Annotated in this window: 118 protein-coding genes (2 of these 118 running past the window's edge); 69 read left to right on the top strand and 49 right to left on the bottom strand. The window is 64.6% G+C overall.

Going from position 1 to position 111,249, the window contains the following annotated elements; translation table 11 throughout:
* From V2I30_RS10420 to V2I30_RS10395, 6 genes are all read left to right on the top strand, one after another.
* A protein-coding gene (locus tag V2I30_RS10420; RefSeq protein ID WP_330662093.1) for a division plane positioning ATPase MipZ crosses the window boundary here: on the top strand, nt 1-365 show its 3' end. 460 nt of this gene lie to the left of the window's left edge; the window shows 365 of its 825 coding nt (coding positions 461-825); its start codon lies off the left edge, out of view; it ends in the stop codon at nt 363-365.
* Nucleotides 366-367: 2 nt separating this feature from the next.
* Nucleotides 368-748, top strand: coding sequence for a molecular chaperone DnaJ (locus V2I30_RS10415; protein WP_330662092.1), 381 nt, complete (start codon nt 368-370; stop codon nt 746-748).
* Between the two features lie 74 nt (nt 749-822).
* The gene (gene pgmG / locus V2I30_RS10410; protein WP_330662091.1) at nt 823-2,274 is read left to right on the top strand and encodes a phosphoglucomutase/phosphomannomutase PgmG; all 1,452 of its coding nucleotides are present in this window, start codon (nt 823-825) and stop codon (nt 2,272-2,274) included.
* Between the two features lie 27 nt (nt 2,275-2,301).
* Nucleotides 2,302-3,168, top strand: a complete 867-nt coding sequence (locus V2I30_RS10405; RefSeq protein WP_330662090.1) for a DUF2059 domain-containing protein — start codon at nt 2,302-2,304, stop codon at nt 3,166-3,168.
* Between the two features lie 44 nt (nt 3,169-3,212).
* Entirely contained in the window at nt 3,213-5,726 is a 2,514-nt protein-coding gene (locus V2I30_RS10400; RefSeq protein ID WP_330662089.1) for a ligase-associated DNA damage response DEXH box helicase, read from the top strand.
* A 2-nt stretch (nt 5,727-5,728) separates the two neighbouring features.
* Nucleotides 5,729-6,292 carry a nucleotidyltransferase family protein gene (locus V2I30_RS10395; RefSeq protein ID WP_330662088.1) on the top strand — a complete coding sequence of 188 codons (564 nt, stop codon included), beginning with the start codon at nt 5,729-5,731 and terminating at the stop codon, nt 6,290-6,292.
* Between the two features lie 192 nt (nt 6,293-6,484).
* Here V2I30_RS10395 and V2I30_RS10390 read toward each other — a convergent pair whose 3' ends face one another.
* From V2I30_RS10390 to V2I30_RS10375, 4 genes are all read right to left on the bottom strand, one after another.
* Nucleotides 6,485-6,922 (bottom strand): ExbD/TolR family protein, encoded by a 438-nt coding sequence (locus V2I30_RS10390; protein ID WP_330662087.1) that lies wholly within the window; start codon nt 6,920-6,922, stop codon nt 6,485-6,487.
* Between the two features lie 30 nt (nt 6,923-6,952).
* Nucleotides 6,953-7,480, bottom strand: a complete 528-nt coding sequence (locus V2I30_RS10385; RefSeq protein WP_330662086.1) for an ExbD/TolR family protein — start codon at nt 7,478-7,480, stop codon at nt 6,953-6,955.
* Nucleotides 7,481-7,626: 146 nt separating this feature from the next.
* Entirely contained in the window at nt 7,627-8,466 is an 840-nt protein-coding gene (locus V2I30_RS10380) for a MotA/TolQ/ExbB proton channel family protein (protein WP_330662085.1), read from the bottom strand.
* Between the two features lie 75 nt (nt 8,467-8,541).
* Nucleotides 8,542-9,219, bottom strand: coding sequence for an energy transducer TonB (locus V2I30_RS10375; RefSeq protein WP_330662084.1), 678 nt, complete (start codon nt 9,217-9,219; stop codon nt 8,542-8,544).
* A gap of 457 nt (nt 9,220-9,676) precedes the next feature.
* On the opposite strand from V2I30_RS10375, the gene V2I30_RS10370 reads away from it, so the two are divergent.
* Complete coding sequence (locus V2I30_RS10370; RefSeq protein ID WP_330662083.1) at nt 9,677-10,582, top strand: hypothetical protein; 906 nt, start codon at nt 9,677-9,679, stop codon at nt 10,580-10,582.
* A 117-nt stretch (nt 10,583-10,699) separates the two neighbouring features.
* Nucleotides 10,700-12,031: a homoserine dehydrogenase gene (locus V2I30_RS10365; RefSeq protein WP_330662361.1), complete on the top strand. Its 1,332-nt coding sequence runs from the start codon at nt 10,700-10,702 to the stop codon at nt 12,029-12,031.
* Between the two features lie 7 nt (nt 12,032-12,038).
* Here V2I30_RS10365 and V2I30_RS10360 read toward each other — a convergent pair whose 3' ends face one another.
* Nucleotides 12,039-12,197: a hypothetical protein gene (locus tag V2I30_RS10360; protein WP_330662082.1), complete on the bottom strand. Its 159-nt coding sequence runs from the start codon at nt 12,195-12,197 to the stop codon at nt 12,039-12,041.
* Between V2I30_RS10360 and V2I30_RS10355 the strand changes: the two genes are divergently transcribed.
* Nucleotides 12,192-12,521, top strand: coding sequence for a hypothetical protein (locus V2I30_RS10355; protein ID WP_330662081.1), 330 nt, complete (start codon nt 12,192-12,194; stop codon nt 12,519-12,521). The two genes, V2I30_RS10360 and V2I30_RS10355, sit on opposite strands and share 6 nt — an antisense overlap.
* Here V2I30_RS10355 and V2I30_RS10350 read toward each other — a convergent pair.
* Nucleotides 12,515-13,069 (bottom strand): hypothetical protein, encoded by a 555-nt coding sequence (locus tag V2I30_RS10350; protein ID WP_330662080.1) that lies wholly within the window; start codon nt 13,067-13,069, stop codon nt 12,515-12,517. The two genes, V2I30_RS10355 and V2I30_RS10350, sit on opposite strands and share 7 nt — an antisense overlap.
* 275 nt (nt 13,070-13,344) lie before the next feature.
* Between V2I30_RS10350 and glpX the strand changes: the two genes are divergently transcribed.
* The 3 genes from glpX (at nt 13,345) to V2I30_RS10335 (ending at nt 15,857) form a co-directional block, all read left to right on the top strand.
* Nucleotides 13,345-14,457, top strand: a complete 1,113-nt coding sequence (glpX, locus tag V2I30_RS10345) for a class II fructose-bisphosphatase (protein ID WP_330662079.1) — start codon at nt 13,345-13,347, stop codon at nt 14,455-14,457.
* 192 nt (nt 14,458-14,649) lie between these two features.
* Entirely contained in the window at nt 14,650-15,333 is a 684-nt protein-coding gene (locus V2I30_RS10340; protein WP_330662078.1) for a DUF6544 family protein, read from the top strand.
* Between the two features lie 128 nt (nt 15,334-15,461).
* The gene (locus V2I30_RS10335; protein WP_330662077.1) at nt 15,462-15,857 is read left to right on the top strand and encodes a DUF3703 domain-containing protein; all 396 of its coding nucleotides are present in this window, start codon (nt 15,462-15,464) and stop codon (nt 15,855-15,857) included.
* 6 nt (nt 15,858-15,863) lie between these two features.
* Here the strand turns inward: V2I30_RS10335 and V2I30_RS10330 are convergent, their stop codons facing one another.
* Entirely contained in the window at nt 15,864-17,240 is a 1,377-nt protein-coding gene (locus tag V2I30_RS10330) for a patatin-like phospholipase family protein (protein WP_330662076.1), read from the bottom strand.
* A 207-nt stretch (nt 17,241-17,447) separates the two neighbouring features.
* On the opposite strand from V2I30_RS10330, the gene V2I30_RS10325 reads away from it, so the two are divergent.
* The 16 genes from V2I30_RS10325 (at nt 17,448) to V2I30_RS10250 (ending at nt 32,820) form a co-directional block, all read left to right on the top strand.
* On the top strand, nt 17,448-18,383 hold the full coding sequence (locus V2I30_RS10325) for a ribose-phosphate pyrophosphokinase (RefSeq protein WP_330662075.1): 936 nt from the start codon (nt 17,448-17,450) through the stop codon (nt 18,381-18,383).
* Nucleotides 18,384-18,478: 95 nt separating this feature from the next.
* The gene (locus V2I30_RS10320; RefSeq protein ID WP_330662074.1) at nt 18,479-18,838 is read left to right on the top strand and encodes a ribose-phosphate pyrophosphokinase; all 360 of its coding nucleotides are present in this window, start codon (nt 18,479-18,481) and stop codon (nt 18,836-18,838) included.
* Between the two features lie 10 nt (nt 18,839-18,848).
* Entirely contained in the window at nt 18,849-19,619 is a 771-nt protein-coding gene (locus tag V2I30_RS10315; protein WP_330662073.1) for an inositol monophosphatase family protein, read from the top strand.
* Between the two features lie 36 nt (nt 19,620-19,655).
* Nucleotides 19,656-20,579, top strand: a complete 924-nt coding sequence (locus V2I30_RS10310) for an oxidoreductase (protein WP_330662072.1) — start codon at nt 19,656-19,658, stop codon at nt 20,577-20,579.
* A gap of 165 nt (nt 20,580-20,744) precedes the next feature.
* Nucleotides 20,745-21,473, top strand: coding sequence for a hypothetical protein (locus tag V2I30_RS10305; protein ID WP_330662071.1), 729 nt, complete (start codon nt 20,745-20,747; stop codon nt 21,471-21,473).
* 176 nt (nt 21,474-21,649) lie between these two features.
* A complete protein-coding gene (locus V2I30_RS10300; protein WP_330662070.1) occupies nt 21,650-22,078 on the top strand; it encodes a gamma-glutamylcyclotransferase family protein in 429 nt (142 codons plus the stop codon).
* 420 nt (nt 22,079-22,498) lie between these two features.
* Nucleotides 22,499-22,702, top strand: a complete 204-nt coding sequence (rpmI, locus tag V2I30_RS10295) for a 50S ribosomal protein L35 (protein WP_330662069.1) — start codon at nt 22,499-22,501, stop codon at nt 22,700-22,702.
* A gap of 45 nt (nt 22,703-22,747) precedes the next feature.
* Nucleotides 22,748-23,107 (top strand): 50S ribosomal protein L20, encoded by a 360-nt coding sequence (gene rplT, locus V2I30_RS10290; protein ID WP_330662068.1) that lies wholly within the window; start codon nt 22,748-22,750, stop codon nt 23,105-23,107.
* A 202-nt stretch (nt 23,108-23,309) separates the two neighbouring features.
* Nucleotides 23,310-24,260 (top strand): helix-turn-helix domain-containing protein, encoded by a 951-nt coding sequence (locus tag V2I30_RS10285; RefSeq protein ID WP_330662067.1) that lies wholly within the window; start codon nt 23,310-23,312, stop codon nt 24,258-24,260.
* 185 nt (nt 24,261-24,445) lie between these two features.
* Nucleotides 24,446-25,546: a phenylalanine--tRNA ligase subunit alpha gene (gene pheS / locus V2I30_RS10280; protein WP_330662066.1), complete on the top strand. Its 1,101-nt coding sequence runs from the start codon at nt 24,446-24,448 to the stop codon at nt 25,544-25,546.
* Nucleotides 25,543-27,945: a phenylalanine--tRNA ligase subunit beta gene (pheT, locus tag V2I30_RS10275; RefSeq protein ID WP_330662065.1), complete on the top strand. Its 2,403-nt coding sequence runs from the start codon at nt 25,543-25,545 to the stop codon at nt 27,943-27,945. The genes pheS and pheT overlap by 4 nt, the downstream gene beginning before the upstream one ends.
* Before the next feature lie 20 nt (nt 27,946-27,965).
* Nucleotides 27,966-29,486, top strand: coding sequence for a peptide chain release factor 3 (locus V2I30_RS10270; RefSeq protein WP_330662064.1), 1,521 nt, complete (start codon nt 27,966-27,968; stop codon nt 29,484-29,486).
* Nucleotides 29,487-29,523: 37 nt separating this feature from the next.
* On the top strand, nt 29,524-30,393 hold the full coding sequence (locus V2I30_RS10265; RefSeq protein ID WP_330662063.1) for an alpha/beta fold hydrolase: 870 nt from the start codon (nt 29,524-29,526) through the stop codon (nt 30,391-30,393).
* A gap of 17 nt (nt 30,394-30,410) precedes the next feature.
* Nucleotides 30,411-30,968, top strand: coding sequence for a pyridoxamine 5'-phosphate oxidase family protein (locus tag V2I30_RS10260; RefSeq protein ID WP_330662062.1), 558 nt, complete (start codon nt 30,411-30,413; stop codon nt 30,966-30,968).
* Between the two features lie 191 nt (nt 30,969-31,159).
* On the top strand, nt 31,160-31,498 hold the full coding sequence (locus tag V2I30_RS10255) for a P-II family nitrogen regulator (RefSeq protein ID WP_330662061.1): 339 nt from the start codon (nt 31,160-31,162) through the stop codon (nt 31,496-31,498).
* Nucleotides 31,499-31,512: 14 nt separating this feature from the next.
* Nucleotides 31,513-32,820 carry an ammonium transporter gene (locus tag V2I30_RS10250; protein ID WP_330662060.1) on the top strand — a complete coding sequence of 436 codons (1,308 nt, stop codon included), beginning with the start codon at nt 31,513-31,515 and terminating at the stop codon, nt 32,818-32,820.
* 41 nt (nt 32,821-32,861) lie between these two features.
* On the opposite strand, the gene V2I30_RS10245 is transcribed toward V2I30_RS10250, so the two are convergent.
* The 3 genes from V2I30_RS10245 to V2I30_RS10235 are packed head-to-tail and all read right to left on the bottom strand — an operon-like array spanning nt 32,862 to nt 35,859.
* Complete coding sequence (locus V2I30_RS10245) at nt 32,862-34,457, bottom strand: GMC family oxidoreductase (RefSeq protein WP_330662059.1); 1,596 nt, start codon at nt 34,455-34,457, stop codon at nt 32,862-32,864.
* A 26-nt stretch (nt 34,458-34,483) separates the two neighbouring features.
* On the bottom strand, nt 34,484-35,449 hold the full coding sequence (locus tag V2I30_RS10240; RefSeq protein ID WP_330662058.1) for a sterol desaturase family protein: 966 nt from the start codon (nt 35,447-35,449) through the stop codon (nt 34,484-34,486).
* 11 nt (nt 35,450-35,460) lie between these two features.
* Entirely contained in the window at nt 35,461-35,859 is a 399-nt protein-coding gene (locus V2I30_RS10235; protein ID WP_330662057.1) for a hypothetical protein, read from the bottom strand.
* 80 nt (nt 35,860-35,939) lie between these two features.
* Here V2I30_RS10235 and V2I30_RS10230 point away from each other — a divergent pair, with 80 nt between their 5' ends.
* Entirely contained in the window at nt 35,940-37,385 is a 1,446-nt protein-coding gene (locus V2I30_RS10230; RefSeq protein ID WP_330662056.1) for an amidohydrolase, read from the top strand.
* Nucleotides 37,386-37,391: 6 nt separating this feature from the next.
* Here the strand turns inward: V2I30_RS10230 and V2I30_RS10225 are convergent, their stop codons facing one another.
* Nucleotides 37,392-37,841, bottom strand: a complete 450-nt coding sequence (locus V2I30_RS10225) for a TIGR01244 family sulfur transferase (protein ID WP_330662055.1) — start codon at nt 37,839-37,841, stop codon at nt 37,392-37,394.
* A gap of 245 nt (nt 37,842-38,086) precedes the next feature.
* Between V2I30_RS10225 and V2I30_RS10220 the strand changes: the two genes are divergently transcribed.
* From V2I30_RS10220 to V2I30_RS10190, 7 genes are all read left to right on the top strand, one after another.
* Nucleotides 38,087-38,896: a cold-shock protein gene (locus V2I30_RS10220; protein WP_330662054.1), complete on the top strand. Its 810-nt coding sequence runs from the start codon at nt 38,087-38,089 to the stop codon at nt 38,894-38,896.
* A gap of 129 nt (nt 38,897-39,025) precedes the next feature.
* A complete protein-coding gene (locus V2I30_RS10215) occupies nt 39,026-40,225 on the top strand; it encodes an aspartate aminotransferase family protein (protein WP_330662053.1) in 1,200 nt (399 codons plus the stop codon).
* On the top strand, nt 40,225-41,184 hold the full coding sequence (gene argF, locus V2I30_RS10210) for an ornithine carbamoyltransferase (RefSeq protein WP_330662052.1): 960 nt from the start codon (nt 40,225-40,227) through the stop codon (nt 41,182-41,184). The genes V2I30_RS10215 and argF overlap by 1 nt, the downstream gene beginning before the upstream one ends.
* Before the next feature lie 73 nt (nt 41,185-41,257).
* Nucleotides 41,258-42,154, top strand: a complete 897-nt coding sequence (gene hslO / locus V2I30_RS10205; protein ID WP_442896926.1) for an Hsp33 family molecular chaperone HslO — start codon at nt 41,258-41,260, stop codon at nt 42,152-42,154.
* A gap of 46 nt (nt 42,155-42,200) precedes the next feature.
* Nucleotides 42,201-42,653 carry a hypothetical protein gene (locus tag V2I30_RS10200; RefSeq protein WP_330662050.1) on the top strand — a complete coding sequence of 151 codons (453 nt, stop codon included), beginning with the start codon at nt 42,201-42,203 and terminating at the stop codon, nt 42,651-42,653.
* A 60-nt stretch (nt 42,654-42,713) separates the two neighbouring features.
* A complete protein-coding gene (queC, locus tag V2I30_RS10195; RefSeq protein ID WP_330662049.1) occupies nt 42,714-43,397 on the top strand; it encodes a 7-cyano-7-deazaguanine synthase QueC in 684 nt (227 codons plus the stop codon).
* 45 nt (nt 43,398-43,442) lie between these two features.
* Nucleotides 43,443-45,008, top strand: a complete 1,566-nt coding sequence (locus V2I30_RS10190) for an MFS transporter (RefSeq protein ID WP_330662360.1) — start codon at nt 43,443-43,445, stop codon at nt 45,006-45,008.
* Nucleotides 45,009-45,235: 227 nt separating this feature from the next.
* Here V2I30_RS10190 and V2I30_RS10185 read toward each other — a convergent pair whose 3' ends face one another.
* From V2I30_RS10185 to V2I30_RS10100, 18 genes are all read right to left on the bottom strand, one after another.
* Nucleotides 45,236-46,357 (bottom strand): OmpA family protein, encoded by a 1,122-nt coding sequence (locus V2I30_RS10185; RefSeq protein WP_330662048.1) that lies wholly within the window; start codon nt 46,355-46,357, stop codon nt 45,236-45,238.
* 183 nt (nt 46,358-46,540) lie between these two features.
* On the bottom strand, nt 46,541-46,999 hold the full coding sequence (locus V2I30_RS10180; protein WP_330662047.1) for a DUF2793 domain-containing protein: 459 nt from the start codon (nt 46,997-46,999) through the stop codon (nt 46,541-46,543).
* A 19-nt stretch (nt 47,000-47,018) separates the two neighbouring features.
* Nucleotides 47,019-49,196: a GTA baseplate fiber-binding domain-containing protein gene (locus V2I30_RS10175; protein WP_330662046.1), complete on the bottom strand. Its 2,178-nt coding sequence runs from the start codon at nt 49,194-49,196 to the stop codon at nt 47,019-47,021.
* Nucleotides 49,197-49,218: 22 nt separating this feature from the next.
* Nucleotides 49,219-49,632: an NlpC/P60 family protein gene (locus V2I30_RS10170; protein WP_330662045.1), complete on the bottom strand. Its 414-nt coding sequence runs from the start codon at nt 49,630-49,632 to the stop codon at nt 49,219-49,221.
* On the bottom strand, nt 49,629-50,444 hold the full coding sequence (locus V2I30_RS10165) for a DUF2163 domain-containing protein (protein WP_330662044.1): 816 nt from the start codon (nt 50,442-50,444) through the stop codon (nt 49,629-49,631). The genes V2I30_RS10170 and V2I30_RS10165 overlap by 4 nt, the downstream gene beginning before the upstream one ends.
* Complete coding sequence (locus V2I30_RS10160) at nt 50,444-52,765, bottom strand: DUF2460 domain-containing protein (protein ID WP_330662043.1); 2,322 nt, start codon at nt 52,763-52,765, stop codon at nt 50,444-50,446. The genes V2I30_RS10165 and V2I30_RS10160 overlap by 1 nt, the downstream gene beginning before the upstream one ends.
* Before the next feature lie 21 nt (nt 52,766-52,786).
* Complete coding sequence (locus V2I30_RS10155; protein ID WP_330662042.1) at nt 52,787-53,365, bottom strand: tail tape measure protein; 579 nt, start codon at nt 53,363-53,365, stop codon at nt 52,787-52,789.
* Nucleotides 53,358-53,570, bottom strand: coding sequence for a phage tail assembly chaperone (locus tag V2I30_RS10150; protein ID WP_330662041.1), 213 nt, complete (start codon nt 53,568-53,570; stop codon nt 53,358-53,360). The genes V2I30_RS10155 and V2I30_RS10150 overlap by 8 nt, the downstream gene beginning before the upstream one ends.
* Nucleotides 53,567-53,881, bottom strand: coding sequence for a gene transfer agent family protein (locus tag V2I30_RS10145; RefSeq protein ID WP_330662040.1), 315 nt, complete (start codon nt 53,879-53,881; stop codon nt 53,567-53,569). The genes V2I30_RS10150 and V2I30_RS10145 overlap by 4 nt, the downstream gene beginning before the upstream one ends.
* Nucleotides 53,878-54,285 carry a phage major tail protein, TP901-1 family gene (locus V2I30_RS10140; protein ID WP_330662039.1) on the bottom strand — a complete coding sequence of 136 codons (408 nt, stop codon included), beginning with the start codon at nt 54,283-54,285 and terminating at the stop codon, nt 53,878-53,880. The genes V2I30_RS10145 and V2I30_RS10140 overlap by 4 nt, the downstream gene beginning before the upstream one ends.
* A 39-nt stretch (nt 54,286-54,324) precedes the next feature.
* Nucleotides 54,325-54,717: a DUF3168 domain-containing protein gene (locus V2I30_RS10135; RefSeq protein ID WP_330662038.1), complete on the bottom strand. Its 393-nt coding sequence runs from the start codon at nt 54,715-54,717 to the stop codon at nt 54,325-54,327.
* A 152-nt stretch (nt 54,718-54,869) separates the two neighbouring features.
* Complete coding sequence (locus V2I30_RS10130; protein WP_330662037.1) at nt 54,870-55,427, bottom strand: head-tail connector protein; 558 nt, start codon at nt 55,425-55,427, stop codon at nt 54,870-54,872.
* Nucleotides 55,428-55,563: 136 nt separating this feature from the next.
* Nucleotides 55,564-56,718, bottom strand: coding sequence for a phage major capsid protein (locus V2I30_RS10125; protein WP_330662036.1), 1,155 nt, complete (start codon nt 56,716-56,718; stop codon nt 55,564-55,566).
* Between the two features lie 86 nt (nt 56,719-56,804).
* A complete protein-coding gene (locus V2I30_RS10120; protein ID WP_330662035.1) occupies nt 56,805-57,218 on the bottom strand; it encodes an HK97 family phage prohead protease in 414 nt (137 codons plus the stop codon).
* Nucleotides 57,218-57,523 carry a DUF6127 family protein gene (locus tag V2I30_RS10115; RefSeq protein ID WP_330662034.1) on the bottom strand — a complete coding sequence of 102 codons (306 nt, stop codon included), beginning with the start codon at nt 57,521-57,523 and terminating at the stop codon, nt 57,218-57,220. Before V2I30_RS10115 ends, V2I30_RS10120 begins: the two co-directional genes overlap by 1 nt.
* Entirely contained in the window at nt 57,520-58,677 is a 1,158-nt protein-coding gene (locus tag V2I30_RS10110) for a phage portal protein (RefSeq protein WP_330662033.1), read from the bottom strand. The genes V2I30_RS10115 and V2I30_RS10110 overlap by 4 nt, the downstream gene beginning before the upstream one ends.
* Nucleotides 58,678-58,702: 25 nt before the next feature.
* Nucleotides 58,703-60,040 carry a DNA-packaging protein gene (locus V2I30_RS10105; protein WP_442896925.1) on the bottom strand — a complete coding sequence of 446 codons (1,338 nt, stop codon included), beginning with the start codon at nt 60,038-60,040 and terminating at the stop codon, nt 58,703-58,705.
* Nucleotides 60,037-60,486, bottom strand: a complete 450-nt coding sequence (locus tag V2I30_RS10100; protein ID WP_330662032.1) for a hypothetical protein — start codon at nt 60,484-60,486, stop codon at nt 60,037-60,039. Before V2I30_RS10100 ends, V2I30_RS10105 begins: the two co-directional genes overlap by 4 nt.
* Before the next feature lie 266 nt (nt 60,487-60,752).
* Here V2I30_RS10100 and V2I30_RS10095 point away from each other — a divergent pair, with 266 nt between their 5' ends.
* Nucleotides 60,753-61,367, top strand: a complete 615-nt coding sequence (locus tag V2I30_RS10095; protein ID WP_330662358.1) for a YqaA family protein — start codon at nt 60,753-60,755, stop codon at nt 61,365-61,367.
* Nucleotides 61,368-61,446: 79 nt separating this feature from the next.
* On the opposite strand, the gene spt is transcribed toward V2I30_RS10095, so the two are convergent.
* Nucleotides 61,447-62,682, bottom strand: coding sequence for a serine palmitoyltransferase (gene spt / locus V2I30_RS10090; protein ID WP_330662031.1), 1,236 nt, complete (start codon nt 62,680-62,682; stop codon nt 61,447-61,449).
* 16 nt (nt 62,683-62,698) lie between these two features.
* Entirely contained in the window at nt 62,699-62,941 is a 243-nt protein-coding gene (locus V2I30_RS10085; protein ID WP_330662030.1) for an acyl carrier protein, read from the bottom strand.
* Nucleotides 62,942-63,085: 144 nt separating this feature from the next.
* On the opposite strand from V2I30_RS10085, the gene V2I30_RS10080 reads away from it, so the two are divergent.
* The gene (locus V2I30_RS10080; RefSeq protein WP_330662029.1) at nt 63,086-63,655 is read left to right on the top strand and encodes a Pycsar system effector family protein; all 570 of its coding nucleotides are present in this window, start codon (nt 63,086-63,088) and stop codon (nt 63,653-63,655) included.
* Here the strand turns inward: V2I30_RS10080 and V2I30_RS10075 are convergent.
* Nucleotides 63,652-64,020 (bottom strand): response regulator, encoded by a 369-nt coding sequence (locus V2I30_RS10075; protein ID WP_330662028.1) that lies wholly within the window; start codon nt 64,018-64,020, stop codon nt 63,652-63,654. The genes V2I30_RS10080 and V2I30_RS10075 overlap by 4 nt on opposite strands.
* Between V2I30_RS10075 and V2I30_RS10070 the strand changes: the two genes are divergently transcribed.
* Genes V2I30_RS10070 through V2I30_RS10050 form a run of 5 tightly spaced genes read left to right on the top strand, consistent with a single transcriptional unit; the run spans nt 63,910 to nt 67,393 of the window.
* On the top strand, nt 63,910-64,395 hold the full coding sequence (locus V2I30_RS10070) for a DUF3572 domain-containing protein (protein ID WP_330662027.1): 486 nt from the start codon (nt 63,910-63,912) through the stop codon (nt 64,393-64,395). The genes V2I30_RS10075 and V2I30_RS10070 overlap by 111 nt on opposite strands.
* Nucleotides 64,392-65,021: an HAD family hydrolase gene (locus V2I30_RS10065; protein WP_330662026.1), complete on the top strand. Its 630-nt coding sequence runs from the start codon at nt 64,392-64,394 to the stop codon at nt 65,019-65,021. Before V2I30_RS10070 ends, V2I30_RS10065 begins: the two co-directional genes overlap by 4 nt.
* A complete protein-coding gene (locus V2I30_RS10060) occupies nt 65,018-65,473 on the top strand; it encodes a RidA family protein (protein WP_330662025.1) in 456 nt (151 codons plus the stop codon). Before V2I30_RS10065 ends, V2I30_RS10060 begins: the two co-directional genes overlap by 4 nt.
* 10 nt (nt 65,474-65,483) lie before the next feature.
* Nucleotides 65,484-66,251 carry a glycerophosphodiester phosphodiesterase family protein gene (locus tag V2I30_RS10055; RefSeq protein ID WP_330662024.1) on the top strand — a complete coding sequence of 256 codons (768 nt, stop codon included), beginning with the start codon at nt 65,484-65,486 and terminating at the stop codon, nt 66,249-66,251.
* A complete protein-coding gene (locus tag V2I30_RS10050) occupies nt 66,248-67,393 on the top strand; it encodes a GNAT family N-acetyltransferase (protein WP_330662023.1) in 1,146 nt (381 codons plus the stop codon). Before V2I30_RS10055 ends, V2I30_RS10050 begins: the two co-directional genes overlap by 4 nt.
* Nucleotides 67,394-67,402: 9 nt before the next feature.
* Here V2I30_RS10050 and V2I30_RS10045 read toward each other — a convergent pair whose 3' ends face one another.
* The gene (locus V2I30_RS10045; protein WP_330662022.1) at nt 67,403-67,729 is read right to left on the bottom strand and encodes a hypothetical protein; all 327 of its coding nucleotides are present in this window, start codon (nt 67,727-67,729) and stop codon (nt 67,403-67,405) included.
* 324 nt (nt 67,730-68,053) lie between these two features.
* On the opposite strand from V2I30_RS10045, the gene dksA reads away from it, so the two are divergent.
* The 7 genes from dksA (at nt 68,054) to kynU (ending at nt 73,811) form a co-directional block, all read left to right on the top strand.
* Nucleotides 68,054-68,512 carry an RNA polymerase-binding protein DksA gene (dksA, locus tag V2I30_RS10040; RefSeq protein ID WP_330662021.1) on the top strand — a complete coding sequence of 153 codons (459 nt, stop codon included), beginning with the start codon at nt 68,054-68,056 and terminating at the stop codon, nt 68,510-68,512.
* Nucleotides 68,513-68,719: 207 nt separating this feature from the next.
* Complete coding sequence (locus tag V2I30_RS10035) at nt 68,720-69,100, top strand: PilZ domain-containing protein (protein ID WP_330662020.1); 381 nt, start codon at nt 68,720-68,722, stop codon at nt 69,098-69,100.
* 52 nt (nt 69,101-69,152) lie between these two features.
* A complete protein-coding gene (locus tag V2I30_RS10030; protein ID WP_330662019.1) occupies nt 69,153-70,682 on the top strand; it encodes an ABC transporter substrate-binding protein in 1,530 nt (509 codons plus the stop codon).
* An 80-nt stretch (nt 70,683-70,762) separates the two neighbouring features.
* Entirely contained in the window at nt 70,763-71,152 is a 390-nt protein-coding gene (locus V2I30_RS10025; protein ID WP_330662357.1) for a DUF4112 domain-containing protein, read from the top strand.
* A 15-nt stretch (nt 71,153-71,167) separates the two neighbouring features.
* Nucleotides 71,168-71,959 (top strand): tryptophan 2,3-dioxygenase, encoded by a 792-nt coding sequence (locus V2I30_RS10020; RefSeq protein WP_330662018.1) that lies wholly within the window; start codon nt 71,168-71,170, stop codon nt 71,957-71,959.
* Nucleotides 71,959-72,585, top strand: coding sequence for an arylformamidase (kynB, locus tag V2I30_RS10015; protein ID WP_330662017.1), 627 nt, complete (start codon nt 71,959-71,961; stop codon nt 72,583-72,585). Before V2I30_RS10020 ends, kynB begins: the two co-directional genes overlap by 1 nt.
* A complete protein-coding gene (kynU, locus tag V2I30_RS10010) occupies nt 72,582-73,811 on the top strand; it encodes a kynureninase (RefSeq protein WP_442896924.1) in 1,230 nt (409 codons plus the stop codon). The genes kynB and kynU overlap by 4 nt, the downstream gene beginning before the upstream one ends.
* A 344-nt stretch (nt 73,812-74,155) precedes the next feature.
* Here the strand turns inward: kynU and V2I30_RS10005 are convergent, their stop codons facing one another.
* On the bottom strand, nt 74,156-74,896 hold the full coding sequence (locus V2I30_RS10005; RefSeq protein ID WP_330662016.1) for a Crp/Fnr family transcriptional regulator: 741 nt from the start codon (nt 74,894-74,896) through the stop codon (nt 74,156-74,158).
* A 146-nt stretch (nt 74,897-75,042) separates the two neighbouring features.
* Nucleotides 75,043-75,651, bottom strand: coding sequence for an HNH endonuclease (locus tag V2I30_RS10000; RefSeq protein WP_330662015.1), 609 nt, complete (start codon nt 75,649-75,651; stop codon nt 75,043-75,045).
* A 153-nt stretch (nt 75,652-75,804) separates the two neighbouring features.
* On the opposite strand from V2I30_RS10000, the gene gluQRS reads away from it, so the two are divergent.
* The 5 genes from gluQRS to V2I30_RS09975 all read left to right on the top strand — a co-directional run bounded on the left by gluQRS (nt 75,805) and on the right by V2I30_RS09975 (nt 78,811).
* Nucleotides 75,805-76,677 (top strand): tRNA glutamyl-Q(34) synthetase GluQRS, encoded by an 873-nt coding sequence (gluQRS, locus tag V2I30_RS09995; RefSeq protein WP_330662014.1) that lies wholly within the window; start codon nt 75,805-75,807, stop codon nt 76,675-76,677.
* Complete coding sequence (locus V2I30_RS09990; RefSeq protein WP_330662013.1) at nt 76,674-76,916, top strand: hypothetical protein; 243 nt, start codon at nt 76,674-76,676, stop codon at nt 76,914-76,916. The genes gluQRS and V2I30_RS09990 overlap by 4 nt, the downstream gene beginning before the upstream one ends.
* A 13-nt stretch (nt 76,917-76,929) precedes the next feature.
* Nucleotides 76,930-77,505, top strand: a complete 576-nt coding sequence (locus tag V2I30_RS09985) for a cob(I)yrinic acid a,c-diamide adenosyltransferase (protein ID WP_330662012.1) — start codon at nt 76,930-76,932, stop codon at nt 77,503-77,505.
* 62 nt (nt 77,506-77,567) lie between these two features.
* Nucleotides 77,568-78,437 carry a 3-hydroxyacyl-CoA dehydrogenase family protein gene (locus V2I30_RS09980; RefSeq protein WP_330662011.1) on the top strand — a complete coding sequence of 290 codons (870 nt, stop codon included), beginning with the start codon at nt 77,568-77,570 and terminating at the stop codon, nt 78,435-78,437.
* A gap of 53 nt (nt 78,438-78,490) precedes the next feature.
* Nucleotides 78,491-78,811, top strand: a complete 321-nt coding sequence (locus tag V2I30_RS09975; RefSeq protein ID WP_330662010.1) for a hypothetical protein — start codon at nt 78,491-78,493, stop codon at nt 78,809-78,811.
* A gap of 37 nt (nt 78,812-78,848) precedes the next feature.
* Here the strand turns inward: V2I30_RS09975 and mutS are convergent, their stop codons facing one another.
* Nucleotides 78,849-81,482 (bottom strand): DNA mismatch repair protein MutS, encoded by a 2,634-nt coding sequence (mutS, locus tag V2I30_RS09970; protein WP_330662355.1) that lies wholly within the window; start codon nt 81,480-81,482, stop codon nt 78,849-78,851.
* A 207-nt stretch (nt 81,483-81,689) separates the two neighbouring features.
* Here mutS and V2I30_RS09965 point away from each other — a divergent pair, with 207 nt between their 5' ends.
* Nucleotides 81,690-83,969: an NADP-dependent malic enzyme gene (locus tag V2I30_RS09965; RefSeq protein WP_442896923.1), complete on the top strand. Its 2,280-nt coding sequence runs from the start codon at nt 81,690-81,692 to the stop codon at nt 83,967-83,969.
* Nucleotides 83,970-83,972: 3 nt separating this feature from the next.
* On the opposite strand, the gene V2I30_RS09960 is transcribed toward V2I30_RS09965, so the two are convergent.
* From V2I30_RS09960 to trmB, 3 genes are all read right to left on the bottom strand, one after another.
* Nucleotides 83,973-84,773: a DUF3592 domain-containing protein gene (locus tag V2I30_RS09960; RefSeq protein ID WP_330662009.1), complete on the bottom strand. Its 801-nt coding sequence runs from the start codon at nt 84,771-84,773 to the stop codon at nt 83,973-83,975.
* A gap of 159 nt (nt 84,774-84,932) precedes the next feature.
* Nucleotides 84,933-85,433 (bottom strand): ferritin-like domain-containing protein, encoded by a 501-nt coding sequence (locus V2I30_RS09955; protein ID WP_330662008.1) that lies wholly within the window; start codon nt 85,431-85,433, stop codon nt 84,933-84,935.
* A 218-nt stretch (nt 85,434-85,651) separates the two neighbouring features.
* Complete coding sequence (gene trmB, locus V2I30_RS09950) at nt 85,652-86,356, bottom strand: tRNA (guanine(46)-N(7))-methyltransferase TrmB (protein ID WP_330662007.1); 705 nt, start codon at nt 86,354-86,356, stop codon at nt 85,652-85,654.
* A gap of 126 nt (nt 86,357-86,482) precedes the next feature.
* On the opposite strand from trmB, the gene V2I30_RS09945 reads away from it, so the two are divergent.
* A complete protein-coding gene (locus V2I30_RS09945; RefSeq protein WP_330662006.1) occupies nt 86,483-87,715 on the top strand; it encodes a mechanosensitive ion channel family protein in 1,233 nt (410 codons plus the stop codon).
* Between the two features lie 45 nt (nt 87,716-87,760).
* Here the strand turns inward: V2I30_RS09945 and ctrA are convergent, their stop codons facing one another.
* Together ctrA and V2I30_RS09935 are read right to left on the bottom strand one after the other, a co-directional pair.
* Nucleotides 87,761-88,456: a response regulator transcription factor CtrA gene (gene ctrA, locus V2I30_RS09940; RefSeq protein ID WP_330662005.1), complete on the bottom strand. Its 696-nt coding sequence runs from the start codon at nt 88,454-88,456 to the stop codon at nt 87,761-87,763.
* A gap of 219 nt (nt 88,457-88,675) precedes the next feature.
* Complete coding sequence (locus V2I30_RS09935; RefSeq protein ID WP_330662003.1) at nt 88,676-89,215, bottom strand: DUF2306 domain-containing protein; 540 nt, start codon at nt 89,213-89,215, stop codon at nt 88,676-88,678.
* A gap of 137 nt (nt 89,216-89,352) precedes the next feature.
* Between V2I30_RS09935 and V2I30_RS09930 the strand changes: the two genes are divergently transcribed.
* A complete protein-coding gene (locus V2I30_RS09930) occupies nt 89,353-90,156 on the top strand; it encodes a LytTR family DNA-binding domain-containing protein (protein WP_330662002.1) in 804 nt (267 codons plus the stop codon).
* Here V2I30_RS09930 and rpoN read toward each other — a convergent pair.
* Both rpoN and lptB read right to left on the bottom strand, forming a co-directional pair.
* Nucleotides 90,143-91,702 carry an RNA polymerase factor sigma-54 gene (rpoN, locus tag V2I30_RS09925; protein ID WP_330662001.1) on the bottom strand — a complete coding sequence of 520 codons (1,560 nt, stop codon included), beginning with the start codon at nt 91,700-91,702 and terminating at the stop codon, nt 90,143-90,145. The two genes, V2I30_RS09930 and rpoN, sit on opposite strands and share 14 nt — an antisense overlap.
* A gap of 8 nt (nt 91,703-91,710) precedes the next feature.
* Entirely contained in the window at nt 91,711-92,469 is a 759-nt protein-coding gene (gene lptB, locus V2I30_RS09920) for an LPS export ABC transporter ATP-binding protein (RefSeq protein WP_330662353.1), read from the bottom strand.
* Nucleotides 92,470-92,849: 380 nt separating this feature from the next.
* Between lptB and V2I30_RS09915 the strand changes: the two genes are divergently transcribed.
* From V2I30_RS09915 to V2I30_RS09905, 3 genes are all read left to right on the top strand, one after another.
* Nucleotides 92,850-93,257 (top strand): hypothetical protein, encoded by a 408-nt coding sequence (locus tag V2I30_RS09915; protein ID WP_330662000.1) that lies wholly within the window; start codon nt 92,850-92,852, stop codon nt 93,255-93,257.
* A gap of 58 nt (nt 93,258-93,315) precedes the next feature.
* Nucleotides 93,316-94,734 carry a mechanosensitive ion channel family protein gene (locus V2I30_RS09910; protein ID WP_330661999.1) on the top strand — a complete coding sequence of 473 codons (1,419 nt, stop codon included), beginning with the start codon at nt 93,316-93,318 and terminating at the stop codon, nt 94,732-94,734.
* A gap of 77 nt (nt 94,735-94,811) precedes the next feature.
* Nucleotides 94,812-95,852: a L,D-transpeptidase family protein gene (locus V2I30_RS09905; RefSeq protein WP_330661998.1), complete on the top strand. Its 1,041-nt coding sequence runs from the start codon at nt 94,812-94,814 to the stop codon at nt 95,850-95,852.
* A gap of 73 nt (nt 95,853-95,925) precedes the next feature.
* Here V2I30_RS09905 and ppa read toward each other — a convergent pair whose 3' ends face one another.
* Entirely contained in the window at nt 95,926-96,456 is a 531-nt protein-coding gene (gene ppa / locus V2I30_RS09900; RefSeq protein WP_330661997.1) for an inorganic diphosphatase, read from the bottom strand.
* Nucleotides 96,457-96,750: 294 nt separating this feature from the next.
* Between ppa and hisS the strand changes: the two genes are divergently transcribed.
* From hisS to V2I30_RS09865, 7 genes are all read left to right on the top strand, one after another.
* Nucleotides 96,751-97,983: a histidine--tRNA ligase gene (gene hisS / locus V2I30_RS09895; protein WP_330661996.1), complete on the top strand. Its 1,233-nt coding sequence runs from the start codon at nt 96,751-96,753 to the stop codon at nt 97,981-97,983.
* Nucleotides 97,984-98,209: 226 nt separating this feature from the next.
* Nucleotides 98,210-99,277: a peptide chain release factor 1 gene (gene prfA / locus V2I30_RS09890; protein WP_330661995.1), complete on the top strand. Its 1,068-nt coding sequence runs from the start codon at nt 98,210-98,212 to the stop codon at nt 99,275-99,277.
* Complete coding sequence (gene prmC, locus V2I30_RS09885; RefSeq protein ID WP_330661994.1) at nt 99,274-100,128, top strand: peptide chain release factor N(5)-glutamine methyltransferase; 855 nt, start codon at nt 99,274-99,276, stop codon at nt 100,126-100,128. Before prfA ends, prmC begins: the two co-directional genes overlap by 4 nt.
* A gap of 250 nt (nt 100,129-100,378) precedes the next feature.
* The gene (locus tag V2I30_RS09880) at nt 100,379-101,038 is read left to right on the top strand and encodes a DUF4167 domain-containing protein (protein WP_330661993.1); all 660 of its coding nucleotides are present in this window, start codon (nt 100,379-100,381) and stop codon (nt 101,036-101,038) included.
* A gap of 35 nt (nt 101,039-101,073) precedes the next feature.
* Nucleotides 101,074-102,738: an apolipoprotein N-acyltransferase gene (gene lnt, locus V2I30_RS09875; RefSeq protein WP_330661992.1), complete on the top strand. Its 1,665-nt coding sequence runs from the start codon at nt 101,074-101,076 to the stop codon at nt 102,736-102,738.
* A 93-nt stretch (nt 102,739-102,831) separates the two neighbouring features.
* Nucleotides 102,832-104,079 (top strand): methionine adenosyltransferase, encoded by a 1,248-nt coding sequence (metK, locus tag V2I30_RS09870; RefSeq protein WP_330661991.1) that lies wholly within the window; start codon nt 102,832-102,834, stop codon nt 104,077-104,079.
* A 19-nt stretch (nt 104,080-104,098) separates the two neighbouring features.
* Nucleotides 104,099-105,304 carry a DUF418 domain-containing protein gene (locus V2I30_RS09865; RefSeq protein WP_330661990.1) on the top strand — a complete coding sequence of 402 codons (1,206 nt, stop codon included), beginning with the start codon at nt 104,099-104,101 and terminating at the stop codon, nt 105,302-105,304.
* Here V2I30_RS09865 and V2I30_RS09860 read toward each other — a convergent pair whose 3' ends face one another.
* Genes V2I30_RS09860 through V2I30_RS09845 form a run of 4 tightly spaced genes read right to left on the bottom strand, consistent with a single transcriptional unit; the run spans nt 105,305 to nt 108,349 of the window.
* Nucleotides 105,305-106,462: a CaiB/BaiF CoA transferase family protein gene (locus V2I30_RS09860; RefSeq protein ID WP_330662352.1), complete on the bottom strand. Its 1,158-nt coding sequence runs from the start codon at nt 106,460-106,462 to the stop codon at nt 105,305-105,307.
* Nucleotides 106,459-106,929 (bottom strand): DUF2269 family protein, encoded by a 471-nt coding sequence (locus V2I30_RS09855; RefSeq protein WP_330661989.1) that lies wholly within the window; start codon nt 106,927-106,929, stop codon nt 106,459-106,461. The genes V2I30_RS09860 and V2I30_RS09855 overlap by 4 nt, the downstream gene beginning before the upstream one ends.
* 35 nt (nt 106,930-106,964) lie before the next feature.
* Nucleotides 106,965-107,627, bottom strand: a complete 663-nt coding sequence (locus tag V2I30_RS09850; RefSeq protein ID WP_330661988.1) for a CoA transferase subunit B — start codon at nt 107,625-107,627, stop codon at nt 106,965-106,967.
* Nucleotides 107,627-108,349: a CoA transferase subunit A gene (locus tag V2I30_RS09845; protein ID WP_330661987.1), complete on the bottom strand. Its 723-nt coding sequence runs from the start codon at nt 108,347-108,349 to the stop codon at nt 107,627-107,629. Before V2I30_RS09845 ends, V2I30_RS09850 begins: the two co-directional genes overlap by 1 nt.
* Nucleotides 108,350-108,882: 533 nt before the next feature.
* Here V2I30_RS09845 and V2I30_RS09840 point away from each other — a divergent pair.
* Nucleotides 108,883-111,201, top strand: coding sequence for a CDC48 family AAA ATPase (locus V2I30_RS09840; RefSeq protein WP_330661986.1), 2,319 nt, complete (start codon nt 108,883-108,885; stop codon nt 111,199-111,201).
* A 3-nt stretch (nt 111,202-111,204) separates the two neighbouring features.
* Here the strand turns inward: V2I30_RS09840 and V2I30_RS09835 are convergent, their stop codons facing one another.
* Nucleotides 111,205-111,249, bottom strand: partial view of a mechanosensitive ion channel family protein gene (locus tag V2I30_RS09835; RefSeq protein WP_330661985.1) — the 3' end only. 1,035 nt of this gene lie beyond the right edge of the window; the window shows 45 of its 1,080 coding nt (coding positions 1,036-1,080); its start codon lies beyond the right edge, outside the window — the gene reads right to left on this strand; it ends in the stop codon at nt 111,205-111,207.

The raw sequence follows: 111,249 nt of genomic DNA, 5'->3' as shown, positions 1-111,249 counted from the left end.
TCGCCGAACTTGTATGGGAGGCGCGCATCCGCCGCAGCAAGGCGACGATCGAGCACAAGCGCCCCGAAATGGACTGGATCGTCGTGCGCAACCGCACCGGCTATACCGAGGCGCGCAACATGGCGCGGATCGAAAAGGCGCTGACCGAGATGTCGAAGCGGGTCGGCTTTCGCGTCGCGCATGGCTTGTCCGAACGCGTCATCTTCCGCGAGCTCTTTCCCTCTGGGCTGACCCTGCTCGACAAGGGGCATCTGGGCGGCCTCGGCACCAGCCATCTGGTCGCGCGGCAGGAATTGCGCGGCCTCGTCAAGGCGCTCAAGCTGCCCGACTTCGCCCGCCCGCAAGGCGAGCTGAAGGTTGCCTGATCGTGCTTAAGATCGCGGTCATCCTGCTGATGGTCTGTGTGCTCTGGCGTTGGGCGCTGGGCAAATGGCCATGGCAGATGCTGAGCGGGCCGAGCACGCGCAGCGACCGGCTGCGCGAGGCGCGCAAGCTGCTGGGCGTGCGGCGCGTCGCCACCCGTCAGGACATCCTTGCCGCGCACCGCGCGCGGGTGGCCGCGGTGCATCCCGATCGCGGGGGCACGGCGGATGCGGTCCACGAAGCCAACGCGGCGCGCGACCTGTTGCTGACGGAACTGCCGCCCGCGCCAAAGCCTTCGGGCGAGGCCGGCGAATCGGCGGAGGGCCCGTCCGACGTTCGCGTCGACCCCGTGCCCGACCCCGATCAGGAAAAACCGCACGACTGACACCATTGCGTGCGCGGCGCGTTGATCCGATAAAGGCCGTCTATCGGCCCGCGCGCCAGGAGGAACCGCCCGCTATGTCCCACAGCTTCGATCCCACCGTGCTTCGTGAATACGACATTCGCGGCATCATCGGGGAAACACTCGGCGCCGACGATGCCCGTGCGATCGGGCGCAGTTTTGGCAGCATGCTGGTGCGCGATATGAATGCGCAGGGGACCGGCGCGGCGACCCCGTGCGTCGCGGTCGGCTATGACGGGCGGGTAAGCTCACCGATGCTGGAACATGCGCTGGTCGAAGGGCTCAATTCCAGCGGCTGCGACGTGTTGCGCATCGGCCTGTCGGCGACACCGATGCTCTATTACGCCGAGGCGTCATCCGAAGAGGTTCATGGCGGCATTCAGATAACCGGCAGCCACAACCCCCCCAATTACAACGGCTTCAAGATGGTATTTCGGGGCCGTCCGTTCTTCGGCGACGACATCCAAAAGCTCGGCCGGATCGCCGACGCGGGCGAGTGGACCGACGGGGCGGGAAGCGTCGCCGAGCGCGACATCATGAGCGAGTATGTCGAGCGCCTGCTCGAAGGCCTCGCCGGTGTCGATGCCCAAGCGCTCTCCTCCATTAAGGTCGGCTGGGATGCGGGCAACGGCGCCGCGGGCCCCGCGCTCGAGGCGTTGACGGCGCGCCTGCCGGGCGAGCATCACGTGCTTTTCACCGAAGTCGACGGACATTTTCCCAATCACCATCCAGACCCCACCGTCGAGGCAAATCTCGCCGATCTGCGCGCGCTTGTCGATGAAAAGAAGCTCGATTTCGGAGTGGCTTTCGACGGCGACGGCGACCGGATCGGCGCGATCGACGGCGAGGGCCGCGTCATCTGGGGCGATCAGCTGCTGATGATCTATGCCGAGGATCTGCTCCGATCCCGATCCGATCAATCCGAGGCCCCCACCATCATCGCCGACGTCAAGGCCAGCCGCGCGCTGTTCGATCACGTCGCGAAGCATGGCGGCACGCCGTTGATGTGGAAGACCGGCCATTCGCTCATCAAGTCCAAGATGAAGGAAACGGGCGCGCCGCTCGCCGGCGAGATGAGCGGCCACGTTTTCTTCGCCGATAGCTATTACGGCTATGACGATGCGCTCTATGCCGGCGTCCGCCTGATTGCCGCCGCCGCGCGGCTGGGCAAGTCGGTGACGCAATTGCGCTCCGAAATGCCCGCCATGGTGAACACGCCCGAAATGCGCTTTCAGGTGGACGAGGCGCGCAAGTTCCCGGCGATCGCCGAGGTGACCGAGCGGCTGACGGGCAATCCGGGGCCGGGCGTCGAGGAGGTCAACGCGACCGACGGCGTGCGCGTCAACACCGCGGATGGCTGGTGGCTGCTGCGCGCTTCGAACACGCAGGACGTGCTGGTCGCGCGCGCGGAAAGCGACAGCGAGGAGGGGCTCGAACGCTTGATCGCGCAGATCGACGAACAATTGGCATTGTCCGGGCTGGAGCGCGGCGAGAGCGTGGGACATTGAACGTGTGGATGAGGGAAGGGTAGGATTATGATCAAACGCACTGTGTTGGCAGGTGCCGCTGCCGCTGGCTTGCTGGCCGCATCGCCGGTTTCGGCGCAGGCGGATCAGGATATGGATGGCGACCACACCGCCGATCCCGCACAGGCTGCGATGGGCGAGGTGATGGGCGCGCTGTCGGGCTTGTTCCAGGCCGAACCGCTGAGCGCCGAGGAGGAGGCGCGCCTCCCCGCCGCCACCGCGCTGGTCACAACGATGATGCCCGCGGGCTTCTATGCCGAGATGATGACCGAAATGATGGACGGCATGCTCGGCCCGATGATGGGCATGATGTCGGGCGAAACCGGCGCGTCGCTGGTGATTGGCACGCGGCTCGCAGGCTCCGAGATCGATATGGACGCGCTTAGCGCCGAGGAGAAACTCGAACTCGCAACTCTGCTCGACCCCGCCTTTGCCGAGCGCGGATCGGCGATGCAGACCATCCTGCGCGATATCATGAGCGAGGCCGCCGTCATCGTCGAGCCGCTGTTCCGCGACGGGCTGGCCAAAGCCTATGCGGTGCGCTTCGACACCGGCCAGCTGGCTGACATCGCTACCTTCTTCGCGACCCCGACGGGCCAGGTCTACGCGCAGGAGAACATGAAGCTGATGGCCGATCCACAGGTCATGTCGGCAAGCATGCAGGCGCTCCCGGCCATGCTCGGGCAACTGGGCAACATGGAGGGCCGGATGATCGAGATCATGGCCGATCTGCCGGCGGAGAAGAGCTATGTTGATCTGACCGCGGCCGAGCGCGCGCGGATCAGCGAGCTGACCGGCATCGCATCTGGTGAACTCGAAGATGCGATCCTTCCACCCGCGGACGAGTTGGAGGATATGAGCACTTTCGAGGGGTAGGCGGACGCTTGCGGGCAGCGCGGCGGATCGCCACTTAGGTTGCTGTGAGCTCGCAAGCCCTTCGATCCCAAGGCGAAACCGCCGTTCCGCCCGAGATCGAGGGCTGGTTCGATGCGCGCGGCTGGCGCATCCGGCGCCACCAGCTCGAAATGCTCGAAAAAGCGCGCAAGGGCCGCGACGCGCTGCTCGTGGCCGATACCGGGGCGGGCAAGACACTTGCCGGTTTTTTGCCCACCCTCTGCGACTTCGCGCCCTCCGCTGGCGAGCTGCCGGAGGACGGCCTGCACACACTCTATGTTTCGCCTCTGAAGGCGCTGGCACATGACGTGCGGCGCAACCTGCTGACCCCGGTGGAGGAGATCGGCCTGCCCATTCGGGTCGAGGCGAGGAGCGGCGACACGCCTTCGGACCGCAAGAAGCGCCAGCGCGAAAAGCCGCCGCATGTCTTGCTGACCACGCCCGAAAGCCTTTCGCTGCTGCTGTCCTATCCCGACAGCCTGACGTTGTTCAAAGGGTTGCGGCGCGTGGTGATCGACGAGATCCACGCCTTCGCCACCGGCAAGCGCGGCGACCTGCTGGCGCTCGCCCTTTCCCGCCTCCACGCGCTGGCGCCCGGTTGCCAGCGGGTCGCGCTCTCGGCGACGCTCGCCAACCCGGAGGCCTTTCGCGAATGGCTCGCCCCCCAGCCGCCCGAGGCGCAAGGCGAGATCCGCGCCGCCGACCTGGTGCTGGGCGAACCGGGGGCGCCGCCCGATGTCGAAATTCTCCTGCCCGAGGAGGCCCGCGTCCCTTGGGGCGGGCATGCCGCGACCTGGGCGATCCCGCAGCTTTACGAGGAGGTGAAGCGCAATCGCACCACGCTGATCTTCGCCAATACGCGGTTCCTCGCCGAATATCTGTTCCAGCACCTGTGGGAAGCGAACGAGGACCACCTGCCGGTCGGGGTCCATCACGGATCGCTCAGCGTCGAGGCGCGGCGCCGCGTCGAAAGCGCGATGGCCCGCGGCGAACTGCGCGCACTGGTCGCGACCGCCAGCCTCGATCTCGGCGTCGACTGGGGCGACATCGACTGCGTCGTCCAGATGGGTGCGCCCAAGGGGTCCTCGCGCCTGCTCCAGCGCATCGGTCGTGCCAATCACCGTCTCGACGAACCCAGCCGCGCGCTGCTCGTGCCCGGCAACCGCTTCGAATTCCTCGAGGCGACGGCGGCCAAGGAAGCGGTCGACGAAGGCAAGCGCGACGGCGAGGAGTTCCACCCCGGAATGCTCGACGTGCTGGCGCAGCATATCATGGCCTGCGTGTGCGCCGCACCCTTCCGCGAAGACCAGATGCTGGCCGAGATCCGCACCTCATTGCCCTATAGCTGGGTCGACGAGGAAGTGTTCGGGCGCGTCCTCGCCTTCGTCGAGAACGGCGGCTACGCGCTGCGCGCCTACGACAAGTTCAAGCGCATCACGCGCGACAAGGACGGCACCTGGCGCCTCGCCCATCCACAACAGGCGGCCAGGCACCGGATCAATGCGGGCATCATCATCGACGGCGAGTTCCTGACCGTGCGCATCGCGAGCGGCGGGGGCCGCGGCGGGCGTTCGCTTGGCAAGGTCGAGGAACGGTTTGCCGCGCAGCTTTCCCCCGGCGACACCTTCTTCTTCGCGGGCACCAGCCTCGAAGTGGTCAAGGTGCAGGACATGGACGTGATCGTGCGCGCGTCGAAGAAGGCGGCGATGATCCCCTCCTATGGCGGCGCGCGGATGCCGCTGACCACGCATCTGGCGCACCGCGTGCGCGAGATGCTGGTCGATCGCGCGGGCTGGGCGCGCTTTCCCGACGATGTGCGCGAATGGCTCGAAGTGCAGGATTATCGCAGCGTGCTGCCCGGACCCGACGACGTTCTAGTCGAAACCTTCCCGCACCAGAAGCGGCATTACGCGGTGTTCTACACCTTCATCGGCTGGAATGCGAACCAGTCGCTCGGCATGCTGGTGACCAAACGGATGGAGGATCGCGGGCTCCAGCCGTTGGGCTTCAACGCCAACGATTATTGCCTTGCGGTTTGGTCCTTGAAGCCGCTCGACGATCCTGCGCCGATGCTTTCCCCCGATATCCTTTCGGACGAATTCGTCGAATGGGTGCAAAGCTCGCATCTGCTGCGCCGCGCCTTTCGGGAGGTTGCGGTGATCGGCGGTCTGGTCGAACGCCAGCAGCCGGGCAAGCGCAAGACCGGCAAGCAAGTGACCTTTTCGACCGACCTCATCTACGACGTCCTGCGCAAATACGAGCCCAACCACGTACTCCTCGAAGCCGCCTGGGCCGATGCGAAGACGCGCATGACCGATATCGGCCGCCTCTCGCGCCTGTTGGACGAGGCGACGGATACGCTTCGCCATGTCGAACTGGAGCGCGTGAGCCCGCTGGCGGTGCCGATCATGGTGCTGATCGGGCGCGAAAACACCCCTTCCGGCGCGGCGGATGACGAGCTGCTGCTGGAGGCGGAAAGCCTCGCAGGCGAAGCGATGCGGATCGATCCGGGCGAGGGTGAGCTGCTGGAGGGGGATTGAGTTTGACGGTCCGTCAGCCCCACGCCGAACGTGTCGAAGCCATCCTCCGCGCCGATGTGCATCGCTGGCGGCTGCTCGCAATCGTGGCGCAATTGTCGCTACCGGATTGCTGGATCGCGGCGGGCTTTGTCCGCAATGCGGTCTGGGACGCTCGACACGACCGACCACCGCAGCCTTTCTCGGACGATGTCGACGTGATCTGGTTTAACGCCGCAAATTGCGACGAGAAAGTCGATCGGGATATTGAGAAGGAACTCAGAGCAGTCGACCCGGCGGTCCGGTGGTCGGTTAAGAACCAGGCGCGGATGCACCAACGCAATGGTGATCGACCCTATAGCAGCGCTGTCGATGCGATGCGGTTCTGGCCGGAGACGGCGACGGCTGTTGCGGCAAGGCGGGTTGGAGACGACGAGTGCATTATCGCAAGCTCATTCGGGCTGGATGATTTGTTCACTCTCACCGTCCGCCCCGCAGGCCGTTTTCGGGACGAGAAGCGAGCGATCTACGAAGCGCGCATTCGCTCCAAACGGTGGTTCGAACGCTGGCCGAGACTGAGCGAGGAATGAAGCTGGCACCTTCGCACTAGCCGCTTCGGTCGTGAAACGACCGCAAGCGCGACCGCGCGCCCGCAGGTGCCCCGGACCCCGGGCTTGGAGGGAACAGCACTGAAGACGCAGCCTCGGATGGGGCTATGCAAAACAAAAAAAGGCGCCGCGGTTTCCCGCGGCGCCTTTTTGCTTGAGCGAAAATCACCCCGGTCAGGTGCCGGAATCGAACTCGCGATATTTCTCGTTGCCGACGAAGCCGAACTTGCTGACGCCCGAGATCTTGATGATCTGCAGCACCTTGGCCGACAGGTCGTAGCTTGCCAGCGCTTCTGGCTCGAATTGCAGCTCGGGCTCGGGATCGATGCGGGTGGTGTCGGCGAGCAGGGTCACCAGCTGTCCCTGATCGATGGTCTCGCCGTTCCACAGGATCTGATCGCTCGCGGTGAGGATCAGCTTGTTCTTGATCGGATCGATCTCGATGTCCTGCGGAGGCGGGTTGCCCTGCGGCAGGTCGATGTCGACCGAATGCGTTGCCACCGGAATGGTGATGATAAACATGATGAGCAGCACGAGCAGGACGTCGATCAGCGGCGTCATGTTCATGTCCATCATCGGTTCGCCGTCGAGTTTGCCTCCGGCCATGCCCATGTCAGTTACTCCTTGATGTGATCAGGTCGATCAGACGCCCGGTTCGACCGGGTTCGAGATGAAGCCGACCGTGGGATAGCCCGCGGACTGCACCTGGTAGATCGTTCCCGCGACGCAGCGCCACGGGGCGTTGACGTCGCCGCGAATGTGAACCTGCGGGATCGCCTCGGGATCTTCCATGATCGCTTCGGGGCCACCGGCGCGCTGGACGATGGCGTCGAGCCGTTCGAACGCGTCGTTGAACAGCTTTTCCGAGGACACCGGCACGATATTGTTCCAGTAGACCATGCATTCGCCGCTGCGCGCCGCGCCCTGAAAGCCGGGCTCGCCGGCGCGGCGGCCGTCGGCGTCGGTGGTGCTGACGGTGATCTGCAGATTCTCGACCTTGTTCTGCGATTCGACCGATTCGAAAACGGGAATCTCGAGCCGTTCGATCGTCTGGATCGCCACCGGAACCGCGATGAGGAAGATGATCAGGAGAACGAGCATCACGTCCACGAGCGGCGTGGTGTTGATGTCGGACATCGGGGTGTCCCCGCCTCCCATCGAAATCGCCATGGTGTATTCCTTGTTGCTCCGCGAGGGGCCGCCCGTGGCGGCCCGCGCCGGAAAGTTCGTCTTGTCTGCGCCGAGCGGCAGGGCAGGCGGGGGCTGGCGGAGCGGCGCCTATTGCCGCGCGCCGTCCCCGCCCGCTTTGCCGCTGCTTACTTCTTCATCGACGCGGTTGCGCCGCCGGCGGTGGTCGCCGGATTGCCAGTGGTACCGGCGGGCTTGGCCGCACTTGCAGGCTTGCCCTTCGCACCCGCCGACGTGGCGGTGGTCGAAGCCGAGGTCAGCGACGGCTTGATGGTACCGTTCGAGCCGATATAGGCGACGATCGAGTTCGAGAAATCGGTCATCAGTGCATCGATGCGGCGGTTGCGCGACTGCAGCCAGTTGAACGCGAGCACCGCAGGCACGGCCACCAGCAGTCCGATCGCGGTCATGATCAGCGCCTCGCCGACCGGCCCTGCGACCTTGTCGATCGAAGCCGAACCCTCGATTCCGATATTGATCAGCGCGCGGTAGATCCCGATCACCGTGCCGAGCAGGCCGATGAAGGGCGCGGTCGCGCCGACCGACGCGAGGAAGGACAGACCGCCCGAAAGCGACTGGTTGATGGTGTTCTGCGAGTGGGCGAGCTCTTCTTCGACGAAGTGGATCTCGTCACCGGCGCCGTGCATCTTGGTGTGATGCTCCTGCGCGGTCACCGCATCGTCGGCGAGCTGGCGCCAGGCGCTGTTCTTCTCCAGCTTGGTCGCGCCTTCCTTGAGGCTCGACGCGCGCCAAAACGACTGACGCACGCCCTTGTACTGGCGCATCACCTTGTTCTGCTCGAAATATTTCGTGAACAGGATGTAGAACGAGCCGACCGACATGATGACCATGACGGCGAGGATCGACCAGGCGACGGGTCCGCCCTCTTCCATGGCCTTCCAGAAACCGAATTCGTTCACCGGAGCTTCGGTCTCGGTTGCCACTGCTGCAAGAGTATAAAGGTTCATTTTCGCAAAGTCCTTCTTGTGATTTCGTCCCCGGAAGGCCGGCTCAGGCGAAAGCCCCGGCCTTCCGCATATTCGTCAGTTCAGTCGATAGGTGATCCGGGTCGAGTAGGAGCCGCTTGTCGGGTTTCCGGCGGCGTTGAGCGCAGGATTGAAACGGGCATACCGCTCCATGCCGCGGCAAGCCGCCTCGTCGAGAATGCTCGATCCACTCGAAGCCGTGACGCGACATCCAGTCGCACGGCCGTCGGGGGTGACCGTCACCCGGACGCCGACGGTGCCTTCGGTCTCTTCGCGAAGAGCGCGCGAGGGATAGTTTTCCTGGATCCGACGGGCCCAGCTGCCCTCGTTGCGGGTGGACGCCCCACGCGCCTGCGAAGGCGGCGGCGGCGGCGGCGGCGCGGGCGGCGCGACCGGTGCGGGCGGCGGAATGGTCAATGCCGGCGGCGCGGGCGGCGGGATCGTGGGCTGGGTCCGAATCGGTGGAGGTGCCGGAGCGATCGAAATCGGCGGCGGCGGCGCGACCGGCGGTGGCGGTGCGGTTTCCTGCGGCGGCTGCTCGGGCGGCGGTTCCGGCTCTTCCTCGGGGGGTTCGGGCTCTTCGATGTCCACCGTCGTCACCCGCTCGACCACCTGCTTGACCGCCGAAATGGCAAGGCCGGAGATGAGCAGATATCCAAGGGCCACATGGATAATCACAACGATGATGATGGAAGTTATCTTGCTCCCACCCATTTGTTGGTCAGCGTAGGCCATCCAGTCGCTTTCTCTCCATATTCCCGGCCGGGCGAACCCGGCGCAAATTCCAACCGCATCGGGCCGCCTTCCGACGTGGAAACGGCCATCGCGCACCCGTCGCGCGATAGCTCCTCGCCGAAGCCGGACCCGGGCAGTAACTCCCAGAATCCTGATCTGCCGAACGGACATCCGGTCTTTCCCCGGCAACGCTCGTCAACCCAGTGAGCGCTCACCTCGAAGATCGGTCCGATCGTCCGCGTCGCCGCGCCGCCCTTTCTCTTTTGGGAAGGGGGTGCATCAACGCGAAGTGCCGCGCCGGTCCTGTCCCCAAACACCGGCGCAATCCCGACGGGCTTTAACGGTCAATACCTAGGCAATCAAACGCTTTATCGGTTCAGGGCCGATTCACTGGCCTGCCCTTCCAATGTGGTCTAGGCGAACCAATCGCAATTTCGCGACACGGGAATTGACGACCATGACGCGCGTTAACGAAAAATTAGGCAGTGGTTTCAAGGGGCTGACCGTCAGCCTTGCGCTCGCGGCGGCGATCGCGCTTCCCGGCATGCCGGCGGCTGCCCAGCAACCTGTCCCAGAAGGGGGCAGTGGAGCCATGGATGCGGGCGGCACCGCGACCTTCGCCGACCTCGCGACCCTTGCCGATCGCAGCGACATGGTCATCCGCGCGCAGATTCGCGATTCCGTGGCGGTCGAACCCGAGCGCGCACCCGGCCTCGCGCCGGGGCACGTGCGGCTTTATATAGAGGCGCGCACGCAGGCGCTGCTTTCGGGCGAGGCGGCGCTGGGCGAATCGCTCGCCTATCTCGTCGACCTGCCGCTGAACGCGCGCGGCAAGGCGCCCAAGCTCAAGAACCGCGAAGTGCTGCTCTTCGCCGACCGCGTGCCGGGCCGCCCCGGCTTCGTCCAGTTGACCGGCAAGGGAGCGCAGCTCGATTACAGCCCGGCGCTCGAGGCGCGGGTTACCCCGCTGCTGCAGGCGCTCGCCGCGCGCGACGCGCCGCCGGCGGTCACCGGCGTGGGCGACGCGCTGGCGGTGCGCGGCACGCTGGCGGGCGAATCGGAGACGCAGGTCTTCCTCACCACCGCCGACCGCTCGCCGGTTTCGATCACGGTGCTGCGCCGTCCGGGGCAGGAGCCGGTCTGGGGCGTGTCGTGGGGCGAGATCATCGATTCCGCCGCCCGCCCGCCGCGGCCGGAGAGTTTGCGCTGGTATCGCCTGGCCTGCGCGCTGCCGCCGAGCCTGCCTTCCAACACCAATCTCGCGCGCGACGCCGAAGCACGCCGGCTCGCCGAGGTGGATTACGAATTCGTGGTTACAGCACTCGGCCCCTGCACCCGCGCGATCACCGAGGCGCCGAGCTAGAGACGCTCCACCTGCGCACACCCTTTCGGCGCTTGACCTTGAGCCAAGCCGCGGCCAGCGGTGGCGCAAACCTGCCGCATTGCAGCATCGCCGAACCGGAGCGCCCCTTTGACCGATATGTCTTCCCCCGAAACCAAGCCCCTGCGCATCGCGATCGCCGGGCTCGGCACGGTTGGGGTCGGCGTCATGCGCCTGCTTGAAACCAACCGCGACCTCATCGCCGCGCGGGCCGGACGCGCTATCGAGGTGGTCGCGGTGAGCGCGCGCGAGCGCACCAAGCAGCGCGGCGTCGACATCGCCGCGCTCGCCTGGGAGGACGACATGACCGCGCTCGGCGCACGCGATGAGGTCGACGTGGTGGTCGAGCTGGTCGGCGGATCTGACGGCCCGGCGCTCGCCCTGTCGCGCGCGGCGCTTGCGGGCGGCAAAGGGCTGGTCACGGCCAACAAGGCGATGATCGCGCATCACGGACTCGAACTTGCCGAGGCGGCGGAAGGTGCCGGCGTGCCGCTCAAGTTCGAGGCGGCGGTCGCGGGCGGGATCCCGGTGGTCAAGGGCCTGCGCGAAGGGACCAGCGCCAACGCGCTCACGCGGGTGTACGGCATCCTCAACGGCACCTGCAATTACATCCTCAGCGAGATGGAACAGACCGGCGCCGATTTTGGCGAGACGCTCGCCGAGGCGCAGGCACTGGGCTATGCCGAGGCCGATCCCACCTTCGACATCGAAGGGGTGGACGCGGCGCACAAGCTCGCGATCCTCGCCGCGATCGGGTTCGGCGCGCGGATCGACTTCGCGGCGGTCCACACGGTCGGCATCGTCCAGGTCCGCGCCGCCGACATCGCGCAGGCCGATGCGCTGGGCTTCGTCATCCGCCTGATCGCGGAGGCCGATGTGCAGGAGGAGGCGGACGGCCCGCGCCTGCTGCAAAGGGTTCGCCCTTGCCTGGTGGCGAAGGATCATCCGCTCGCCCCCGTCGACGGGCCGACCAATGCGGTGGTCGCGGAAGGCAATTTCTCCGGGCGTCTGCTGTTTCAGGGCGCGGGCGCGGGCGACGGGCCGACCGCGAGCGCGGTGGTTGCCGACCTCATCGACATCGCCCGCAGCTTCGAGCGCGGCGATATCGGCGCGCCGTTCTCGATGCCGGTCGCGCAGCTCGCCGCTCTGCCCCCTGCCCAAGCCGGTGGGCGTACCGAGCGCACCTATCTGCGCTTTACCGTGCGCGATCGGCCGGGCGTGCTGGCCGAGATCACCGCGGCAATGCGCGATGCCGACGTGTCGATCGAAAGCCTGATCCAGAAGGGGCGCATGCATGATGGCGGCGAAGTGCTGGTCGCCATGGTGACGCATGAAGGGCCCGAGGCGCATATTGCCCGCGCGCTCGAACTGCTCGAGGGTTCGGACAGCCTGACCGGCGATCCGCTGGTCCTGCCCATTCTTCCGGCCTGAACCCGCCCTATTCCGGAAGCAATCCGCGACCGGCGCGATCCGCATCGGAGCCGGGCTGCGCTTCGGGCAGGGCTTCGAGGTCGATGATCAGCGGCCCCGGCGGCGGGTCGCCGAATTTCGCGGTGACCGTGACGGTGAAGACCGATCCCTCGGTCGGCAGTTGCAACCCGCTGCCATCGACGCCTGGATTGACCGCGCCGGGGCGGCTTTCGGCATAGCGCTTCTCGAACGCCTCCTGTTCCCAGCCGCTTCTATCGGCATCGTCGCGTGCACGGCAGACCACGATCTCGCCGGCGATCCGCGCGACGTCGGCTTCCTCGCGGCAACGGCGCTCGGCGTCGGGATCGGCGGGTGCGCTCGCTTCGGGAAGCGTGAGGTCGATGACGACCCGCTCGTCATCATCCGCCGGTTCTGTCTGCGCGAGTGCGGGGACGGACAGCGCCGCTATGACGGCGAGCCTCGCGAAAGGCGCGGCGTGCGCTATTACTGACCCGGCGGGTCCGGCGCCTCGAGCCCCATGGCGCGGCGGCGGCGGGCGATTTCTTCCGGCGTCGGCTCGCCATTCTCGCCGCTGGGCGGAAGGCCGCGGGCGATGCGGTCGGCATCGGAGCCTGGCGGCGCTTCGGGCAGGGCCTCGACATCGATCAGCAGCGCCGCTTCGCCAGGGCATGGCGGAATGACGCACAGACCGCCCACGGTCGCAGGCCCGCGGAAAATGCCGCCACCCGCGACATTGACCGGTTGCTCGCCCTGCGTGCGCGCGGCGTAGCGTGCCTCCCAGTCCTCCTTGTTCCAGACCCCGTCCGATCCCTCGCCGCGCCGCCGGCACACGACGATCTCGCCGCGGATCTTCGCCACTTCGTTCTCGCGCTCGCAATCCTCGACGAGCAGCCGATCGGCTTCCTCGCGCGGGACGGTGATGGTGAGGTCGATGACCTGTCGCTCGCGCGGGGCGGGGGCCTGCTCGGAAGGTTTCGCCGCGGCGGCCGCCTCGTTGTCGGGTGGCGTTTCCTGCGCGCCGGCGCCCGCCGCCAGCATCGCGGAACCGGCCCATACGCCGAATCGTCCTGCGCGTCGTCCAGCCTGCCGCAACATCCGGCGCCGCGGTCCCGAAGTCGATAAGGCTGCACTCGCGGAAGGATGTCTCGACAAGCCGGTCACCTCGTGGCTAAGCGCGCTGGTGGCCATCGACCGTTCACGAGCACTCGCTCCCCTCTTCGCCCCTGTGCCGACCGCGCCCGGCCGATAAAACCGCGTCCGGGCCGGAAAGGAAACGTTCGGGGCTCGACGTCAGCAGAAGGACTGAATTGCGGATGAACACAAGCAACAATTCTCCGGGCAACAATTCTCCGGGCGACAATTCCCCCCGGAGCAATTCCCCTGCAAGCGTCGATATCGGCGAAACCGACATCCTCGCCGCCAAGGAACCCGCCGACCACAATGCGATCGACCGTGTGCTGGTGCTTGAAATGGTCCGCGTCACCGAAGCCGCCGCGGTCGCCGCGGCGCAGCTGATCGGGCGAGGCGATGAAAAAGCCGCCGATGCCGCCGCGGTCGAGGCGATGCGCCGCGCCTTCGACACGCTCTACATGGACGGCACGGTAGTGATCGGCGAGGGCGAGCGCGACGAAGCGCCGATGCTTTATATCGGCGAGAAGGTCGGCATGGGTTCGGACGGGGGCAAGGCGCCCCAGATCGACATCGCACTGGATCCGCTCGAAGGCACGACGATCACCGCCAAGGCGGGCCCCAATGCGCTCGCCGTGCTGGCGGCGGCGGAGAAGGGCGGACTCTTGAACGCTCCCGATGTCTATATGGACAAGCTCGCGGTCGGCCCGGGCCTGCCCGCCGACGTGATCGACATCGCCATGAGCCCTTCCGACAATGTCCGCGCGGTCGCCGCGGCGCGCGGGATCGAACCCGCTGCGATCAATGTCTGCGTGCTCGATCGCCCGCGCCATGCCGAGCTGATCGCCGAATTGCGCGAGCTGGGCTGCGGCGTGTTCCTGATTGGCGACGGCGACGTCGCCGGGGTCATCGCGGTGACCGATCAGGACACCTCGATCGACATGTATATGGGCCAGGGCGGCGCGCCCGAAGGCGTGCTTGCGGCGGCGGCCCTGCGCTGCGTCGGCGGCCAGTTCAACGCGCGGTTGGTCTTCCGCAACGAAGACGAACGCGCCCGCGCCCGCAAATGGGGCATCACCGACCTCGACCGCATCTACAAGCTCGACGATCTCGCCAAAGGCGACTGCATCTTCGCCGCCACCGGCGTCACCGACGGATCGCTGCTGACCGGCGTCAAGAAGCGCCGCAAATCCACCGGCGCGGTTATCATGACCACCGAAAGCGTGGTGATGCGTGCCTCGTCGGGCACGGTGCGCTGGGTGAAGGGCGAACATCGGATCGAACCGCATAGGGAATGAGCGACGGTTGCTCCGGGTGAAACGGTCCTCGCACCTGCAAGAAAAAACGTGCGCTGGGTGAAGGGCGAACATCGGATCGAACCGCATCGGGGATGAGCGACGGCTGATCCGAGAACACCGGTCCTCGCACCCGCAACGAAAAACGTGCGCTGGCTAAAGGGTGAACACAGAATCGAACCGCATCGGGGGTGAATGTCCGTTATGGCTGCTGCGCATCTTCCGGACCGCGTGATCGAGCTGGCTGAACGGCTCGGCGCAGAGGGGACGTTCGCCGGACATTGCCACTTTCGACAGACCGGCACGTTGCGAAATGTCGGCGCGAAAAAGTGGATGCGCTTTACGGCGCGGCAATGGATCTCTGCGAATGATTGTCAGTTCCGCTGGGTCGCGCGGGTCGGGCTGATGGGGGCCGTGCGCGTTACCGACGCACTGCTCCACGATATTCCGGCGGGTTCGGTCAAACTGTTCGGGCTCGTCCCGCTCGCTCGCGCAAGTGCGGGCGATGATCTGCTGAAGGGGCAATTGCTGCGCTATCTCGCGGAACTGCCTTGGTGCCCCGATGGAATCTTTTGTAATCGGTCGCTGCGGTGGGAGGTCGTGACCGATACCCATTTCCAGATCGGCGCGCGCATCAAATACGTAGAAGCCGAACTCAATCTGTTTTTGGACGATGAAGGATTACCCGCGCGCATTCAGGCGATCCGGCCCGCCGAACAGGACGGCGTGTTCACCGATCGCGAGTGGCAAGGCACTTTCAGAGATTATCGGCGCATCGAAGGTCGATTGATCCCGCACGTCGCACGCGTCTGGTGGACGCTCGATGGCGCGCCTTTCGATGTATGGCGAGGCACTATCGGGAATTGGAGCAGCAGCTAGCGCCGACCCGTCCCGGCAATGCATAATCACCGTGTGCTGGTAGAAAGGCGCGGCGGGTCAGAAGCGAGCACAGGGTCGAACCGCATGGGGGTGAGCGACGGCTGGTCGGAGTAAAGCGCTCCTCGCACATGAAAGAGGTTGCAATCTGCAACCGATATGGCAGTCTCGTCGTCGAGGAGATTGCCATGTCCAACCTGTCGGCGCATGTTACCGGCGAACTCGATCGGGCCGCCCATGCGGGCAGCCCCGAAGCGGCCTTTGCGCATCTCGAACGCGCACATATCCTCGGCCAGTATTCGACCCGCGACCATGTGCGCGTTCATGCCGCGATGTTGCGGTGGGGCTTGGCGCAACGCGATCTGCGCGAAGTCGCTGGACAGGTCATCCGCATCATCGCCGCCGCGACCAAGACCGCGCTGGGCTGGATCCCGGTAGGCAATACCGGCGGGGCGAATGTGAGCCCGATCAAACCGATGCCGCTGCCCGACGATCTCGCCGAGATCATATCGCGCCATCGCGGCTAGACGCGGTTACCGGAGCGGCCGTGCGTCCCAGTCCTGCGCGGCCCCTCGCTCGCGGCCATATTCGATCAGGCAGCGCATGTAGCGGCGGTTGAATTCGAGCGGGTCGTCGTCGGCGATGTCCACCTCGAGCCATTCGACGCAGGTGCGCGCGCCGTCGAAATCGGGGATCACGAAGCGGCGCGCCGGATCGTCGAGCTCGTCCGCCCTGATCCGTGCGAAGAAGCGGCGTGCGAGCAGGTCCCGCGCGCGCTCGGAAGCGCGGTCGATCGACAGGCGCTCGACCTGGTCCACCAGCAGATCGACCGTACGAAAGGCCAGGCTGATGATGTCCCAGTCCTGCAACTGGCCGCTAGTCGAGGTGATGGGCACGCAATCCGCCGGATCGACCTTGCCGCATTCGCTGCGGGTTTCGCCGGTTGAATTAAGCAGAATATAGAAGCTCGGCTGATCGCGCAGCGCCGTGGGCAATGGATCGAGCAACAGGCGCTGAACCGGCGCGGCGTCCGGATCGGGCTGGGGCCGGGGGGCCGGCTCGGCACGGGCGAGCGGTGGCAGCACCCAATTGTCCGCTAGGATGGAGGCGATGCGGTCGTCGAACACGGCGCCGCGCACGCCGCCGTCGATATATATCCGGTTGTCGATGAAGACGGGCCGCGCGGCGGGCGGCACCACCGAGGAGGCGATTAGGGCCTCGATATAGCAGTCCTTGAGGCGCCGCCGCTCGCTGCCTTCGGGCGCGGCGGCATAGCGATAGGCGAGCTCGGTCATGTCGAAGGCGACCGCCTGGCCGAGATCGACGTCGGTCGCCCCCGCCAGAAGATAGGCGCCGCCATCGGGATCGGAGCCGCTGGGATCGTAACGCGCGGCGACCGCCTCGAGCACTTGCGGGGTGAAGAGCGTATCGAGCCGGCGGCGCAGCGGGACGAGATCGGAGATCGCGCCGCGCCGGATCGCGGTCAGCGCGGCGCCAAGGCTGAGCCCGCCGGCGATGTCCGACCCCTCGACATAGGCGTCGAGCAGATCGCTCTCGCTCTCGATCGTATAGCCCGCAACCGTGAGGTCTGGCCGCCCGATGAACACGCCCGTCGCCTGGAGCGCGCCGGTGCTGACCCCGGTGACGAGCCGGAATTCGGGCATCGTGCCCGACCGGTGCCAGCCGTCGAGAAAGCCCGCCCCGAACGCGCCGTTCTGGCTCCCGCCCGAAAGCAACAGGATATCGCCCCTGCCCTCTTCCAGGATGCTGCTCATCGGACGTTCGCCCGGCAGCGGGGTTTCGAGCGAGTAGCGCACGATCTCGCACCTCTCGCCCTCGGCGGTGAACGGCGGCGTGTGGGTGCAGGCGCTCACGGCCAGCGTTCCCAATAGCATCAGCAGACGTTTCACGGGCCGTCCCCTTCCTTCTTCGAACTCGCGCAAGGCGTGCCGGACGGGATGGCAAATGCGCGGCGAGTAGGAAAATGCTTTTGTGCGGGCCCTCTCACGTCGTCCGTCGTGCGCGAGGCTGCGGACAACAGGCTCGTGCCTCTGTTGCGTTTGTATGACCCTCGGCTAGGCGGGGGGCGCAATTCTGTTCACCGGAGATTCGCATCCATGAAGATCATGTCCGGCAATTCGAACCTGCCGCTCGCCCGCGCGATTGCGGCCTATCTCGAGATCCCGCTGACCGATGCGAGCGTGCGCCGCTTCGCTGACGAGGAAGTGTTCGTCGAGGTCAACGAGAATGTGCGCGGCGAGGACGTATTCCTGGTCCAGCCGACGAGCTTTCCGGCGAACGACAACCTCATGGAGCTGCTGATTTGCATCGACGCGCTGCGGCGCGCCTCGGCCAAGCGGATCACCGCGGTGGTGCCCTACTTCGGCTATGCCCGGCAGGACAGGAAGCCCGGCCCCCGCACGCCTATCTCCGCCAAACTGGTTGCCAACCTCATCACCGAGGCCGGGGCGGACCGGGTGCTGGCGGTCGACCTGCATGCGGGCCAGATCCAGGGCTTCTTCGACATCCCGACCGACAATCTCTACGCCGCTCCCGTCATGGCCGCGGACATCCAGGCGCGCTATGGCGACCAGGATCTGATGGTCATCAGCCCCGATGTCGGCGGCGTGGTGCGCGCGCGGGCGCTTGCCAAGCGGCTCGACAACGCCCCTCTCGCCATCGTCGACAAGCGCCGCGACCGGCCGGGCGAGAGCGAGGTGATGAACATCATCGGCGACGTCGAAGGGCGCGATTGCGTGCTGATCGACGACATCATCGATTCGGGCGGGACCTTGTGCAACGCCGCCGACGCGCTGCTCGCGAACGGCGCCAAGTCGGTCGCCGCCTACATCACCCACGGCGTGCTGTCGGGCGGCGCGGTGGCGCGGATCGACGGCTCGCAGCTGAAGGAGCTGGTCATCACCGATTCGATCCGTCCGACCGAAGCGGCGGAAGAAAGCGACAAGCTGCGCATCCTCACCATCGCCCCGCTGGTCGGCGAGGCGATTAGGCGGATTGCGGATGAGAGCAGCGTGTCGAGCCTGTTCGACTAACCGCACGAGTCCCCGTGAAGGCGGGGACCTTCGTCGGCTTCGCGCCAAGTTGCGGGGAGGCTCCAGCCTTCGCGGGAGCTCGCTATAGCGGTAGTATGTTCGAGCCCGCCGAAACCCGCGACATCCTCATCGGGGCCGCGCAGGCGGGCAACGCGGTGACCTACGGCGAAGTGCTCGCCCATCTCGGCTATCGCTTCACGCGGCCCAAGATGCGCGCTCTGTGCAAGGTGCTCGACGCTATCGACGAGGACGGGCGGGCGCGTGGCGAACCGGGGCTGGCAGTGCTCGTCGTGCGCCAGTCGGACGGGCTGCCGGGGCAGGGCTGGTTCGTCGCCCGCTCGCATCTGGCGGACGAGATGGCGGGTGACTGGCCGTTGGATTGGGACGGCGCCGAGGCGAAAGCCTATGTCGCGCTTCATCAAGATCAGGCTTTCAGATATTGGCGGGCCAGGTAGAGGAGAGCGCATGACCCCCCGCGACCTCGCTCTCGCCAACCGTCTCGCCGATGTGGCGGGCGCCGCCATCCGCCCGCTTTTCCGCGGCGAATGGTCCGAGGAACGCAAGGCCGACCGCTCCTACGTCACCGAGGCCGACCGCGCCGCCGAAGCCGCGATGCGCGCACTCATCGAGGCCGAGCGCGCCGAGGACGGCATCATCGGCGAGGAATACGGCACGCGCAACGAAGGCGCGGGCCGGCAATGGGTGCTCGATCCGATCGACGGCACCACCAGCTTTATCGCGGGCCGCCCGATCTTCGGCACGCTAATCGCGCTCCTGCAGGACGGCTGGCCGGTCCTGGGCGTGATCGACCAGCCGATCGCGGGCGAGCGGTGGGTGGGGCGGATCGGCGAGGGTACGACCTTCAACGGCAAGCCAACCAAGGTGCGCACCTGCAAGGACATGGGCGAAGCGGTGCTCGGCACCACCACGCCGCACCAGTTCGGCGGCGAGGATGTCGATGCCTTCATGGGCGTCGCCAAATCGGTCGCCGAGCGCAAGATCATCTATGGCGGCGACTGCTACAATTACGGCCTCGTCGCCTCCGGCCATGTCGATATCGTCGTCGAAGCGGGCCTCAAGCTGCACGATTTCGCCGCGCTCGTGCCCGTGGTCGAAGGCGCCGGCGGGACGATGAGCGACTGGCAGGGCAACCCGCTCGATTCCGAAAGCGATGGCCGCGTCATAGCGCTCGGGGACCCGGCGCGCCTCGAAGACGTTCTCGAAGCGATGGGCTGATCCGCTCGAAGCAAACGGGGACACGCAGTGCCGCACATGACGACCACCGGGATAACCGACTGGACCCCGGAAGAACTGCCCGATCTCGGCGGCAAGACGTTCCTCATAACGGGCAGCAATTCGGGGATAGGATTCGAGGCGGCGAAGATCCTCGCGCGCCGAAACGGCCATGTCGTCATCGCCTGTCGCAGCGAGGAAAAGGGCAAGCGCGCGCTTTCCGAGCTGGACGAACAGGGTGCTGGACGCTGCGAACTACTCATGATCGACCTCGCCGACAGCGCCTCGATCCGCGCGGCCGCCGATGAGGCCAAGAGCCGTTTCGGCGCCATCTACGCTCTCATCAACAATGCCGGCGTGATGCAGACGCCCGAACAGAAAACCGAGGACGGCTTCGAGATGCAGCTCGGCACCAATCATCTCGGCCATTTCCTGTGGACCGCGCTGATGATGGATCAGGTCGACGGGCGCGGGGGGCGCATCGTCACCGTGGGCAGCATCATGCACAAATTCGGCCGGATCGACTTCGACGATCTGATGATGGAGCGCAGCTACGATCCCAATAGCGCCTATAATCGCTCGAAGCTCGCCAATTTGCTGTTCGCGATGGAACTGCATCGACGGCTCGAAGCGGCGGGTTCGAAGATCAAGTCGATCGCCTGCCATCCCGGCTATTCCGATACGGCGCTGCAAAGTAAGGTTGGCAATCCGCTGTTCAAGGCGGTCTACTCGCTCTCCAACGCGCTCTTCGCGCAGCCCGCGACGCGCGGCGCCTGGCCCACCGTGCTCGCCGCCGCCGATCCGCGCGCCGAGAGCGGCGGCTATTACGGCCCCACCGGCACCTTCGACGCCCGCGGCCCGGTCGGCGACAGCGACCTGGAACGCCGCGCGCTCGATGGCCCGGTGGCGAAGCGGCTGTGGGAGCGAAGCGAGGAGCTGGTGGGCGAAGAATTGAAGGTGTGATCCTACGACCCCGTCATCCCGGCCCCCGAGCCGGGATCCCGCTAATCTCGACTCTAAGAAAGCGGGACCCCGGATCAAGTCCGGGGCGACGATCCGGGGGCAAACCAATTCGCAAGCAAATCGTGCGATTGCCAGCGTTCAAGCCATCAGAGGGGTGCGAGGTTGATGCACGCAATTGCAAGACTGGGAGTGCTGCTCGCAGGGTTGATCCTTGCCTCTTGCAGCCCGCCCGAAGACAGCACCCCTGACTACCGCTACAGGCTTACGGTGGAGGTCGAAACGCCCGAGGGCCTGCGCACCGGATCGAGCGTGATCGAAGTCAGGCAGAGCATGGGCCGCTCGGCGGGGAGCGGCTTCGGGAAGAAAATCATGCGCCGGGCGCGCGGCGAGGCGGTTGCGGTCGATTTGCCGGGCGGGCGCACGCTCTATGCGCTGCTGCGATCGGACGACAATGTCGATTGGGCGACGAACGTCATGCAGATGCTCGCACCCGAGATCGAGGGCGAGCCGTGGGAAGACGTGTTCGACAACGTCCTGCTGATCGAGGGCGAAGTCGAAGTGCCGCGCACATGGCCGCCCATCGCGCCTTTCGGGGAGCGCTCGGCCTATCCGATGCTGGTGACATTCGGCGATGAGAGCGATCCGACCAGCGTCGCGCGGGTTGATCCCGATGATCTGGCCTCGACGTTCGGCGAGGACTACGAGCTCGGCGGTGTCACCGTCGAGCTGACCGATGACCCGGTGACGACCGGGATTGAAAAGCGGTTGGGGTGGTTGGATAGTTACCGAACCAGATGGCTCGATGGAACCTCCACTATCTCGGAAGATCTCACAACTGACGACCTTACCGCTCACCTATCGGCAGGAAGCTTCAGCACTGAGTTTGCAAAATGAACAAGGATGTCCTTCTGTCACTTCTTGCTTTGGACTCTTACAATCGCGGCACCCGCCACTCGGACTAACCTCCCCGTCATTGCGAGGCGACGCAGTCGCCGTGGCAATCCAGAGCGGTTTCGCGCAGGCGCTCTGGATTGCTTCGCCTTCGGCTCGCAATGACGTAAAGCGAGTTCATGACCCAGCCTGCGCACCTCTTCTTCTACGGCGTCCTGCAAGACGGGCTCGGCCTCGACGGCGGCGACTGGCCTTTCCTCCAAGGGCTCGGCTTAGGCGCGCCGGCCACCACTCAGGGCGCGCTGTTCGCCATTCCGGCTGAGAGCGGCTGGTATCCTGCGCTAATCCTCACGACCGCGCAGCATTCGACCATCGTCCACGGCTCCATCCACGAGGCGAGCGCGGTCGATATCGCGGCGGTCGATGCGTTCGAGGGCGAGGACTACACCCGCCAGTCCATCCCGATCGATGGCTGGGACGGCTATGGCGATACGGAAGCACAAGCCTATGTCTGGACCGCCGACCTGCCGGAAGGCGCCGAGCCGATCGCGAACGGCGATTTTGCCCAGTGGCTAAATGACACGGGGCGGCGGGCCTATTCGGGTTAGCGCGTTTTCCTACATGGGCGCGAAGGGCTACCAATGCGGCGCTCTTTCCCATCGTCGAACCCCTACAAGATGCCCCGCCCAGGGTGACACTTCGCGATGGCCAGCGCGACACAAGCGGGTGCCTTACAGTGACACTTTCCGCATGTTGGGTGACACTTCGAGAGCCGAAGGTGTCGCTTTTCGGCTAAGAGTGACGCTTTTTGCAGGTGAGAGTGACGCAATGGCGCTTTTGCCCCTGGACCGTGTTCCACCTGTTCCATCCTGTAGGATTGGGCACCCCCGCTTCGCGCGCAAATGGCTTGCCTACAGGGCCGCGTCTCCCTATGTGCGCGTCCTTCGACGACACGAATCAACCGACCGGCCTGGCTACAAGGGCTGCCAGGGCTGGTTTATGCGTGTCTCTGATCAAAGGAGATGAAAATGCCCAAGCTGAAGACCAAGAGCGGTGTGAAGAAACGCTTTAAGATCACCGCCAACGGCAAGGTCAAGCACGGTGTCGCCGGAAAGCGCCACCGCCTGATCAGCCACAATGCGAAGTATATCCGCCAGAACCGCGGCACCACCGTCCTCGCCGATTGCGATGCGAAGACCGTCAAGAAGTGGGCGCCCTACGGGTTGGATTGATTCGAGGGGCTACCGCCCCCTGAACGAAGAGAAGGATATACAGATATGCCTCGCATCAAACGCGGCGTGACCACGCGCCAAAAACACAAGCGGCTGCTCGACCAGGCCAAGGGCTATCGCGGTCGCCGCAAGAACACCATCCGCGTCGCGCGCCAGGCGGTCGAAAAGGCCGGCCAGTACGCCTATCGCGATCGCAAGGTGAAAAAGCGCAGCTTCCGCGCGCTCTGGATCCAGCGCATCAACGCCGCGGTCCGTGCCGAAGGCCTCACCTATTCGCAGTTCATGCATGGCGTGAAGCTTGCCGGGATCGAGTTGGACCGCAAGGTGATGGCTGATCTCGCGATGAACGAGGAAGCGGCGTTCAAGACGATCATCGCGCAGGCGAAACAGGCGCTTCCTGCATAAAGCGGCTGGGCCTGCCCCGGACCTGATTCGGGGCGCTGCCGGCCTGAGCGCCGGGTCGCCGTAACTGAAGGGGTGGCGCGCACCGCGCCTCCCCCTCGCCCCCATCGGCGGAAGCAAGCGTTCGCGGCCGACTTGTATCGACGCGCCAATCCGCTTGTAAAAAGGCGTCATTTGCGGCAGGCTGTTTGCCGACAAGGGGGTCGTGAGAATCGATAACAGTCGAGACCGTACGAACGCATGGGCCGATCATTCGGCCACTCATGATGCGGCGAGCTATTCGATCCGCACCCGCTTCTATGCGCCCCCTTCGCGCTTCGACGGCTGTTTTACGAGCTTCCACGAACTCGCGCTCGATTGCGACGGCGATTATTGCGTGACCGACTATTTGCAGCCCGAGTGGGCGAACATCCGCTTCTTCACGAAAAGCACACCACGCGCCAAGATCGGCGAGCTGGAAGTCGCGGATGCGCCCTTCACCGCGACCGGACCGAGCTCATTGCCCTGCAAGTTCGAGCTCGGCACAACGCGGATGTGGGGGATCGGCCTGCTCCCGCTCGGTTGGGCGCGGTTCCTCGATGGCGATGCGGCGAATCATGCAAACGGTGTCTGGAACGGCTCGACGAACCCGGTCTTCCAGCGCTTCGACGTGATGACGCCGACGCTGTGCGATCCCGACATTTCGAGCGAGGACAAACTCGACTTCGTCTGCAGGACGCTCGAAAATCTGATGGAGCCGTGCCGCGACGAACCCAAGATCGTGCGGGTCCATACAGCGCTCGTTGCTGGTGAGCACATGGCGGTGGGCGATCTTGCCGATGCCTGTTCGATGAGCATCCGCACGCTCGAGCGGGTCTGTCACCGCTATTTCGGCTTTACGCCCAAGCGGCTGATGCGACGTCAGCGCTTCGCGCGTACGCTAGCCACCTACATGCTCGAGAAGGGCGCCCGCTGGACCGAGGCGATGGACGAGGAATATCACGACCAGGCCCAGTTCACCCGCGAATTCAGCGAGTTCATGACCATGACCCCGAGCAAATATGCAGCGCTCGATCACCCGATACTGGCCTCCTTTATGGAGGCCCGCGCGCGAGTATGGGGAAGCGCGGTGCAGACGCTCGATCGGCCGAATATCGAACGCCGCGAACCCGAATAGCGCGATCTCTAGGCCGTGGCCGTCCCGCCGGGTGGCATCCGCCTCCCGGCATTACGCGCGCAAGGACGGCGATGGCGCTTTGCAAAGGGGCGCAAAATCGCTAGCGGACCGGCGCAGCGCCATCGCCGTGCAGCGGACTTCAGCGCAACCTCACTTAAGGCCGCTTCCCGGACCCACGACACATAATGACCGACCTCATACGACAACAGGACGAAGCTCTCGCAGCGATTGCTGGCGCGGCCACGCTCGGTGCGCTCGAGGAGCAGCGGGTCGGCGCGCTGGGCAAGAAGGGGTGGGTGAGCCTTGCCCTCAAAACCCTGGGCGGGATGGACCCGGAAGAGCGCAAACAGGCAGCTCCCGCGATCCAGGCGGTCCGGGCCGAGGTCGCCGAAGCGATCGAGAACCGCAAGGCGGCGCTCGAAGCCGAAGCGCTCGACGCGCAGTTGGCGCGCGAGACGATCGACCTGACCCTGCCGGCGCCCGAGAGCCCGCGCGGTTCGATCCACCCGGTCAGCCAGGTGATGGACGAGCTGGCAGAGATCTTCGCCGATCTAGGCTTCGCGGTCGCGACCGGCCCTGAGATCGAGGACGACTGGCACAACTTCACTGCGCTCAACATGGATGAAAGCCACCCCGCGCGCGCGATGCATGACACGTTCTATTTCCCGGACAAGTCGGCGGATGGCGGCGAAATGCTGCTGCGCACCCACACGTCGCCGGTACAGATCCGCGCAATGAAAGATCAGGGCGCCCCGATCCGAATCATCGCGCCTGGCCGCGTCTATCGCTCGGACAGCGATGCAACGCACACGCCGATGTTTCACCAGGTCGAGGGCCTCGTCGTCGACAAGGGCATTCACCTCGGCCACCTCAAATGGACGCTGGAGACCTTCTTCAAGGCCTTCTTCGAGCGCGAGGACATCACGCTTCGTCTGCGCCCCTCTTACTTCCCCTTCACCGAACCTTCGGTCGAAGTCGATGTCGGCTACTCGAACGAGGGCAATCGCCGCGTGGTCGGTGGGCACGGTGATGACGAGGGCCATGACTGGATGGAACTGGGCGGTAGCGGCATGGTCAACCGCCGCGTGCTCGAAATGGCGGGCGTCGATGCGGACGAGTACCAGGGCTTCGCCTTCGGTCTCGGCATCGACCGTATTGCCATGCTCAAATACGGGATGAACGATCTGCGCGCCTTCTTCGATGGCGATCCGCGCTGGCTCGCCCATTACGGCTTCTCGCCTTACGATCAGCCCACGCTTTCCGCAGGTGTGGGAGCGCGGCCATGAAGTTCTCGATCACGTGGCTCAAAGACCACCTCGAAACCGCCGCATCGCTGCAGAAGATCACCGATACGCTGAACGCGATCGGGCTTGAGGTCGAAGGCGTCGAGGACCCTTCCGAGACGCTGGCCGGGTTCAAGGTCGCGAAGGTGCTGACGGCAGAGAAACACCCCGATGCGGATAAGCTTCAGGTGCTCACCGTCGATACCGGCGAGGGCGATCCGCTGCAGGTGGTGTGCGGCGCTCCCAACGCGCGGGCTGGCATGAAGGGCGTTCTTGGCCTGCCGGGCGCTGTTGTCCCTGCAAACGGAATGGAGCTCAGGAAAAGCGCGATCCGCGGGGTCGAATCGAACGGCATGATGTGCTCGGTGCGCGAACTCGAGCTGGGCGATGAGCATGACGGCATCATCGAACTGCCCGAGGATGCGAGCGTCGGCCATAGCTTTGCCGACTATCAAGGCTCCTCGCCGATCCTCGACGTCGCGATTACGCCCAACCGGCCTGACTGCATGGGCGTCTACGGCATCGCGCGCGACTTGGCTGCCGCGGGCCTCGGCACGTTGAAGCCCATCGCCTTCCCCGAATTCTCGGCCTCGGGCGAGTGCCCGGTCGAAATCCGCACCGACGATCCCGAAGGCTGCCCGGCCTTCTTCGGTCGCGTCATCAAGGGCGTGACAAACGGTCCCTCACCCGACTGGCTGCAACAGCGACTCAAGAGCGCGGGCCAGCGTCCGATCTCGCTGCTGGTCGACCTCACCAACTACCTGATGCTCGCGTTCGGGCGCCCGGCGCACGCCTATGACCTTGCGAAGCTGCACGGCGCTGTCGTCGCTCGGCGCGCGAAGGACGGCGAAGAGGTGCTCGCGCTCAACGAGAAAACATACACGCTCGATAAAAGCATGGTGGTGATCGCGGACGACACGGAAGTCCACGACATCGCCGGCATCATGGGCGGCGAGAATTCCGGCGTTCAGGACGACACGAACGATGTGCTGCTCGAGATCGCCTATTTCGACCCGGCGCGCATCGGTGTGACCGGCCGCAAGCTTGGCCTCGCTTCGGACGCCCGAACCCGGTTCGAGCGCGGCGTCGATCCGGCGTTTCTCGAAGACGGGCTCGATCTTCTCACCGGACTGATTGTAGAGCTGGCTGGCGGACAGGCGAGCGAGATGGTGCGGGCGGGCGTCCCGCCGATGGCGCCGAAAGTGGTGCTGTTCGATCCTGACCTCACCGCGAAGCTCGGCGGCGTCGAAGTGCCAGCAGATGAGCAGCGCCGCATCTTGGAAAGCCTCGACTTCACGGTCGATGCGAATTGGAACGTGACCTGCCCGCTGCGCCGTCACGACATCGAAGGTGCTGCCGACCTCGTGGAGGAAGTGGTGCGCATCCACGGGCTCGACAAAGTCAAAAGCGTCGCTCTCCCCCGTATGGACGGTGTCGCTCGCCCGACCGCCACGCCGCAGCAGATGCTCGAGCGCAAGCTGCGCCGCGCGGCGGCTGGCAGCGGGCTGGACGAGGCGGTGACCTGGTCCTTCCTTCCCGAAGCGGAAGCTGCGCACTTCGCCGACCGCAACATGACACTGTGGGTCCTCGACAACCCGATCAGCGAGGACATGAAGGTCATGCGCCCCTCGCTCCTTCCGGGGCTGCTGATCGCGGCCAAGCGCAATGCGGATCGAGGGGCCGGCAGTACGCGACTGTTCGAGCTCGGACGGCGCTATTTCCGAGGCTCCGACGGTATGAGCGACGAGCGCCCGACGCTCGGCGTAGTGCTCGCGGGCGAGAAGGTGCAGCGCGGCTGGGCGAGCGGCAAGGCGACCGCCTTCGATGCTTATGACGCGAAAGGCGTCGCGCTCGATCTGCTCGCGGCGGCCGGCGCTCCGACGGACAGACTGATGGTGATGGGCGAGGCGGGCGAGCAGTTCCACCCCGGCCAGTCGGCGACCCTGCGCCTTGGTCCGAAGAACCTGCTCGCGCGCTTCGGCATGCTCCATCCGGCGACACTCAAGAAATTCGACATGGAAGGGCCTGTCGCGGCGGTCGAACTGTTCCTTGATGCAATCCCTGCCAAGAAGGCAGGGAAAGGCCCAGTGAGTTTCGCCCGCCCGAGCTTTACTCCGCCTGCGCTTCAGGCCGTGACGCGAGACTTCGCGTTCCTCGTGCCCGCCGATCTTGCAGCCGAAGACTTGCTCAAGACCGTGCGCGGTAGCGACAAATCGAACATCACATCTGCGCGCGTGTTCGACGTGTTCACCGGTGAAGGCGTCCCGGAAGGCAAGAAATCCATCGCCATCGAAGTAACGCTGCAACCGCAGGACACAAGCTTCAAGGACGCCGATCTCAAGGCGATTGCCGACAAGGTGGTGGCCGCCGCAGCCAAGCTGGGAGCGGAACTGCGCGGCTGATCCGCGGGCCAGAGCTTGCCATGTCGAACAGAAGAACCTTCGCCATCATCTCGCACCCCGATGCGGGTAAGACGACGCTGACCGAGAAGCTGCTGCTTCAGGGCGGCGCGATCCACTTGGCGGGCGAGGTCAAGGCGCGGGGGCAGGCGCGGCGGGCGCGCTCGGACTGGATGAAGATCGAGCAGCAACGCGGCATCTCCGTGACGTCCAGCGTGATGACCTTCGAGCGGGACGGGGTGACCTTCAACCTGCTCGACACGCCGGGGCATGAGGACTTCTCCGAAGACACCTATCGCACGCTGACCGCGGTCGATTCCGCCGTCATGGTCATCGACGCGGCCAAGGGCATCGAGCCGCAGACGCGCAAGCTGTTCGAAGTGTGCCGGTTGCGCTCCGTGCCGATCATCACGTTCGTCAACAAGGTCGACCGCGAAGGCCGCGATCCGTTCGAGACACTGGACGAAGTCGCCGACATGCTCGCGCTCGACGTCTCCCCGCAAAGCTGGCCCATCGGCATGGGCGGTCAATTCAAGGGCGTGCTCGACTTCTCGAGCGGCGAGGTGAGCCGCCCGGAAGGCCCGTCGAAGGAATTCCTCGGCTCGCGCGAAGCCGATCCCGACATTCCCGAAGAATTCGCCGAAGAAGCCGAGCTCGCTCAGGTTGGCTATCCTGAATTTGATCTTGAGGCTTATCGCAACGGGGATCTCACACCGGTCTATTTCGGCAGCGCGCTCAAGAATTTCGGTGTGACCGAACTGATCGAGGCCATCGCGAAATACGCACCCCCGCCGCGTCCGCAGCCCGCGGGCGAGGACAAGGTGGCGCCGGACCACGGCGAGGTCACCGGCTTCATCTTCAAGGTGCAGGCTAACATGGACCCCAACCACCGCGACCGCATCGCGTTCATGCGGCAGGTGTCGGGCACCTTCAAACGCGGCATGAAGCTGACGCCGAGCGGCCTCGGAAAGCCGATCGCGATCCACTCGCCGATCCTGTTCTTTGCGCAGGACCGCGAAATCGCCGATACCGCGGAGGCCGGCGACATCATCGGCATCCCCAACCATGGCACGCTGCGCGTGGGCGATACCTTGTCGGAGAAGGACCAGGTGCGCTTCACCGGCCTGCCGAACTTCGCGCCGGAAATCCTGCGCCGCGTGCAGTTGAAGGACCCGACCAAGACCAAGCAACTGCGCAAGGCGCTCGACGATCTGTCCGAAGAGGGCGTAATCCAGGTTTTCTATCCCGAGATCGGCGCGCAGCACATTGTCGGGGTCGTCGGCCAGCTCCAGCTCGACGTCCTGATCGCGCGGCTGGAAGCGGAGTACAAGGTGGAAGCTGCGCTAGAAGCCTCACCGTTTGCCACCGCGCGCTGGCTCAAGGGTGACCAGAAGGCTCTCGACGAGTTCGAGAGCTTCAACCGCGCCAATCTCGCGCGCGACCGCGACGGCGATCTTGTCTTCATGGCCAAGAGCCCTTGGGACGTGAATTACCAAGTCGAAAAGAACCCCGAGCTGGCATTTAGCGCGACCAAGGAAAGGTGAGGTTGCGAGTGGCGCGACTTCGCGCCATTGGGACTTCATGAACGGTTCCGGACCCACCTCGCAAAGCTTCATTTCGCAGCGGCTCAAGCTCAATTACGAGGATTGGGGCAATCGCGGTGCACCTCCGCTCATACTCGTCCATGGCGGACGCGATCATGCGCGCAGCTGGGACTGGACGGCTGAGGCACTGCGCGAGGACTATCACGTCGTCGCCATGGATCACCGCGGCCATGGCGACAGCGACTGGGTGTCCGATGGCAATTACTCGGCTGCGGATATGGTCTACGATCTGGCGCAGCTGATCCATCAATTGGGGGTCGGTCCAGTGCGGCTGGTCGCGCATTCGATGGGCGGCAATGTCGCGCTGCGCTATACCGGGATGTTTCCCGAAATGGTCGAGAAGCTGGTCGCGATCGAAGGGCTCGGTCCAAGCCCCGAATGGCGTACGAAGCAGCGCGAGACGCCGTATCCCGAACGCATGCGCGAATGGATCGAGAAAAAGCGCAAGGCCGCCGGACGCACGCCGCGCAAATACGAAACAATCGAAGCCGCTTTCGCGCGGATGATCGAGGAAAACTCCTACCTGACCGAGGATCAAGCCCGTCACCTGACGATCCACGGCGTCAATCGCAACGAGGACGGAACTTACAGCTGGAAATTCGATCCGCACCTCAATGTTTGGCCGGTGGAGGACGTCGCCGATACATTTCTCGAAGCGACCTGGGCGGCGATCGCCTGTCCCACGCTGCTCCTTTACGGCGCCGACAGCTGGGCATCGAACCCTGAGAAGGACGGGCGGCTCGAACATTTCCACACCGCGCGCGTGATCGAGTTCGAACAGGCCGGACACTGGCTTCATCACGACCAGTTCGATAAGTTCATCGGCGTGCTGCGCGATTTTCTCTAGGCTACGGAAGGCGGGACATGGCTGATTTCTTCGATACGCTGAACGACCAGCACGTGGCGATGATCGAGAAGCAGCCGGTTTTCTTCGTCGCCACCGCGGCCGCCGATGCGCGGATCAATCTCAGCCCGAAGGGCTATGACAGTTTCCGCGTCCTCGAACCGGGCAAGGTGGCTTATCTTGACCTTGGCGGGTCTGGGAACGAGACCCATGCGCATCTCGCCGCGGATGGGCGGATCACGATCATGTTCTGCAATTTCGAGCGCCCGGCGCTGATCCTGCGCATCTATGGACGCGGGCGCCCCGTTCTTCCGCAGGACGACGATTGGAGGCCGCTGGCAGAGCACTTTACGATACTTCCCGGGACGCGGCAGATCTTCGTCATCGACATCGAGAGCGTGCAGACCAGTTGCGGCTGGGGCGTGCCGTTCATGAGCCTGGAAAGCGAGCGCGAGACGCTGAAGAAGGCTCACCGCAACTCCGACCCGGATGAGTGGGAGGCGAAGATGGCGAAGCGAACGCGCAGCATCGATGGCCTACCGACACGAGCGACCGATCGGTACATCTCAGGAGAGTAGAGGTTGCCTCGTATTCTCCCACCCTGCCCAAAAAATGAACAGATGATCGATCTGCAGGCACGTGTTCTCGCGTAGCCGCGCAGCAATCGCTTGTTTCCGCAACGTCACCTTAGCCCATAAAGCTGGCACGATGCTTGCTCCGCTTACACGTAGCGCCGGAGGTTTTGGCGGCAGCAGAGGGGATCGGGGCCATGAAATTCATCATCGCCATCATCAAGCCGTTCAAGCTCGATGAAGTGCGCGAGGCTTTGGGTGCGATCGGAGTAGCGGGGATGACCGTGTCGGAAGTGAAGGGGTTCGGTCGTCAGAAGGGGCAAACCGAGATCTACCGCGGCGCCGAATACTCGACCTTCATGCTGCCCAAGGTAAAGCTGGAGATCGCCGCCAGCGACGACATCGCGCCACAGGTGGTCGAAACCATCCAGCAGACCGCCAACACCGAGGCGATCGGCGACGGCAAGATCTTCGTCCTCGACCTTGCCTCCGCCACCCGTATCCGCACCGGGGAAGCCGGCGAGACGGCGCTATGAGGGGGACAGGTACGATGACAAAATTCGCTTTGGCATGCGCTACATTGGCATGTTCCACCCCAGCGCTCGCTGCGCCGGCGGCGGTTCCAAACCCGGGCAACAACGCGTGGATGATGACATCGACCGTGCTGGTCATGCTCATGATCCTGCCGGGCTTGGCGCTGTTTTACGGCGGACTTACCCGCTCGAAGAACATGCTTTCGATGCTCACGCAGATCGGCGCGACAGCCTCTCTTGCCATGATCATCTGGGTGATGTGGGGCTTCAGCCTCGCCTTTGGCGATACGAGCTACGAGGGTGTTCTGGGCAATTTCATCAGCGGTGGAAGCCTTTTCCTCACAGGGACCGACGCGTCGAGCGTCGCTGCGACATTCACCGACGAAGTCATCAGCAAATACGTGTTCATCAGCTTCCAGATGACGTTTGCCGCGATCACGGCGGCGCTGATCCTGGGAGCGACGGCCGAGCGGATGAAGTTCAATGCCGTGATGGTATTCGTGCCAATGTGGCTGACGATCGTCTATTTCCCGATCGCCCACATGGTTTGGGCCGGCGACGGATTGCTGTTCAAGGATGGCGCTCTCGATTTCGCGGGCGGCACGGTGGTTCATATCAATGCCGGCGTCTCGGGCCTCGTGCTCGCCTATCTCGTGGGCAAGCGGCGCGGCTGGCCGCAGGAGCCCATGCCGCCGCACAGCCTCGTCATGACGATGATCGGTACGGGCCTGCTCTGGGTCGGCTGGTTCGGCTTCAATGCCGGATCGGCGCTCGAGGCGGACGGGTCGGCGGGCCTTGCGATGATCAACACCTTCGTGGCGACCGCTGCGGGCGGGCTTGGCTGGATGGTGATCGAGAAGATGGCGGGCCACAGGGGATCGGCGCTGGGCTTTTGCTCGGGCGTCATCGCGGGACTGGTCGCGGTGACGCCTGCGGCGGGCAGCAGCGGGCCGTTCGGCGCGATCCTGCTCGGCTTCGTGTCGTCGGCGGTCTGCTATCTCTTCGTTGCGAAGATGAAGGCGAAGTTCGGCTATGACGACGCGCTCGATGCCTTCGGCATCCATGGCGTCGGCGGGATTGTCGGCGCAATCGGCACCGCGATCGTCTATCAGCCGTTTCTTGCCGGGCCGGGCGATGGCTCGGTGGCGGTTGGCGCCCAGCTATGGATCCAGACCAAGGGGGTGTTGATCACCATCGCCTGGGCCGCGATCGGCACGCTGATCGCCGGGTTCATCGCCAAGGCGACAGTCGGACTGCGCGTCAGCGAGGAAGACGAGGTCAACGGTCTCGACATCGCCGAACACGGCGAACGCGCCTATAATTGAGGCATGGAGAGGGGAGGGCCTGCGCGCCTCCCCTCTTCGCTTTACGCCTTTTCGCGTTCGCTCGCCTTCACGAATTCGGCGCAGCGTTCGCCGATCATGATGCTGGGGGCGTTGGTGTTGCCGCTGACGATCTTGGGCATGATGCTGGCATCGGCGACCCATAGGCCATCGAGGCCGCGCAGCTTGAGGGAGGGATCGACCACCGCGTCCTCGTCCGACCCCATCCGGCAGGTGCCGACCGGGTGATAAACCGTATCTGCGCGCTCACGGATGAGGTGGTCGAGCGCACCGTCATCGTCGATATCGACCGGGTGCCGATCGCTCGGCCCATAGGATTGCAGCGAGGGCGCGTCAGCGATCCGATGCGACAGGCGCACCCCTTCGCGCAGGACGGCCATGTCGCGCGCGTCCTCGAGGAAGTTGGGGTCGATCACCGGCGCCGCTTCGGCATCGCGCGAACCCAGCCGCACGGTCCCGCGGCTTTCGGGGCGCAGTACGCAAGCATGCAGCGAGAAGCCATGCGCGGTGACCCGCTGGCGGCCATGGTCCTCGAGCACGGCGGGGACGAAATGCCATTGCACATCGGGTGCCGGCGCATCGTCCATCACGCTCCAGAACCCGCCCGCCTCGGCAAAGCAGGTCGTCATTTGTCCGGTGCGGCTGCGGCGATGTTCGAAGAGCGCTCCGGCCATCTTGAGCGTCGCCTTGATCGATCCGCCCATCGGCACATCGCTCTCGGTTTCCCAGGCGGAGACGTAGTCGATATGATCCTGCAGGCCGGATCCCACCGCCGGGCGGTTGAGTTCAACCTCGATACCGTGCGACTTCAGATGCTCGGCAGGCCCGATCCCCGACAACATCAGGATTTGCGGCGAGTTGAACGCCCCTGCGGAAAGGATGACGCCGTGCCGGGCGCGCAGCTCTTGCGTGCTCTTGCCCCGCCTGATCCGCACGCCGGCGACTCGGCCGTCTTCGATTACGAGCTTTTCGACCAGCGTGTCGGTGCGAATGTCAAAATTTCCCTGTTCGCGGATCGGCTCGACATAGGCGCGCGCCGCAGACCAGCGTTCGCCGTCGCGCTGCGTCACCTGGTAGAGGCCGAAGCCGTCCTGCCGTTCGCCGTTGAAATCGTCGTTCCGGCGCAGCTGAAGCTCGCTCGCGGCATCGACGAAGGCGTGGCTGACCGGATTGGGCGAGCGTTGGTTCGAGACGAAGAGCGGTCCGCCCGCGCCGTGAAATTCGGATGCTCCGCGTTCGTTCGCCTCAGCTTTCTTGAACCAGGGCAGCACGTCGTCATAGCTCCAACCAGCGCAGCCCATTTCGGCCCAGTTGTCGTAGTCCCAGCGATTGCCACGGATATAGATCATCGCATTGATCGCGGAAGAGCCGCCCAGGCCCCGGCCGCGTGGCTGATAGCCGATCCGACCGTTCAGTCCCTTTTGCGGGACGGTATCGTATTTGTAGTTCGACGAATTGCGGATGAAGGGCATGAAGCCCGGCGTCTTGATGAGCGCATTATCGTTGCGCCCGCCCGCCTCGAGCAGGCAGACCCGGCGCGTCCCGTCGACGGCCAGCCGTCCGGCCACCGCACTGCCCCCGCTGCCGCCGCCGATGACGATATAATCGAAGCTTTCCATGATCTCTCCTTGTGCAGGAGAAATGGTTACGCAGCTTCGCGGGTCCCCGCAATCGCGTTTCGAGCAGCGGACGGTTCGTTTGCGGCCGCACCGACCCGCTCGCGCCAGCGCGCGCGGATCATGTCGGACGTCTGGCGGCTGCCATCGTGCGACCAGCCCGGTTCGCGCAGCAGATAGGACAATTTGTGCTTCCAAGGGGCTTGCCAGATATCGCCGATCATGCCGATCCATTCGTGGAACACGGCGTAGAGCAGGTTGAAGCTGCCGAGCTGTCGCACGATGCCGTAGCGTAGGCGCTCGCCGCCCTCGTCCTCGCGCCATTCGGGCTCGAATGTGCCGAACAGCTTGTCCCAGACGATGAAAACGCCGGCATAATTGCGATCGAGATAGCGCGGATTGGTCGCGTGGTGGACGCGGTGATGGCTCGGCGTGTTCATGATAGCCTCGAACCAGCGCGGCATACGTCCGATCGCCTCGGTGTGAATCCAGAACTGGTAGATCAGGTTGAACCCGCCGCAGATCGCGATCATCGCCGGGTGAAAGCCGAGTAGCACCAGTGGGATCGCGAACAGCAATCCGAAAGTGAACGCGCCGGTCCAGCTTTGCCTCAATGCGGTCGAGAGATTGTAATGCTGCGAGGAATGGTGGTTCACGTGGCTCGCCCACATCCAGCGAATGCGGTGGCCGGCGCGGTGAACCCAGTAATATTTGAGATCATCGAGAACGAAGCAGAGCGGCCAGGCCCACCACACCGCCCACCATTCCTCACCGAAATCGAACAGTCGATAATCGTAGGCCTCGATGAAGACATAAGCGGCGAACCCGCCCAGAAGCGCGCCGGCGATAGTGGAGCCAAGTCCGAAGGCAAGGCTCACCAAAGTGTCCATCGGCTCGTAGGCTTCGGGCCGTTTGAAGCGCGACCAGACCATCTCCGCAAGCACGGCGACGACGAAAAGCGGCACGGCATACTGAGTGGGCGAGAAGTCGGGCATAGTGCCTGTCCCTATAGTCGGTTGATCGCGTCCGCCCAAGAGCCCGGACGCTCGATCGCGAGTCGGACCGGGCCAAATCGCGCATCTCCGTTATCAACGATCAGCGCATCGACTTCCTCGGACACCTGCGCGCGCCGGGTCAGAATGCGCCCGGCAAATCGGTTGCCGTGAAGCTTGATAACCATGATTCGCCCTTTGGCGTCGGCGACAAGGGCGGCTTTGCCCTCGCGCGAGATCGCAACGCGCCTTGCCTCGAACCCGTCCTCGACCTCCCCCGCCGCCACGCGCACCGCATCTTCGTCCGCAAGCGTGGGCCGGCCGCCCAGCCGCAGCGTGCGCGCCAAAACGTAAAGCGCGAAGATCGCAAGCAGCGACCCGGCAAATTGAAGGAGGAAAGGGGGAACGTCCATGGCAAAGCTTGCTCTCGGTTTGGCGTCGGGGATTGGCACGGGCGCGCATTTGCGGCAAGCGATACGCCCGGGAGAGATCGATGAAACTAAACCGTACCATCCTTAGCGCCGCCGCCACTATTGCCGCAGGCTTCGCGCCCGTGTCCGCCTTTGCCAACGATCATGCTGCGATCGATCCGGTCGCCGCGGTCGAGGTGCAGGCGGACCGGACGGCGCGCGTCGCGCAGCAATTGTGGGAGTTCGCAGAGCTCGGCTATCTCGAAACCCGCTCGACCGGGCTGATGCAGGCCGAGCTCGCCGGCGAGGGCTTTCGCATCGAGAATGGAGTCGCCGACATTCCCACCGCCTTCGTCGCCGAGTGGGGCGAGGGCGGGCCGATCATCGCCATCCTGGCGGAGATGGACGCGCTTCCCGGCATCAACCAGTCCGCCGCGCCCGTTCGCGATCCCGTCGCGGGCAAGCATGCGGGCCACGCCTGCGGCCACAATCTGTTCGGTGCCGGTTCGCTGACCGCGGCGATCGCGGTCAAACGGTGGCTCGAGGCGAGCGGCACACCCGGTCGCGTTCGGCTTTATGGAACGCCTGCAGAAGAAGGCGGGTCGGGCAAGGTCTACATGACACGCGCTGGCCTGTTCGACGACGTCGACATTGCGATTCATTGGCACGGCGACGATGAAAACAGCGCGGCTGCGCGCACCAGCCTCGCCAACCGCTCCGCCAAGTTCCGCTTCACCGGCATCAGCGCGCATGCCGCCGGCGCACCCGAACGCGGGCGCAGCGCGCTCGACGGGGTCGAAGCCATGAACATGATGGCCAACATGATGCACGAGCACATGCCGCAGGATGCGCGCATGCATTACGTGATTACCAGCGGTGGTAATGCGCCCAACGTCGTGCCCGATTTCGCCGAGGTGTTCTATTATGTGCGCCATCCCGACCCGGCGGGCGTCGAAGAGATCTGGCAGCGGCTGGAGAATGCGGCGCGAGGTGCGGCGACAGGAACGGGCACCGAGGTCGATTGGGAGGTCATCCACGGCAACAACCCGCTGCTGGTCAACGAAACGCTGGCCAAGGTGATGCACGAGAAGCTGCTGGCCGTCGGCGGAGTCGAATATTCCCCCGAAGAGCGCGCATGGGCGACGCAAATCCAGGAAAGCCTAGGCGATGCCGCCAAGCCGCTCGGCAGTGCGGCCGAGATTGGCGACTACGCCAAGAGCCTGGGCTACGGCTCCACCGATGTCGGCGACGTCTCCTATGCAACCCCAACGGTGGGCGTTCGGACCGCGACCTGGGTGCCGGGCACCAGCGCGCATAGCTGGCAGGCGGTTGCGGCGAGCGGACATTCGATCGGTCACAAGGGGACGCAAGTCGCTGCCAAGGCGATGACGCTGATGGCGGTCGAGCTGTTCACCAATCCGGAGCTGCGCGAAGCGGCACGCGCCGAGTTCGATGCGGCCCGCGGCGAGGATTACGAATATCGCTCGCTTCTCGGCGATCGCGAACCGCCGTTGGACTATCGGCGGTAAAGACGCTCAGCGCGCGGCGAGCATGTCCATCATCGGGCGGACCGGACCGACATCGTAGCCTTGCGCTGCAGCGGCACTGGCGATCTCGTCGGGATCTGCGCCGCTCTTTGCTTGGGCTAAAGCCCACAATAGAGTGGAGCGCGTGCCGGATCGGCAATAGCCGAGCACGGGGCCATCAGCGCGCGACAAAACGCCGACCAGCGCGTCGATCTGAGGCTCGCTGAAACCGGCATGGCCTACCGGGATAGCGGTGTAATCGATCCCCGCGGCCCGCGCAGCCGCCTCGATCTCGGCGCCTTGCGGGGCCGCGGGCTCCTCGCCATCGGGACGATTGTTGACGATCGCGGCTACCCCCATGGCCTTCGCTCGGTCGATATCAGCGAGGTCGATCTGCGGACTGGCGAAAAAATCGCCGGCGATCGGTCTAAATTTTTCCAGCGTTCTTCTCCTACGCAAGCGTGCGGAAGGATGCCGAGGAGCGTGCACCGTTGCAAGCATGCGATGCGCCGCAAAAGGTCGCAAAGCGGCGCGATGTCAGCATCGTCGGTTAAAACGTTCGCATAGCGCGGATTTGTGCGCTATGTATCGCCGCGAAAGGCGGTTTCGGATTCTCCGGCAGATCGCCAGCGTTTGATGCGGCTTGTTGTCCCCGTTATCAGCGGTTTGAACGTCGGACAGCGGAATAAGGTACATTCGAGGTTATGGGATACGACAGGGGACGTCGACGCGGCCGGGACAAGCGCGACGGATTCGGCGAAGACGGTTTCGATCCATTTGGCGGCGGCGGTGACGGTTTCCCGCCCCCGCGCGATTACGGCAACGACCGCGGGAATGACCGCGGCGGCGATCGCTTCGGCGGCGGCGGCGGCGGCGGCGGCGGCGGTTATGGCGGAGGCGGCGGTGACCGCTTCGGCGATCGTGGCGGCGGTGGCGGCGGCTTTGGCGGCGGTGGCCGCGGTGGTCCGGGCGGCGGCGGTCGCGGCGGATCTGGCGGCGGCGGCGGCGGTTTCAACCGCATGCCCGCACAGGTCGTCGGCACCGGCAAGGGCACCGTCAAGTTCTTCAACGGTCAGAAGGGCTTCGGTTTCATTCAGCAGGAAACAGGCGGCGAAGACGTGTTCGTCCATATCAGCGCGGTCGAGCGTGCCGGCCTCGAAGGGCTCGCTGAAGGGCAGGAGCTCGAATTCAATCTCGTCGATCGGGGCGGCAAGATTTCGGCTCAGGATCTGCAGATCGTCGGCGACGTCATCGCGGTACAAAATGCAGGCGGCCCGCCCAAGCGCGAGTTGACCGGGGAGAAGGCGACCGGCACGGTCAAGTTCTTCAATTCGATGAAAGGCTTCGGCTTTCTCGTGCGCGACGACGGACAGCCCGATGCCTTCGTGCATATTAGCGCGGTCGAGCGCTCGGGCCTTACCGAGATCAACGAGGGCGAACGTTTCGAGTTCGATCTCGAGGTCGATCGCCGTGGCAAATATTCCGCGGTGAATCTGGTGCCGGTCGAGAGCTGATTTCGGCAACCTTTTTGAGGCCCGTTTGGCGCTCTACGGCGGCGGTCCTATGGCTCGGTTTATGGCGGCCCTTCATCGAAGGGCCGCCATTTCCATTTCTTCAGTACTTCCCAGATCAGGATTGAACCTATGTCGATCTCACCGCTCATGCCCGTCTATCCCCGCTGCGGGGTCCGTCCCGTGCGTGGAGACCACTGTCATCTCATCGACGAGGACGGAACGCGCTATCTCGATTTCGCGAGCGGAATCGCGGTCAACCTCCTTGGCCATTCGCATCGCGGCCTGATCGAGGCGATCCAGCAGCAGGCCGAGCAGCTGATGCATGTCTCGAACCTATACGGCAGCCCGCAGGGGGAGCGGTTAGCGCAGCAACTGGTCGACAATACCTTTGCCGATACCGTCTTCTTCACCAATTCGGGGGCCGAAGCCGTCGAAGGCGCGATCAAGGCGGCGCGCGCCTATCACCAGAATGCGGGCGATGAAGGCGATGCCGAACGCTTCGAGCTCATTACCTTCGCCAATGCCTTTCACGGCCGGACCATGGCGACGATCAGCGCCTCGAACCAGACAAAAATGCACCACGGTTTCTCGCCGATGCTCGATGGGTTCAAATATGCCGAATTCGACGATCTGGAGTCCGCCAAATCCCATATCGGACCGCACACCGCGGGGTTCCTGGTCGAGCCGATTCAGGGCGAAGGCGGTATCCGTCCGGCCTCGCAGAATTTCATGCAGGGCTTGCGCGAACTGGCCGACGAACATGATCTGATGCTGGTTCTGGACGAGGTGCAGTGCGGCGTCGCGCGCACCGGCAAACTCTACGCGCACGAACATTACGGTATCGAACCCGACATCCTTGCCACGGCGAAGGGGCTTGGCGGCGGCTTTCCGCTGGGCGCGCTGCTGGCGACTGAGAAAGCGGCGCGCGGCATGACCTTCGGCACGCACGGCTCGACCTATGGCGGCAATCCGCTGGCCATGGCCGCGGGCAGTGCGGTGATCGGAGCGGTCGCGAACGAAAGTTTCCTCGCCGATGTGACCGAAAAGGGCGAACGCATGCGCGGGCGGCTCGAGCAGTTCGTCGGGAATTATCCCGAACTGTTCGATTTCGTTCGCGGAAAGGGTCTCATGCTCGGAATCAGGATGAAGGTCGAGAGCCGGCCCTTCTTCGTTCATTTGCGTGATAATCACCAGCTGTTGACCGTGGCCGCAGGGGATCAGACGCTTCGCGTTCTGCCGCCCCTGGTGATCGGCGATGCCGAGATCGACGAGTTCTTCGACAAGCTCTCCGCCGGCGCTGCGAGCTACAAGGTGCCCGAGCCGGCCTGATGACATCGCAGGCTTCGATGCTGGAAGCCAACCAGCGGCATTTTATCGAGCTCGCCAATGCGGGTGCGGATGCGCTTGCCGCGATGATAGCCGACGCCATCGATCGCAAACAGGAACGCGCTAACTGGCCGAAGGGTCGCGGCGATGCAGACGCGCCGCTGGCGGGCCGTGTCCTCGCGCTGGTGTTCGAGAAGAGCTCGACGCGCACCCGCGTCAGTTTCGACATCGCGATGCGTCAGCTCGGCGGAACGGTGCTTGTCCTCGACGCCGGCTCGAGCCAGCTTGGCCGCGGCGAGAGCATCGCCGATACTGCGCGCGTGCTGAGCAGGATGGTCGACGCAATCATGCTGCGCACCGACGACCATGCCAAGATCGAGGAGACGGCGCGCCATGCCAGCGTGCCAGTGATCAACGGGCTGACCGATCGTTCCCATCCGTGTCAGATCGTCGCCGATCTTCTGACCATGATCGAGCACGGCAAGGCGCTCCCCGGCCTCGAGGTCGCCTGGTTCGGGGATGGGAACAATGTTCTGCATTCGCTTATCGAAGCGGCGGGTTTGATGAAGTTCAACATCCGCGCCGCCACTCCATCCGGTTTCGAACCGGCGCATGACTATGTCGAACAGGCGCGCGCGTCGGGTGCGGCGATCACTCTTTTGCAGGATGCGGAGGCAGCGGCACGCGGCGCCGATGTTCTGATCACCGACACTTGGATATCGATGGGTCAGACCGATGCTGCGGACAAGCGCGGTGCAATGGCGCCCTACCGGGTCGACGAGCGGCTGATGGATCTTGCCAAGAAGGACGCCATCTTTCTGCACTGCCTGCCCGCCCATGTCGGCGACGAGGTCGCCGAAGCGGTCTTCGAAGGTCCGCAATCCGTGGTGTTCGACGAAGCCGAAAACCGCATACATGCGCAAAAATCGATCCTGCTATGGGCGTTCGGTCTGCTGCGCTGAAGCGAGACCCAGCGTATACGCGTAAAGCCGGCGAGGTGTTTGCGCTTACGAGGCGAGACACCATATGTCCGCCATGACATCGCAAATCGAAACATTTTCGGACAAGCTGCTTGGCTTCACCCTGCCCGAGCGCAACGCCCGGGCCCGGATCGTCCGGCTCGACAAGGTGGTGGACGACGTGCTTTCCGCGCACGACTACCCGCCGCCCGTTACTCATCTGCTGAGCGAGGCGCTGGTGCTGGGCGCGTTGATGGGCGGCCTCCTCAAGAGCAAGGGAGAGACCGCACAGCTGACCATGCAGGCGCAAACCAAGAGCGGCGTGATCGCGCTGTTGGTATGCGACTATCGCGGGGGAAGCCTGCGCGGCTACGCCGATTTTGATGCCGCAAGGCTTGCGCAGCTGGGCGCCAATCCGCCGCTCTCCGCACTGTTCGGGGAAGGCTATCTCGCGGTGACCTTCGAAACTGGGGGAGGACAGCGCTATCAGGGGATCGTGCCGCTTGAAGGCGATAGTCTTGCAGAGGCATGCGAGACCTATTTCAGCCAGTCCGAACAGGTGCCCACGATGATCCGCGTTGCCAGTCGATCCGGTGTGGCCGGCCGGGTGGCGGCCGGCATCTTGATCCAGCATCTCGCCGATGGGGAAGAAGGGCGCGAACGCCTTCATGTCCGAATGGATCACCCCGATTGGGAGCACGTATCCGTGCTCGCGCAGACCGTCAGTCACGACGAATTGCTGGACCCCGACCTATCGCTCGAAGCGATCGCATGGCGCCTTTTCAGCGAAGAAGACGAGATCCGCGTCCAGCCAGGCGCGCTGTTGTCGCGTGGCTGCCGCTGCAGCGCTTCCTATTACGAATCGGTCATCACCCGCTTCCCTGAGGAAGAACGCCGAGAAATGCGCAACGATGAGGGGATCATAGCCGTCGACTGCGCGTTTTGTGCCAAGTCCTTCGCTTTGGACCTATAACGTCTCATCTCTGTTCAGGCACGTTTCATCGTATGGCAACGATATTATGCAAGCAATTGCCGGTGTTGTGGGGGAGGAAAGCGCAATGAATTATGGTGGACGTATCTTGCCCGCTGGGCTCACCGCTGCGGCTGCGGTCGTCGCGCTCGGGCTGAGCTTGCCCGTCGCGGCGCAGTCGGATGGCCTGGCCATGCTCAGCGGTCTTTCGAAGGGTGAGTGGACGGTACGCTCTCGCGACGGCACTGCCAATCGCAAGATTTGTGTGCGCAGTGGCCACGAGTTGATCCAGCTGCGTCACAACCGTTCGAACTGCAACCGGTTCGTTGTGGAAGATGGCGCGAATAAGGTGACGGTGCAATATACTTGCCCGGGCGATGGCTATGGTCGGACCAATATCCGAAAGGAAACAGGCGGGCTCGTGCAGATCGAGAGCCAGGGCATTGCCGGCGGCGTCCCCTTCCAATTCGCAGCAGAAGCGCGTCGCACCGGAAGCTGCTAGTCGGCCGACACCCTGTCTCCCGCCATTGCGCGAATGGCCCGAGCCGATAAGAGCTCGCCAATGGTATCCAGCAAACCCAAAGCCGTCGTCCTTTTGTCGGGCGGTCTCGATTCGATGGTATCCGCCGCCCGCGCAATCGAGGATGGGTTCGAGGTTCATGCGCTGACCCTGGATTACGGCCAACGTCACCTGGTCGAGCGGGACAGTGCGCGCCGGATCGCGGAGAAGCTCGGCCTGGCGGACCAAGTCGAGCTTTCGATTGACCTGCGCGCTTTCGGCGGTTCGGCGCTGACCGACGATATCCCGGTACCCAAGGGCGGCGTGGAAGATGACGTTCCGGTAACCTATGTGCCCGCGCGCAACCTCATCTTTCTATCGCTGACCGCTGCTTTCGCGGAAACCAGGGGCGCGCGAGACATCTTCATCGGCGTCAACGCGCTCGATTATTCCGGCTATCCCGATTGTCGGCCCGAATTCATCGAAAGTTTCGCGCGCACTGCAACGCTCGGCACCAAGATGGGTAGTGAAGGCGAAGCTTTGCAAATCCGGGCGCCGCTTCAACACATGACCAAAGCCGACATCGCGCGCGAATGCGCGCGTCTCGGGCTCGACCCAAGCTGGAGCTGGTCTTGCTACGATCCTACCATAGAGGGGGAGGCATGCGGACTGTGCGACTCATGTCGTTTGCGCAAAAAGGGATTTGCCGAAGCGGGTTTAGTCGATAGCACGCCATACGCGGCGTAGCGTGTCGGAACGCTGCCTGCGCGAATGAGGGATGTTGCATTGACGATGGAAACCGAGCAGCCGCAAGGGGCGCAAACGGCTGCGCAAACCGTACCGGGGTATAGCTGGTACGCGCTGAGTATCCTCGTGATCGTCTACGTCCTCAATTTCGTCGACCGTAACATCATTTCGATCCTGGCCGAGGACATCAAGGCGGATCTCGGCCTGCGCGACGACCAGATCGGGTTTCTCTACGGCACCGCTTTCGGCGTGTTCTACGCGCTTTTCGGAATCCCGCTCGGCAAGCTGGCAGACAGCTGGCACCGCGTCAGGCTGATGAGCGCCGGGCTCGCGATCTGGTCCGCCTTCACTGCCCTATCTGGTTTCGCTCAGAACTTCGCGACGTTGAGTGCCGCTCGGATCGGTGTCGGAGTAGGTGAAGCGACCGCCAGCCCTTCCGCCTATTCCTTGATCTCGGACTGGTTTCCGAAGAAGATGCGCGCCACTGCGCTCGCGATCTATTCGTCCGGCCTCTATATCGGCGGGGGCATTTCTTTGCTTATCGGTGGTGCGATCGTGGAGCGGTGGAACGCGGCCTACCCCGTCGAAGCGCCCCTTGATCTCGCGGGATGGCAGGCGGCCTTTATCATCGTCGGTCTGCCGGGCATTCTGCTGGCCGTCCTGGTCTTCACCCTGCGCGAACCGCTGCGCGGCCAAAGCGAGGGCATTATTGCCGAGCCCGCGAAAGACCCCTTTCGCGGCTTCTTTCGCGAGCTGGTCGCGGTAATCCCGCCCTTCACCCTGTTTGGCGCGTCCCAGGCTGGAGCCAAGGGTCTCTTTGTGAACTTGCTTGGTGCTGTGGTGATAGGCGGGATTGCCTTCGCCATGGCGATCGCGACCGCCAATTATCAGCAGTGGGGCGCGATCGGCATCGGCTATTACGCAATCTTCTCCTGGGCTTCGACGCTGAAGCGCCGGGACGGGCCGGCCTTCAAACTGATCTGGGGTACGCCTGCGTTCCTGACCACCATTCTCGGCTACGGAATGGTGGCCTTTATGTCCTACGCCGCTTCGTTCTGGGCGGCACCTTATGCGATCCGCATTTTGGAGGAGGCACCGTCGACCGCCGGTTGGTGGATCGGGGGGCCGGGCGCGGTGGGCGGCTTTCTTGGGGTCATCGGGGGTGGCCGGGCGGCGGACTGGCTGCGCGAGCGCAATCCGGCGGGACGGTTGCTGGTGGTTGCTTTCGGTCTGGTGGCAGCAGCGCCCTTCCTTGCGGTCATGTTCACCACTCAAAGCACCGTGGTTTTCTACCTTTGCGCCTTCCTCCAATCCCTGTTTGCGAGTTCGGCTCTCGGCGGCGCGGCGGCAACCACGCAGGACCTAGTCCTTCCGCGTATGCGCGGCACGGCGACAGCCACCTTCTTCCTCGCGACAACGCTCGTCGGACTGGCGCTTGGCCCTTACATGGCCGGGCAGGTTTCGACTATGACCGGCAGCCTTTCGACCGGAGGTCTCAGCCTGCTGATCGCCGTGCCGATCGGGGTGGCTCTGTTGTCGATAGCGTATCGTACGGTTCCGCAGGCGGAGAGCACGGTGCTGATCCGTGCACGGGAAGCTGGCGAAACCTGACTGGGTCGAACGAGAGCGGAGGGGGCAGGACGACGCTGCCGGCCTCCTAGAACGCCAAGGGCCCGCCTTTGCCAAGGAACGATCGCAGAGCGGGAGAACTGGAGCTCCGCCTCCTGCTTCGTTTCCGCGAGGTTTGGACTGATCGGCACGCCCCAGTACTCAATCCTAAAAAAGGGGCCGGGAGATATGCTCTCCCGGCCCCTTTTTTGTTCGCTTGTTGAAAGCGCTTACATGCCCGAACCCGGACCGTAAGTGACTTCCACGCGGCGGTTCTGCAGCTCGCGCACACCGTCGGCGGTGGGGACGCGGGGCTGGCTTTCGCCGAAGGCTTCGCTCGAAATGCGGCCGCCCGGGACGCCCCGGCCGGTCAGGTAGTCGCGAACGCTGGAGTTACGACGCTCTGCAAGGCCGATATTGTACTGGACCGAACCTGCACGGTCGGTGTGTCCTGCGAGCATGACAGAGGCCATGCCGCAATTGGCATAGGCCGTGACCGCGTTGTCCAGGATCGTCGCAGCATCTGGGGTGATCGTTGCTTCGTCGAAGTCGAAGAAGACAATATACGGCCCCGTATTGCACGGCGGCGGGGGAGGCGGCGGCGGCGGTGGAGGCGGAGGCGGCGGTGGTGGCGGCGGTGGTGGCGGCGGAGGCGGCGGGGGCGGAGCTTCGCCACCGAAATTGTAGGTCAGCGTACCCAGCAGCGAGTGGCTGGTAAGATCGCCACCAAGATCGCGTCCGAGCGAGTCAACGATGTCGAGATCGACCGCGTTGAAGTAGCGATACTTGATGCCGACATCGAAGCTGTCGCTCAATGGCGCCCGGACGCCGGCGAGAGCCTGCCAGGCGAGACCGGTATCGGAATCGTTGAACACGCCCGGAACGCCGGCGAACACGCGGCCATCGGTATCGACGCGCGCAACCCCGACACCGCCACCGACGAAGCCCTGCAGACCATCGTCAGGCCCGAAATCGAGCAGACCGTTGACCATGAAACTCAGCGTTTCGGTGTCTCCAGCGGCATCGTTCAGGCCGAAGAAGAGGTCCGTCGAGCCGTTATTGATCGGGAGCCCTTCCGATCCGACACGGATCTCGTCGATGTCGGCCGTGCGATAGCTCGCCTCGGCTTCGAGCCGGAAGGCGCCGAAATCGTAACCGACCAGACCGCCGAAATCGGAACCTGCATCGTGATCCACAGCGGCGTTTTCGGAGATACCGTTGATATCGAAATCAATGTCTTCAACGATCATCACACCCGCGTCGCCCTGGACGTACCACTGACCCTCGCGGGCCATGGCTGGCGTGGTGAGTGCGGTTGAAGCCATCGCCAAACCGATGACGATTTTACGCATTCTACAGTTCCCCTTCTATGGTGTTGAGGCGCTGCGATGTCCTAACTTCTCGACAGTTGACTATCAAGCAATCAATCCTGTCAGGTGTTGCAACTTTACCTCTATCCAATGGGTAAGGAGAAAAAAACCGGAAATTCAGCGGAATATGAGGGACTGACAGGCGGGCCTGCCGGTTCCATTTCATCAACTCTGCGGCAGAATGCCTGCCTCGCGCAAGACCGAAACGATTGCCGCGATCGATGCTCTGGCTTCGGTGTCGATGGTCGTCCCGCCGGTGGGTACCGGTGGCGGGGTTGCTGCCTTCCACCCGCCGTCGAAGGTTATCGAGGCTCCGAGCTGACGGTCGAACATCCGCATGCCGTCCTGCGGGCGGGAAAAAACCCAGTCGCCGGCGATATAAGCGGCCAGCGCGTCGTCCTGCCCGGCCCAGTCCCCGCTTGCTTCGGGAAGCACGCGGTACAGCGCTCCTTCGGCTGGCGCGACGGGTGGCTGTGCAAGCGAGGCTTCGAGCGAACCCGACAGATATGCATCGACGACCGAAAATGCCTGGTTCAGGAAGAATTCCTTCTGCGCCTGCCCCGCGAAGAGCAGGGGAAGGGCGAAGGCAGGCGTGGTCGAAGGGAAAGAGATCGGGGTCGTCATCAATGGGCCTTTCGTAAGGTTAGGCGAGGGAAGCGAGGAGGAGTGGGCTCGACAGCCCGAAAGTACCGGACTGGCGAACCCACAAAGGACCTGCACCATGCTCTGCGAGCAGCGCTGCGCGATCGGTGTCGGCAAGCGCGAATGATGCTGTGGCGACAGTCCAGGCGGCGTGCGGCGTGTCGCCAGAGCCAAAACCCACGAGATAGCTTTCGCTGTCCTCGACGAGCGGAACCTCCGCTCCATCGATCCAGCGCCAATAACCGCGGGCGCGACGGGTCCAGGACCACTGCGAAGCGCTGCCGGTTTGGCGCAGTCGGGGGGCCACGGGCATCGGCGGGCGACGGGACAGACCGGCATTGTGGATCTCGGCGAAAACCGGTTCGTCGTCGGCAAGACCAATTGCGGCGATCCGCATGGTCAATGCCGGCGCGAGCTGGGTCGGATCGAGCGCCATGGTGGCGTCGTCCAAGAGAATTGCCGCCGTGCCCGCGTCATGCCCCAGGCTCGCTGCATCTTCCGTGCCGGCGCGCCCGCGAAGCAGTCCCCGCAGCTCCCAGCGCGTTTCGCCAAGTCTGTTACACCGCGCGAATTGCAGCAGTTCACCACCAACCATCAGCCGGTTGATCCCCATCGAAAGGGCGGTGATATCGCTCGGCGAGAAGGAGAGGTCCGCGGCCGGCAAATCGATGACCAAGGTCGCCTGAGGCATGAAAAGCGCGCTTGGTGCACTTTCGAGCGGCTCTGCCAAATAGCCAGCGACCGCGCGCTCCTTGCCCGCCGCACCGATCGGCTCCAACGTCGTTCCACGTTCAGCAAACAGCGCGGCGCCGCGCCAGCCGAGACCGGCAGAAGTGGCAGCGGCTACAAGTGAGGGAGACGCAGAATTTGCGCCATCGAAAGCTGGGATTTCGCTCGCGAAAAGGACGGTAGGGGTCGCGATATGGTCACCCGGAACCAGCGCCGCACCGGCATCGCCCGGGACGTTGCTCGCCAATTCGGGTGGGATACGTTCGAGGCCGAGCTCGATCCCGCGGTCGAACCATTCCCAGCTGCGGACCAACCACAATCCACTCATATCGGGCAGACGGACGATCGATCCGGGAAGCGTTTGTGTATCGAGTTCACCGATCCGCCAGATCACCTGCTCGTTCTGCCACCGTGCGCGCTGGGCGTTGCCATTGGCGAGTTCGCGCGCTCCGCCCGCATTCATCGCAGCGGGCAGATCGACGATATGTTCTCGGCCCAGCGGACGTTTGCCGAGCGCCCGTTGCACGCTCGGCTGATAATCGCGCTCCTCGTCGTAATAGCGCAGCGCCAGCGGTTTGTGGCCGACCCGCGCACCGCGCTTGCGATGGCGTTCGTTGGCATCGTCATCCCGGATCGGAACGAGTTGCTGCGGCAGCGTCAAGATGGTTTCCGGTGTCGAATAGGCGGCAGCCACGTCGACCCGGCCGGCCTGCATTCGGCACACCAGCGGATAGACCTGGTCGAGGGCCGCTAGTGTCGAACCGATCGGGCCGCCTTCGTCGGAAAATCCATGTGCCTGGCTCAGCACTTCCTTCTGCCTGCCGGGAAACGAGTCCGGCAGCAGCTGACCGATACTGACCTCTTCTTCCTCGGCGGCGACCACCTCGAAGGTCAAAGCCGGAATACGATTGCCGAAATCCGCAAGAGCGAGATCTTCAAACACGACATAGGCGCAGTCTCGAAAGGCGGGGGCGAGCATGCCGCGGTCGGCGGCGATCAGCGGATCGACCTGCGCATCGCCCGTTCCACGATGGACGCGCATCTCTCCTGCGACCTTCAAATCGCCCGCTGCCCCGCGCAGAAGATCGCCATCAGCCCAGATACGTCCGATGCGCTCGATCGGAGCACTGGAAATGGCGACCGCAAAGGATGCGGAATAGGTGAAACTGGCGGTCGAGGGCTGGCCCTTGGCGCCGCCCTGTGTCGTCCGGCTTTCCTTTAGGTTGGTCGACCAGATGATCGTGCCCGGCATTCGCATGCGGCCGAAAGTTCGCGCGATCGGTTGGCCGTAGCTCGATGTCGTGACCGACAATTCCTTGAGCCGCGGCCCGGCGCGCGTGCCGCCACCAAAGATTTCCTGGTCTGCCTGACGTCCGACGAAAGCGCCGAGCGCACCGCCGATGGGTCCGCCGATCGCAGTGCCGACCGCGGTGAGAAGCAAAGTGGCCATAGGACCGACCTTTCTTGAAGTTTCAGGCGAGGCGCCAATGCGCCAGCCGGTCGTTCGGGAGCGCGAGGGGTTGGCGCACGACCTTGCAAAGCCCGGCATGGGCGTGGATCATCTGCTCGCCGCTATCGACGATGACGAGATGCTGCTGGCCCAGGCCGGGCGCGAACAGCACGATATCGCCGGGCAGCAGGGGGCCTTTGCCTAACGTGAGATGCGAACGCTCGGCACAGGCAAGCCAGGAGGAAATCGCACTGTTCCGCAGGCGATATCCCGCGGGCCAGTCGGCACTCAATCCGAGCGCCTCGAGGCTGGCGCAAACTAGCCCGACACAGTCCAGCCCGCGCGCAGGATCGCGGCCGTAGAGGCGGAAGGGACAACCGAGCATGCCGGCCGCCGCCCTGGCAAGCGCGGCGCCGCAAACCATATCGGGTCTCACCCGAGGCCCTCGCCGTAGCGTGCCAGCAGGTCGTTCCCAGGCAGAAAGGGCTCACCGCGGAAATTGACGGCATTGTCGAACCGCGCAGCGCAGGTCGCGAGCGTATGGTCGCAGCCCTCGCGAAGTTCGGCAATGGTTCCGATTGCTAACCCCTCGCGCAGGGGTCGATCCAGCATGAGCCACCTGCCCTCGTCGCCAACGACAAAGAAGCCCGCGCCGGTCTGCGGGCCGTCCAGGAAGCGCACCTGTCCATCGAGATAGAGGTCCGCGTTGATACCGGCAAAGGCCACAGCGTTGCGATCGTAGTCCACGTCGATCAGCACCGCGCGAGATGTATAGCGGACGGCCGACAGCCCGCAACCACGACCGCAGAACTCGGCGCGGCACGTTGGGCTCGTGCGCGGGACGTAATCCTCTTCGAGCATCTGCTTCGCCGATCGAAGCTCGCCGGAAAAACCGCTGCGATCGTGCTCGATCTGTCCGAAAGTGCCGGCGTAGAGCACGTGATGCTCGTGTGTCTCCCAATCGACGATTCCCATCTCGATTGCGGCGCCATCGAACAATCCGGCGGCAAGATCCTGCTCGCGGATCGCGTCGTGGCTTAGCGCGCCTTCGACGCCGGCACTGTCTTCATTGAGATCGGACGTCATCCGAATGGCGGTCGGCATCATGCCGGGCGCGCTGCGATGGGTAAGGCCGGAGAAGGTGAGGTCGCGATCGTGCGCGGTAAAGCCCAGCGCGATGCCATCACGGCGAAAGACCCGCCAGAATGTCGCGGCCGTGTCGAGTTCGCGGTCGAAAAAGACCCGCATCACACTTCCTCGCGCAGTTCGATGAGCGGCACGCTCGGCGCCTCGCCCGCCTCGAAATTCACGACGGAGATATCGATCCTGTCCTCGGCGAAACGCACGGGCACGTCGAACAGAAAGCCCGCCCGGATATCGGCGCCTGCGGGTGGGGCGCTGGCGAAGGAGAGGGTGCCGTTCTCGCTCAATGTCCAATCGCTCGTCGCGGCTCCATCCACGCTGACGAGGACCGTTTCGCCGCGCGGCCGGGTGATGATCCGCTGCTGCGCTTCGGGGCCGGGGCCATAGGATTTGATGAGCTGGTAATCGGTCGTCAGCCCGTCGCCAACGCCGATCGGCTGATCGATCATGGTCGGCGCATCCGTCATGGCGTTCGTGCTGTGATCGAAGGGATCGCTGATGCGAAAGCCGCGCGCGGGACCGCGGCGGGCGCGGAAAAAGGCGATGAGCTGCGACAGTTCGGTTTCGGAACGGATGCCCGGCCCGACATCGAAATGGACCCGCGCATCGGCCCACAGAGAATTGCGCCTTTCATGGCCCGATGCCGTGACCGAGATCGAGGTCGAAAATTCCGGCGCAACCGATGTATTGCGACCCAGCGCGAAGGGATAGAGAACGTCGTCGAAGGCATTCATGGCATCTTCCTCGATGGTCGGCAGGCGGGTGTATCCGTCACGGTTCACTTGCGGCTGGGCCCAGACATACCGCCGCGGAATGTCCCGCCCGATCGCTTCGTCGATCCCCGCATCGATGCGCGCCCAGAACGTCTCGGCGTCTTCGGGCCGCAGCACGAAGCCGGCGAGGTAATCCTGACGCGCAACGGGATATTGGAGGCGGTCGTCGACGAAACCGTAGGCGGCGCGGCGCAGCCCGTCGGCGCCGCCAGTGAGCCAGTCATAATCTTCGAGCTGCAGCCGTTCGAAGGCGGGATGTGCCCAGCCGACCGGCAGGTTGGCGCGATAGAGTTCGGGCATGGACTCGTCGAGGATCGTCGGCGTAAAGGCGAGGAGCAGCATTTCGACCGGGCCGGTCGCTACCGAACGGACATGCGCCGACAGTTCCGCCGTCGATTGCGCCAGCAGCGCTCCCGCCTCTTCCAACAGCGCGATTTGAGCGGCATCGAGCGGCTGGCGCATGTCGGGAATGGCGACGGGCGCGCCGCCGAATGCGTCTCGCGCGGCGTCGTCGTAGAGGCAGATTTCCCCCTGTGCGGTGGTCCACCACCACGGCTCGCCGATCTGGACGCGGACAGGCTGCTGCGCCTCTTCGAGCAGGCCGACGAAGGCGGCCGTGGCGTCTTTCAGCCAGCCCATCGCCTCCGTATTGGCCGGCGACAGCAGCGAGGATGGCGGCACCCAACCGGTCAACGCCGGGTCGCCACCAAGCGTCCGCTGCTTCCAGCTTTCGGGACAGAATGCGTCGAACAACTCGTAGGAGATCGAGGCGATCGCTTCGAGATCGGTCTGGCGCGCCAGGTCGAAGAAGCTGCGGTGCCATTCGATCGCGGGCACGCATAGTTCGCCCGCGGGCGGAACGAGCAATTTGCCTCCCTGTCGCTCGAGCCGCATGAAGTGGCTCATCCCGACATAATGGACGAGGTCTTCGCGGTAGCCGAGACCGACGAGATTGCGAATAATCCGCGCAGGGCTTTGATCGTAAGCGTCGTCATAGGCGGTGGCGAGCCGTTCGCCATGCACCGGCAGACGGATATCGCCGATTTCGAGCATCGCGAACCGGCCATCGGCGACCACTTCCGAAATCGTGATGCGACCGTTGAACCGCTCCGGCAGCGGGTTGTCGCTGCCCGAGACATATCCCGGCGCGACGAAAGAAATGAACAGCCGATCGATATCGGCGGGGTGCACGCGCTCGCCCGGAAGATTGAACCCCGCCTCCAGGTCCGAGAAGGGAATTGCGATCCGCGCATCGCTGGGCGAGCCTTGCGCATAGTTCCATAGCCGGACCAGCCAGACCCGCGCATTGCCATCCTCGTCTCGGCCTTCGATCGTCAGCGTCGGACCGTTCACCTGGTCGAGCGGAATCACCCCGTCCGACTGCCAGCGAAAGCTCAGCGTCGTGTTCGAATAGTCTCGGTTGGTCTCGTAGGCGAGGAGCGGGTGGTCGATCTCGTCGACGCTGTCCCAAATCAGTCCGACCAGCTCGCCCTCGTGATGTAGCTCGACATCGATCTGCATCGCGTCGGGCGCAGTGGTGACGATCGAGGCCATCGCAGGGCGGGGAAAATTGACCCGCCAGAACCGCGGATCGAACCGCTGGATGAAACTCGATTCCTGCGCGCGGCGTTCGCGCGCCAGCCAGAAAGCCATGGCCGTCTTCCTTTCCGGTTCTCAGCGTTCGGCAAGAGCGCGGCGAACCGCGCTCGCGACCTGGCGCGACGAACGCCGCAATGCGGTGGGCGCCGCGGTGCCGCGCGGCGTCGACAATTGGATCGCGACATTGACGCCCTTCGCCGGGGCGGCATCGCCGGGATTGGCGGCGACCCGTCCGGAGCTTGTGGGCACGAACAATTCAGGCCCGCGCTCGCCGACAACATAGCCGCGACCGGGAGAAACCGGCCCGCCCGTGGCGCGTCCGGGTAGGCCGAGTAACGCGCCCAACGACTGTCCGACCAGACCGCTCAACCCCGAAGCCCCTCCGCCGCCGGGCAGGACCGAGCCGATCCCGGCATTGACGGCATGGGCGGCAATCGAATCGAGCGTGCGAAAGGCGATCTTGCGCAGGTCGTCGAAGCCGAGCGATCCGCGCCGCAGTGCGGACAGCAGCCCGCGTTCGAGGACGCCGCCCGCCTTGTCGAAGCCCGATACAAGCGAGTTGTCGAGCGCCCCGCGCATGGCCTCGACGTCGGACTTAAAGCCGTCGGTGGTGGCTCGCACGTCGATGACGAGCTCTTCGAAATTGTCATCCATTGGTGTCACGCTCCATCATTCGCTCGATCGTCTCGCGGCCTGGGGCGGCTAGGCCCTCATCGGTATCGGGCTGGGTAAGGGCGGCAATCAGTTCGGCGGGCGTTGCCTGCCAGAAATCTCGCGGGCGCCAGCCGAACAAGCGCGCGGCCAAGGCGAACCAGCGGTTCGTCGACGCGCGGAAATCCGCCGGCTCATCCTCGTTCACGATCGCCCTTGGAGGACCTGGCCGAGAATGGTTCTGACCGGTCCGAGTGCCGCCACCAGCCCGGCTTCGAGTATGGCTTCACCAACGGCCTCGCGGGCGGGGCGGGGATCGGCCTCCAGGCAGTGCCAGACGAGCGCTGTAACCTCGCGCAGCGCCAGGGACCCGTCGGATGCCCGCTCGACCAGGGCGAAGAGCGAGCCGATTTCCTCCTCGATTGCCACGAGATTCTCGAAGCTCGGACGCAGCGTGTAGTGCTGGCCGGCGATCGCAAAGGCGCATTCGCCGCGCAGCGGGTTGGCCGGGCGGCTCATGCCGGGAGGACCGGCCCGGAGCTCTCGAGCTGGAGCGTGTAGTTGCGCTCACCGTTGAAATCCCCCGAATAGTCGAGGCGCTGGACGAGGAAACGGCCGCGCAGGCGCTCGCCATCTTCGAAGGACAGCTCGTAATCGTCGATCGTCCCGGCAAGCGCATGAGCGCGGACTGCAGCTTCGGATGCGCTGCCGAGGAAAATTCCCGCTGCGCTGACCGAAACAGAGCGCGTGCCCGCGCCCGAGAGGAGGTCGCGCCAGCCTTCTGACTGTTTGTGCGTGATCGCGACGGGGTCGCCGTTGATCGTCATCTGCGTCGTGCGCATCCCGGCGACGGTTTCGTAGGCGATCGGAGAGCCTTCGTCGCCGATCTTGAGGAGGAAGGCGGATCCATTTTGCGCAGGCATAAAGATTACTCCGATTGGAATTGGTGTTTGGGACGGGTGTCAGGCGAGGGGGGCGAAAAGCCGGAACCGAAATTCGAGAAGCCCGCCGCGCAGATTGGCGGCACGCTCTTCGCTGCGCGCGCGCAGAAAGCGGATCGAGGCGACTTCGAAAGCGGGGTGTAAGGGCGGCAGATCGAGTACGCGCGCTTCGATCGCGTTCAGCAGCGCGCCGTCGGCGCCAGGATCATCGGTGCGGCTTTCAAGCTCGAGCGCGACGCGGATCTCGCGTCCGGCGCGTTCCTTGACGCCCCAATCGACCGAAGCGCTGGCGGCGATGCCGAGCCAGGGCGCACTGGCGCTGACCGGCGCTTCTTCTTCGATCGCGTTGATGGCGGCGAGGGCAGGATCGACGCGCAGCCATTCGACCAGCGCGGCGCGCAGGTGATTTTCCATGGTTCAGTCTCCTGCGAAATCGGGCCAGAGCGAGGACGGCGAATGCCAGTTGCTCGGCGATGCGTGGGGCGCTGCGCGGTGGCGCTTCGCCGCGGCAATTGCGCGTGCGTGAAGACACCGAGCGAGGCCCTCGCCGGGAATTGTCGCGGCGATCATGCCAGCCGCATTTCGCGCCAGGGCTGCCACAGCGCGCTGACGCTGGCGGGGGGCGGCGCGGATAGTTTGGAGCCCACGGTGCGATCGCGATCGCGGTAGTAATAGGCGCACAGGCGGATAATGCCCTGGCGCAGCGGAGTGGGGATCTCGTCCCAGGAGCCCGCGATCCCGACCCGGACCCTGACGGCGACTGCCTGCCCTTCGACCTCGCGCAGAAGGCGAAAATCGAGCCTGCCATCGGTTCGGATTTCCGCCTCGAACAAGCCGGGATCGACCGCATTGCGAATGCCGCTCTGCGCAACGGTCTCCGCGATCGAGAAAGAGGCGACCGGCCGCGACTTGAGGGTGTAGCTACCCGCAATCACCGGCACACGCTCTTCGACCAGCTGCGAGAGCGGAGCCCGCCCGATGAAGGCCTCGCACATCGCGACGCTCGATTGCAGCAGCTGGGCGAGCAGATCGTCTTCGGCGTCCCGCGTTATTCCAAGCCAGGCCTTGAGCTCGGCAAGCGCTGTGCTTCCGGCATCCGCCGGCTCTACGATTCTCCGCAACATCGCGTTCTCCCAAACTCGTGACTTCAGATAAAAGGACACCCGCACCGCGCGGGGGTGGGGCGCGGCGCGGGTGTGATACCGGGCGGCCGGCGAGAGGGTGTTCGCGGGCCGTCGCCGGGTTCTGGTGCGAGGCGGCCTAGGCCTCGATCTTGAGCAGCTTGATCGCGTTCGAATCGAGCACCTGTCCGCCCACGCGCTTGGTCGCGTAGAAATGGACGAACGGCTTGTTCGAGAACGGATCGCGCAGCACCCGGGTCGCGCTATGCTCGGCGATCAGATAGCCGTGACGGAAATTGCCGAAGGCGATCGGGAACTCGCCGCCCGCAACATCGGGCATGTCTTCGGCCTCGACCACCGGGTAGCCGAGCAGGCGATCGGGCTGGCCTTCGACCATCCCGGGCTGCCACAGGAACGCGCCGTCCGCGGTCTTGAGCTTGCGCACGGTGGCGAGCGTCGCCGAATTCATCACGAAGCTCGCGCCTTGGCGGTGGCCAGATTTGAGCGAGTGGATGAGGTCGATCAGCTTCGCCTCGGGCGCGGCATCGAAGCCATCGGCATCGCCCGATCCGATATACTGGACCGTGCGGAAGGCGCGCACGCCGTCCTCGGCGGTGCTGGTCGGCGAGCGCAGGAAGCCTTCGGGCTGGTTGACGCCGGTGCCGTCGACGAAGGCCATTCCTTCGGCCCGGGCGAATTCGATGGCGATCTCGTTCGCGAGCCAGCTCTCGATATCGAACGCCGCATCGTCGAGCATCGCTTGGCTCGCCGCCGGGTTGGCGTAAAGGTCGCCCGAGGGCGGGGCGATTTCGGCAAAGTCGGGCGTTTCGGTCTCGGGACGGGCGGCGGTTTCGCTGACCCAGCCCGAGGCGGTGCCACCGGTCGAAACCAGCTTGCGATAGCCCGACGTGCCAGTCTGGACGACTTGCGCGATCGAGCGGATCGGGCTGATCTCGGTCAGCTCGCGGGCGATCATTGCATCGATCGTGCGCGGCACGGCAAAGCCGCCATCGCTCGGCGTCACGCCGTTGATCGACTTGACCTGCGTTTCCTGGCCGCGGCGCAGATAGCCATCTACGAAGCCCTTGGCCTCGATGTCCGACGAATTGCCGCCGGCAATTGCCGGGCGGGAGGCAGCGCGCGAGACCTTGTCGAGCCGGGCCTTGACCTCGTCTACATCGCTGCGCAGCACCTCGATTGCGGCCTCGGCCTTGTCCTGACGTTGCACCAGGTCGAAGCTCTCCTCGAGCGGGTCGGTCGGCGTGCTGGAGGTTTGAGGGGTAGTCATATCCATGGGTAGTGAGCCTTTCTTGCGGGCATGAAAAAGGCCGCCGAAACGGCGACCGGCTGGGGGTCTTGCAAAGGGTAGGGCGCGCGGCGCTAACCGATCAGGTGAATACGGGCGCCATGTTGAAGCGGATGGGTGACAATGCTGACTTCGAACAGCTCGATCTCGAGCAATTCACGGCCCTTATCGTCGTGCCGGGCGCGCGTCGCGCGATAGCCAAAACTGAGCCCGCTGACGGTTCGCGCCGCGAGCATATTTGCAGCAAGGCTGGCCGGCGCTTCGATCCGTCCGATAACGCGCAGCCCCTTGGCATCTTCGGCCACGCTCTCGACCGTCCCGATGCGCTGATTGGCGCGGTGCTGCCAAAGCAGTGGAAAGGGCGTTTCCTGCCCCGCGATGCTGGTTTCAAACGCGCCTTTCCTGATCGTGTCGCGATCGGCATCGGGGATGTCGAACAGTCCGGCATAGCCTGCAAAGCGAAGCGGCTGGTGCGCTGGACCTGCCATCACAGGAGCTCCCACACGCCGAGCCGGACGGCGATGCCGATCAGCAAGGCGGCAAGAACGCCGCGCACCGCCCATTCGAGGAACGCCTTCCAGACGCTCGCCTTGGCATCCCGCCACGCCTGCAGCAGCTCGCGCAGCTCGTCGAGATCGTTCTCGGCATTGCGATCGCCGAGCCCGAGCCGATCGAGCGCGCGCTCGGTTGCCAGCTCCGTCGTCTCTTCGATCATGGCGCGCAGCGTCAGCGGCTGCGCGCCTTCTTCGCTGGCCTGCGCCATCAGCGCCGCGAGGGTTTCGGATCGGCTCACCGCGTTTCTCCCGCAGGCGCGAGGCCCAGCATCTCGCGCTTTTCGTCGTTCGAGAGGAAGTCGGCTTCGGAGACCTGCTTCCACAACCTCTCACGATCTTCGGAGAGCGCGGTGATGCGATCGAGATCGATCGCCAGCTCGCTATCCGGGAACCATGGCGAGAGGCCTTCGGCCAGGGCCGCGAAGAGCTTTTGCGCGAGCGGCAACAGGGTCAGGCGCCACAGGGCGCGGTTCGCCTCGCGATAGTTCGAATAGGTGTTGTCGCCAGGCAGCCCGAGCAGCATCGGCGGCACGCCGAAAGCGAGCGCGATCTCGCGCGCCGCCGCGCTCTTAAGGGTGGCGAAGTCCATATCCGCCGGGGTCATCGCCATCGACTGCCAGCGCAATCCGCCATCGAGCAGCATCGGGCGACCGGCATTGGCCGCGCCAGAAAAGGCGGTGTCGAGCTCGCACTTGAGCCGCTCGAACTGCTCCGCCGTCAGCCCCGCTCCATCGCCCGTTTCATAAACCAGCGCGCCCGACGGCCGCGCCGCATTCTCGAGCAGGGAGCGGTTCCAGCCGGATGCCGCATTGTGGATCGCGATCGCCTGGTTTGCCGCTTCGAGTGCACCGGCGCCGAGATGATCGTCGAGCGGGTGCATGGTGCGGATGGCGACGATGTTAGCCCAGCCCTCCTCGTCCACTACCGGCAACAGCAACCGGTCCCCGCCGACCGCATATTCGTAAGCGCATGGCCAGCCGTCGGCACCGGCGACTACGCTGACTCGGTCGGGGCGCAGCGCGAACAGCTCAACCGGTCGGCCCGCTGCATCCTTGATCACCTGAACGTAAGCATTGCCGTGCAGAAGCAGGTGCGTCGCCAGCGTTTCGACCAGCGACTGGCCCGCGCTGGTTGCGGCAACGAGTTTCGCGATCGGATCGTCCTTCGCCGTCAACGGCGCCTGTCCGACACCTTCGGCCACGATCCGGACCGCGCGCTGGGCGATCGGGTTGGCGAGATAGCCGTCCTCGATCGCGCGTTCGTAGCGATAGGGCTGCGCCTTGTCCGCGCAGGCGAAAGCGGGATGCCAGGTGGGCATCGATCCCGGGGCGAGCGGGACGCGGTTGCCCCCGGCGCCCTTGAAGGCGGTCAGCAATTGTTCGATCAGGGCCATGGTGGTTTCCTTCGAATGGCGCGCGTCAGAGCGATCGCACGCTGGGTTTGGCCGAGTGGCCGAGCATCAATTCGGTCAGCGCCCAGACCAGCGCATCGGCGCGGTCTGGCGAGCGGCCGGGACCGGCATAATCGCCGCCGATCATCAGCCCGCACATCTGGTCTTCGAGCTGCGCGAAGGTGCCCGCATGGGCGACCTTTCCCGCGGCGTAGAGCGCTGCCACCGGCTCGGCGCGCGCAACTTTTCCGCGGCTCGCATGAACCAGCTTCACCGGCAGCGCGGCATCGGCGGCGCGCAGGACGCTCTCGACCATTGCGCCGCCCTGATTGGCTTCGGCGACGACGCGGTCGGCGTTCCAGAGCTGTGCCGCATCGGCGACCGCGCGCGCCCAGCGGTCGGGCGCTGCGCGGCTCACCGAGCAATCGGCGAGGACCTGCGCCCTGCCGTCCTCGCACAGGCCGGCGACTACGATGCCGCATTCGTCGCCGCCTGCCGAGGCGGGGGGATCGACGGCGACGACGATCCGGCAAAGCGCGCCACCCTTCCTGTCGAGGCGGCAGCTTTCGAGGAGCGACCGGGTCCACAAGGCGCCCTCGAGATCGCGCAGAAACTCGCCCGAAATTTCCTGGCGCGCCAGTTGACTGCCCCCGAATTCCTCGTCGACCGCCGTCAGGAACTGCGCCGAAAGATTGGCGGCATTGTCGTAAGTCGAACCGCGGGTGATCGCCGAAGAACCATCTTGCTCGCCTTTGAGCAACCGCAGGACCAGCGGCACCGCGCGCGGCGTCGTGGTCACCGCGATGCGCGGATCCTCGCCGAGCCGCAAGCCCATCAGCAGATTGTCATAGGCGCGCGTGGCGCGCTCGTTCGCATTGGACCATTTGCCGATTTCGTCGCACCAGGCATGACTGAATTGCGGTCCGCGCAGGCTTTCGGGTTCGGCTGCGGAGAACAGCTGAACCTGAGCGCCATTGGCGAAGGTAAGGCGTCGCAACGAGGGTTCGAACAACGGTCTTTCGTCGGGCGGACAACAGGCGAGCAGCCCGCTCTCTCCCTCGACCATCACCGCCCGGGCCTCGGCGAGCGAGGCGGCGACCAGCGCGATGCGCGCATCGCAATGGCTTTCCGCTACGGAGCGGACCCATTCCGCGCCGGCGCGTGTCTTGCCGAAGCCACGTCCGGCGATGATGAGCCATCTCCGCCACGATCCCGCCGGCGCCAGCTGGGCGGGCCTTGCGAGCATGTTCCAATGATAGTCGAATGCGTTTCGCTCTGTGCCATTGAGCCTTTGCGAAACGGCGGCGATGACTTGGCCGCGAACATCCGGTTGCAGGTTCGCGAGCCATTCGAGCCAGCCGGTCACTTGGCCTCGCCTTGCCTTTCCTTCGTCTGGCGCACCTGGCGACGGATCGCTTCGACTTTGCTGTCGATCGACGCGCGCACTTCGGCGGCGCTGACATTGCGTTGCTGCGCCTGCGCCCGCGCGGCAGTGTCCCGGTGGGCGCTGAGCAGGCGGATGGCGTTGGCAAAATCGTACCTGTTCGCGCCTTCGGTTTGCATGTCGCCATCGCGCAGACGGCGCACGACCTCCAGCTCGAGGTGGAGGTAGCCTTCGTATAGCGCCGCCAGCCAGCGGCGTGCGAACTCGGCATCTTTGCGGCGCAGATTGTAGGCGGTGCTCGGCGCAATCCGCATTTTCGCGGCCGATTTGCGGACATTGGAGCTCTGGGCGAGATGTTCGAGAAACTGGGTCTGCCGCGCTTTGGTAAAGCGCGGTTCCGCGTCCCGTCGCGTGGAACGTGCAGCCATCATTGATCTCCATGCAAGGGAGGTTTGAAGCCGTATCGAAGGTTTGTGGAACGGTTCGGTGCGGAAGGGCCCGGCCTTGTCCGGGGCGAATCGCAATTATCCGACGTTGATCCCTGATTACCATAAAGCGTGACGATGTCAAGCATAAATAACCATTAAGGTTATAAGGACGGGCGACTTGCGCGGTGCGACGCGACGCCCTACGGCGCCGAACACCCTGAAGGAGCAAGGTTTTGCGCTGGCTGCACGCGATCTACAATTGGACGATGGACAAGGCGGCGCACCCACACGCAGTGTGGTGGCTGGCCTTCTTCAGTTTTATCGAATCGAGCTTTTTTCCGATCCCTCCGCATCCGCTGCTCGGTCTGATGTGCCTCGCAGCTCCCAAAAAAGCGGTCTATTTCGCCGCGGTCGCAACCATTGCGTCGGTGTTGGGCGGATTATTCGGCTACGCGATCGGCTATTTTCTCTACGAAGCCGTCGGCGCCTGGCTGATCGGTGTGCTCGGCCTGACCGAGAGTTTTCCCGTCGCCGCCTGCTATATCCGCGAACAAGGGGCGCTGGCCGTATTCTTCGCCGCGGGTACGCCGGTGCCGTTCAAGCTGATGACGATCACGTCTGGCTTTATCGAGATGGATCTCGTCACCTTCACCCTCGCGGCGCTGGCCGGGCGGGCGCTGATCTTCATGGTGGTTGGGGTCCTGTTCCAGATTTTCGGCGCGCCGATCAAGCTGGTGATCGACCGCTATCTCGGCTGGGTCACGACCGCCTTCGTCGTCCTCGTCGTCGTCGGCTTTGTCGCATTCGCGCAGCTGGCGGGCGGCGAGGACGACGAGGCAGGGGCGGGTCATGCCTGCGACGAGGTCACCGCAATAGAATGATCCGCGCGAGGCGTGGTTCGCTTATTCTACGCAATGAACCGATCCGGTCAAATCGATCTGGCGGCGGCGCGGATCATGATCAGGACAGGATGCCTGTCGCCTTGCCCGCCCGCTCGAACATGGCGAGGATCTCCTGCACCTCTTGTGCCGAATGTTCGGCGCAGAGCGAGCAGCGCAGCAGCGTCATGCCGGCAGGCGTCGCCGGGGGCCTTGCGAGATTGACGTAGAGACCCTCCTTCAGCAGAGCCTCCCACATCGCGGCCCCCTGCTGGAGATCGGGCATGATCACCGCGATGATCGCGCTCTGTGCCTCGTCGGTACCGATCTCGAAGCCGAGATCGCGCAGCCCCTTGTGCAGGATGCGGGAATTCTCCCACAGATGCGCGCGCTTGTTATCGCCGTGCATCAGCTTGCGGATCGAGGTCGCGGCGGTTGCGACCACGCTCGGTGGCAGGCTGGCGGTGAAAACATAGGGGCGACAGACCAGTCGCAGGATGTCGAACTTGGGATGGTTCGAGACGCAGAAACCGCCGACCGTGCCGACGCTCTTGGAAAAGGTGCCGATGATGAAATCGACATCCTCGATGACGCCCTGGTCTTCGCTGACGCCGCGTCCGTTCTCGCCGATAAAGCCCATGGAATGCGCTTCGTCGACGAGCACCATCGCGCCGTGTTTCTTGGCGATCGCGACCATTTCCTTGAGTGGCGCGACATCGCCGAGCATCGAGTAGACGCCTTCGAGGATGACGAGTTTGCCCGCCTCTTCCGGGATGCGCTTCAGGCGCTTTTCCATCGCCTCGACATTATTGTGGCGGAAAGGCACAATTTCGGCATTGCCCATCGCGCAGCCATCGTAGATCGAGGCGTGGCTATCGATGTCGAGGACGACATAATCGCCCTTGCCCGCGATCGTCGAGATGATCCCGAGGTTGGCCTGATAGCCGGTGGAAAAGACCATCGCGTGGTCCATCGCGTAGAATTCGCGGAGCGCGTCCTCGCACTCCTTGTGGCCCTGATAGGTGCCATTGAGCACGCGGCTGCCCGTCGTGCCCGTGCCGAAATCGCACAGGGCCTGGCGCCCCGCATCGATCACGTCGGGATCGAAGGTCATGCCCATGTAATTGTAGGTGCCGAGCAGAATGGTGTCGCGCCCGTTGCAGATCGCCCGGGTCGGCGAGAGCACCTTCTCCATCACCAGATTGTACGGATCCTCGACCCCGCTCGCGAGCAGCGTCTCGCGGGTCTCGATGATGTCGTCGAACTTGGAAAACAGGTCGCCCGAGGGTGCCTCGCTGACGGTTGCCGTATCGCTCATGGCCTTGCGGCTCCCTTCAATCTTTCTGCATCGCGTGAACCGCGCTTACCAGCTGGCCGTATTTCTCGATCTCGGCCTGCTGGTTCATCGTGATGATGATGTCGAACTCGTCTTCGATCTCGGCGACGAAATCCATCACCGTCAGGCTGTCGAATTCGAGGTCGTTCTGAAAGGTCGTCTCGTCGGTGATGGCGACGCCTTTCTTGTTGAACGGCTCGATCAGCGCTCGGATACGGGTGTCGACTTCGTCTTTGGTCATGAAGGGAACTGCCCATGCTGCGGGGCCGCAGCGGCCCTTCGGGGAGAGGTGTCGCACCTGCAAAGCGAAGCGGAGCCGAACTTGTCAAGCATCCGCCGCAGTGGCAGATCACGCGTGGAGGCCAGATATGGGGGCATCGGAAACGTGGCACAAGCAAAGCCTGAGATCGTAAGCGAACCGTCCGGCGAGATCGCTCCGGCAGCGAGCGAGCGCAAATTTTCCAATCATTCGATCCACCTCGTGCGCACCGCGCAGACGCAGACGCTGTCGCTGTCCTCGATGGCCGACAACAAGGCATCCATCCTGATCGGTGCGACCTTCGTCGTTTTCTCCATGTCGATCACCCAGCTGTTCGGCGAAGGCGTGACCTTTTCGGTCCTGGCGCTGGCGGCGACGGCGTTCATCTCCTCGCTCTTCGCGGTCATGTCGGTAATCCCCTCGGTCCCCAACGCGCCGGAAGACCGGGCGAATTTCAACTACCTCTTCTTCGGTCATTACACCGCGCTCAGCACCGAGGAGTGGACCGAGGAGATGCTCGACCGGTTCGAAACCGACGAAACCCTGTTCCGGACCATGCTGAAGGACATCCATCAAGGCGGCGCGGTGCTGGCGAAGAAGAAATACAAATATCTGAACTACGCCTATCGCTGCTTCGTCTGGGGCGTGTTCGTGACCTGGATCGTCTTCGCCTACGAACGGCTTACAATGTTCTAGTTCGGCAGCAGCGCCTTGACGGCGTTCATGAACGGCATGATCGACACCGGCTTGGCGAGATAGCCCGCCGCGCCCGCTTCCCTGATCCGCTCTTCGTCGCCCTTGCCGGCAAAGGCGGTGACCGCGAGCACCGGGATGTCGCGCAAGGTCCGATCCTTCTTCGCTGCGGTGATCAGGTCGACGCCCGATATGCCGGGAAGCTGGATATCCATGATGATGAGATCGGGGGACAGGTCGCGCGCCGTCGCCAGAACGTGATTGCCATCGGCGACCGGATCGACCGCGAAACCGTTTGCCACCAGCACGTCGCAGAACAGTTTTCGGTTGAGGTCGTTGTCCTCCACCACCATAATTCGCTTCGTCATCGAATTGCGTCCCGATCTGCGACCTGGGCGGCAGACTATCCCTCCAGCAAGGCCTTCACAATCCCCAAGCTCGAAGAACAGCGCACCGCCCACCGGCCCACGAGCGAGCCGCCGTCCGGCGCTTCGCAGCGCGCGGGCACGCTGGCGCTGGCGGCGCTCGGCTGGATCCTCGAGGACGAGGAGCGCGCGCAGCGTTATCTAGCGCTCACCGGCCTCGATCCCGACGCCTTGCGCACCGGGTTGGGCGAGCCGGCCATCTGGTGTTCGGCGCTCGATTTTCTCGCCAATCACGAACCCGATCTACTGCGCGCGGCCGAAGCGCTGGCGGTGACGCCCGAAGAACTGATCGCCGCACGGAAAGATCTGACCGCATGAACCGTCCCCTCATCATCAGCGATTGCGACGAAGTGATCCTGCACATGGTCGCCCACTTCAAGGAATGGCTGGAGGCGAGCCAGGGCATCGATTTCTCGCTAGCCGGCGGCAATTTCGGCGAGGCCCTGCGCTGGCAGGAGAGCGGCGAACTGCTCGAACCGGACGAGATCTGGAAAAAGCTCGGCGGCTTCTTCGACACCGAAATGGATCGGCAGCAGCCGATCGATGGCGCGATCGAGGCGTTGAACACCCTACGCGTACATGCCGATGTCGTTGTGCTGACCAATCTCGTCGATTTTCGCCGCGACGTGCGCGCGCAGCAACTGGCGAAACACGGGCTCGAGGCGAAGGTCTACACGAACCAGGGGCCCAAGGGTCCGGCACTCGCAAGGATCGTCGAGGAATATCAGCCTGCTCGTGCGATCTTCATCGACGACCTCGCCCAGCATCATGCCTCGGTCAAGGAGGTCGTCCCGGGCACCACATCGCTGCATTTCTGCGGCGAGGCGTTGATCGCGCCGCATATCGAATGTGCGCACAAGGCCGGACATGCCGAGGCCCGGATCGATCGCTGGTCCGAGGCGCTGCCATGGCTGATCGGACAATTGGAGGAGACAGCCGCATGACCATCAAGGAACGCCTGAACGAGCTCCGCATCGCCCTGCCGAAGGCCGCCGCCCCGGTCGCAAGCTATGTCCCCGTGGTTGTGCACGGCGGAATGGCTCACGTTTCCGGCCAGCTGCCGTTAATCGAGGGCAAGCTCGTGACCGGACGGCTGGGCGAAGACATTGATGTGGAGCGCGGCCAGGAAGCGGCGCGCGCCTGCGGACTCATGATATTGGCGCAGCTCGAGGCGGCGGGCGTGCTCGAACGGGTGGAGCGCGTGGTCAAGCTCGGCGCCTTCGTCAGCAGCACGCCCGGCTTCTCCGATCAGCCGAAGGTCGCCAACGGCGCCTCGGACCTGATGCAGGAGGTTTTCGGCGAGAAGGGCCGTCATGCCCGCGCGGCAGTCGGCGTGCCCGCGCTTCCGCTGGGAGCGGCGGTGGAGGTCGACGCAATCATCGCCCTGGCGGGGTGATGCGGGCCTGATGACCGACACCGCGCCCGCCCCTGCCCAAAAAGCCGATCCTGCGAGCAGCCGTGCCCCGGACTGGTTGACACGATGGGAGTTCGCCCATCGCGGCCTCCATTCGCCGGGCGTACCGGAAAATTCGCTCGCCGCCGCAAAGGCAGCGATGGCGGCGGGCATGGGCGTCGAATGCGACGTCCAGCGTAGCCTCGATCGTCAAGCGATGGTGTTTCACGACTGGGACTTGGCGCGGCTGACCGATGTGACCGGGCTGACCGAAGTCTTCAATGCCGCCGAGCTCGAGGCGATGGTTCTGCAGAACACCGACGAACGGCCCTCGCGGCTCGGAACGCTGCTCAAAATCGTTGGCAGCGACGTCCCGATCCTCGTCGAGATCAAGTCGCGCCCGGGCTACGAGGTCAAAGCGACCTGCGAGCTTACCGCCGAGGTGCTCGAAGGGTATGACGGCGAATACGGCGTCATGAGCTTCGATCCGCGCGCTGTGCGGTGGTTCGCGCGCCATTCGCCGGCTATGGTGCGCGGGCTCGTCTGCACCGATACGCTTGATCTCGGCTTTCTCGGCGTCTGGCGGCAGGAAGGCATGATCGAAGCCGCCGATCCGCATTTCCTCGCGGTCGACATCCGCGATTTGCCAAACACCTTTGCACGGCTCTGGCGCGAAAGCGGGCGCCCGCTGCTCGCATGGACGGTGCGCTCGCCCGAACTGCGCGAACTCGCGCTGCGCGAAACTGACGCCCTGATCTCCGAAGGCGAGGGGCTTGCGTGAGCGATGACGCGCGCGAACTGACGGTGCGCCTCGCACCCGGCGTGGCGAGCCTCGATGCCGATCAATGGAACGCGCTGGGCGGGCATGAAAACCCCTTCGTCGCCCACGAATTCCTCAGCGCCATGGAAGATTCGGGCAGCGTCGGGCCGGGGACCGGCTGGGACCCTGTGCCGATCACGATCACCGACGCCGAGGGTCGCCTGCTCGCCGCCATGCCGAGCTATGCCAAGGGCCACAGCCAGGGCGAATATGTCTTCGACCATTCCTGGGCCGATGCGCTGCACCGCGCCGGGGGCAGTTATTACCCCAAGCTGCAGATCGCCGCGCCCTTCACGCCCGCAAGCGGACCGCGCCTGCTTCTCAGCGACGACAGCCTCGCCGAGCCGCTTCTGAAAGGCGCCGAGATCGTGTGCGAGCAGAACGGCCTCTCCAGTGCCCATGCGACCTTTATCGAGCCGTCGCAGATCGGCCTGTTCGAAGCGCAGGGCTGGTTGATGCGCAGCGACATCCAGTTCCACTGGCTGAATCGCGATTATGACAGCTTCGACGGCTTTCTCGCCGATCTCGCCTCGCGCAAACGCAAGAACTTGCGCAAGGAGCGCGCCGCCGCGCAGGAGGGGTTGCGGATCGAGCGGCTAATGGGCGAGGACATCGCTCCCCACCATTGGGATGCGTTCTGGGTCTTTTACCAGGACACCGGCGCGCGCAAATGGGGCACGCCCTATCTGACGCGCGAGGCCTTCACCCTGCTAAGCGAGCGCATGGGGGAGCGCATCGTGCTCATCCTGGCCTTCGAGGACGGCGAACCGATCGCCGGCGCGCTCAACTTCGTCGGGTCGGACGCGATCTACGGGCGTTACTGGGGTTGCACGCGCGATGTGCGCTTCCTGCATTTCGAGCTGTGCTATTACCAGGCGATCGACATCGCCATCGAACGTGGACTGTCACGGGTCGAGGCGGGCGCACAGGGCGGACACAAGCTGGCCCGCGGGTACGAGCCGGTGCAGACCTGGTCGGCGCATTGGCTGGCGGATCCGGGTTTTCGCGCCGCGGTCGCCGATTTCCTCGAGCGCGAGCGAGAGGGCGTCGACGCCGATCAGATCGTTCTGAATATGCGGACCCCGTTCAAGAGGGGCGAATAAGCCCTGTCCTCACGCGGCGCGGCGCTCCTCGGCGAGCCATTGCCGCGCGCGGCGCTGTGCTTCGGCGATTTCGCGCGCGGTCATCTCGTCGGAGACATCGGCCCGGCACTGCGCCGCTTCCTCGTGCCCGCGCGAAGCGGCGAGGTTGAACCATTTGTGCGCTTCGACAAGGTCGCAGGCGATATCGTCCGAACCGGTCGAATAAGCGACGCCGAGATCGAACAGCGCGCCGACATCGCCGGTTATCGCGTCGGCGAGATAGCCGGCGATGGCAAGATCGACGCCGCCCGCCCCGAGCGGCTGGGCATCGTGAAAATTAACAGACTTCAGTTCCATCGGGCATTCCCCATTTCTCGCCGGTCCGACCCCCGTTTGCAGCGAACCGCGGTGCACCAGACCTCCCGGATCGTGGTCAACAAAACGTTAACGAGGCAGGCCTTTTTGTGCGGACCGCCCTTCTACAGCCGAACCTCATCCAACGTTTCACCCCCTGCAGCCGCTTGCAAAGGCAGGTCGCCACCGAACTTGCTTGCGGGTCGGGGGCGACGTGCCTATAGGCCGCGGGCGTCGCGCCTGCCCAACGCGAAGGGCAGGCAGGGCTTTGCATTACGGGCCGCTTGGTGGGGCTGGTCGGATAGGTTCGGGGTTCAACACAACCACATGTCAGCGGCCGCTTCCAAAGAGATCGAAATCGTCGAGAATGCCCGCAAATTGCTCGGCGAGAATTATGTCCCGAGCGACGACGAAGACTATATGAACGAGCGGCAGCAGGCTTATTTCCAGATGCTGTTGATTGAGTGGAAGCGTTCGATCCACGACGCCGCCGGGCAGACCTTGCAATCGCTGGCCGACGGTCCGATCCGCGAAGCCGATCTGAACGATCGCGCGTCAAGCGAGACCGATTGGGGCATCGAATTGCGCACCCGCGATCGGCAGCGCAAGTTGGTCGGCAAGATCGACGCCGCCCTGCGCCGGATCGAGGAGGGCGAATACGGCTATTGCCAGGTCACCGGCGATCCGATCGGTCTCAAGCGACTGATCGCGCGGCCCGTGGCGACGATGACCGTCGAAGCGCAAGAAGCGCATGAACGCCGCGAAAAGGTCTCGCGCGACGATTGAGCCGCGCCGCGGCAGGCGGGTCTTTCCGGTTCGCCGAACAGGCGTGCCAGTTTGAGACGCGCCGCTCTTTCGACACCACGCAAGGCGATAAATTCATATCTCGTTTACCGCGATGACCTAGTCGGCAAAGTGGGTCGCGCGATAGATGGGCGCGTTCAGGATATGCGCGGGGAAACGCGCAATCGCATCGCAGGAGGCGCACGGGGAATGTCAGGTCTCGAAACACGTACAGTATCGCGCGACAGCTTGTTTCTGCTCGCCAATATCCGCGTCGAAGACGGCGAGGATCAGCACCGCGTGCGGGTCCGCAACCTGTCGGACGGCGGCATGATGGGCGAAGGCCCGATCAGCGTCAGCCGCGGCAACCGGGTCAAGATCGCCCTGCGCAATATCGGAGAAGTCGACGGCAGCGTCGCCTGGGTTCAGGATCAGCGTTTCGGCGTCGCTTTTGACGAGGAAGTCGATTCGCAAGCTGCGCGTCGGCCGGTCGCCGGGGCGCAGAAGATCGCGGAGCCGGGCCGGGACGTGTCGCATGCACATCGCGCGCCGCCGGCACGGGCCGGGTCATCGCAGTTGCGCAAAGTCTAAATTTCCGCGCTCGCGACGCTCGAACCGGCGTTGCGCGAGCGTTGCAGCGAAGGTGACACTGGCCTCCAAGGCCGAACCTGCTAACCGCACGGGCGTGACCCGTTCTTCGCTCCTCTGGCCTATCACCCTGGCTCTTTGCGCCTGCGGGCCCGCGGCCGACAGCGGACCGGTCGACGTGGCGATCATCGGCGACGGGAACGACCTTTTGCAGGGCGGCGTTCGGCTTTCCTTCGCCGGGCAACATATGCGCGCGGCCACCGGCGCGGGGCTGGTCGCGCTCGACGAGGCGGGACAGGTCGTCCCGGCGCTTGCCGAACGCTGGATCGTCACCGACGACGGGCTGAGCTACATCTTCCGCCTGCGCGATGCCGAATGGGCGGATGGCGAACCGATCGAGGCGCAGGAAGTCGCCGCACTCCTGCGCGAAGCGACCGCGCGTCTCGCGGGCACGTCGCTCGGCCTCGACCTTGCGAAACTCACCGAAGTGCGCGCGATGACGGGGCGGGTCATCGAGCTCAGGCTTTCAAGCCCGATGCCCGAATTCCTGCGACTGCTCGCCCAGCCTGAGTTGGGTCTTGAACTGCGCGGGAGCGGGGCGGGGCCGATGTTCCTGGCGCTCGGCGAAGATGGCGCGCCCGCGCAGCTTTCTACCCAGCCTGTACGGGCGAGCGACGAGGACGCGAACAGGAACGAGCCGGACCGCGTCGTCCGCGGCGATGGCTCGCGCCGGCTCGAGGTGCGCAGCATGGATGCGCGCGCAGCGATCGACGCCTTCACGGCCGGGGACACCGACCTCGTCCTGGGCGGCACGCTTGCCTCCTTTCCGATGATCGAGCTCGGCCCGCTGTCGCGCGGCACCGTTCAGGTCGATCCGGCGCTCGGCCTGCTCGGCCTCGCCATCCGCCGCGAAACGGGGTTTCTCGCGGCGGCGGAGCGGCGCGAGGCACTGTCGATGGCGATCGAGCGCGAGGCGCTGATCCAACCATTTGGTCTTGGCGGCTGGCGCGCAGCGACCTGGATCGTCCCGCCCGAACAATTCGCCCCGCGGCAATATGCCGAAAGCCGCTGGGGAGGACTTTCGATCGATCAGCGCCGCAGTCAGGCGCGCGCCCGCGTCGAACGGTGGGAAGCGCAGACTGGCCAGGAGGCGCGGGTCAGTGTCGGCCTGCCGTCCGGCCGCGGAAGCGAGTTGCTGTTTGCCGGACTCGCTGCCGCGTGGGAGGCAATCGGGGTGACCGTCATTCGCACTGATATGGATGAAGGCGCCGATCTCGAATGGATCGACCGGCTAGCGCGCTATTCCTCGCCGCGCTGGTATCTCAACCAGTTCAACTGCACCATTGCGATCGGTCTGTGCTCGCCCGAAGCCGACGATCTGGTGGAACAGTCGCTGACCGAGCGCGACCCTGCCGCCAAAGAGGCCCTGCTCGCCTCCGCTCACGCGCAGTTGATGGCGGACGAGGTCTTCGTGCCGCTGGGAGTGCCGGTGCGCTGGTCGCTGGTGCGCGGCTCGATCGACAATTACCTCGCCAATCCCTGGGGGCTGCATCCGCTGTTCCCGCTCTCGCAACCCGCCGATTAGTAGGCTAGGGAGCCGTTATGACGTCGCAAGACCCCGATCCCCTGAACCGGGAGCCTTTCGCCAATGAGCGCGCACGCCCGATGGGCCTGACGCTGCCGATGGGCAATGATCCGCAGGCGGTGCGCGCCCGGATCGAGGCGATGGAGAAGCTGCTCGAGCGCAGTTTCACTGTGCCCGGCACCAACTATCCGATCGGTCTCGACGGTCTGATCGGGCTGATCCCGGTGGTCGGCGATGTCGTCACCACCGCGCTTGGCGCCTACGTGATCTGGGAGGCGCGCAATCTCGGCCTGTCGAAATGGCAGCTTACCCGGATGGGCGCGAATGTCGCTTTCGACACCGCGCTCGGTCTCATCCCGATCATCGGCGATGCGGCGGATTTCGTGTTCAAGTCGAACACCCGCAACCTTCGCATCCTGCGCAAGCATCTCGACAAGCATCATCCGCAAACGCGGATCATCGAAGGCTAGGCGAGGGGCGCGGGCATGTCAGGGCCGATCACCTATGCGGGCTATCTCGATCTGGAGAAGGTGCTGAACGCCCAGCATCCTTCCTCGAACGCGCATGACGAGATGCTGTTCATCGTCGTCCACCAGGCGAGCGAATTGTGGCTCAAGCTGTGCCTTCACGAACTCACGGCAGCGCGCCAGGCTATCGAGGCGGACGATCTTCGCCCCGCCTTCAAGATGCTGGCCCGGGTCGCGCGCGCGCAGACGCAGCTGATCCATAGCTGGGACGTGCTGAGCACCATGACCCCGCACGATTATTCGCAGGTGCGCCCGTTCCTGGGAACCTCTAGCGGCTTCCAGTCGGCCCAGTACCGGATGATGGAATTCATGCTCGGCGGACGCGATGGTAAACATGTGCGACTGCACGAAAAGGCCGGCGACTGGTCGCAGCAGCTGGAGCGCGAGATGCGGCGCGACAGTCTTTACGATGCGGCGATTGCCCTACTGGCGCGCCGCGGCTTCGCCATCGACGAGGAGGCCCTGAACCGCGATCCGGGTGCGCCCTACCGCCACAATGACAGCGTCGAGGGTGCCTGGGCGCAGATCTATCGCGAGCCGGGAGAACACTGGGATCTCTACGAACTCGCCGAAAAACTGGTCGATCTCGAATATCACTTCCAGCGCTGGCGCTTTGGACATTTGAAGACGGTCGAGCGGATCATCGGCTTCAAGCGCGGGACGGGCGGGACACCGGGCGTTCCCTACCTCGCGGGCGTCCTCAAGCAGGCGTTCTTTCCCGAATTGCTGAGCGTCAGGACGGCGATTTGATGACGCGGCGCATCCGCGACATCTCGCAAAAGCTATATCCCGGCCTGCCGGTCTGGCCCGGCGACACGCCGTTCGCGCAGACGCGGACCTGGCAGATGCAGGCGGGGTCTCCGGTCAATGTTTCGGCGATCACCTTGTCGACCCATAGCGGCGCCCACGCCGATGCTCCGCTGCATTATGCCGAAGGCGCGGCGGATATCGCCGCGGTCGCGCTCAATCCTTACATCGGCGAGTGCCTGGTGGTCGATGCGCGCGGCGCAGGAGCCTTGATCGAGGCGAGTGTTCTTCCGTCGGGAGCGCTGCCGCCGCGCTTGCTCCTGCGCACCTTCGACCAATTCCCGCATGACGACTGGCCCACCGAAACGGCCGCCATCGCGCCTGCGACGATCGCCGAATTGGCAGAGCGCGGTGTGAGACTGGTGGGCATCGACACACCCTCGATTGACCCGCAGGATTCCAAGATCATGGCGGCGCACAAGGCCGTGCTCGAACATGATCTGCGCGTGCTCGAAGGGCTGGTGCTCGACCACGTGCCGGCGGGTCGCTACGAGCTCGTCGCCCTGCCATTGCCGATTGCGGGCGGCGACGCGTCTCCGGTGCGTGCAATCCTGCGGGATCTCGTATGAGCGAGGCGATCATCGCGCAGACCCGGGAGCTGGACGCGGCCGATCCGCTTGGGCAATTCCGCGGCGAGTTCATCCTTCCAGGCGACATCGTCTATCTCGACGGCAATTCGCTGGGCGCGCTGCCGCGGCGCACGCCGGAAGCGATGCGCCGCGCGGTCGAAGAGGAGTGGGGACAGGGGCTCATCCGCAGCTGGAACGAGGCCGGCTGGTTCGAGATGGGCGCCCGTGTCGGCGGCAAGATCGCCCCGCTAATCGGCGCGCATCCGCACGAGGTCATCGCCTGCGATTCCACCAGTGTGAACCTCTTCAAACTGATCGCCGCCGGGTTGCAGATGCGACCTGGGCGCAATGTCGTGCTGTCCGAACCGGGCAATTTTCCAACCGACCTTTACATGATCGAAGGACTGGAGCGGCAGGGGCTCGCCAGCCGGCGGCTGGCAGAGCGCGAAAAGCTCGCCAAGGCGCTGGACGAAGATGTCGCGGTGCTGATGCTGACCCATGCGCATTACAAGACGGGCGAATTGTTCGACATGAAGGCGCTTACCGAGGCGGCGCATCGGGCGGGCGCGCTGGTGCTGTGGGACCTCTCGCATTCGACCGGGGCGCTGCCGGTCGACCTCGCCGGTGCCAAGGCAGACTTTGCGGTCGGTTGCGGTTACAAATATCTATGCGGCGGCCCGGGCGCCCCGGCTTTCGCCTATGTCGCCGAGCGGCATCACGCGGCGCTCGCCCAGCCGCTCACCGGCTGGTTCGGCCATGCCCGCCCCTTCGTCTTTTCCGACGATTATGAAGGCGCGCCCGGCATCGAACAGCTGCAATGCGGCACCTCGCCGATCCTAGGTCTGACCGCGCTCGAAGTGGGCGTCGATCTGATCGCCGAGATCGGAGTCCGACGGCTTCATACGAAGTCGCAAGCGTTGTCGGAGTTCTTCCTGCAATGTCTGGCGGAGCTGGGGATAGATCTCGAACTCGTGAGCCCGGCAGCGTCGCATGCGCGCGGTAGTCAGTTGTCCTTCCGGCATGACGAAGCCTATTCCATCTGCCAGGCCCTGATCGCGCGCGGCGTGATCGGCGATTTTCGCGATCCCGACATTTTGCGCCTGGGCTTCGCGCCGGCCTATCTGCGGTTCGAGGACATGGCTACGGCGGCAATGCAGCTCGCGCAGGTTCTGGCGCAAGAGGAATGGCGCAGCGAGGACATCGGGCGCCGGGCGACGGTCACCTGACACATATTGTCGTTCGAGCGGCGAAGGGTTCGATCGCCATCATTTGATAATGCACAAAAGACACCATTAGTTAGATTATCTGCGGATGGTTTGCGCCTTTTGGAGGAGTGGCGGCTCGGCTTTGAAATTGCGCATGGCGGGCGGGTGGACGCCCGGTCGTGCGCCGCCGACCCCCCATCGTCTCACCGAGGCCGGGAACCTTCATGACGAACGAGCGGCACTTGCAAGGGCTGCAACAACGCGAACTTATCGAACGTTGGTGGGCGATCGGACAGGTGGCAGAGCCGGGTTACGCAGAAACCCCTGTCGCCGCCCCGCCGGGCTTCCCCGAGTCTGGCGGGGTCCTAGTTCGCCTGAAAATCGTCCTTGAACCAGTTGAGATCGAGATCGTCGTACCGATCGTGAAAATGGCTCATTTCGCGCAGGCGTTGGAGATCGAGAATCTTGATCGTTTCGCCCGAACGCCGTACCAGCCTTTCCTCGTAGAAACTGCGGATCAATCGGTTGACCTGTACTTCCGTCAAGCCGATCGCGTCGCCGATCTGCGACTGGGTCAGGCCGAGCACGAATTCGCGCTCGAACTGCGGCCGTGTCAGGTTGAGGCGGGCGGCAATCTCGAGGATCAGTCCGGCGAGCCGCGCCTTGCCGCGCGTTCGTCCGATCGACACCAGCCGATCGTTGAGGATCGCGTTTTCGAGCGCGGCGAAGGTGTAGAAGATCGCCGCCACCCGCGGAGTGTAGCGGAACGCGTCGATCAGCCTCTGCCGCGGGAAGAGGTAAATCACGGCGTCGCGATGCACGGTGATCGACTGCGTCGCGATCTCGAACGGAATATTCGCGGTTCCCACGATGTCGCCGGCAAAATAAAGCCTGGTTATGGCGCGTTCGCCATTGGAAAGTTCGGATGAGGCGAACAACCTTCCGCTTTCGACCACGAAGAGCTGGTCCGGCTCGTCGAAATCGCCAGCGACCAGCAAAGTGCCCGTCGGACATTCGCGGCGCGTCATCGCGAGCCCGCGGAAAGAGGTCTCTTCCTCAGGCCTCAGCGGTGTGATCCTGCCATATTTGGCGAGCAAGGTTTCCATTATTCCCCCAACCCTGTTTTTGTTGCACCTGTCGCGCGCGAACGCGCCGTGGACGCTTACCGGTCCTCGTTGGCATGGCGGGGCCGTGCAAGAAAGTCTTATTTTCCGGCACGTTCGTTACGCGCGGCGGCCGGAGACCGATTGGATTACGCTTCGAGTTCGATGTCCCAATAGAGCCAATCGCGCCAAGTTTCGTGCAGGTGGTTAGGCGGGAAGAGCTTGCCGTGCTGCTGCAATTGCCAGCTGGTCGGGCGGATCGGTTTCATCCGTACGGGCATGCGGGCCTGGCCTGGGGTCCTTCCGCCCTTCTTCATGTTGCACGATGCGCAGGCGGTAATGATGTTTTCCCACGTCGTCTTCCCGCCCAGCCGCCGCGGAATGACATGGTCGAAAGTGAGGCTTTCCGCGCTGCCGCAATATTGGCACTGAAAGCGATCGCGCAGGAAAACGTTGAAGCGGGTGAATGCAGGAAACTGGCTCTGCTTCACATATTGCCTGAGCGCGATCACCGAGGGGATCTTCATGTCGAGCGAGGGCGAATGAACCTCGCGTTCGTAGCTTTCGACAATGTCCACCCGATCGAGGAACACCGCCTTGATCGCGGTCTGCCAGGGCCAGAGCGAGAGCGGGTAATAGGAGAGCGGGGTGTAATCGGCGTTGAGCACGAGCGCGGGGCAGGCCGCCAGATTGCGCGTCGGATCTTCCTCGGCGCTGCGGAACCGTGCGGTTTTCTCGATCAGTTCGGCCTGAAACACTTGGAAATGCTCCTCCCTGATTGACGCGAACATGCCGTGGCAGGCGAAAGAGTCAAAGCCATGACGCTGTTCATATCCACAGGACCCGGCTGTGGACGAGTTGTGGGCCAGCTGTGGATAGCATGTCGATAGAAGCTGTGGCACCCTGAGGCGATGAAGGAAGCGCCCCTCGTCACGCGTTTCGCGCCCAGCCCGAACGGCCGGCTGCATCTGGGCCATGCCTATTCCGCGATCGTCGCGCACGATCTGGCGCGGGCGGCGGGAGGCGAATTCCTGCTGCGGATCGAGGATATCGACGGCCCGCGCTCGCGCAACGAACATGCCGACGAATTTCGCCGCGATCTCGAATGGCTGGGGCTCGAATGGCTCGAAGTGCCCGCGCAGTCGACCCGGCTCGCGCAATATCGCGCGGCGGCCGATACGCTGCGCGAACGCGGCCTGCTCTATCCGTGTAGCCTGACCCGGCGCGAGATTGCCGCGCTGCCGTCGCGGATCGGCGAGGATGGGGTGCAATATCCCGGATCGGCTCGGGGTATGAGCGACGATTGCGACATGAGCGACCCGAACGGTGGAGCGGCACTTCGGCTGGATATCGACCGCGCGATGGAATGGGTCGGCGATATCGTCTGGAGCGATCGGGTCCACGGCAATGCGATCGCCGATCCGCGCATGTTCGGCGATGTCGTGCTCGTGCGCAAGGACCTGCCGGCGGTCTACCACCTCGCCGTGACGCTGGACGATGCGAGAGACGGGGTGACGCTGGTGACGCGCGGGCGCGATCTGCTCGAGGCGACGCATATCCACCGCGTGTTGCAGGAATTGCTCGAACTGCCCGTGCCGCAATGGCATCATCACGACCTGATTCTCGATGAGAACGGCGAAAAGCTGGCCAAGAGCAAGGGCTCCGCCGCGCTTGCCGAGCGGCGCGAAGCGGGAGAGGACGGGCACTTGCTCGCCGAGCAATTGCGGTTGCGCGCGCCGCGATCTTGGAACTTGTCGCGCGCAGTCCCATTTAATCAGGCATGAACTATATCCTCATTCCGCTCCTCGCGATCCTTTGCATCATGGTCGTCGTGTCGCTGGTGCGCGGCGTCGTCGCATTTCTCAAGACGACCAAGATCGACCTCGAAAGCGGCGAGGGCGAGACCGTCACCGAAATGCAGATGATGCAGAACAAGGCGATGTTTGCGCGGATCAAGTATCAGGCGATGGCCATCGCGGTGGTCGCGGTGATTGCGCTGCTGGCCGGCGGGGCCGCCGACTGAGCGCGCTTCGCCCGTGGTCAAGCTCAACAAGATCTATACCCGCACCGGCGACGATGGCACGACCGGATTGGTCGATGGCAGCCGCGATGCCAAGCATTCGGCGCGGATCGAGGCGATCGGCGCGGTCGACGAGGCGAACAGCGCGGTCGGCTTCGCAGCCTGCGCAATCGAGGACGAGGGCCATTCCGGCCTCCTTTTTCGCATCCAGAACGACCTGTTCGATCTCGGCGCCGATTTAGCGACCCCGGCACCGGACGGACACTTCGCTCCTTCGGAAATGGTTCTGCGCATGGTTCCCGCGCAATCCGAGCGGCTGGAGCGGGAGATCGACCGCCTGAACGAGACGCTCGAGCCGCTTTCCAGCTTCGTGCTCCCCGGCGGCAGCGAAGGGGCGGCGCGGCTGCACCTCGCACGTGCGGCGACCCGCCGGGCGGAGCGGGCGATGACCCGGGCGGCGCAGGATCACGCGGTGAACCCCGCGGCCCTTACCTACATCAACCGGCTTTCCGACCTGCTCTTCGTGCTGGCGCGCACCGCGAACGACAATGGCCGCGGCGACGTCAAGTGGATACCGGGCGCGAACCGCTAGCCAGCCGCATTCTTCCCCGCTAGGACGCGCTTTTTGCTGCACCTGCGAAGGATACATTGCACATGCGAACGATCGCCGTAATCGGAGCCGGCCAGATGGGCACCGGCATCGCCCAGACCGTCGCGCAGCACGGAATGAACGTGCTGCTCTCCGATGTCGATCTGGCCACGGCAGAGGGCGGCAAGGCCAAGGTCGGTGCGGCGATCGCGAAGCTGGTCGGCCGCGGCAAGATCGAAGCGGATGCGGCAGACGGCCTGCTCGCCCGGATCACCCCGGTCGGCGATTACGACACAATGGCCGAAGCCGATCTCATCATCGAGGCCGCGACCGAGCGCGAGCAAATCAAGAACGCGATCTTCGAAGCTGCGGGCAAGGTGCTCGGCCCGGATGCGATCATGGCGTCCAATACCAGCTCGATCCCGATCACCCGCATGGCCAATCATTCGCCCGATCCAGCGCGGTTCATCGGCCTGCATTTCTTCAATCCCGTGCCCGTCATGGGCCTGATCGAGGTCATTCCGGGCCTCGCCACGTCCGAGGAGACGACCGCGCGGGTCACCGATTTCGCGCGTGGGCTCGGCAAGGAAGTGGTGCTGAGCCAGGACGAACCCGGTTTCGTCGTCAATCGCATTCTCCTACCGATGATCAACGAGGCGGTCTTCGTGCTCGGCCAATCGACCGCGGGGATCGAGGATATCGACAAGGGGTGCCGCCTCGGCCTCAATCACCCGATGGGGCCGCTGCAACTCGCCGATTTCGTCGGACTCGACACCTGCCTCGACATCATCAAGGTGCTCTACAAGACCACCAGAGACAGCAAATATCGCCCCGCGCCGCTGCTGGTGAAATATGTCGAAGCTGGCTGGCTCGGGCGCAAGACCGGGCGCGGTTTCTACGATTATAGCGGTGAGGCGCCCGTTCCGACGCGGTGAAATTCGGAACAGCAGGGGGCCGTCCTTCGTTCAGACAGCGAAGGAGAATTAAGATGACCACCCCGATCCAGGAAATGTCCAAGCTCACCGGCGAACGTCGTCAGGCCGACATGGCTCCCGAACTTCACAACGACGAACAGAAGGACCGCATGTCGCAGGCGCAGTTCGTCGCGGCGCAGGCCAAGGATCATGAACACAAGGCCGCCGGCAGCACTGAGAGCCTCGAAGTCGACGCGTCCGGCAACAAGGTCGCGCCGGGAAACAAGAATGATCTGATCGACGAAATGCGCGACATGGAAGACACCGGCAAGATCGACAACGGCGCCTATGCCGGCGAACCCAATCACGACGACAACACCAAAAAGTACAAGTAAATCCCGTGGGATTGGGGTGGCGGATTGCCGGCGCAGGTCACGCCCTCTTTGGGGTCGCCTCCGCCTGTCCTGTCAGCTGCCGCTTGAGCTCGTAAAGAAGGTCCAGCGCCTCGCGCGCGCTGAGTGCGTCGAGATCCAGACCTTGGAGACGTTCTGCGACCTGCGTTTCGGGTGTCGCCGCCGGCGCCGGCATATCCTGCGCAGCTGCGAATAGCGGCAGGTCGCCGAGCCCCGCGGCAAGTCCTCCGGTCTCACTGCGGGCCGCCTCCAGCTTGTCCAGAACCTGCCGCGCGCGTTCGACGACGGGCGGCGGCACCCCGGCGAGCTTGGCGACGGCGAGGCCATATGATCGGTCCGCGGGCCCCTCGGCCAGTTCGTGAAGCAGGACCAGATCGCCCTTCCACTCGCGCGCCCGGACGTGGTGCAGCGAGAGGTTTTCGCAAGCATCCGCCATGCGCGCGAGTTCGTGATAATGCGTTGCAAACAGGCAGCGGCTGCGATTGTGCGAATGCACCGCCTCGACGACCGCCCAAGCGAGCGCCAGCCCGTCATAGGTCGAGGTGCCGCGTCCGACCTCGTCGAGGATGACGAAGCTGCGCGCGGTCGCCTGCGAGAGGATGGCGGCGGTTTCGACCATTTCCACCATGAAGGTCGAGCGTCCGCGCGCCAGATTGTCCGAGGCCCCGACGCGGCTGAACAGCTTGTCGACGATGCCGATCCGGGCGGTGCGCGCGGGCACATATTGCCCCGCCTGCGCCATCAGCACGATCAGCGCGTTCTGGCGCAGGAAGGTCGACTTGCCGCCCATATTCGGCCCGCCGATCAGCCACAGCCGATCGTCGGGTCCAAGCGTGCAATCATTGGCGACGAAGCGCTCGCCGGTCTTGCGCAGCGCCGCCTCTACGATCGGATGGCGCCCACCCTCGATCGCCAGCTCGCACGCCTCGCTGATTTGCGGGCGGCACCATTCGCCTTCGCTCGCGCGTTCGGCATTGCCCGCACCGACATCGAGCCGCGCCAGTGCCGCCGCGCAGGCCGCAACCCGCTTGCGCGCTTCGGTGACTTCGCCGACCAGATCTTCGAAATGCGCTTCCTCGGCGGCAAGCGCGCGTCCGCCGGCCTCGGCGATGCGCGAGGCTTCTTCGTGCAGTCCCAGCGAGTTGAACCGCACCGCGCCCTTCATCGTCTGGCGGTGAGTGAAGCCGCTATCGGCTTCCATCAATGCGTCCGCATGGCGGCTGGGTACTTCGATGAAATAGCCGAGCACGCCGTTATGCTTGATCTTGAGCGAGGCGATCCCGGTCTCGTCGCGGTAACGCGCTTCCATCGCCGCGATCGCGCGGCGGGCATTCCCGGAAGTTTTGCGCAATTCGTCGAGGCTGGCATCGTAGCCCTCGGCGATAAAGCCGCCATTTGCGCGCTCGGTCGGCGGGGTCTCGACAAGCGCGCGGGTCAGCAGGTCGATCAGAGCCTCGTGCCCGATCATGTCGGGCAGCAGCCGATCGAGCAGGGGCGGGCGGTCGCGTTCTTGCGCGATCCATTGCTGGAGCCCGGCCGCCTGCGCCAGGCCGCCGCGCACCTGCCCGAGATCGCGCGGGCTGCCCCGCCCGGCGACGATCCGTCCCAGCGCGCGGCCGATATCGGGGAGCGAGCGCAGCGCCTCGCGCAGCCGCGCCCGCTCGATCGGACGATCGTGCCAAAACCCGACCAGCGCCAGCCGCGCCTCGATTTCCTCGCGCGCTAGCAGCGGCGCTGACAGGTCCTCTGCCAGCAGCCGCGATCCCGCTCCCGTCGCACAGCGATCGAGCGCGCCGACCAGGCTGCCGCTGCGCCCGGCGCCATTCGCCGCTTCGACGATTTCGAGGCTCGCACGCGTCGCCTCGTCCATCGCCATGCTGCCTTCGCCCGCGCGCAGGACCGGTGGCAGCAGCAGCGGCAGCGAGCCGCGACCGACGTGATCGAGATAGGAGACAAGCCCGCCCGCCGCCGCCAGCATCGCGCGCGAAAATTCGCCGAAGCCGTCCAGCGTCGCGGTGCCATGCACCCGGCACAGCGCCTCGCGCCCCGCATCGCTGGCAAAGCCGCCGCGCACATGGTGGATCGCGCCTTCCGGAACGTGGGACCAGCCTTCGGGTACCACCACTTCCGTCGCGCCCAGCCGCGCCAGCGCCGCCCCGAGCGCGTCCGCATCGCATTCCTCGAGCACCATCGCACCCGTTGAGATATCGCAGCTTGCGAGCCCGATGGTCCCGCGCACCTCGGCCAACGCCACCAGCAGGTTCGCCCGCCGCGGTTCGAGCAGCGCCTCTTCGGTCAGCGTGCCGGCGGTGACGAAGCGGACGATGTCGCGGGCCACCAGCGCCTTGGACGAGGGTCGACCTTCGCGCTTGGCCCGTGCCTTCGCCTCCTCGGGCGTTTCGGTCTGTTCGGCGATCGCGACCCGTTCGCCCGCCTTGATCAGGCGCGCGAGATAGCTTTCCGCGGAATGGACGGGCACGCCGCACATCGCCACCGGTTCGCCCTCGTGCTCGCCCCGGCTGGTCAGCGCGATGTCGAGGATCGCGGCGGCGCGCTTCGCGTCTTCGAAGAACAGCTCGAAGAAATCGCCCATCCGGTAGAACAGGAGCGAACCCGCCGCCTCCCGCTTGAGCGCGAGATATTGCGCCATCATCGGTGTCGGTTTGTCGGATGATGCGGCGGCCATGCACCCGGCCTAACGCGGGCCCGAGCGATTCGGGAGGGGCCGGCTGCAACTTATCCAACGCGCGCACCACACGCGCTGCCCAGGCCGCGGCTTGCACCCCCTATCATATCGACAAAACGCTCGCTAAGCGTGGCGCTGTGGGCGAACAGGTCGCCGGATACGACATCGGGGGGAATGATGGCAGACGACGATACGCCGAACCAGTCGGGCGCGGGCTTCACCAGCCGCGAGGCGCTGTTCTATCACGAGACGATCCGGCCGGGTAAGCTGGAGGTCGTCGCGACCAAGCCGATGACCTCGCAGCGCGACCTCAGCCTCGCCTATTCGCCGGGCGTCGCCGTGCCGGTCGAAGCGATCGCCGAAGACCCCTCGCTCGCCGCGCGTTATACCGCCAAGGCGAACCTCGTCGCGGTGATCTCCAACGGCACCGCCATCCTCGGGCTCGGCAATCTGGGCGCGCTCGCCTCCAAGCCGGTGATGGAAGGCAAGGCGGTGCTGTTCAAGCGCTTCGCCGATGTCGATTCGATCGATATCGAGCTCGCCACCGAAGATCCGGAGAAGTTCATCGAGGCGGTCGCGCTGATGGAGCCGACCTTCGGCGGGATCAACCTTGAAGACATCAAGGCGCCGGAATGCTTCATCATCGAGGCGGCCCTGCGCGAACGCATGAACATTCCGATCATGCACGACGACCAGCACGGCACCGCGATCATTACCGCGGCCGGGCTATTGAACGCCTGTTACCTCACCGATCGCAAGATCGAGGACGTCAAGATCGTGGTCAACGGCGCGGGCGCGGCGGCGATCGCCTGCACCGAGCTCGTCAAGGCGATGGGTGTGCGCCACGACAACGTCATAATGTGCGACCGCTCCGGGCCGATCACACCGGGCCGCGACAATGTCGACCAGTGGAAAAGCGCCCATGCGGTCGCCACCGACGCGACCAGCCTCGAGGAAGCGCTCGTTGGCGCCGACATCTTCCTCGGCCTGTCGGCGGCGGGCGCGCTCAAGCCCGAATGGGTCGAGAAGATGGCGGACAAGCCGATCATCTTCGCCATGGCCAATCCGGTGCCCGAAATCATGCCGGACGAGGTGAAGAAGGTGCGCCCCGACGCGATCATCGCCACCGGTCGCAGCGATTTCCCCAATCAGGTCAACAACGTGCTCGGCTTCCCGTTCATCTTCCGCGGCGCGCTCGACGTGCAGGCGACCACGATCAACGAGGAGATGAAAGTCGCCGCCGCCACCGCGATCGCCGAACTCGCGCGCGAACGCGTGCCCGAGGAAGTGGCGAGCGCATACGGCAAGAACCAGAAATTCGGCACCGACTACATCATCCCGGCCCCCTTCGATCCGCGGCTGATCGAAGTTGTGTCCTCGGCGGTCGCCAAGGCGGCGATGGATTCAGGCGTGGCGCAATCCCGGATCGAGGATTTCGAAGCCTATCAGTACCAGCTGAAGTCGCGTTTGAACCCCACCACCTCGGTGCTGACCGGGGTTTACAACGAGGCGAAGGCCAATCCCAAGCGCGTGGTTTTCGCCGAGGCGGAGGAGGAAGTGGTGCTGCGCGCCGCAATCCAGTTCCGCGATTTCGGCTACGGCACGCCGATCCTGGTCGGGCGCACCAAGGCGGTGATGGACAAGCTGCACCAGCTTTCCGTATCCGATCCCGGCAGCTTCGAGATCCAGAACTCCGCCGACAGCGAGCACGTGCCCGCGATGGTCGACTTCCTCTACAAGCGGCTCCAGCGCCGCGGCTATACCGAGCGCGACGTGCGCCGCATGGTCAATCAGGAGCGCAACGTCTTCGCCGCGCTGCTGGTGGCGCTCGGCCATGGCGACGGCGTGATTTCGGGGCTGACGCGGACCTTCGCGCAGACTGCGAAGGAGATCAATCGCGTGCTCGATCCGAAGGAAGGCGCGCTGCCTTTCGGCATTCACATGATGATCGGCAAGAACCACACGACCTTCCTCGCCGACACCACCATCAACGAGCGCCCCGATGCAAAGCAGCTCGCGCATATCGCGCGCGAAACCGCCGCAGTCGCCCGGCGCATGGGTCACGAGCCGCGCGTCGCCTTCCTGTCCTATTCGACCTTCGGAAATCCGTCGGGCCAATGGCTCGGCAATATTCGCGAGGCCGTTTCGATCCTCGACCGGGAGGGCGCGGATTTCGAGTATGAGGGCGAAATGGCGCCCGACGCCGCGCTCAATCCGAACGTGATGAAGCTCTACCCGTTCAGCCGGCTGTCCGCCGCGGCAAACGTGCTCATCATGCCCGGCCTGCAATCGGCCAACCTTTCGGCCAAGATGCTGCGCGAACTGGGCGCCAACACTACGATCGGTCCGATGCTGATCGGCATGGAAAAGCCGGTCCAGATCGTACCCATGACGGCGATTGCGCCCGACGTGCTGACGCTAGCGGTGCTGTCGAGCGCCGGAGTGGTGGGGTAGCGGTCAGGCGGATCGCCCGAAGCTGCGCGTGCGCCGTCCGAAGGATCGGCCTGCGAGATTTGGCGCCGTCACCGCTGGAGGGGTTTGATCGTTCCGGACATGGCGGGCCGACGATCGCGATGCGTTGGCCGCGTCGACGAAATACGCCTTTGCGCCGCCGCGCGATAGATATACCGGGACGCCATTGCCGATATCGACTCCTACGGGTCGATCCCACAAGCGATCGCTTGTGTAGTCGCGAAGCTCGCCCGTTTCGGGATGGGTCGCTTCCGCGACGATCCGCCACGAAGACCGACCATTGATGCGAACGCTCTCGTCCTTGAAGACATCGACGACCGTGCCTTCCACCCTCAGTCCGCTCTGCTTGAGGCGCGCGGTGGTGCGCGCCGATGACAGGCTGGACCCGGCTGCGCCGCCGCCGATGAGCAGGAACAGGCCGCCGAACGCCATGAAGATCACAGGCAGGAGATAGCGCTGCGAAAAACTGTCGATCCGCGCATCGTGCGGTGCGGCGGGATCGTAGAGCACCGCGATATTCTCACCTACCGAGAAGGCGGGGGAACTGCTGCTGGTCTTGCTCGCAAATTTGTGGCGGCGGCCATTCGCATCGGTGAATTCGGCGATTGGGCGGAACATCGTCTTGTGATCGCTGTCGCGGTAGCGATCCATCTCGATGATCGTCCCCTCGGCCGCAACGCTGCGTGCTTCGAAAGATCGCTCGCCAAGCCAGATCCATCCGCCGATCCCGGCGAAAAGCATCCCGAACACGGCGAAGATGACACCGGTCTTGCCGAGTTTCGACATACTTCGTCCTCCCTGCTGCCCGGTTACAGGCTTCCCCTTAAGATGCGCTTAGCTGGGGGCGGTGATTAGCGAGAAAGGATGACGAACGAAAAGGGGCCCGGCGTTGTGCCGGACCCCCTTTTATCGCGCTAGTCGCGCGGATCGGATGTCAGTGGTCGATTAAGCGGAGACCGCTTCCTTGTTGACTTCGCCGGTGGCGATCTCGGTCATCCGACGATCACCATCATAGGAGTTGTCGAGACAGGTCTGGAGCGTGCGCGCGTCGCTATCGAGATTGAGGCGCTTGGCAAACGCGAGCGCGGTACCATAGCCGGCGAGTCCGTAATGGGTCATGCGCTGATACTGCGTAATGATCGAGGCATCGAGCACGTCCTTATCCGCAATGTCGGCATCGATGGCATGGGCCTTGGCTTCCTTCACGAGTCCTTCCATGCCCTTGCAGTGCTCGCCATTGGGATTGGCGTTGTGGCCCTGGATCAGGCCCTTGACCTGTTCCATGCCCTGCGAGATGCCCTTCACGCCGTCTTCGAGCGCGGACTTCAGCTGGCTGGAGGTCGCCTTCTCATGGAGCTTCTTCGTCGCGTCGAGCGATTGCTTGTCGGCGCTGTAGAGATCCTGAAGCTGGTCGATATAGAGGTCTTTAAGGGTACGAATGGTCATAAGGGAGGTCCTTCGTTTGATTTGCTATATGTAAGATCAATGGCGAAGGAGGCTTTTCGTTCCGGGAAAATCCCCGGTTTTCCGCTGGATACGGTTGCCCGTGAACGGGTTGCGACGAGCCGTGAATGCGCGCCTGGGAACGTGTTCCGGGCAACGCGATCCGTCCACCCTTCCACATTATTCGGTTGGTAGAATGGCTCGGCCTTCTGTTCGATCTATTACCCGCGGCGGCGAAACCGGAAATACCAGACCTCATGGCCGAACTGTTCGCGCGCCTTTTGCTCGTAGCGCGTCTCGCACCAGCCTCCGGGGCGATTCTGCCAGCTGGGCGGCCCCTCGACGACCCATTCGAAGACGCCCGTAAAGCGCTGCATCACCATCAGCGCGTGGCGCACATAGACCGGATGATCGGTGCCGAACCGGAACTCGCCGCCCGGCTTCATCTTGTCGGCGATCAACTGCACCGGTCCATCGTTCATCATCCGCCGCTTCGCATGGCGCGCCTTTGGCCAGGGGTCGGGGTGGAGCAAATAGACCATCGTCAGCGCACCGTCGGGAATGCGCTGCAGCACTTCGATCGCATCGCCGTGATGCAGCCGCACATTGGCGAGCCGCTGCTCCTCGATATGGCTGAGCGCCTGCGCGACGCCGTTGAGGAAAGGTTCGGCGCCAATAAGGCCGTGATTGGGCAAAAGATCGGCGCGGTAGGCGAGATGTTCGCCGCCGCCGAAGCCGATCTCGAAATGTAAGGGGCAATCCTCACCGAACAGCGCCTGCGCGGTGACTGGTCCGTCCTCAGGCACCGCGATCTGCGGCAGCAGGCGATCGACCAGCTCCTGCTGACGCGCGCGCAGCGGCTTGCCGACGCTGCGGCCATAAAGCCGCGAGAGGGTGGTGGGATCGCCTTCCTTGTAAGCGCTCATGGGCGCGCTCGGTAGTCGCGCGGGGCGGGCGCTGTCCAGCCCTGCCGGCCTGCCTTGGCCGATAGGCGGCCGATCGACGGGCGGCAGCGGTTGTGACCTCTGGCCGCTTCGCTATATCGCGCCGCGATGGAAAACCTCACCCGCCTTTTCGCCGAGCAACCCGACTGGGCCCAGGCCCTGATCGGCATCGCCGCGCTGCTGCTGACCGCGTTCGCGCTCAATTTTCTGCTGAAGCGGGTGATCCTGCGCTTCGCCGAGCCCTATCTCGACCGTCGGACCAAAACGATTGACAAGGCCGTCGCCTGGCTCGCCACCGCCGCGCCATTGCTCGTCATCGCGCGCGGCATCGCGCTGGTTCCGCATCTGCCCGACTGGGCCTATTCTCTTACGCGCAACGTCGCGCAGGCGCTGATCGTGGTTTCGGTCGCGATGGCGATCGTCAAGGGCCTGTCATACGCGAACGAGCTCTACGAACGTCTGCCGCGCTCGCGCAATCGGCCGATCAAGGGCTTCGTTCAGGTGCTCAAGATCATCGTGCTGTGCGGCGCGGCGATCATCCTGATCTCGGTCCTGATCGACCAGTCGCCGCTCCTGCTCCTCTCGGGGCTGGGCGCGATCACGGCGGTGCTGCTGCTGGTGTTCAAGGACACCATCCTCAGCTTGGTGGCGAGCGTCCAGCTGACCACCAACGACATGCTGCGCGTCGGCGACTGGATCACCATGCCCTCGATGGCGGCCGACGGGGACGTCGTCGATATCTCGCTCCACACCATCAAGGTGCAGAATTTCGACAAGACGATCACCACCATCCCGACTCATCGACTGGTGTCGGACGCCTACCAGAACTGGCGCGGGATGAGCGAGGCGGGCGGACGGCGGATCAAGCGCAGCCTTCATATCGATCAGAACACGATCCGGTTTCTCGACGAGGACGAAGTCGGCGAGCTCGAGCAATTCAACATGCTGAAGGATTACCTCGCCGACAAGCGCGCCGAAATCGCCGCATGGAACGCGAAGGAGCTGAAAGGGGACGATGCGCCCGTCAATGCCCGGCGGCTGACCAATATCGGCACGCTGCGCGCTTACATCCTCGCCTATCTCAAATGGCATCCGCGCATCGGCGAGAACTTCACGCTGCTCGTACGCCAGCTACAGCCCGGCCCGACCGGCCTGCCGATCGAAATCTATTGCTTCACCGATACGACCGCGTGGTCCGAATATGAAAGCATCCAGGCCGATATTTTCGATCACCTGATCGCGATCCTGCCGGAATTCGGCCTCGGCCTGTTTCAGGAACCGACGGGGCGGGATTTCGCGCGCGGGCTGAAGCACGAACAAGAAGAGGCGCCCGCGGCGTAGGACCGCGGGGCGCCTCGTCCCCCGAAAATCCATGAAGGGCGCGCGTCAGGCCGCTTCGGCTTCGTCCTGCGGATCACGCAGCACGTAGCCGCGGCCCCAGACCGTCTCGATATAGTTCTCACCGCCGCAAGCATGGCTCAATTTCTTGCGCAGCTTGCAGATGAAGACGTCGATGATCTTGAGCTCGGGCTCGTCCATGCCGCCGTAAAGGTGGTTCAGGAACATTTCCTTGGTCAGCGTGGTGCCCTTGCGAAGCGAGAGCAGCTCGAGCATCGCATATTCCTTGCCCGTCAGGTGAACGCGCGCGCCGTCGACCTCGACTGTCTTGGCATCGAGGTTCACCGCAAGCTTGCCGGTGCGGATGATCGACTGGCTGTGTCCCTTCGACCGGCGCACCACGGCGTGGATGCGGGCGACCAGCTCTTCGCGGTGGAAGGGCTTCGTTACATAATCGTCGGCGCCGAAGCCGAAACTGCGGATCTTGGAATCCATCTCGGCAATGCCCGAGAGGATTAGCACTGGCGTCTGCACCTTGGCGACGCGCAGCTTCTTCAACACGTCATAGCCGTGCATGTCGGGCAGGTTCAGATCGAGCAGGATGATATCGTAATCATACAGCTTGCCGAGATCGAGACCTTCCTCCCCCAGATCGGTCGAATAGACGTTGAAGCCCTCGGTGGTGAGCATGAGCTCGATCGCCTTGGCGGTCGTCGGCTCGTCTTCGATCAACAGCACTCGCATTGTTTGCCCCCTTAGCGCCCCATTGGCGGACATGAATTGCTCGCGAATAACCCCTCGATAAGAGGTGTTGCTCTCTATTAACCACGCAAGGTCTGAACGGGAAAGGTTAATGCGTCGTAAATGGATGAGCGAAGAATTGCCTGAGACTTCGATGCCACATGTCTCGCTACATGCGGTTTCCATCCGGTGCGGACAGCTCTTGCGGGCGTGCGGGTCCAGCTAGAGAAACAACATCGTGCCGAACAGCCTGCCGGGGATCAGCGTCGTCGCCCCTGCAATCACAAGGCCGGCATAGAGGCCCTTCATCACGCCGCGATGCGCGTCGATCTTGCCTTTGCGCGCAAGCCATACGCCGAGCGGCGCGTTGACGAGCGTCCAGATCGTGAAGATATGAATGAAGCTGTAGCCCGTGCCCATGAAGCCGGCGCCGGGCGAATGGATGAAGGCGGACGCGATCGCCGTTGCCAGCATCAGGGCGACCCATATGCGGCCCAGCCAGCGATGGACGGTGTCCCCCTTGCGCCGCAACAGGACCACCGGGCCTAGAATCAATGCGGGGATGGCGGTCGCAAGATGGAGGATAATCGCGGTGCTTAAGCCGCGCGCATCGCTCGAACGGGCGGCATCCGATCCGAACCCGCCAAACGAGGATGAAAGCGCGGTCATGATGAGGGTGAGGAGTACGGTGATCGCAATGGTCACCGCCATATTCGTGGATCGCGGGGCAGGCGCCGCTTGGGTTTCGCTGGTTGTGTTCACGCTTGTCTCTCCAACGGGCAAGGGCATAGAAAGCCGGTGATGAGCAAGGTGACGAGCCGCCGATCGACCGGGAAGCAAGGATACGCAGGCGGTCGCTGCGATGCGCCGCAGGTCCGCCCGCTGCGCGAATGGTCCGCATGAACCTGGGCAGGACCGACCGGCTGCTCGCGGAGCTTGGCGTGGTGGCGACGATCGCTTGTCTCGCCGCTCTGCTTGGCCTCGTTCCGGGATATGAGGCCCCGCTGGGAACGCGGCTCGCAGTCGCGCTGATCGGTTTCGTCGCAGCGTGGGGCGTTGTGCGGATCCTGGCGATCGTCGGCGCATCGGTCGCTAGGCTTCTCGGGTTGCATCCGGCGTGGGGGTATGCCCTCACGATCCCCATCGCCTCGGCGCTTATCGCCTGGGGTGTGCTATGGCTGTCGGGCGGGAGCCGGGCGGCATTCGGCGCTGCATTCTCTCAGGTCTGGCCACGCACGAGCCTGATCGCGCTGGGCTTCTTCGCCCTGTTCTTCGCCCTCTATTGGCGCGCCGCAGCGAAAGGTGATCCCGAGGCAGGTGAGGTGGCATCGTCGCCGGACACGGCAAGCCCTCGCAACACGGCGCGCGGCGTGATCGACAGCCCGCTTCACACCCGCTTACCCTGCGGCTTTCCCCCGATCCTCGCGCTCACCGTCGAAGACCATTACGTCCATGTCATCGGTGAGGGGCGCAAGGAAATGCTGCTGCTGCCGCTGGCCGAGGCCGTCCAGCTGCTCCCCGAACATGCGGGTCGTCAGGTGCACCGTAGCTGGTGGGTGGCCGAAGATGCCGTAACGGGCCACCGCCGCAAGGGCCGCGATCTCTGGCTTAAGCTGTGCTGCGGCATCGAAGCGCCGGTCAGCCGCGCGATGGTGGCCGATCTGCGCGAAGCGGGCTGGCTCAAGCCGCCTACTGGCCGATAGAGGCCAGCTTCTTGGCGCGGCGTCGCTGCGCGCTGGAGCCGATGCCGATGGCTTCGCGATATTTGGCGACCGTGCGGCGGGCTAGTTCGAAGCCTTCTTCGTTCAGCATGTCGGCGAGCTTCTGGTCAGACAGCACCTTCTTGGGGTCTTCCGCGTCGGTCAGCGCCTTGATCCTGGCCTTGATCGCTTCCGATGAGGCGCCTTCGCCGTCGCTGCCCTCTCCCGTGCGGGCGACGCCGCTGGTGAAGAAGTATTTCAGCTCGAAACAGCCGCGATCGCAGTGAAGGTACTTGTTGCTGGTGACCCGGCTGACTGTGCTTTCATGCATGTCGATCTCTTCGGCGACTTCGCGCAAGGTCAGCGGGCGCAGCTCGGCGACGCCGCGGCGGAAGAAGCCGTCCTGCCGCTTCACGATCTCCGCCGCCGTCTTCAGGATCGTGCGCTGTCGCTGATCGAGGGCCCGGATCAGCCAGTGCGCATCGGCGAGCTTTTCCTTCAGCCAGCCGCGCGTCTCCTCGTCGGGGCTGCCCGCGGAGAGCTCGACATAGTAGTCGCGGTTGACCACGAGGCGGGGCAGCGTCGCCTCGTTCAGCCTGATGTCCCAGCCCCCATCGTCCTTCGCATGCAAAAGGATGTCGGGAATTACCGCCATATCGGAGGAGGTGGCGAAGGCGAGGCCGGGCTTGGGATCGAGGCTGCGCAATTCGCGCAGCATGTCGCCGAAATCCTCGTCATCGACTTGGCACAGCCGCTTCAGCCGGGCGACCTCGCCGCGCGCGACCAGATCGAGATTGTCGATCAGCGCCGCCATGCACGGATCGAGCCGGTCGGCCTCGCGCGCCTGAAGACGCAGACATTCGGCGAGATTGCGCGCGCCCACGCCGGTGGGATCGCACATCTGCACGACTTCGAGCGCGTCCTCTATGCAATCCATGTCGACCCCGAGATCGCGGCCGATCTCCGCGAGGTCCGCCGTGAGATAGCCCGCCTCGTCGAGCAGACCGGCAAGGTGGCGCGCGACGAAGGCCTCGCGCGGATTGCAGGCGAGCGCGCCGATCTGCGCATCGAGATGTTCGGCGAGCGTCGTTTCGGAGGCGCGGGTGCTGGTGATGTCGGGCAGCGCATCCTCGCCGGCATAGCCTGAGCCGCCGAGGCCGCCGCCACTTCCTGCAGCGCCCCATTCGGCATCGCGCAGGCTCGCGCCCCATTCGACATCGCTGGCGCCCGTGTCGCGGTCGCGATCGAGCGCGCTAGCGTCGATGTCGAGCGGCGCTTCGCTCTCGCCCTGTCCCTGGGCCATCAGTCGATCGGAGGTGACTTCGTCGCGCGGGATATCGTCCGCCGCGCCCGCCCCATCATCGGGCCCGGTGTCGCCATCGCGCGAAACCGCGCCCGCCTCGAGCAGCGGATTGGCTTCGAGCGCGTCGCCGACGAAACTCTCGATCTCGAGATTGGAGGCCGCGAGCAGTTTGATCGCCTGCTGCAATTGCGGCGTCATCACCAGCGATTGCGTTTGCCTGAGATCGAGGCGGGGGGCGAGGGCCATCGGGCGACCTAGAGCGTAAAGCTCTCGCCGAGATAGAGCCGCTTGACGTTCTCGTCGGCGACCAGTGCCTGCGGGGTGCCGGCAAACAGGACCTGACCGCCATAGATGATGCAGGCGCGGTCGACGATGTCGAGCGTTTCGCGCACATTATGGTCGGTGATAAGCACGCCGATGCCGCGCCGCTTCAAATCCTTCACGAGGTCGCGAATGTCGCTGATCGAGAGCGGGTCGATCCCGGCGAAGGGTTCGTCGAGCAGCATGATCGAGGGTTTTGCGGCGAGCGCGCGAGCGATCTCGCAGCGGCGCCGTTCCCCGCCCGACAACGCCATCGCCGGGCTTTCGCGCAGCCGCGTCAGGCCGAATTCGCCCAGCAGCCTCTCGAGCTCATCCCTGCGCGTATCGGCATCGGGTTCGACCATTTCGAGCACGCAATTGATGTTCTGCTCGACCGTCATGCCGCGAAAGATGCTGGTCTCCTGCGGCAGGTAGCCCAGACCCAGGATCGCGCGGCGATACATCGGCAGGCGGGTGACGTCCTCGCCGTCCATCAGGATGCGGCCTGCATCGGGGCGCACGAGACCCATGATCGAATAGAAACAGGTCGTCTTGCCCGCCCCGTTGGGCCCGAGGAGGCCGAGCACCTCGCCCTTCGCCACTGTCAGCGAAATGTCGGTGAGGACCGCGCGCTTGTCGTAACTCTTGGCGATCGACACGACTTCGAGCCCGCCATCGGGCAGCGGGGCGTTCGCGTCCACCGGGGCGCTCATGACCGCATCGGCGGCACCATCGCCGGGAGCGCCGCGCGGCGACAGCCGGGCGCCTTCGTCGACATCGTCGGGAAGCAGGGACTCGCTCATGCCCTAGTCTCTACCACCCCGATTCGCGCTGGAAAGGGCAGGATGCGCCATTTTGGCAAGATTTTGCTCTGTGCGGCGATTATGCGCCTCAAATGCCTGCGCCACTTGGTACCGTCGTTGCCCACGAAAAACGCTCCAATCGGGCAAGATTGCGGCGGCCCGAGGCACGCGGCCTTTCGCCGACGGGCAAGAATGTTACCTTATGGTTACCGTGCTTGCATGAGCGGTCCGGGTTTGAGATAAGTCTTTGGCAAACAAGAACGAGAAGCGAAACGTTGGGGAGCGGATCGATGAACGAACTTTCGCACGGCCGCGGCGCGGCCGACCAAGCCGGGACCGGCCATACCGATGGGCGCGCGTATCCAAACGACGCGCGCGACTGGCGCAAGGCGATGAGCGATCATGTCGCCTATGCCTTGCTCGTATATACCGGTCTGCAAATCTTCATGACGGTCAAGGCGCTGGATCAGGGCCTGTCCTCGATCCTTCCCTATATCGCGCTGATCATCCTCGTCGCCGCAATCATCCCGGCCTGCCGCTGGTTCGAGAAACGCTGGACCACGATGTCGGACGAAGCGGCGCACGATCCCGCCTATAGGGGCGCATTCCGCCGCGACGTGGTCATGCTCTGGGGCTTGGCGATCGGACTGCCGATCGTGCTCACAGCCCTGTGCAAGGCGATTTTCGCAATCGCCTGATCCGCTGCCCGGCATCCGCGCCGGGGAACGCCTCGCCGGCTCGAACGCTGTCACCGCAATGGTGCTGATCCACGATCTTCGGCTCTTGCTCGCACATGGCTGGCGCGCGCTCCTGTGCGCCCTCGTGCTCGCCTGCGCCGCGCCGGCCTTCGCCGTCCTGCCCGAGGCCGCGCTCGGGGGCGAGGAACCTGCCGAGGCGGAGGCCGAAGGCGAGGTCGCCGCCGAAATCGCGCAGACCTCCGACGAAGGCGAAGACACTCGCATCCGTCAGCGCATCGAGGCGATCTATTCGGTCCTCCCCGCTTTCGAGAATGTCGAGGTCGAGGTCAGCGAAGGCGTCGTCTCGCTCGTCGGCACCCTGCCCGATGCCGAAGCGATCGACCGCGCGGAAGAGATCGCAGCCAATATCGCCGGCGTCGTCACCGTCGACAACGGCATCGAGCGCGATCTGTCGGTCGCTCAGAACCTCTCGATCCTCAGCGAGGCCACGGAGCTTGCGCAAAAGGCGCTGGCCGCGCTGCCGTTGCTTGCGGTCGCCGTGGCGGTCGCGCTGGCGATCGGTGCGCTCGGTTATTTCATCGCCGGCCTCGGCTTCATCTGGAACCGGATCGCGCCCAACGCCTTCCTCGCCGAACTCATCCGCGGGGCGATACGCCTGGTCTTCGTCGTCGTGGCGATCGTCGTCGCTCTCGACCTGCTGGGCGCGGGCGCGCTGCTGGGCGCGGTGCTCGGCGGTGCGGGCCTGATTGGCCTCGCGGTGGGCTTTGCCATGCGCGACACCGCGGAAAATTACGTCGCCTCGATCATGCTCAGCCTACGCCAGCCCTTCCGCCCCAACGACCACGTGCTGATCGACGACCTCGAGGGCCGCGTCATCCGCCTCACCAGCCGGGCGACCGTGCTGATGACACTGGAGGGGAACCATCTTCGCATTCCCAACGCGCAGGTCTTCAAGGCGGTGATCCTCAACTACACCCGCAATCCGCAGCGGCGCTTCGACTTCGAGCTCGGCGTCGATGCCGACGACGATCCGCGCGCGGCGATGAAGGTGGGAACCGATGCGCTCGCCGCCCTGAGCTTCGTGCTCGCCGATCCGGCTCCGGCCGCCCGCATCACGCAGGTGGGCGATTCGAACATCGTCATCTTTTTCATTGGCTGGATCGATCAGCGCGAGGCGGACTGGTTCAAGTCGCGCAGCCTCGCCATCGCCGCGGTCAAGGAAGCGCTCGAGGACGAAGGTTTCGCACTGCCAGAGCCGATTTATCGCCTGCGCTTCGACGGGCGCACCGATCCGCTGCCGATCGGCCGGACGGGCACGTTGTCGGAGGCGCAGCCGAAAAAATCCGCCAGCGCCGCCAGGACGGTCGCAGAGGATGTGCAGCCCGAAAGCGAGATCAGCGAACTGGTCGAGGCCGAACGCCGCGGCGATGGCGACCAGGCGAACGACCTGCTTGACGAAAGCCGGCCCGTGGAATGATCGACCCGGATCCATCGATACGATTTAAGTCGAGAACGCCCGGAACCCTTACCCTCCCCGCGCGGTTTAAACCTGCGATGGCAAAAGCAAAACACATCTTCACCGGGCTTTTCGCGCCGGCGCTGTTCGCAGCATGCCCCGCCGCCGCCCAATCGCAGTCGGGCAGCGATACCGCCGCTCAAGGCAACAGCGCGCAATCGCCGGACCAATCGGATGAAGGGGTGGAAGGCTTCGACTTGTCGCCGCCCGACCGAGTTCCCGATTCGATTTTCGACGATGCGCGCAGCGAAGAGGTGCTGACCGTCCAGGTCCTGCTCGATCGCAGCCGCCATTCCCCCGGCGTGATCGACGGCATTATGGGCGGCAATACCCGCCGCGCGATTCGGTATTATCGCGAGGCGAACGGGCTGCGCTCGTCGGAGGAAATCGATGCCGAACTGATGCGTTCGCTCATTTCCTCGCAAAGTGGCGACGTTTTCCGCAGCTACACGATTACGCAGGAAGACGTCGCCGGCCCGTTCTACGCCAAGGCTTCGGGCATGGAGGAAATGGCTGAGATGGAACGGGTCGGCTGGTACTCGCCGCTCGAAATGTTCGCGGACCGGTTCCATATGGATCAGGATTTTCTCGCCGCGCTCAATCCCGACGCTGATTTCTCCGCAGCGGGCACGGACATAATCATCGTCTCGCACGGCGATGAAGAGCTGTCGTCTTCGATCGCCCGGATCGAGATCCGCAAGGCGGAGAATAGCGTCGTCGCGCTCGGCGACGATGGTAAAGTGCTCGCCAGCTATCCCGCGACAATCGGCAGCGACCAGTTTCCCAGCCCCGCCGGCAGCATGGAAGTCGATGCCATCGCGCCGGAAGCCAATTATACCTTCAACCCGCAAGCCCAGGAATGGGGCCCGGACGAAACCCTCGTCATTCCTCCCGGTCCCAACAATCCTGTCGGCGGGATATGGATCGATCTGTCGAAGGAAGGTTACGGCATTCACGGTTCGCCCGACCCCCAGCTGATCGGCAAGACCGCCAGCCATGGCTGCGTGCGCCTGACAAATTGGGACGCGCACGAACTCGCAAATGCTCTCGACGCCGGAACGCCGGTGATTTTTCAGTAGCCGGCGATTTTCCAGTAGGTAGTGATCTTCGAGCAGGGTTCATTCGGTCGTCACCAGCCCGGCGACTGAACGGTCAGGTTACTTTCGCCCGCTCGATCGCCTCGTCCACGATCTTGCGCGCTTCGGCGGCATCGCCCCAATTGCCGACCCGCACCCACTTCTCCGCTTCCAGATCCTTGTAGTGGGTGAAGAAATGCTCGATCTGGTTGAGCACGATCGAGGGCAGATCCTGCCGCTCGCCGACATCCGCGTAATAGGGAAAGGTTGTGTCGACCGGCACGCAGACCAGCTTTTCATCGCCGCCATGTTCGTCTTCGAGATGGAGCACGCCGATTGGGCGCGCCTTGACGACGCAGCCGGCGATGAAGGGCGAGCGCGCAATCACCAGCGCATCAAGCGGGTCGCCATCGGGCGACAACGTGTGCGGGACGAAGCCGTAATTCGCCGGATAGCGCATTGGCGTGTGCAGGATGCGATCGACGAACAGCGCGCCCGAATCCTTGTCGAATTCGTATTTCACCGGTTCGCCGCCGGTCGGCACTTCGATGATGACGTTGAGGCTCTCGGGCGGATTGTCGCCGGTGGGGATCTTGTCGATGCGCATAATGGCGCGGGCCTTAATGCGATCGCTGCAAGTGCGAAAGGGGTTTTGCGCGTCGGGCGAAGTGCTTTGCTTCGCGCAGAGATCGCAGAGGAGCGGAGAACGCAGAGAGGAATCGGTCGCGGCGCAGCCGCGCTTAACACTCAACCTCAGAAATAGTGGGGAATTTTTGGTAGAATGCCTGCGGCGCAATGTAGCTTTAACGCTCTGCGGCCTCTGCTCCTCTGCGATCTCCGCGCGAAACCAATCCGGCGCCGCAATTGCGCGAAACCTCTCGACCGCCTAACTGCGCGGGCCATGAGCAAGACCCCCAAGGCCATCCGCGGCACGCAGGACGTTTTCGGCGCCGAGGCCGAAGCCTTCGCCTTCGTCGTCGAAACCTTCGAGCGCGTGCGCCGGCTTTACCGCTTTCGCCGCGTCGAAATGCCCGTCTTCGAGGCGACCGAAGTGTTCAGCCGCGCGATCGGCGAAACCACCGATGTCGTGTCGAAAGAGATGTATTCCTTCGAGGATCGCGGCGGCAGTTCGCTGACCCTGCGCCCCGAATTCACCGCGGGGATCGCGCGCGCCTACCTCACCAATGGCTGGCAGCAGCACGCGCCGCTGAAGCTGGCAACGCACGGGCCGCTCTTCCGCTACGAACGTCCGCAAAAGGGGCGCTATCGCCAGTTTCACCAGATCGATGCGGAGATCATCGGCGCGGGCGAGCCGCAGGCGGATGTGGAGCTGCTCGCGATGGCCGATCAGCTTTTGACCGAGCTGGGCATCGAAGGCGTCACGCTGCATCTCAACACGTTGGGCGATGCTGCCAGCCGGGAGGCGTGGCGGGCCGGGCTGATCGACTATTTCGGCAAGGTGCGCGGCGAGCTGTCCGAGGATTCGCAGGAGCGGCTGGAGAAAAACCCGCTGCGCATTCTCGATAGCAAGGACCCGCGCGACCGCGCCTTCGCCGACGATGCGCCGAAAATCGACGACTTTCTCACCCACGAGGCGATGCGCTTTTTCGAGGACGTCACCGCCGGCCTCGATGCCGCGGGTGTGGCATGGAAACGCGCGGAAAACCTGGTGCGCGGCCTCGACTATTATCGCCACACCGCCTTCGAGTTCATCCCCGAGGAAGGCTCGGCGGCGGCGGACGCACTGGGCGCGCAGAGCACGGTGCTTGGTGGCGGTCGCTATGACGGCCTGATGGAAAGCCTCGGCGGACCTGCCACCCCCGCCGTTGGCTGGGCCGCGGGGATCGAGCGGCTGGCGATGCTTGTGGGGGCGCGGGGCGAGGATGCCGCTGATGTGATTATCGTCGTCGAGGATCGCGACGAGACTGCGTTGGCGCGGGCAACCAGCGCGTTGAAGTCGGCACGGCTTTCCGGTCTTAGCGCGGAAATGATCGCGGAAGGATCACCCCGTAAACGATATGACAAGGCAGTGAAGCGCTCACCCAAGGCGATCGTGAGTTTTAGGGAGAACGGACACGGCATTTCGGGAGACGATCAGACAAATCCCGATTTGGAGCGCATTCTGGGCCTTTAGCCGTCCGTCACCCCGGACTTGATCCGGGGTCCAGCTGCCTTTTGGCGGTAGCGTTGAAGAGAAGCTGGATTCCCGCCTTCGCGGGAATGACGGTGCGGTGAATCTTTCCTACGCCGCCAATTCGGCGCTATCGCATTCGCATGAACCGCCCGCTCGAAACCGCAGAAAATTCCCTCCATGGACCGTGTTCCATGTGTTCCATCGTTCAGACTACAGGCCGCTAACCTTGCAAATCCCCGCCCAGCGTCTCGACCAGATCGCCAATCGCTTCGCCGAGCTCGAGGCGCGGATGGCGTCGGGCACGCTCGAGGGTGACGAGTTCGTGACCGCGAGCCGCGACTACGCCGAGCTGGAACCGGTGGCGAAGCGCGCCGCCGAAGTCGCCGCGATGCGCACCGAGGTCGCAGGGCTCGAAGAGATGCTGGCTGACCCCGAAATGAAGGCGATGGCGGAGGAGGAGCTTGCCGCGATCCGCGAGGCTCTGCCTGAGAAGGAACGCCAGCTCGCCGTCGCGCTGCTCCCGCGCGACGCCGCCGACAGCAAGCCCGCCATGCTCGAGATCCGCGCTGGAACGGGCGGGGATGAAGCGGCGCTGTTCGCGGGCGATCTCTACCGCATGTACGAACGCTTCGCCGCGGAACAGGGCTGGCGGATCGAGCCCGTTAGCATGAATGCGAGCGAAGTCGGCGGCTTCAAGGAAGTGGTTGCCAATGTCACCGGGCAGGGCGTGTTCGCGCGGCTCAAGTTCGAAAGCGGCGTCCACCGGGTCCAGCGCGTGCCGGTGACCGAAAGCGGTGGGCGCATCCACACCTCCGCGGCGACCGTCGCGGTGCTGCCCGAGCCCGACGAGGTCGACGTCGCGATCGAGGACAAGGATCTCAAGATCGACATCTACCGCGCGTCCGGCGCAGGCGGTCAGCACGTCAACACCACCGACAGCGCGGTGCGCATCACGCATCTGCCGAGCGGCATCGTCGTCACCCAGCAGGACGAGCGCAGCCAGCACAAGAACCGCGCCAAGGCGATGCAGGTGCTGCGCGCGCGGCTTTACGAGAAGATGCGCGACGAGGCGCAAGGCGCCGAAGCCGAAGCGCGCCGCGCGATGGTGGGCAGCGGCGACCGCTCCGAACGCATCCGCACTTACAACTTCCCGCAAGGGCGGGTCACCGATCACCGCATCGGCCTGACCCTCCACAAGCTCGAGGAGGTGTTGACGGGCACGGGTCTCGGCGAGCTGGTCGACGCGCTGATCGCCGAGGACGAGGCGAAGCGGCTGGCGGCGCTCAGCGAGTGAAGGTGAGCGAGGCGTTGCGCTCGGCGAGCGACCGGCTGGCGGAAACCAGCGACACAGCGCGGCTCGATGCCGAACTTCTGATGGCGCATGCCTTGGGCGTAACGCGCTCGGACATGCTGTTGAGGCACCTGGACGATCACGCGCCCGATGGCGTCGCCGAGCTCGTCGCGCGCCGCGCCTCCCATGAGCCGCTAGCCTATATCGTCGGATACCAGGAGTTCTACGGCCGCGGTTTCAAGGTAACGCCCGGCGTCCTGATCCCGCGTTCCGACAGCGAGACGTTGATCGAGACGGCACTTGCGATCGCTCCCAACGCGCGGCGGGTGCTCGATCTCGGTACCGGGTCGGGCGCACTGCTTGTGACCTTGCTGCTCGAACTGCCGCAGGCGCAGGGGATCGGGATCGACGCCTCGGCGGCGGCGCGGGAGGTGGCCGAGGCCAATGCGCAGGCGCACGGGCTGATCGGCGCGGCGGCGCGGTTCTATGAACGCGACTGGACGCGGCCGGGATGGACGCGCGATCTCGGGCGCTTCGATCTCGTCGTCTGCAATCCGCCCTATGTCGAGGACGGGGCGGCGCTCGAGCCGAGCGTGCGCGACTACGAGCCTGCCGCGGCGCTGTTCGCGGGCGAGGACGGGCTGGACGACTACGCCTTGCTGCTGCCACATCTGCGCTCTCTTCTGGAGGAGGGGGGCACCGCGCTGTTCGAAATCGGGCACCGCCAGGGCGGTGCGGTGTCTGGTCTCGCCCGCGAGCACGGCTTTTCAGCGGAGATCCGGTGCGACCTCGCAGATCGGCCCCGCTGCGTGATTGTTGCTGGAGAGAAACGCGAAGGCGGGCAAAATAGGTGAAAAGCCCATGGGGGCTTGGCAAACGTCCTGAGGCTCGCTACCTCCGAATCAGGCCACCGACTTGCAAACTAGGCAAGTTGCTGGGCTCAGCTCCACATTCGATGTCAGACGGCCTTACGGGCGCGACCCCAGGGCCACGGCAACGCGGAGCGCGTTCGCTTGCCCGCTGGGCGGCGCTGAGACGAGAGGTCTGTTGGCCGAACGCATCCGGCCTTGTTCGATGCGCGGGTCGCGAGAGGGAAGACTTTCCTTGAATAACAATCGTAATAACCGCCGCCGCGGTCGTGGCAATCGCAACAATCAGGGCGGCGCGAACAATCAGAACCGGATCGACAGCCGGGCCCGCGGCAATGCGCCCCAGTTGCTGGACAAGTACAAGAAGCTGGCGCAGGACGCGCAACACAATGGCGACCGGGTGCAGGCTGAATATTACCTGCAATTCGCCGACCATTATTTCCGCGTCATCGCCGACAACAAGGCCCGCCAGGACGAGGCCCGCGCCAAGCGCAACGATAATCGCGGCGACGATCGCAATCAGTCGGGCGACGGCAGCGACGACGATGGCGACAATCGGCGCCGCGGCAATCGCCGCTCGCGCCCACGCCGCGACGAAGAAGACGACGCGCGCGAGGAAGGCGATGCCGGCGTCGAAGGCGATGCGGCCGGTGCACAGGAAGAAAACGCCAAGCCGAAACGGCGTGCACGCAAGGTCAGAAGCGACGAGAGCGATGACGGTGGCGATGGCGATAAGGGCGATGCCCCGCGTCGCAAGCCGCGCGCCAATGGCCGCTCGCGCAAGACCAGCGGCAAGGATGCGGGCGACGCACCGGCAGAGATCGATTCCGCCGTCCTGCCCCCGGCGATAAGCGGCGGCTCCGACGACGACGACAGCCGCGAAGCCGTGGGCTGACGTCGGCGACTGATTAAAGTAAGCGGAGCCGATCCTTGAACGATCTGTCCGCCGATACCCGCCTGAGCAGCGGGGCCTCCCCTCCGGTCCGTTCGGCAACCCAGCTGGCAACGCGCTGGCCGGGCCTGACCTCGGCGGCGCTGGGAGCGGTCGCCGCGCTGGGCTTTCCCCCCATCCACGCGTGGTGGATCGCGCTTCCCGCGCTGGCCTTGTGGATCCTCCATCTTCGCGCCGCACCCAACTGGCGCGCGAGCCTGTGGCGCGGCTGGACCTTCGGCTGGGCGCATCTGACGCTCGCCAATAACTGGATCGCCACCGCCTTCACCTACCAGGCCGAGATGCCCGCGGTGCTCGGCTGGTTCGCGGTGCCGCTCCTGTGCATCTACCTCGCAGCCTATCCCGCGCTCGCCGCACTGATCGCGCATGGTGGCGCGCGCGGACGCGGACCGCTTGCCTATGGCGCGCTGCTCGCCGCCGCCTGGATCGTCACCGAATGGGTCCGCAGTTGGGCTTTCACCGGCTATCCCTGGCCGCCGCTCGGCCTGATGCTGCTTGGCGATTGGGACACGCCGGGCTGGGCGCTGCTGCTTCCCTGGCTCGGCACCTATGCGCTCTCCGGCCTTGCCGTCGTGCTGGCGACGCTGCTGGTTGCGGCGGCGCTCGGCCAGGTTCGCGCGTTGGCGGCAAGGCTGGTCCGCGTCGCGTTCGTCGCCGTGCTGATTGCCATGCCGATGTGGCTCGCTGCTCCCGTGTCCGAACGCAGCGACATCCGCTACACGCTGGTCCAGCCGCTCATTCCACAGGAGGAAATGAACGACGGCACCAAGTTCGAGGAGCAGTTCGAACGCATCGCGCGGCTGACGCGGTCGCAAGACGACGCGCCGCGTCTGGTCTTGTGGCCCGAAAGCGCCGTTCCCGACTATCTCGAGGATGGCTATCCGGTCCGCTATTATAGCCGCATGACCGCCGGCGCCGATCCCGGCTATGCCCGCCGGCGGATCGGCTCGCTGATCGGCAAGGATTCGACATTGCTGACCGGCGTGGTCAACCTCGATATCGGCACGCGCGCGGACGGGTCGCAAGGGGCGGTGACGGCGCGCAATTCGGTGCTCGCGCTCGACGGGGCGGGGCGGATCACCGCGCAATACGCCAAAGCGCATCTGGTGCCCTATGGCGAATACCTCCCGCTCGAGGACTATCTTGGCCTGATCGGCCTCTCGCGCCTCACCGCGGGTTCGATCCCCTACGACCCCGGACCCGGACCGCGCACGCTGGACCTCGGGCCGCAGGGGCGCGCCGCGGTGCAGATTTGCTATGAAATCGTCTTTTCCGGGCAGGTGGTTGACGATAGCGCGCCGCGCCCCGACTACATCTTCAACCCGTCCAACGACGGCTGGTTCGGCGCGTGGGGCCCGCCGCAGCATCTTGCGCAGGCGCGGCTGCGCGCGATCGAGGAAGGGCTGCCGGTCCTGCGCTCCACCACCACCGGGATCAGCGCGGTGATCGACGCGCGTGGCGTCGTGCTGCAGGCGATCGGTATGGGCGAGGCGGACAGCGTGGACGGCTTCGTTCCGCAGGCGCATCCCCCCACCCTGTTCGCGAGGACAGGCAATCTGCTGCCGCTGATCTGGGCGGCTATTCTGGCGTTGCTAGCCTTGGCCATCCCGAGACTTCTTGCGCTGCGAGAGCCGCGCAGCTAGGGCGCTCCCACAAGACATAAAGGTTTCCTTATATCTGCATAAGGTTACCGTTCAGCCATCGCATCCAGCTCATCCGGGAGGCCCGACACGATCATGCGCAGCGACTATCTCTTCACGTCCGAAAGCGTTTCCGAGGGCCATCCCGACAAGGTTTCCGACCAGATATCCGACGCCATCGTCGACCTGATGCTGTCCAAGGATCCCGAAGCGCGCGTCGCCTGCGAGACCATGACCACCACGCAGCGCGTCATCCTTTCGGGCGAGATCCGCTGCGCGCCGATGTATGACGAGGCGAATGAGGACTGGGCCGTCAATGGCGGCTGGGCGCCGGGCGCGAAGGAGGAGATCGAGCAGGCGGTGCGCTCCACCGTGCGCGATATCGGCTATGAACAGGACGGCTTCCACTGGAAGACGCTGACCTTCGAAAACCACCTGCACGGTCAGTCGGCGCAGATCGCGCAGGGTGTCGATGCGGGCGAGGATGGCTCGAACAAGGATGAGGGCGCGGGCGACCAGGGCATCATGTTCGGCTTTGCCTGCGACGAAACGCCCGACCTCATGCCCGCGACGCTCGATTACAGCCACAAGATCCTCGAGCGGCTGGCCAGGGATCGCCATTCGGGCGCGGCCCCGTTCCTCGAACCCGACGCGAAGAGCCAGGTGACCTTGCGCTACAAGGATGGCCGCCCGGTTGCCTGCACCGCCGTGGTCGTCAGCACCCAGCACGCGCCGGGCTATGACGAGGGCGAGAAGGAAGCTAAGCTGCATCAATATGTGAAGGGCGTCGTCGCCGACATTCTGCCGGACGGCTTTCTCTCGGATGAAACCATTTGGCACATCAACCCGACCGGCAGCTTCGTTATCGGTGGGCCGGACGGCGATGCGGGGCTGACCGGGCGCAAGATCATCGTCGATACCTATGGCGGCGCGAGCCCGCATGGCGGCGGTGCCTTCAGCGGTAAGGATCCGACCAAGGTTGATCGCAGCGCCGCCTATATCACGCGCTATCTCGCCAAGAATGTCGTCGCCGCCGGGCTCGCTTCGCGTTGCACGATCCAGATCGCCTATGCGATCGGCGTTAGCGAACCGCTGTCGCTCTATGTCGACACGCATGGCACAAGCGCCGATGGGGTCGACGATGCGGCCCTCGAACGCGCAATCGCGAGCATCGGCGTCCTCGGCGGCTTAACACCGCGCGGCATTCGCGAACATCTCGGCCTCAACAAGCCGATCTATCGCACCAGCGCCGCCTACGGCCATTTCGGCCGGAAAGCGGACGGCGATTTCTTCCCGTGGGAACGCACCGATCTCGTCGATGAGCTGAAGGCAGCGCTCGGCTGATCTGCTAGGGCGGCGACCCATGGGAACGCCGCTTCACCCAACCTCGCGTATCGTCGAGCTCGACGCATTGCGTGGGCTCGCAGTGATCGGTATCGTGTGGATGAACGTCCATGTCTTCGCGCTGCCAAGCCAGGCCTATTACAACCCGCAAAGCTGGGGGCCGGGGATCGGCGAGGCCTCGTCTCTCGATCGGCTGGTCTGGGCGGCGAGCTTCGTCTTCGTCGAGGACAAGTTTCGCACGCTCTTCGCCATGTTGTTCGGGGCGGGCTGCCTGATCCTGCTCGAACGAACTGGCGAGAGACCCTGGCGCGCGCATTATGCACGGATGGCCGTGCTGTTCGCGATGGGGCTCGCCCATTCGATCCTGTTTGCCAGCAACGATATCCTGCGCGCCTATGCGATCGCGGCCTGCGCGCTTCCCCTGCTCGCCGCGCTTTCGCACCGCGCGCTGTTCGCAGTCGCGATCGGGTTGGTCGCGGTGCATTTCGGGGCGGGGATGGTTGCGATGGGAAGCGCGGTGGTCGACGTCTATGCCGGGCGGATCGGCAGCGACGCGCATCTGTTCGCCGAGCGCAATTTCGGCCTCGATCCCGCCGCGATCGCGCATTCGCTCGAACAGGGGCGCGAGGGCTTGGGCGAACGGATGGTGCGGCGCAGCGGCAATATCGGGCGGCAGCTCGTGACGGTGGCCGGCTCGCTGCCGCTCAACCTTGCGGCCATGGCGCTCGGCATGGGACTGTGGAAGGCGCGGATGCTGGCGGGGGAGTGGCGCACCTTCCTGTTGCAGCGCCTCGCCGCGATCTGTGCGCTGCTCGCGCTCCCGCCGCTCTTCGCGCTCGCCTGGTGGGTGGCCGATAGCGGCTTTTCCGGGGCTTTTGCGGGAGCGGCCTCGCTGGTCCTTTCGGCCCCGTTCGACACCTTGCTGGGGCTCGCCTATGCCGCGCTCGCCATGGCGCTGTTTTCCGCGGGCGGCGCGGTGACGCGCCGGCTGGCGGCGGCGGGTCGGCTGGCGCTTACGAACTACCTGTTGAGCTCGCTCATCCTGGCGGCCGTCTTCGCGTCGTGGGGGCTGGGCCTGTTCGGCGCGGTCAGTCGGAGCGAGGCGCTGGCGCTCAGCTTCGTTCCTGTCGCTATCGTCCTTGCGCTTTCGCCGGTGTGGCTGGCGCGGTTTGGACAGGGTCCGGCAGAGCGCCTGTGGCGGATGGTTGCGGACAGGCTCGCGTGATCAGCCGTCCTCATTCAGCATCGGCGAGGGGCGATCGAGCGCGAGTTCGGCGTCTGAAAAGGTGAAGGGACTGCGCACGCCCGGAATTCCGCCGAGATCGACGCGCAGGCCCCGCGCGGCGACCTGCGGATCGTCGAACATCTCGCCCAGGCCATTGATCGGCCCCGCCGGAATGCCCTCAGCCGCGCATGCCGCGAGCAGCTCGGTCTTGTCCCACTGCGCGGTCGCGCGCGCAATTTCGGCATCGAGCGCTGCCCCATTCGCGACCCGATCGGCGTTGCTGACGAAGCGCGGGTCCTGCGCCAGCTGCTCGCGCGACAGCAACTTCATCAGCCGCGCGAACAGGCGATCGTTCGCAGGCGCCAGGATCACGTGTCCATCCTTCACCGGAAAGACCCCATAGGGCGCGACCTGCGCATGCGCATTGCCCATGCGCGGCGGATCCTCGCCGGTGGTAAGGCGATAGGTCGCCTGATTGGCGAGTAGTGCGACCGAACAATCGAGCAGACTCATATCGACATGCTGCCCGCGACCGGTGCGCATACGTTGCAGCAGCGCCGCCTGGATGCCGTTGGCGGCGTAGACCCCGGTTGCCAGGTCGCTGATCGAGACACCCATCTTCACCGGCACGCCGTCCGGCTCCCCGGTGACCGACATGAAGCCGCTCATCCCCTGGATCACGAAGTCGTAGCCCGCCTCGTGCGCGCGCGGGCCGGTCTGGCCGAAGCCGGTGATCGAGCAATAGACCAGCGCGGGATTGGCTGCGGCGAGGCTGGCGTAATCGAGGCCGAATTTTGCAAGGCCGCCGGTCTTGAAATTCTCGATCAGGACGTCGGCGCGCCCAGCCAAGGCGCGCACCCGTTCGAGATCGGTGGGCGCGCGAAAGTCGGCGACGATCGAGCGTTTGCCGCGGTTGCAGGCGTGATAATAGGCCGCCTCGCGCCGCACCTCGCCGTCCGGCCCCTCGCGCTCGATCCAGGGCGGCCCCCATTGGCGCGTACCGTCGCCCTCGGGGCTCTCAACCTTGATGACGTCGGCGCCCAGGTCGGCGAGGATCTGTCCCGCCCAAGGCCCTGCGAGCACGCGGGCGAGTTCGAGCACTTTGAGCCCCGCAAGCGGCGCGTCGGGATTGCGCGGGCCGGCGAGCCAGTCGCTCATGCCGGCTTCGCGATCATCAGCCACAGGATCGCGACCATCGGTACGGTGCTGATCAGTCCCCAGGTGATCCAGCGGCGCGAGAGCCGGCGATATTCGGCGCTGATCGTGCCGCCATCGGCAAAAGCGTGGGCGAGCCGTGCCTGTCTGATCTGTATCGGCACGAGGATGCCGAGCCAGATGCTGCCGGCGAGCACGAACAGCGCCTGGCTCCAGATTAGCCACACTTCCCCGAATAGCGGCCAGCCGATCCACCACGCCGCCCCGTATCCACCGATCATGGTCAGCGCGATGCCGGGGATCGTTAGGCCGAAATCGGTGCCGGTGACGAGACGCTGGCCGAAGGCGACGATGACCGGATTATCGCTGCGATTGGCGAAAACCTTCCAGATCGCCGTGACCGTGATGTTGCCCACCAGCAGGATAATCCCCGTATAGTGTAAGAACAGCAGCAGGTAATAGACGGTCATGGCTGATCGATCGGGCCGCGATTGCTTGATGGGCCTCAGGCCGACAGCGCGGTTTCGTAGCGGGCGGTGGTGGAGCGTGCGACCTCGTCTTCGCCAACGCCGGGCGCCAGTTCGATCAGGCGGAAGGCGCTGTCGTGGTCCGGGCGGTGGAACACGGCAAGGTTGGTGATGATCATGTCGACCACGTTGGTGCCGGTCAGCGGCAGGGTGCATTCGGGAATGAATTTGGGGCTGCCGTCCTTCGCCGTGTGATCCATCACGACGATGATCTTCTTGACGCCCGCGACCAGATCCATCGCGCCGCCCATGCCCTTGATCATCTTGCCCGGGATCATCCAGTTGGCGATGTCGCCGTTCTCCGCCACTTCCATCGCGCCCAGCACGGTGAGGTCGATGTGCCCGCCGCGAATCATGGAAAAGCTGGTGGCGCTGTCGAAATAGGCGGAGTGCGGCAGTTCGCTGATCGTCTGCTTGCCCGCATTTATAAGGTCGGGATCGACCTCGTTCTCGTAAGGGAAAGGGCCGATGCCGAGCATGCCGTTTTCGCTCTGCAGCGTCACCAAAATGCCCTCGGGAATGTGGTTGGCGACGAGCGTCGGGATGCCGATGCCGAGATTGACGTAATAGCCATCCTCCAGCTCCTTGGCCGCGCGCGCCGCCATCTGGTCGCGGGTCCAGCCTTTGGTCTGCTCGCTCATCAGGCCGCTTCCCTTTCGCGCGTCGTGCGGAACTCGATCTTCTTGTCGTAGGGCGCACCCAGCACCAGGCGATTGACGAAAACGCCGGGCAGATGGATCTCGTCCGCCTCGAGGCCACCCGCCGGTACGATCTCCTCGACCTCGGCGATACAGACCTTGCCGCAGGTGGCGGCGGGCTGGTTGAAATTGCGCGCAGTCTTGCGGAAGATGAGGTTGCCCGTTTCGTCGGCCTTCCACGCCTTGACGATCGAAAGGTCGGCGAAGATGCCGCGCTCCAGGATGTAGGTCGACATGACGCCGTCCTGGTCCGGAAACTCCTTGTGCTCCTTGCCCTCGGCGACCTGCGTGCCGACACCGGTTTTGGTGTAGAAGCCGGGGATACCCGCACCCCCTGCTCGCATGCGCTCGGCGAGCGTGCCTTGCGGGCAGAACTCCACTTCGAGCTCGCCGGCGAGGAACTGGCGTTCGAACTCCTTGTTCTCGCCGACATAGGAAGAGATCATCTTCTTCACCTGTCGGGTGCGCAGCAGTTTGCCGATGCCTTCATTGTCGATGGCCGCATTGTTGCTGGCAAAGGTCAGGCCCTTCGCGCCGGAATTGCGGATCGCGTCGAGCAGGCGTTCGGGAATGCCGCACAGGCCGAACCCGCCCGCGGCGATCAGCAGGTCGTCGGCTATGACTCCTTCGAGGGCAGCGGCGGCGTCTGAGAAGCGTTTCGACATGGGGGCTCACCTATGGCTCGGGCAGGTCGGCGTCTCTTTGCGCCGAATGGCCTGTCTTGCAACCTCGGGGACAGCGGCTGTCTCAGAATCTGCATTTTGGCGACGTATCGCCCGCCCATCGCCCGCAACTGCAAACAAGAATAGCCGTGCTGCAACGCAACATGCGCTAACGACGCCAAATGGTTAAAAATTAAGCAATTGCTGCCGAAATTAGCAGCATAAATTGCAATAAGCGAACGCTGGGGCGATTAAGGCTTAGATATGATGCGTTATTTGCAACAAAGGGTGCGCCCTTCGCATTTGCACAAAAATGACCGGAAGGACATAACAGATCGTGCCTTTCAGGCATCCTCTCCCAAACTTTCAAGCCCGGCCTTAGTGCCGGGCTTTTTTCTTGCCGGCCTCCCCTTTCGCGGCAGGTCGGTGGCGTCCGGCCTGCAATGCGGCTGCGCGTGGTTTGCAATCGCCCGCTGCGCTGCTTAGCTAGCGGGCCTACATTCGACGCCCCGCCCGCTTCCAAGGACATATCCTTCATGGCCGATGCCGACACTGCCGCCCCTGCCCGCACCGCGCGCTTGCAGGTCGCTCCTGCCCGTCAGGAGGAATCGGGTCAGGGCATCGCCCGCATGCCGCGCAGTGCCTTTCAGAGACTTGGCATCACCGAGGGCGACGTCGTTCAGATCAGCGGCAAGCGGATGACCGCGGCGATCGCGATGCCGGCTTACGAGGAAGACGACACGCTCGATGTCGTCCGTCTCGACGGTTTGCAGCGCGGCAATGCCGAGACCGGTTCGGGCGAACACGTCGAGATCGAGGCCAGCGATTCGCGCCCGGCCACCCGCGTCGTTTTCGCCCCGGCACAACGCGAGATGCGTCTCCAGGGCCCCACCCAGGCGCTGAAGCGCAATTTCTTCAAGAAGCCGCTGGTCGCGGGCGATCTCGTCGCGACGACCGGGCAACAGCCGGTGCAGAACATGCCGAGCGACGTGCGCCAGTTGTTGCGCGCACCGGCCTATGCGCTCACGCAGATTCGCCTGTCGGTCCACTCGACGACCCCCAAGGGCATCGTCCATATCGACGAGAATACCGAGGTCGAGCTGCGCACCCAGTTCGAGGAACCGCGCGATGGGCGCGGCCTTGTGAATTACGACGATGTCGGCGGCATGGACGACACGATCCAGCAGCTGCGCGAAATGGTCGAACTGCCGCTGCGCTATCCGGAACTGTTCATCCGGCTCGGCGTCGATCCGCCCAAGGGCGTGCTGCTGCACGGCCCTCCGGGCACCGGCAAGACGCGGTTGGCGCAGGCGGTCGCGAATGAAAGCGATGCCGAATTCTTCACCATCAACGGCCCGGAAATCATGGGTTCGGGCTATGGCGAAAGCGAAAAGCGGTTACGCGAAGTCTTCGAAAAGGCGACGCGCGCCGCGCCTGCGATCGTCTTCATCGACGAGATCGATTCGATCGCGCCCAAGCGCAGCGGCGTTCCGGGGGAGGCGGAAAAGCGGTTGGTCGCGCAGATGCTGACGCTGATGGACGGGCTCGAATCGCGCGCCAATCTCGTCGTCATCGCCGCCACCAACCGGCCCGATGCCATCGACGAGGCGCTGCGCCGACCGGGCCGGTTCGATCGCGAGATCGTGATCGGCGTGCCCGATCAGCGCGGGCGGCGCGAGATCCTCGCGATCCATACCCGCGGAATGCCGCTCGAGGACAAGGTCGACCTGTCCGAGCTCGCCCGCGTGACCCACGGTTTCGTCGGCGCCGATATCGCCGCATTGGCGCGGGAAGCGGCGATCGATGCGGTGCGCCGGATCATGCCGCGCCTCGATCTCGACGAACGCACGATCCCGCCGGAGGTGCTGGAAGATCTGTGCGTCATGCGGGCCGATTTCTTCGGTGCGCTCAAGCGCATCCAGCCTTCCGCGATGCGCGAGGTCATGGTCCAGATGCCCAATGTCGGCTGGGACGATGTCGGCGGCATCGGCGATGCGATCGACACACTCAAGGAAGGGATCGAACTGCCGCTGAAGAATGCCGACGCCTTTCGCCGGCTCGGTATTCGCCCGGCCAAGGGCTTTCTGCTCTACGGTCCTCCGGGGACGGGCAAGACCCTGCTCGCGAAGGCCGTCGCCAAGGAAGCCGAAGCCAACTTCATCTCGATGAAGAGCTCTGACCTGCTCTCTAAATGGTACGGCGAAAGCGAACAGCAGATCGCCAAGCTCTTCGCCCGCGCGCGCGCCGTTGCGCCCTGCGTCGTCTTCATTGACGAGATCGACAGCCTCGTCCCCGCCCGCGGCAGCGCGCAGGGCGAACCGCAGGTGACGGGGCGGGTGGTCAACACCGTGCTCGCCGAGATGGACGGGCTCGAAGAGCTGCAGTCGGTCATCGTGGTGGGTGCGACCAACCGTCCGACGCTGGTCGATCCCGCGCTGCTGCGCCCCGGACGGTTCGACGAGCTGGTCTATGTCGGCACGCCTGACGAGAAAGGCCGCGAGCATATTCTGGGCATCCATACCAAGGCGATGCCGCTCGCGGACGATGTCGATCTCGCCGCGATCGCCAAAAAGACCGACCGCTTCACCGGCGCCGATCTGGAAGACGTGGTGCGCCGCGCCGGGCTTGGCGCGCTGCGCCGAATGGGCGGCGAGGTCAGCGAAGTGGCGATGAAGGACTTCGAGGACGCTCTGGGCGACAGCCGGGCTACCGTCACCGCCAAGATGGAAGCCGAATATCGCAAGATGCGCGGCGAATTGAAGAAGCGCGCGGCGGAGGCTCATCCGATCGGCTTCTTCGCGCCCGACACGCTCGAGCCGACCCGCGTGAGCAAGCACGGAAATGCGGAGGAGTAGCGCCTAGCCCGGTTCGCCCGCCTTGGGGTGCCCGTGGGGCACTTCGAG

The sequence above is a fragment of the Erythrobacter sp. genome (assembly GCF_036351135.1).
GTDB lineage: Bacteria > Pseudomonadota > Alphaproteobacteria > Sphingomonadales > Sphingomonadaceae > Erythrobacter.
This window is presented reverse-complemented; position numbering and strand designations above follow the sequence as displayed.

Excerpts from the sequence above, each read along its gene's own strand:
- V2I30_RS10380 (WP_330662085.1), bottom strand. The coding sequence starts at position 8,466 with ATGAACCTTTATACTCTTGCAGCAGTGGCAACCGAGACCGAAGCTCCG.
- V2I30_RS10365 (WP_330662361.1), top strand. The coding sequence starts at position 10,700 with ATGTCTTCCCCCGAAACCAAGCCCCTGCGCATCGCGATCGCCGGGCTC.
- V2I30_RS10005 (WP_330662016.1), bottom strand. The coding sequence starts at position 74,896 with ATGGAAACCTTGCTCGCCAAATATGGCAGGATCACACCGCTGAGGCCT.
- V2I30_RS10125 (WP_330662036.1), bottom strand. The coding sequence starts at position 56,718 with ATGGATATGACTACCCCTCAAACCTCCAGCACGCCGACCGACCCGCTC.
- V2I30_RS09840 (WP_330661986.1), top strand. The coding sequence starts at position 108,883 with ATGGCCGATGCCGACACTGCCGCCCCTGCCCGCACCGCGCGCTTGCAG.
- V2I30_RS10270 (WP_330662064.1), top strand. The coding sequence starts at position 27,966 with ATGTCGAACAGAAGAACCTTCGCCATCATCTCGCACCCCGATGCGGGT.
- V2I30_RS09980 (WP_330662011.1), top strand. The coding sequence starts at position 77,568 with ATGCGAACGATCGCCGTAATCGGAGCCGGCCAGATGGGCACCGGCATC.
- V2I30_RS10220 (WP_330662054.1), top strand. The coding sequence starts at position 38,087 with ATGGGATACGACAGGGGACGTCGACGCGGCCGGGACAAGCGCGACGGA.
- V2I30_RS10020 (WP_330662018.1), top strand. The coding sequence starts at position 71,168 with ATGTCAGGGCCGATCACCTATGCGGGCTATCTCGATCTGGAGAAGGTG.
- trmB (WP_330662007.1), bottom strand. The coding sequence starts at position 86,356 with ATGAGCGCTTACAAGGAAGGCGATCCCACCACCCTCTCGCGGCTTTAT.
- V2I30_RS10095 (WP_330662358.1), top strand. The coding sequence starts at position 60,753 with ATGGACAAGGCGGCGCACCCACACGCAGTGTGGTGGCTGGCCTTCTTC.
- lptB (WP_330662353.1), bottom strand. The coding sequence starts at position 92,469 with ATGAGCGCCCCGGTGGACGCGAACGCCCCGCTGCCCGATGGCGGGCTC.
- hisS (WP_330661996.1), top strand. The coding sequence starts at position 96,751 with ATGAGCAAGACCCCCAAGGCCATCCGCGGCACGCAGGACGTTTTCGGC.
- V2I30_RS09965 (WP_442896923.1), top strand. The coding sequence starts at position 81,690 with ATGATGGCAGACGACGATACGCCGAACCAGTCGGGCGCGGGCTTCACC.
- V2I30_RS10060 (WP_330662025.1), top strand. The coding sequence starts at position 65,018 with ATGACCATCAAGGAACGCCTGAACGAGCTCCGCATCGCCCTGCCGAAG.
- V2I30_RS09915 (WP_330662000.1), top strand. The coding sequence starts at position 92,850 with ATGAACGAACTTTCGCACGGCCGCGGCGCGGCCGACCAAGCCGGGACC.
- rplT (WP_330662068.1), top strand. The coding sequence starts at position 22,748 with ATGCCTCGCATCAAACGCGGCGTGACCACGCGCCAAAAACACAAGCGG.
- V2I30_RS10310 (WP_330662072.1), top strand. The coding sequence starts at position 19,656 with ATGACGACCACCGGGATAACCGACTGGACCCCGGAAGAACTGCCCGAT.
- V2I30_RS10370 (WP_330662083.1), top strand. The coding sequence starts at position 9,677 with ATGACGCGCGTTAACGAAAAATTAGGCAGTGGTTTCAAGGGGCTGACC.
- V2I30_RS10240 (WP_330662058.1), bottom strand. The coding sequence starts at position 35,449 with ATGCCCGACTTCTCGCCCACTCAGTATGCCGTGCCGCTTTTCGTCGTC.
- mutS (WP_330662355.1), bottom strand. The coding sequence starts at position 81,482 with ATGATGGCGCAATATCTCGCGCTCAAGCGGGAGGCGGCGGGTTCGCTC.
- V2I30_RS10340 (WP_330662078.1), top strand. The coding sequence starts at position 14,650 with ATGTCCGTTATGGCTGCTGCGCATCTTCCGGACCGCGTGATCGAGCTG.
- V2I30_RS10055 (WP_330662024.1), top strand. The coding sequence starts at position 65,484 with ATGACCGACACCGCGCCCGCCCCTGCCCAAAAAGCCGATCCTGCGAGC.
- V2I30_RS09855 (WP_330661989.1), bottom strand. The coding sequence starts at position 106,929 with ATGACCGTCTATTACCTGCTGCTGTTCTTACACTATACGGGGATTATC.
- V2I30_RS10145 (WP_330662040.1), bottom strand. The coding sequence starts at position 53,881 with ATGAGCCGCCCGGCCAACCCGCTGCGCGGCGAATGCGCCTTTGCGATC.
- V2I30_RS10390 (WP_330662087.1), bottom strand. The coding sequence starts at position 6,922 with ATGGGCATGGCCGGAGGCAAACTCGACGGCGAACCGATGATGGACATG.
- V2I30_RS09990 (WP_330662013.1), top strand. The coding sequence starts at position 76,674 with ATGAACTATATCCTCATTCCGCTCCTCGCGATCCTTTGCATCATGGTC.
- glpX (WP_330662079.1), top strand. The coding sequence starts at position 13,345 with ATGAACACAAGCAACAATTCTCCGGGCAACAATTCTCCGGGCGACAAT.
- pgmG (WP_330662091.1), top strand. The coding sequence starts at position 823 with ATGTCCCACAGCTTCGATCCCACCGTGCTTCGTGAATACGACATTCGC.
- V2I30_RS10335 (WP_330662077.1), top strand. The coding sequence starts at position 15,462 with ATGAAAGAGGTTGCAATCTGCAACCGATATGGCAGTCTCGTCGTCGAG.
- V2I30_RS10325 (WP_330662075.1), top strand. The coding sequence starts at position 17,448 with ATGAAGATCATGTCCGGCAATTCGAACCTGCCGCTCGCCCGCGCGATT.
- V2I30_RS10190 (WP_330662360.1), top strand. The coding sequence starts at position 43,443 with ATGGAAACCGAGCAGCCGCAAGGGGCGCAAACGGCTGCGCAAACCGTA.
- V2I30_RS10385 (WP_330662086.1), bottom strand. The coding sequence starts at position 7,480 with ATGGCGATTTCGATGGGAGGCGGGGACACCCCGATGTCCGACATCAAC.
- V2I30_RS09975 (WP_330662010.1), top strand. The coding sequence starts at position 78,491 with ATGACCACCCCGATCCAGGAAATGTCCAAGCTCACCGGCGAACGTCGT.
- rpoN (WP_330662001.1), bottom strand. The coding sequence starts at position 91,702 with ATGGCCCTCGCCCCCCGCCTCGATCTCAGGCAAACGCAATCGCTGGTG.
- V2I30_RS10185 (WP_330662048.1), bottom strand. The coding sequence starts at position 46,357 with ATGCGTAAAATCGTCATCGGTTTGGCGATGGCTTCAACCGCACTCACC.
- ctrA (WP_330662005.1), bottom strand. The coding sequence starts at position 88,456 with ATGCGAGTGCTGTTGATCGAAGACGAGCCGACGACCGCCAAGGCGATC.
- V2I30_RS10265 (WP_330662063.1), top strand. The coding sequence starts at position 29,524 with ATGAACGGTTCCGGACCCACCTCGCAAAGCTTCATTTCGCAGCGGCTC.
- V2I30_RS10100 (WP_330662032.1), bottom strand. The coding sequence starts at position 60,486 with ATGGCTGCACGTTCCACGCGACGGGACGCGGAACCGCGCTTTACCAAA.
- V2I30_RS10110 (WP_330662033.1), bottom strand. The coding sequence starts at position 58,677 with ATGGCCCTGATCGAACAATTGCTGACCGCCTTCAAGGGCGCCGGGGGC.
- V2I30_RS10175 (WP_330662046.1), bottom strand. The coding sequence starts at position 49,196 with ATGGCCACTTTGCTTCTCACCGCGGTCGGCACTGCGATCGGCGGACCC.
- V2I30_RS09865 (WP_330661990.1), top strand. The coding sequence starts at position 104,099 with ATGGGAACGCCGCTTCACCCAACCTCGCGTATCGTCGAGCTCGACGCA.
- V2I30_RS10035 (WP_330662020.1), top strand. The coding sequence starts at position 68,720 with ATGTCAGGTCTCGAAACACGTACAGTATCGCGCGACAGCTTGTTTCTG.
- V2I30_RS10085 (WP_330662030.1), bottom strand. The coding sequence starts at position 62,941 with ATGACCAAAGACGAAGTCGACACCCGTATCCGAGCGCTGATCGAGCCG.
- gluQRS (WP_330662014.1), top strand. The coding sequence starts at position 75,805 with ATGAAGGAAGCGCCCCTCGTCACGCGTTTCGCGCCCAGCCCGAACGGC.
- metK (WP_330661991.1), top strand. The coding sequence starts at position 102,832 with ATGCGCAGCGACTATCTCTTCACGTCCGAAAGCGTTTCCGAGGGCCAT.
- V2I30_RS09930 (WP_330662002.1), top strand. The coding sequence starts at position 89,353 with ATGAACCTGGGCAGGACCGACCGGCTGCTCGCGGAGCTTGGCGTGGTG.
- V2I30_RS10200 (WP_330662050.1), top strand. The coding sequence starts at position 42,201 with ATGCAAGCAATTGCCGGTGTTGTGGGGGAGGAAAGCGCAATGAATTAT.
- V2I30_RS10130 (WP_330662037.1), bottom strand. The coding sequence starts at position 55,427 with ATGTTGCGGAGAATCGTAGAGCCGGCGGATGCCGGAAGCACAGCGCTT.
- V2I30_RS10140 (WP_330662039.1), bottom strand. The coding sequence starts at position 54,285 with ATGCCTGCGCAAAATGGATCCGCCTTCCTCCTCAAGATCGGCGACGAA.
- V2I30_RS10075 (WP_330662028.1), bottom strand. The coding sequence starts at position 64,020 with ATGACGAAGCGAATTATGGTGGTGGAGGACAACGACCTCAACCGAAAA.
- V2I30_RS10025 (WP_330662357.1), top strand. The coding sequence starts at position 70,763 with ATGGGCCTGACGCTGCCGATGGGCAATGATCCGCAGGCGGTGCGCGCC.
- V2I30_RS10155 (WP_330662042.1), bottom strand. The coding sequence starts at position 53,365 with ATGGATGACAATTTCGAAGAGCTCGTCATCGACGTGCGAGCCACCACC.
- V2I30_RS10165 (WP_330662044.1), bottom strand. The coding sequence starts at position 50,444 with ATGCGGGTCTTTTTCGACCGCGAACTCGACACGGCCGCGACATTCTGG.
- V2I30_RS09850 (WP_330661988.1), bottom strand. The coding sequence starts at position 107,627 with ATGAGCGAGCAGACCAAAGGCTGGACCCGCGACCAGATGGCGGCGCGC.
- V2I30_RS10260 (WP_330662062.1), top strand. The coding sequence starts at position 30,411 with ATGGCTGATTTCTTCGATACGCTGAACGACCAGCACGTGGCGATGATC.
- V2I30_RS09860 (WP_330662352.1), bottom strand. The coding sequence starts at position 106,462 with ATGAGCGACTGGCTCGCCGGCCCGCGCAATCCCGACGCGCCGCTTGCG.
- V2I30_RS09905 (WP_330661998.1), top strand. The coding sequence starts at position 94,812 with ATGGCAAAAGCAAAACACATCTTCACCGGGCTTTTCGCGCCGGCGCTG.
- kynB (WP_330662017.1), top strand. The coding sequence starts at position 71,959 with ATGACGCGGCGCATCCGCGACATCTCGCAAAAGCTATATCCCGGCCTG.
- V2I30_RS09945 (WP_330662006.1), top strand. The coding sequence starts at position 86,483 with ATGGAAAACCTCACCCGCCTTTTCGCCGAGCAACCCGACTGGGCCCAG.
- V2I30_RS10255 (WP_330662061.1), top strand. The coding sequence starts at position 31,160 with ATGAAATTCATCATCGCCATCATCAAGCCGTTCAAGCTCGATGAAGTG.
- queC (WP_330662049.1), top strand. The coding sequence starts at position 42,714 with ATGGTATCCAGCAAACCCAAAGCCGTCGTCCTTTTGTCGGGCGGTCTC.
- V2I30_RS10315 (WP_330662073.1), top strand. The coding sequence starts at position 18,849 with ATGACCCCCCGCGACCTCGCTCTCGCCAACCGTCTCGCCGATGTGGCG.
- V2I30_RS10160 (WP_330662043.1), bottom strand. The coding sequence starts at position 52,765 with ATGGCTTTCTGGCTGGCGCGCGAACGCCGCGCGCAGGAATCGAGTTTC.
- V2I30_RS10045 (WP_330662022.1), bottom strand. The coding sequence starts at position 67,729 with ATGGAACTGAAGTCTGTTAATTTTCACGATGCCCAGCCGCTCGGGGCG.
- spt (WP_330662031.1), bottom strand. The coding sequence starts at position 62,682 with ATGAGCGATACGGCAACCGTCAGCGAGGCACCCTCGGGCGACCTGTTT.
- V2I30_RS10350 (WP_330662080.1), bottom strand. The coding sequence starts at position 13,069 with ATGCTGGCGGCGGGCGCCGGCGCGCAGGAAACGCCACCCGACAACGAG.
- V2I30_RS10320 (WP_330662074.1), top strand. The coding sequence starts at position 18,479 with ATGTTCGAGCCCGCCGAAACCCGCGACATCCTCATCGGGGCCGCGCAG.
- V2I30_RS10135 (WP_330662038.1), bottom strand. The coding sequence starts at position 54,717 with ATGGAAAATCACCTGCGCGCCGCGCTGGTCGAATGGCTGCGCGTCGAT.
- pheT (WP_330662065.1), top strand. The coding sequence starts at position 25,543 with ATGAAGTTCTCGATCACGTGGCTCAAAGACCACCTCGAAACCGCCGCA.
- V2I30_RS09960 (WP_330662009.1), bottom strand. The coding sequence starts at position 84,773 with ATGTCGAAACTCGGCAAGACCGGTGTCATCTTCGCCGTGTTCGGGATG.
- hslO (WP_442896926.1), top strand. The coding sequence starts at position 41,258 with ATGACATCGCAAATCGAAACATTTTCGGACAAGCTGCTTGGCTTCACC.
- V2I30_RS09845 (WP_330661987.1), bottom strand. The coding sequence starts at position 108,349 with ATGTCGAAACGCTTCTCAGACGCCGCCGCTGCCCTCGAAGGAGTCATA.
- V2I30_RS10250 (WP_330662060.1), top strand. The coding sequence starts at position 31,513 with ATGACAAAATTCGCTTTGGCATGCGCTACATTGGCATGTTCCACCCCA.
- V2I30_RS10305 (WP_330662071.1), top strand. The coding sequence starts at position 20,745 with ATGCACGCAATTGCAAGACTGGGAGTGCTGCTCGCAGGGTTGATCCTT.
- V2I30_RS10230 (WP_330662056.1), top strand. The coding sequence starts at position 35,940 with ATGAAACTAAACCGTACCATCCTTAGCGCCGCCGCCACTATTGCCGCA.
- argF (WP_330662052.1), top strand. The coding sequence starts at position 40,225 with ATGACATCGCAGGCTTCGATGCTGGAAGCCAACCAGCGGCATTTTATC.
- kynU (WP_442896924.1), top strand. The coding sequence starts at position 72,582 with ATGAGCGAGGCGATCATCGCGCAGACCCGGGAGCTGGACGCGGCCGAT.
- V2I30_RS10180 (WP_330662047.1), bottom strand. The coding sequence starts at position 46,999 with ATGACGACCCCGATCTCTTTCCCTTCGACCACGCCTGCCTTCGCCCTT.
- ppa (WP_330661997.1), bottom strand. The coding sequence starts at position 96,456 with ATGCGCATCGACAAGATCCCCACCGGCGACAATCCGCCCGAGAGCCTC.
- V2I30_RS10375 (WP_330662084.1), bottom strand. The coding sequence starts at position 9,219 with ATGGCCTACGCTGACCAACAAATGGGTGGGAGCAAGATAACTTCCATC.
- V2I30_RS09955 (WP_330662008.1), bottom strand. The coding sequence starts at position 85,433 with ATGACCATTCGTACCCTTAAAGACCTCTATATCGACCAGCTTCAGGAT.
- V2I30_RS09910 (WP_330661999.1), top strand. The coding sequence starts at position 93,316 with ATGGTGCTGATCCACGATCTTCGGCTCTTGCTCGCACATGGCTGGCGC.
- V2I30_RS10215 (WP_330662053.1), top strand. The coding sequence starts at position 39,026 with ATGTCGATCTCACCGCTCATGCCCGTCTATCCCCGCTGCGGGGTCCGT.
- V2I30_RS10235 (WP_330662057.1), bottom strand. The coding sequence starts at position 35,859 with ATGGACGTTCCCCCTTTCCTCCTTCAATTTGCCGGGTCGCTGCTTGCG.
- V2I30_RS10065 (WP_330662026.1), top strand. The coding sequence starts at position 64,392 with ATGAACCGTCCCCTCATCATCAGCGATTGCGACGAAGTGATCCTGCAC.
- pheS (WP_330662066.1), top strand. The coding sequence starts at position 24,446 with ATGACCGACCTCATACGACAACAGGACGAAGCTCTCGCAGCGATTGCT.
- V2I30_RS10245 (WP_330662059.1), bottom strand. The coding sequence starts at position 34,457 with ATGGAAAGCTTCGATTATATCGTCATCGGCGGCGGCAGCGGGGGCAGT.
- V2I30_RS10300 (WP_330662070.1), top strand. The coding sequence starts at position 21,650 with ATGACCCAGCCTGCGCACCTCTTCTTCTACGGCGTCCTGCAAGACGGG.
- V2I30_RS10120 (WP_330662035.1), bottom strand. The coding sequence starts at position 57,218 with ATGGCAGGTCCAGCGCACCAGCCGCTTCGCTTTGCAGGCTATGCCGGA.
- dksA (WP_330662021.1), top strand. The coding sequence starts at position 68,054 with ATGTCAGCGGCCGCTTCCAAAGAGATCGAAATCGTCGAGAATGCCCGC.
- V2I30_RS10405 (WP_330662090.1), top strand. The coding sequence starts at position 2,302 with ATGATCAAACGCACTGTGTTGGCAGGTGCCGCTGCCGCTGGCTTGCTG.
- rpmI (WP_330662069.1), top strand. The coding sequence starts at position 22,499 with ATGCCCAAGCTGAAGACCAAGAGCGGTGTGAAGAAACGCTTTAAGATC.